Below are 115,343 nucleotides of genomic sequence, written 5' to 3' on the forward strand. Positions count from 1 at the left end.
TAAACCGGTTTTCTCGTATTATGTTCAATTTTCTCACGCAGATGGCTGATGTGCACATCTACAATTCGCGTATCTCCGGCAAAATCATAATTCCACACTGCACTCAGCAGCTGATCACGAGTTAATACCCGTCCTTTGTATTTTGCCAAATATAATAATAACTCGAATTCTTTCGGAGTAAGCTCAAGCTGCTCTTGATTAAAGTAGGCCTCATAATGATCTGGAAGAATTTTTAAATCACCAATCATGATGCGTTCGCCATCTTCCTCCTGTTCATTTTCCTGAGCAATAATTTGTGTTCTGCGTAAAATGGCTTTTACACGGGCTACTACTTCTCGAGGACTAAATGGTTTCGTCATGTAGTCATCTGCGCCAAGTTCTAGCCCTAATACCTTGTCAAACTCATCGTCTTTTGCAGTTAACATTAAAATAGGCGTCATCACTTTTTGCTGACGAAGCTTTTTACAAACTTCAATTCCATCCATTTTAGGAAGCATCAAGTCTAACACAATTAAATCAGGTTTTCCTTCTAATGCCTTGTTGTATCCTTCTTCCCCATCTTCAGCTGTTTCTACTGTAAAGCCAGCTTGTTGTAAATTATATTGTAATAATGTTGAAATTGATTGTTCATCATCTACGACTAATAATTTCTTACTCATATTAACGATATAAGCCTCCATCTAGTTAAATTAAACCGCAGCTTCACCCAAATGATATTATTTTCTATTTATCTTCTCTTATCATACAATGTTTTAGCCTCGTTCTCCAATACATTTCAACATTTTCAGAAAATATGGCTAAAGAGCTTCTTCTATATTTATCAATATTTAGGGCGTTTTAAAAATTTTCAAAGTCATGTGTCTCTACTGATGGAAGTCTAAGCGGCGGATACACAAGAAACCGAGCCGTTACTACTTTCTCTTTTTGTTCATTGACCGCTTCTACTTCAATCGTAACAGTTTTAGAAGAAACATCTACCTCTGTGACTTCAAATAAAAATTCAATCGTACTATAATGATGAATTTTTTTAGGAAAGGCAACCGTATGTTCTGCAACATGGCTTCCAGGTCCGGGCAAGTACTTTGAAATGGCTGCTGTCATAATACCGGTAATCATAATGCTTGGCACAATAGGTTTCTTAAAAGGTGTCTGAGATGCATAATCATGCTGAATGTATAAAGGGTTAGAATCATTTGTCAGCCCTAAGTACAATAAGATATCTTTATCTTCAATTCGTTCAGTTAGCGTTAATTTTTCTCCAACTTTTATATCTTCAAGACTTCGACCTATTTTTTGTTTTTTACCTAATACCATCATCATTCCACCTTTTGTATAAAGTAATAGTTTTTCTTTATATACAAGAAAAATTCGAGGTTTCCCTCGAATTTTCCTTGTGACTATTGTTTGAATATCTATAAAAACCTATACTCAAACCTACTTTATTGTATTAAGCTAATACACCCATGACAGTTTTGACTGATTTTGCTGATTGATCTAACGCAGCTTTTTCAGAATCAGTAAGTTCTAATTCAATTACTTGCTCAATTCCTGCAGCTCCTAATACGGTCGGAACACCTAAGTAGATGCCGTTATAACCATATTCACCCTCTAGGTAAGCAATCGCTGGTAAAATACGACGCTGATCTTTTAAGATCGCTTCTGTCATTTCCACTAAAGAAGCAGCAGGAGCGTAGTACGCACTTCCGTTGCCTAATAAGTTAACGATCTCGCCGCCGCCTTTGCGTGTTCTTTCAACAATTGCTTCAAGACGCGCTTTTGGAATAAGCGTTTCAAGAGGAATACCGCCAGCATATGAGTAGCGTACAAGAGGTACCATATCGTCGCCATGTCCACCAAGTACAAAACCTGTGATATCTTTCACTGAAATGTTTAACTCCTGCGCTACGAACGTACGGAAACGTGCAGAATCTAATACGCCTGATTGACCGATTACGCGGTTTTTAGGAAAACCAGATTCTTTAAATACTGTGTACGTCATAGCATCTACCGGGTTTGTTAACACGATAATGTGACAGTTTGGCGAGTATTTAACAACTTCTTGAGTAACAGACTTCATAATTTTTTGGTTCGTTGTGACTAAATCATCGCGACTCATACCTGGCTTACGCGCGATACCAGCTGTAATAATGACAATGTCAGAATCAGCTGTGTCTTCGTAGTTGGCTGTTCCTGTAATGTTAGCGTCAAAGCCTTGTACAGGACTTGCTTCTAACATATCCAGCGCTTTACCTTTAGCTGGATTTTCTAATTGCGGAATATCAACTAATACAACATCAGCTAATTCTTTTTGACCAATTAAAAAAGCAGTTGTAGCTCCTGTAAAGCCCGCTCCGATAACAGATACTTTTTTACGCATATTTGCCATTATAATTCCTCCCCTAAATGAATAGCTATTAAACTGTTACTTGTTTTCCTAGATTGCTAATTAATTCATCAGCAAACTCTGAACACTTCACTTCTGTTGCGCCGTCCATTAAACGTGCGAAATCATATGTTACTACTTTTGAAGCAATTGTTTTTTCCATTGATTTCATGATTAGATCCGCTGCTTCATTCCAGCCAAGGTGTTCAAGCATTAACACACCTGATAATAATACAGAAGATGGGTTTACTTTATCTAAACCAGCATATTTAGGTGCTGTACCGTGAGTTGCTTCAAAGATAGCATGTCCAGTTTCATAGTTGATGTTTGCTCCTGGAGCAATTCCGATACCGCCAACTTGTGCTGCTAATGCATCTGAAATGTAATCTCCATTTAAGTTCATTGTTGCTACTACATCGAATTCACGTGGACGAGTTAAAATTTGTTGTAAGAAGATATCTGCAATAGAATCTTTTACAATAATTTTTCCTGCTGCTTCCGCTTCTGCTTGAGCTTTGTTTGCAGCTTGTGCACCTTCTTTTTCAACGATGCGGTCATATTGAGCCCAAGTAAATACTTTATCGCCGAATTCTTTTTCAGCTAGCTCATAGCCCCAATTTTTAAATGCGCCTTCTGTATATTTCATAATGTTACCTTTGTGTACAAGCGTAACAGACTTGCGGCCCTGTTCAATCGCATAGTTGATTGCTGCACGCACAAGACGCTCTGTTCCTTCAGAAGAAATAGGCTTAATACCTAATCCAGAAGTTTCAGGGAAACGGATTTTATTTACGCCTAATTCCGTTTGTAGGAATGAAACAAGTTTTTGTACTTCTTCAGAACCCTTCGCATATTCAATACCAGCATAAATATCTTCAGTATTTTCACGGAAGATAACCATATCTGTATCTTCTGGGCGCTTAATTGGAGAAGGTACGCCGTCAAAGTAGCGAACAGGACGTAAGCATGTGAATAAGTCTAATTCTTGACGCAATGCCACGTTTAGAGAACGAATTCCACCGCCTACTGGTGTCGTTAATGGTCCTTTGATTGCAATTATGTATTCGCGAATTGCATCTAACGTTTCTTCCGGTAACCATTCGCCAGTTTGATTAAATGCTTTTTCACCTGCTAATACTTCTTTCCAAACGATTTCTTTTTCACCATTGTATGCTTTTGCAACTGCTGCTTCTAATACGCGGGAAGCTGCTGCCCAGATATCCGGACCAATTCCGTCACCTTCGATAAATGGAATAATTGGGTTATTTGGTACGTTTAAAACGCCGTTTGCTACAGAAATTTGTTCACCTTTTGTCATGAGAATGACCTCCTTAAAAAATTGTCTACTTTCACTTATGGAAAAGTGCTCAACGAACGTGAGCACCTTCGTCACATTGTTTAGCTGCGCTCTTCAAGCGGAATGTACGTTTGTTTTCCAGGACCGATATAATCAGCTCTTGGACGAATCAAACGATTGTTTGAATACTGCTCTAAAATGTGAGCAATCCATCCTGATACGCGGCTTACGGCAAAAATCGGAGTAAATAAATCGTGATCAATACCTAAGCTGTGGTATACAGAAGCTGAATAGAAATCAACGTTTGGCGGAAGCTTCTTCTCGCCTGTTACGATTTCCTCAATTTTCACTGACATATCGTATAGCGTTGTATCTCCTGCTTGTTTTGTAAGTTTTTCAGACATTTCTTTCAAGTGCTTGGCACGAGGATCACCCTGCTGATACACACGATGTCCAAATCCCATAATCTTTTCTTTTTTCGCGAGCTTTTCGCGAATGTAAGGTTCTGCGTTTTCAACTGTTTGAATGTCAGACAACATTTTCATAACAGCTTCATTCGCTCCCCCGTGAAGAGGACCCTTTAACGCCCCAATAGCGGCTGTAATCCCTGAATAAATATCGGATAACGTTGCCACACAGACACGCGCTGTAAAAGTTGAAGCATTTAGCTCATGGTCAGCGTGTAAGACAAGTGCTTTATCAAACGCTTCTACTTGGATATCAGTTGGCTCTTCGCCGGTTAACATATATAAAAAGTTAGCGGCAATGCTATAATTTTCGTTTGGCTCAATTGGCTCTAATCCGTTGCGAACTCTTGAAAAAGCCGTCACCACTGTTGGTAATTGTGCTTGCAAACGAACAGCTTTGCGATAATTTGCTTCTTCATCCATTAAATCAGCTTCAGGATCGTACAACCCCAATAGTGATACGACTGTTCTTAAAGCTGCCATTGGATGAACATCTTGAATTGGATAAGTTTTGAAATGATTTAAGACTTCTTGGGGTAATTTAGCGTTTTCTGCTAGTAATCTAGAAAACACAGATAATTCTTCTTTATTAGGTAATTTTCCGTGCCATAGTAAATACACCACTTCTTCAAATGTTGCATAATTCGCTAAATCATCAATATTGTAGCCTTGATATGTTAAAGTGTCATCAATAATTGAACTTACTGCTGACGTTGTAGCGACTACCCCTTCTAGACCTCGAGTTGCTGTCATAAATCTCCACTCCTTTACAGAAAAAATTCCCCATACCTTTCTGTGTAAAACGTGAAAAACAAAATTGAGCTTCTGCTCAACTAGACATTAAATGATATACGAAGCGCCTCTTTTGAATATATATCTTGGAAGAACATTCCTTCACCCCACGTAAAGAAAATGCTTACATTTCCATTTGTTTCAATAACACACAAAATTAAAACATCTGCATGTGTCATTGCTTTGTTACAGCCCTATAGGTAAAACATACAATTGTATGTAAAAAGATGCGGCCTCAAAATATATTATAAACAATTATCTGACTTTTGTGAATCAAAAGAGAGAAGAAATTTTAAAAAAATTATTATTATACAAAAATTTCTACGAAAAAAGTTCAGTTAATTTCATAAATAAATAAGCAATTCCAGCACCGATTAACGGACCTACTGCTACCCCTTGAAACAGCGCCACAGCAAGAATTGTGCCAAAAACTAAAGCGGTCGTAATATGCGGATCATCTTCCAAGAGCGTAAGCCCATATTTGGCAATAATTGCTACAGCAATGCCGGCTCCTAGAGCAATCCAGGCATAAGAAGATTTCACAGCTTCTCCTAATTGTTTAAACCCTATGTCTCCTGTTGCAATTGGCACAAGAACGGCAATTGTAATCACCGTTACCCCAATATTAATTCCTTTTGATTGTAGAAACGGAAAAACCTTACTGTCTAACCCGATTAATTTTAAAATAAGTAAAAATGCAACTGCAATGATTAATGATTGATTTTTAGCCACTAATCCAATTACGAGTAAAACAGCTAAAAAAAGCATCGGTTGTGAAAACATTTTACTCATCCTTTCTTTTTTTATTGTGATAATTCTAAAGCGTATTACGTAACTATTTTATGAGTAGCTTTTTCTTTTGTTGACTATCGTTTACAAGGAGGCCTCTATTTATTGTGTACAAGCTTCATTTACATCGCCTATTTCGCTTAGCTTGTGTGTTGGTAATTATTGCAGCAGCTGTATTTCTTAGTTATTATGTCTCTTCTCTCCTCTATCCATTTATTATCGCCTGCTGCATCGCTTTTTTTATAAATCCTATGGTTAATCTATTTGAATTAAAGCTGCGCTTACCACGCTACTTAGCTGTTTTACTGTCAATGGTTCTTATCTTCTCTCTTTTGGCTGGACTTATTACGTTACTTATCACAGAGATTATTGCAGGAAGTACGTATTTAGCGAAAGTTGTTCCCACAAATTTCAAAGAAGTGGTCATATTTATTGAAAATATTGCTACAGAACAAATACTTCCGTTTTATGAACGCATTACTTCTATGTTTAATAACTTAAATACCGGTCAGCAAGCAACTATTTTATCGAACATTAAAGGGGTAGGCAACCATATCGCTCAAACGGTGGGCGATTTTCTGCAAAATGTATTGCAAAGCATCCCAGTATTTTTATCCGTATTGCCTAATGCAGCTACTGTGATTATTTTTTCATTGCTGGCTACTTTTTTTATTAGTAAAGATTGGTACAAGCTGATGGCTAAAAGCAGCGTGTTTATTCCTAAAAAAGTAAGAGAAAATGGACAGACAGTTGTTATGGAGCTTAAAAATGCACTGTTTGGTTTTATTAAAGCTCAGCTTACGCTTATTTCGATTACCACCATCATCGTTCTTTTTGGTTTACTTGTTCTTAAGGTTGATTATGCTATTACAGTCGCTTTATTAATCGGCTTAGTAGATATTCTTCCTTACCTCGGAACAGGACTGGTTTTTGTTCCTTGGATGATTTATGCGTTTGCAACAGATAATGTGTCATTTGCTGTAGGACTTTCGGTACTATATGCTGTAGTACTTGTGCAGCGACAAATTATGGAGCCCAAGATTCTGTCATCGAGCATTGGTCTTGACCCTCTTGCTACATTAATTTCTTTATTTGTAGGATATCAATTGATTGGATTTTTTGGATTAATAGTTGGCCCTGTTATTCTTGTTATTCTAAAAACACTTCATACAACGGGAGTTTTTAAAGAAACGTGGCAGTTTATTATAGGAAAATGAAAAAGTGTGTGAAAGAAGCTTCTTTCACACACTTTCTAGTTAACGAATAATCGTCATTCGATTACGTCCTTGAAAAAATCTTCTTAGCCACGTTAAAAGGAAAGGCTTAACGATTTTGCGTGTAAACGGCAGTAAAAAGATAAAGCCTACAACATCTGTCAAGAAGCCTGGAAACAGTAGAAACAAACCGCCAAATAGTACACACATACCATCAAGGATTTCACCGCTTGGAACATGTCCTTGGCTCATCTGACGCTGTGCTTTTTGAAAAAGAGATGTTCCTTGTTTTTTCGCTAGAAACGCACCAATAAAACTGGTAGCAATAATCAGTAAAAATGTTGACATTACACCAATGAGATGACTTGAATAAATCAAAATCATTACCTCAACAGCAGGTACAATAAGAAGGAGCGGAAGAAGCTTCCTCACCATCATCACCTCTTCGCTTATTGAATTGCCTAAACAAAAAGAGAAGGATTTCCCCTTCTCTTTTTTTCAATCATCTACGTGTTTCTTACAGTACGCTTGCGTGTCCGTTGTATACAACACCACGTGAAGCATCAACTGTAATATCTTGATCTTCTGAGAATACGCTTGTTGCGTTTTCTACACCTACAATGACAGGAATGCTTAAGTTTAATCCTACTACAGCTGCATGGCTTGTTAGACCGCCTTCTTCCGTAATAAGAGCCCCTGCTTTTTCGATTGCACTGATCATATCGCGATCTGTGCTGTTTGTAACAAGGATAGCACCTTCAGTCATTTTTGCATTTGCTTCTTCAGCAGTTTTAGCAATAACTACTTTACCAACTGCTGCTTTACGACCAATTCCTTGTCCTTTAGCCAGAACGTCACCTACAACTTGAACTTTCATTAAGTTCGTTGCACCTGATTCTCCAACTGGAACACCAGCAGTAATAACAACTAAATCACCGTGTGCTACAACGCCTGTTTTTACTGCGTCATTTACAGCGTGATCTAACATATCGTCAATTGTACTTACGCGCTCACCAACAACTGGTGTAACACCCCATACTAGAGAAAGACGACGTGCAACAGAATCGTTTGCTGCAACAGCTACGATTGGAGATTGCGGACGATATTTAGAAACGATTTTCGCTGTATAACCACTTTCTGTTGGCGCTACGATTGCACTAGCGTTTAAGTTAAGCGCTGTGTGTACAACAGATTGTCCGATTGCATCTGTAATAGATGGGCCAACTTGCTTGCTGCGCTGTTGTAAAATCTCAGAGTAGTTTAGAGCTTGCTCAGCACGAGAAGCGATTGAATGCATTGTTTGTACAGCTTCAACTGGGTAAGAACCCGCAGCTGTTTCACCAGATAACATAATTGCATCTGTACCATCAAAAATAGCATTGGCAACGTCACTTGCTTCCGCACGAGTCGGGCGCGGGTTGCGTTGCATTGAATCAAGCATTTGTGTAGCTGTAATAACTGGTTTGCCAAGTGCATTACATTGTTTGATTAGATCTTTTTGTACTAATGGTACTTCTTCAGCAGGAATTTCTACTCCTAAGTCACCACGAGCAACCATTAAGCCGTCTGAAACTTCAAGGATTTCTTTGATGTTATCTACGCCTTCTTGGTTTTCGATTTTTGAGATGATTTGAATGTGAGCTGCATTGTGTTTTTCTAGTAGTTCACGAATTTCTAATACATCAGATGCACGACGCACAAAAGAAGCAGCGATAAAATCAATGCCTTGTTCGATACCAAATACAATATCGTTTGCATCTTTTTCAGTGATACCAGGAAGGTTTACACTTACGTTTGGCACGTTTACACCTTTTTTATTTTTTAATGTACCAGGGTTAAGTACTTTCGTTTTGATTTCACCATCAGTTTTATTGATGTCTAGTACTTCAAGACCGATTAAACCGTCATCTAAAAGGATTTTTGATCCTACGTGTACGTCATCAATTAGACCTGGATATGTAATTGAGAATTTTTCAGTTGTTCCCACTACTTCTGTCATAGAAACAATGATTTCAGCGCCTTCTTCTAACTCAATTGCACCATTTTCCATTGTGTTTGTACGAATTTCAGGTCCTTTTGTATCAAGTAAGATACCTACTGTTTTACCTGTTTGTTTCGCAGCTTCACGAATGTTAACGATACGTGCACCATGCTCTTCAAAGTCACCGTGAGAGAAGTTTAGGCGACAAACGTTTAAGCCTGAGTTAATTAGTTCAACTAATTTTTCTACACTTTCACTCGCTGGTCCAATAGTACATACAATTTTAGTTTTACGCATTCAAATTTCCTCCTATATATTTACTATTTACTCTTTAGGTAGAGCAAACAGCTATTTCCTTTACTAACCTTTTACAAGCAGGCTGTGAACAAATATTTTGTTGCCTTAACCTGTTCACCTTGCTTTACGTGTAACTTATGAAATACCTACATAGCGCTGAATCAAATAGCAAACAAATACACAGCACTTTAACGATGAATTTCTTCATCGTTTGCTTCTTGTTTTACTATTCCCTGCAATTCATACAGCAATACTTGCTGCCTGATTTGTCTTATATATCTCACGTTTTAGAGAAAAGACAAACGCTCGCACAGCTGCTAATAACCATAGGAATTTTTTTAAAAACACTCTTTTTCTACTTTTACTTAAAGGTTTTTGCTGTCTATAAAATACCACGAAGAACTTGTAAACACAATAGAGAAGGGCTATACAAACCGCACAAAAACGCGCACCCTTATTTTTCAAGAGTGCACGTTTCTTTATTTTATAGTAATGGCATCGTTTTCAGCTGCAAATTGTCCGATTTTTTTGTATTTTAAATAACGCTCTTCCACTAGCTCTTCTTTTGATAAATTCATCAGTTCTTTCAATGACTTCTTAATAATGCTTTCCATGTATCCAGCTTGTGCATCGATATCTCGATGAGCTCCGCCTTTTACCTCTGAAACCATTTCATCTACAATACCCAGTTCTTTCAAATCTGGTGCTGTAATCTTCATCGTTTCAGCAGCTTTTTTCGCAAGAGAAGAATCTTTCCAAAGAATGGCAGCCGCTCCTTCTGGAGAAATAACTGAATACGTCGAGTTCTCAAGCATATGAAGGTGATTTCCTAAACCTAATGCCAAGGCTCCTCCGCTTCCTCCTTCTCCAATGACAATACAAATAACAGGTACAGTTAAGCCAGCCATTTCGAAAAGATTTTTCGCAATAGCTTCGCTTTGTCCGCGTTCTTCTGCCGCTTTTCCTGGATAAGCTCCTTTTGTATCAATAAAGCAAATAATTGGGCGGTTAAATTTCTCCGCTTGCTTCATTAGACGCAGTGCTTTACGGTAGCCTTCAGGATGAGGCATACCAAAATTACGACGAATATTTTCTTTCGTATCTTTACCTCTCTGATGTCCAATCACGGTAACAGGCACGCCATTAAACTTGGCAATTCCTCCTACGATTGCTTCATCATCTCCATAAAAGCGATCGCCATGACACTCTAAAAAGTTTGTAAACAAGCGAGTAATATAATCGAGTGTTGTAGGACGCTCAGGATGACGAGCAATTTGAACACGGTTCCACGGGCTTAGATGATTGTAAATATCGTTTTCTACTTTTTCTAAGCGCTTTTCCAACTTATCAATTTCGCTAGATAAATCCACTTCTGTATTTTTAGCAAACTCTTTCAGTTCTGCAATCTTGTCGCGTAACTCAACAATTGGACGTTCAAACTCTAATTCACTTACCACTCGATGTCACCTCCTGCTACGTGTATATCTAAAATAGTTGTTAACGTGTCTTTTAAATCGTGACGGTCAATAACTCCATCTAATTGACCATGCTTCAACAGAAATTCAGACGTCTGAAAATCTTCTGGAAGCTCTTCTCTAATTGTTTGTTCAATAATACGTCTTCCAGCAAAGCCAATTAACGCGCCCGGCTCGGCTAAATTATAATCGCCTAGCGAAGCAAAGCTTGCTGACACTCCTCCCGTAGTAGGATGTGTCATGATCGAAATGATTAAGCCGCCTTCGTCACTGAACATTTTAAGGGCTGCGCTAGTTTTAGCCATTTGCATCAAGCTCAGAACACCTTCTTGCATACGTGCACCGCCTGAAGCTGTAAAAATAAGGAATGGGACATGCATTTCCTTTGCTTTTTCAATGGCGCGAGTAATTTTCTCACCTACTACAGAACCCATGCTTCCCATACGGAAATGTGAATCCATAACAGCAACCACTACTTTAATTCCTTCAATATCTCCTTCACCCGTAACAATCGCTTCACTTAAATTAGTTTTCTCACGATCTTTTTCGAGCTTTTCAAGATAATCCGGGAATCCAAGAGGATTTTCTGACGTCATATCTTTGTCGTATTCAACAAACGTACCGCTGTCAATCAAGCTTTCAATACGCTCTGGTGCTGTCATTTGATGATGGTATCCACAGTTTAAGCATACTTTTAAGTTTTTATTTAACTCTTTTGTATACATGATTTTCTTACACTTTTTACACTTGGTCATAATCCCTTCAGGTACATCTTGTCTCATATGCTCAGAAGGAATCGTAGCATATTTTCGTTTTTTTGGAGTTTTTGTGTTTTTTGTAAATAAATCTCGTAACAAGGTGTAACCTCCTTTTGGTTCTTTTCTTTAACATAAGAACCTTTCTTCTTCCTCTTCTTCTACTTTACACGTTATGAAAGCCCGTCTCAAAAGCAAAAACAAGCGACATATAAGAAAAAATTGGATGAATTATTCGCTTCACTTTATTAGTTGCTATTTACTTTACTAGATGACGGTTTGATTTTGTGTAGAAAGATGGCATGTCTCTTTCGACAAATTCCTTCTTTCACACTTGTTTGTAGCACTGATGGTGAAGATTTAATACAGCTGCTTCATCTTTTTTAACTAGCGCCTCTACTAATTCATTTATAAGAGTGTCGCTTGGCGCTGAGTTTTGTTGAAAGGTTTGAGAAAAGCGGCAAATAATCAGCCAAATTCGGTGCAATAGCCGATTAGCCTGCAAAGAAAACAAATAGTCAAACAAGTTCTTTAAGCGATCGTCATTCTGCTTTTGAATTACTTTTGAAACATTGATTTTGTTCTGTTCCGCTAAAACAGAAAACAAACAGCTTTTTTCCAGAATATATCTCGTCTGAATTAAGTCTGACTTTGTTTTGCCGTCTTGTATTAAAAAAGTAGCTAATAAATCAATAAATTGATGATCTCCCACTTCTTTAATAAACGTACCTTCACCTCTTCTAGTTTCAATTAGCCCAATTAGCTCTAACGCTCTGAGCGCTTCTCGAACGGAAGAACGTCCTGCGCCTAACCGTTCAGAAAGCTCTCGTTCTGACGGGATTTTATCACCCGTAGTTAAACGATCATCTTCCATTAGCTGGCGAATTTGTTTTAGAATTTCTACATATACTTTTGAACGTTCATTCTTCAAGTTTATTACCACTCACTTTACATTACTTTAACAGGCATGCTTGAAGCATCATGCCTGTCAAAGAACAGTTGATGTAACCTTATTCAATAATCGCTAAACGGCGTGTATTTTCAGCTACGGCTTCTGGCTTTACTTTTATTCGGGCAACGCCTGTTTCCATAGCTGCTTTTGCAACAGCTGCGGCTACTGCCGGAGCCACTCGTGCATCAAATGGCCCTGGAATTACATAGTCTGTATTCAAGTCCTCTTCCGTAATTAAATTAGCAATGGCCTCAACTGCAGCCATTTTCATTTTTTCATTAATATGAGTAGCACGCACATCCAGTGCACCTCGGAATATCCCCGGAAACGCTAAGACATTGTTCACTTGATTAGGAAAATCTGAACGTCCGGTGCCGATTACTTTCGCGCCAGCTTTTTTAGCTTCTTCTGGCATAATTTCAGGCACTGGATTTGCCATTGCAAAAATGATTGGGTCTGGATTCATCTTTCCAATCATTTCCGATGTGAGTGCTCCTTCAACCGAAACTCCAATAAATACATCAGCTTCTTCTAACGCATCGGCTAACGTACCTTCTACTTTGCTTCGATTTGTATAGGCTGCAACTTCATCTTTTATACGGTTCATGCCGTGAGGACGCTTGTCATAAATCGTTCCTTTGGAATCACACATAATAATATCGCGCACTCCATAGCTGTATAATAATTTAATAATAGCAATGCCAGCAGCCCCTGCTCCATTCGCTACTACTTTGATTTGTGACATTTTTCTTCCTGTCAGCTTCAGGGCATTAAGAAGACCCGCTACCGTAACAATAGCCGTCCCATGCTGATCATCATGAAAAACCGGGATATTTGTTTCCTTTTTCAACCGCTCTTCAATTTCAAAACAGTTAGGAGCCGCAATATCTTCTAAATTAACGCCTCCAAAAGTTGGTTCTAGCAATTTAACAGTTTCTATAATTTTGTCCACATCTGTCGTGTTTAAACAAATTGGGAATGCATCTACGCCGGCAAAACTTTTAAAAAGGACAGCTTTCCCTTCCATTACTGGCAGAGCAGCTTCAGGGCCTATATTGCCCAAGCCCAATACGGCAGTGCCATCAGATACAACAGCTACCATATTTCCTTTCATCGTATATTCATATACATTGTTTACATCATCATATATTTCTTTGCAAGGTTCTGCTACACCAGGGGAATAAGCAAGGCTTAAATCCTCTGCGTTTCGAACAGGAATTTTGGACTTTGATTCTAGTTTACCTTTGTTAATGCGGTGCATATGCAATGCTTCTTCACGTAAAGACAATGAATTTCACTCCCAATAAACAAAATGATAACAAATACTGTGCCTGAACCATGTTCTTTCCCACACTCATATGATGTTATAAATCCAATTGAATTTCATTTCAAGAAAAACGCATCTAATTCGTATATTTTATAAAAAAAACGGTGGTCAGACCACTTTTTTAACTATTTTACCATATAACATCACATGAAATCTGTAAAGACTATATCTTCTTGAACACAACGTGCTTCTCTCCAAGCATTGCTTTTAACGTTTTGATCAACTCATCGCTTCGTTCAACAGAATAGTGAACAGGAAGCTTGACCAATTGACGTTCTGCCTCATAATAAATTTTCACGGGGATTTTCCCTCTATGAGACTGAAAATGCTGATAAATAGTATGAAGCAGCTTTTCCGTACCTTGCTTTGTTTCTATACGTAAGTACAATTCTTCTGACGGTAATTTTTGAACCGCTTCGCTAGCAGCTTCAGCACGTTGACAAACAATTTGCTGCTGCCCATTTCTTTCATCTATCTTTCCATGTATCAGTAAAACCTTACCTTGTTCAAACAGCAGACGATTCTGCTCAAATACGCGGGGAAATGCAACAACTTCTCCTTCTCCACTTTCATCCGTAATGCGCAAAAAGGCCATTTGCTCTCCTTTTTTCGTGCGAATGACGCGAATTTCCAACACAAATACTAAAAGAGAGACCGCTTTTCCTGAAGCGTGTTCTTTCATATCGTGAAGAGAAACAACAGAATAAAAGGAATTCAGTGCTTCATACTGAGAAGCAGGGTGGCTTGATAAATAAAAACCTAGCATATCTTTTTCATACTGAAGCCGATCTTCTATTTTCAGTTCCTCTTTTTCCATATATTTAGGCTTTAACGAAAATTCAGCTCCAAATCCAAAATCATCATCAGGGAGGACCAAGCTTGCATGTTCAAATGCTACATCAATGGTTGCTAATAAAGTTGCTCGATTTTCTCCAAATTCATCAAAGCCTCCGGACAAAATCAAAGCTTCAAGCGCTTTTTTATTCACGGCTTTTGGTGAAACACGTGCACAAAAATCAAATAAGTCTTCAAATCTTTTTTTCTTTCTCTCTTCTGTTATTTCCTGCATAGCTGCCGCACCAATATGTTTAATCGCTGCAAGGCTATATCTTATTCTTTCACCTTCTACATTAAACGAATACATGCTCTTGTTAATAGAAGGTGGGAGAACTTGTATTTTTTTTCTTTTGAGTTCATTAATATATTGAGCAATTTTCCCTTCGTTTCCAATAACGCTCGTTAACAACGCTGAAAAGAACTGTAGCGGATAATGTGTTTTTAAATAAGCTAACTGATAGGCCACCATACTGTAAGCAACGGCATGGCTCCGGTTGAAGCCATAATCAGCAAAGCGCACAATAAGGTCATATACTCGATTAGCAACGGATAGGTCATATCCTTTCTTCTCGCTTCCTTGAACAAAATGTGCTCGTTCACGATCAAGCACGGATCGTTCTTTTTTACTAACTGCTCTTCTCAATAAATCTGCTTCTCCAAGAGAAAAGCCAGCCATCTTTGAAGCAATCTGCATAATTTGCTCCTGATACACGATAACGCCATGGGTGGATTGTAAAATGCCTTGAAGCGTGGGATGGTCATATATGACGCTCTCCACTCCGTGCTTGCGCTTAATATAGGTTGGAATATTTTCCATCGGACCGGGTCTATACAGCGCGTTAACTGCTACAATATCTTCTAGCTCTGTGGGTTTTAATTGCTGAAGAACCCTTCTCATTCCATCTGACTCTAGCTGAAAAATCCCTGTCGTATCTCCTTTGCTCAGCAGTTCAAAAGTTTTCTGATCGTTAAATGGAATACGAGACAGTGACAGCTTTTGGTTCATGTCCCGCTCAATTTTCTTTAAAATGTGATCTAAAATGGTTAAGTTACGCAAACCTAAAAAGTCCATTTTCAAAAGCCCAACGTCTTGCAGAGCTTCCATTGGATATTGAGTCAGATATACATCATCATGTCCTTCTTGTACAGCTATAGATTGCGTCAGCGGCTTCTCACTGATCACAACGCCTGCTGCGTGTGTGGAAGTATGCCTTGGCAGTCCTTCTATCTTCATCGCAATGTTATACCATTGCTTTCTGGCTTCATTTTCTGCTAAATAAGTTTGAAGAACTCTTGAATCACGAAGAGCGCTTTTTAACGTTGTACCTGGTTTAGTTGGAATCGCTTTAGACATTTTGTTTAACGCCTCTTGATCAAATCCCATCACTCTTCCTACATCACGTACGGCTGCTTTAGCCGCTAATGTTCCAAATGTAATAATTTGAGCTACATGCAGCGCTCCATATTTTTGAGCCACATACTGAATGACTTGATCCCGTTTATTATCAGGAAAATCGATATCAATATCAGGCATCGAAATACGTTCAGGATTTAAAAAGCGCTCAAAGAGAAGCTGATGCTGAATTGGATCAACATTTGTAATTCGTAAGGCGTATGAAACTAGTGAGCCCGCCGCTGAGCCACGACCTGGACCTGTTAAAATACCATGTTCATGAGCATAATTCATAAAATCCCACACGATAAGGAAGTAATCGCTAAAGCGCATACTTTCAATAATGTTCAGCTCATAATCTAAGCGTTTCTGGTATTGTTCCGTGATCACTTGAACTCTTTCTTGCAGTCCTTTCTCGCAAAGAGTGCGTAAGTAGGTTGATGATGTAACGGACGGAGGAACAGGGTATTTTGGAATAGACATGACGCCTAGAGAAATTTTAAGCTCGCATCGTCTTGCGATTTTTATACTTTCTTCTATTAAAAAATGCTGATCATGAAAGAGAACTTCCATTTCATGAGGTGATTTGAAATAGTACTCGCTGCTTTCTTCTTGCACCTGTTCACCGCTATGTAATTTCTCTCCGTCTCGAATAGCCGCTAAGCAATCATATGCGTCCCGATCTTCTTTTTTTAAATATTTCACTTGATTCGTTGCTACGAGCGGGACATTTTCTTCAGCAGCAAGCTCCGTTAACTGCTGATTTATCAAAGCTTCATCCTGTCCGTGGCGCTGTATAGATATATACAAAGACTGAGAATATACTTTTTTAAAGAATTGAAGCACTCGCTTTGCATCTTGAAGTTTGTTTTCTGCTAGCAGAGTTTCTACTTCTCCCCTTACGCCAGGTGTAATAGCAATCAGCCCGCTGCTATAATGCTGGAGCCATTTTTTCTTTACACCGTGTTTTTCCTTTGTTTGAACTAAACTGCTTAGTTTTAATAGATTTTCATAGCCTTTATCATTTTCTGCTAGCAAAACTAAAGGATACGCTTGCTCGCTTTCTTCATGTTCCAAAATTGATAGTGTAAGCCCAATAATCGGCTTAATCCCCGCTTTCACGCAGGCTTTATAAAAAGGAATGACTCCGTACATTACATTTTCATCGGTCAAAGCAATCGCTTCATAGTTCATTTTTTTAGCTGTTTCTACAAGTTCATGAATACGAACGGAACTGCTTAGTAAGCTATAAGAACTTTGAAGCTGTAAGTGAACAAAAGGCACAGGACTTCCCACCTTTCTTTAATTCTTTATTCTCATTATAAATTTTGTTGCGGGCGTAGACAAATTACATAACTCTGAACGTTTGTCCATATATATGTAGGAAGCATGAGTTATCAATAAAATAGTAAAGGAGGACGCGTCATGACAAAAGAGCCTTTTATGTCTCTTTTCATTTGGAGTTACTTTACTTCATTAGGTATTATTTTAGGCGGTTCATTAATCGGAGCATTTGCGGGGTTCTTAATTGGAAAATCTCCCCTGTACGTTATGCATACCCTCAGCAATAGCTTAAAAATCTGGGCAATTGTCGGAGCCATCGGAGGAACATTTGATACGTTTTACAGCTTTGAGCGAGGACTCTTTGAAGGAGCGACAAAAGATGTATTCAAACAAATTCTTTTAATTCTATCCGCTATGGGAGGAGCTCAGACCGGGGCTCTGATCATCAAGTGGTTAACGCAGGAGCACTTTGTATGAGAGTACCCAGCGAGCGAATGTTCAAGCGCTCCGACTGGCAGCGTTTTTTTGCCGGTATTGTCATTGGAGCAATTGTCAGCTGGGGAGTGTTTTTAACAATTTACGGCGTTTCAAGAGATAGAGAGCTAGAGGAGATTCGAATTGCTAATGATAAGCTAAAAAAAGCAAATTTGCAAATTAGCGCATGGCAAGAAGATGTAAAAGCATTAAACAAGGAAATGAAGCAGCATTTGATTATTCAAAATGTGAAAGTAAAATTAGTGAACGGCCATCGTTATAAAGTAAACTCTGTGGTGGAATACAATATTCAAAAAAGCGTCGACGAAGAAGCGCAGCACTTAATTGCCCAAGATATTGAAAGTGCGTATCGAAGCAGGGATATCTTAAAAAAAGCAATTGAAAACAAAAAATACGAATTCGATAAAACGATTTATGAAGTTGAAGTTCATCAAATTTATTTTTATACAACGCTTTCGATTGAAGTTCGAATTAAAAAGATGGAAAAAGTACTATAAAAAGCCGCTGATTTAAAATCAACGGCTTATTTTACAGATTACTCCTGACTGCAGAGCTCTTCTAAATCAAGTAGTAAAGGCTCTACTTCTTCCCATGAGTCAATGGAAGCGCCGGACGCAAGAGGATGGCCTCCTCCGTTGTATTTTCTAGCAATTGTATTAATCACAAGCTCTTTTGAACGCAGGCGGACCCGAATCTGATTTTCTTCTTCTACAAAAAATACCCACGTTTTCACTCCATCAATTTGTCCTAACGAGCCGACTAGCTGAGAGGCATCAGCAGGTGTCACATCATATTTGCGAAGAATTTCATTCGGAATTTTCATGTGAGCAACTCCCGCTGGAGACATCGTGAAGTTTTGCAGCACATATCCATGTAAGTGAGCGACGTTTTCTTTTGTTTTGTATAGCTGATCATATACATCCTTAAAATTGAAGCCATATTGAATCAATTCACTTGCATAGCAAAACGTTTTCGGCTTTGTATTTGGAAATAAAAATCGGCCCGTATCACCGACAATACCAGTGAAAATTAACTTTGCTCCTTCATCATTAAGAGCTAACCCCTTTTCTTTTCCTTCCAAGTAAAATTCATAAATCATTTCACTTGTTGAAGAAGCAGACGTCTCAACCCAAAGTAAATCACCGTAAGGAGTTTGATTCGGATGGTGATCGATTTTAATGATCATTTTTCCACTTGCGTAGCGCTGATCTGATACACGCGCTTCATTCGCCGTATCACAAACGATGACAAGCGCATCTTCATAGGTGTCATCGGCGATATCATCCATACGGTATAAAAATTTTAACGACTCCGCTTCTTCTCCCGTTACGTATACCTTCTTCTCCGGAAAAGATGTTTTTAACAATTCCGCTAATCCGCACTGAGATCCGTATGCATCTGGATCTGGACGAATGTGCCTGTGAATAATGATGGTGTCAAACTGCTTAATAGCTTCTAATATTTGTGCTTTCATTTTCTCTCTCCTGTCAATACTGTTCTTGTTTTATGTACGTACCACATGCACTTATATTTCCACAGCGCTGTATCCATAATCTTTATTAAATCATATCTCTTCTCCTTTTTAAAAGAAGAATCAATCAATAGTAGAATTTTCTGTTATTGACCTGTAAAATAATAGATACTACTGTAAACACTTTCAACACTACGCATTACTAGCATCTAGAAACATTACGGATAGAAATACACCGGACTGGAGGGGCGTCTGTGCCATTTTTTATGATTTTAATCGTTGTGTCCTTTGTTTTCTACATGTATTTAAAAGTAAAATACGTACGTTCAAAACGCCCAATGGAACGAAAGTGGATTTCCGCTAAGTCGAGTATTTGTCTTGGCTCTTTTGTATTATTTTTTGGGATCAATCAATGGTTTATTTACGAAACAAACCTTTCGCTTATCATCGGCATATTATTTGTATTATTCGGTTCAGGTAGCATAATAGCAGGTGTCAAAGCTTATAAGTACTATCAGCCTTATGCAATAAAAGAAGCAGATCAAATGTAAAAAAGGCTGAGGCATAACGAGAGGAATCCAATCTAAAGACGAACAAATGGGAGACATGAGCTGAACCGCTTGAGACACCGCCGTTGATTTCCGTGCAAGACTTCGCTTTCCGCTGGAGTCTTCGTCTTGCCCTCCAATCAACGACTAGAAGAATCTAAACAGGTGAAACCTACGTTTACCCTAACAAAAAAAAACGAACCACTCATCAACATGGTTGATAAATGGTTCGTTTTTCACTTCGTCTAACATACTTTTGTCCCAGCTTCTTTTTTTATACTCTGTCCAATAACTGAGCCATCATCATCGCTTTTCCTACTACAACTCCGGCGTTGTAGACTTCTACATCTAATTTAGCAAACTTCCGACCAAGTTCTAATAGCTTAGGGCGAATTTCAATTACACTTTCAATTTGAACCGGTTTAATAAAATAAACGGTAATGTTTTCAATAACCAAATCACCTTTTTTATATAAACGCAGAACACGATTGGCAGCTTCCGTCACAATAGTAGTAAAAACTCCGTATGAAATAGTTCCCATATAATTTGTCATTTGTGGCGTTACTTCACAGCGATAGACAGGTGCTTCCTTTGTCTCTTGTACGTCCATAAATTGATTCGTTACAATGTCATCAATGGTTTCTCCTACCTGTGGTTGACGCTGAATCATTTGCAGCGCTTTTAAGACATCTTGACGGCTGATAATGCCTTCTAGTCGGTGGTAATCGTCCACTACAGGCAGCACTTCAATCCCTTCCCATACCATCATATGAGCGGAAGAAGCGACCGATGTTTTCCCGTGAACGGTCATCGGATTTTTCGTCATCACTTTTTCAATCGAAGTGGAAAGATCATATCCAATAACATCTTTTGAGGTAACCATTCCATGAACTTTCATATGCTGATCTACTACAGGAAAACGACTGTGGTGCGTTTGATCGTTACATTCGTGCCATTTTTCAATCGTATCGGTTAACTGCAAGCTAACCGCTTCAGAGACGGGTGTTAAAATATCCTCTACAAGCACAATTTCTTTTTTTATCAACTGATCATAGATAGCCCGATTAATCATCGTTGCAACTGTAAATGTATCATAGCTCGTTGAAATAATAGGAAGCTTAAGATCATCCGCAAGCTTCTTAACCCATTCTTCCGTATCAAAGCCGCCCGTAATTAAAACAGCTGCGCCTGCTTCAAGGGCTAATTCATGAGCGTTTACTCGATTCCCTACGATAAGAAGGTTTCCGGCCTCGGTATACCTCATCATAGCATCAAGCTTCATCGCTCCAATAACAAACTTATTTAACGTTTTATGCAAACCTTCACGTCCGCCCAGCACTTGTCCATCTACAATGTTTACTACTTCGGCAAACGTGAGCTTTTCAATGTTTTCTTTCTTCTTTCGTTCAATTCGAATAGTCCCTACTCGTTCAATCGTTGAAACATATCCTTTATTTTCCGCATCTTTTATTGCTCGGTACGCCGTGCCTTCACTGACAGTCAGTTCTTTGGCAATTTGGCGCACTGAAATTTTTTCACCAATTGGAAGCGAATCGATATACTGTAAAATTTGCTCATGTTTTGTCGCCACGTGTACTTCACCCTTCTAAAACGTTTTTACGTTTCATATGTCTTTTCTTTTATTATACGGGGGAAGTGAAATGGATTCAATCTAACCTCTTTGACGCAAAGGCTTTCTCGCACTATTTTTTTGAATACCTGTCTTTTTACGGCGCGGTGCATAAAGTAGTGATGACAAATTGCCTCCGGCTACAAAAAGAGCAAAGGTAAGCCAGCTTATACTAAAAATCCCTTGCAAACTCGCAGTTGTTAACACTAAGTGCGGCATTGCATAGTAAAGCATCACTCCGCATAGTAAAAGCGATAAAATAACTCGATTTTTTTCCATAACTCTCCCTCCTTATTATTACTATCGTATGCGGGAAAGTAAAAAAAGCAGAACGTTTCTTTGCAAATAAAAAGAGATTAAGACATAACTGCATCGATTCAATCTAAAGATGAACAAATGTGAAACCTACGTTCACCTTAACAATAAAAAAAGAACGAGTGATCGATATTATCGATTACTCGTTCTTTTTTAACTTTAACTGAAATCGTTTTGTCCCATCCTCTATGATTAAAGATCCAATCCTTCTCCAACTTTTAATACTTTTCCTTCAATACCAGATAAAGACTCAACAAATTGATGAGGATCTTGCTTAATTACAGGAAATGTATTGTAGTGAATTGGCACAACAAGCTTTGCCTGCACCCATTCCGCTGCGATAGCCGCATCTTCAGGTCCCATTGTAAAGTTATCTCCAATTGGAAGAAATGCTACGTCAGGCTCATGGCGACCAATTAACTTTAAATCAGAAAATAAAGCCGTATCTCCAGCATGATAAATTGTCTTTCCTTCAATCGTTAAAAGCAAACCAGCCGGCATTCCTGTATAAATAATTTTCTCATTATTTTCTGTATAACTTGAACCGTGGAAAGCTTGTGTCAATTTTACCGTACCAAAATCAAATGTATAGGCTCCGCCTATGCTCATTGGATGTACGTTTAAGCCTTGCCAGCTAAGATATGTAGCTAATTCTGCTACTGCCACAACAAGTGCACCGCTGCGCTTAGCAATTTCCACCGTGTCGCCTACATGATCATTATGGCCATGAGTCAGTAAAATCACATCTGCTTTTACATCTTCAGCATTTAAATCTGTTAATTCATTTCCAGTGATAAACGGGTCAATTAAAATTGTTTTTCCTTTTGTTTCAATTTTAACAACAGAATGTCCATGATAAGAAACGTGCATCATATATTCTCTCCTTTTACACTAACCTTTTCTATATTCTACCCGTCTGTTTTGGTTACAAAACAAGTGAATACGCGGCTATCATATCACAAACTGCGCAAAAACATGCCTTATTATGCTTGCTCTAATAAAGTTGTTGCATCAGCGTAAGTTAGACCGTGTGCATCTGCAACAGCCGCGTAAGTGACAAACCCATTTAGGGTGTTGATGCCTTGAAGAAGGGAAGGGTTTTTTAAGCACGCTTTTTTATATCCCTGATTTGCTATTTGCAGAGCATAAGGAACCGTTACGTTGGTCAGCGCTAAGGTCGACGTGCGGGGAACAGCCCCTGGCATGTTAGCAACAGCATAATGCAAGACCTCATGCTTCGAGTAAGTCGGGTTATCGTGAGTAGTAATACGATCAGTTGTTTCAAAAATTCCGCCTTGGTCAATGGCAATATCAACCACAACTGACCCTTTTGACATCGTTTGAACCATTTCCTCGGTGACAAGCTTTGGCGCTTTAGCTCCCGGTATGAGAACCGCTCCTATCACTAAATCTGACTCTTTTACAGATTGTGCGATATTGTAGTGATTTGACATTAATGTTGTCACTTCTTTACCAAACAAATCATCCAGCTGGCGAAGGCGATCAGCGTTTAAATCAATTATTGTGACATCAGCCCCTAATCCGACCGCAATTTTAGCAGCGTTGGTTCCCGCTACTCCTCCTCCAATAATTGTTACTTTTCCTCTTTGCACGCCTGGCACTCCACTTAACAAAATCCCTTTGCCACCTTTGGTTTTTTCTAAAAATTGAGCTCCAATTTGAGAAGACATTCTTCCTGCAACTTCGCTCATCGGCGTTAACAGAGGCAAGCTTTTATTTGGAAGCTGTACCGTTTCATAAGCGATACCCACTACCTTTTTATCAATCAATGCTTTCGTTAACGCTTCTTCAGCTGCCAAATGTAAATACGTAAACAAAATAAGTCCTTCACGAAAATATCCGTATTCTTTTGAAATCGGTTCTTTTACTTTCATAACCATTTCAGCATCCCATGCTTCTTTTGCAGTATTTACAATAGAAGCTCCTGCATTTGTGTAATCTTCATCATGGAATCCAGAGCCTTCTCCTGCCTGTGTTTCAATATATACATCATGCCCACCGTTAACTAAAGCTGTAACACCAGCTGGAGTAATAGCCAAGCGATTTTCATTATTTTTTACTTCTTTCGGCACTCCAATTTTCACCTTTATCCCTCTTTTCTTATATCAGTGATTAACTGAAAAAAGAACGCCACACCAAATCCTTTAGAAAACCGGATTTACTATGACGTTACCTTTCGATAGAGCTCAGCATAATCCTGCTTTTCTTAGTCTATATACAGTATATGCATGTAGTTATTCATATAGTTCGTTATCACTCTGTGCTTCTGGATTTTCAACTACAGAAGCCATAGCATCGCCAATAACGCCGCTTGAATAAGAATCCATTAGCTGTCTTGATGTCTCTTTTTCTCCTTCAAAATCATATTCATATACATGCTGCGGATGTTTTTTGTCTTTCATATGTCACTTCTCCTTTTTCACTCTATTTTCTTTACGAATGTGAACTTTATTTCATAATCCCTTACATGATCTTTTCTATTTTCTTCTTAATTGCTCTAGTTATACCATTTATCTCACATCAAAAAACGCCCGCAGAATTTTCTGCGGACGTTTTGAAAACTGTTTTATATTGAAGCTTTTTCATGCAATTCATCTTTAGCTAGCTGAATTGCTTTTTTCACTTGTTCAAACCCTGTTCCTCCCGCGCTATTGCGGCGATTAACAGCTGTTTTTGGACTTAATACATGGTAGATGTCTTCCTCAAATAAATCTGACGCTTCTTTATATTGCTCGAGCGGCAAATCCATTAGGTAGATATTTTTCTGAATACAAACGAGAACTAGTTTCCCAACCACTTCATGTGCTTCACGAAACGGCATACCTTTTGCAGCAAGATAGTCAGCTAACTCCGTTGCATTTGAAAAATCTTGTTTCGTAGCTTTTTCCATAACATTTGTTTTTACTGTCATTGTTTCAATCATGCCAGCAAAGATTGTTAAGCAGCCTTCAATCGTTGTAACCGTATCGAACATGCCTTCTTTATCTTCTTGCAAGTCTTTGTTGTATGTTAAAGGCGTGCCTTTTAACACAGTCAACAAGCTAAATAAATGACCATATACTCGTCCTGTTTTACCACGAATTAACTCTGCCATATCAGGATTTTTCTTTTGAGGCATAATACTGCTGCCAGTTGCATACGTATCATCCATTTCAATAAATTGAAACTCTTGACTAGACCATAAAATTAACTCTTCACAAAAACGAGATAAATGCATCATTAAAATAGAACTGTTGCTTAAAAACTCTAAAATAAAGTCACGGTCGCTGACAGCATCCATACTGTTTTGATAAATTCCATTAAAGCCTAGAAGCTCCGCGCTGTAATGACGATCAATTGGAAATGTCGTACCAGCTAAAGCTCCTGCTCCTAAAGGAGATAAATCAATACGCTTTAGTGATTCCGCATAACGCTCAGCATCACGCTTAAACATTGAAACATAAGCCATTAGATGATGAGCAAAAGAAACCGGCTGCGCGCGCTGTAAATGTGTGTAGCCTGGAAAAATAGTTTCGACATGCTGATCTGCTTTTGTAAGCAGCACATCTTCTAGATTTTCGATCAGTCCTACAATTTGCTGAACATGCTTTTTTAAATATAAGTGCATATCTGTAGCAACTTGATCATTACGGCTTCGACCCGTATGAAGCTTACCTCCAACCGGACCAATTTCATCAATTAATAGCTTTTCTAAATTCAAATGAATATCTTCATATTGAGCAGAAAATGTTAATTCTTTCTTCTTAGCTTTTTCAAGCAGTGTTTGAAGGCCTTTTTTAATTTGTGACGCTTCATCTCCAGAAAGAATGCTGCATTTCTCAAGCATTGTTACATGTGCTAAACTGCCTTCAATATCTTCTTCTACAAGATGCTGATCAAATGAAATGGACGCACCGAACTCGTCAATCCATTGTTCAGGGCGTTTCGTAAAACGCCCTCCCCAAAGTTTGGTCATACCGTTGTCACCTTCTTTTGATTTACCATGCTACTCACTTGTGTTGGAAGACCCCATAATGAGATAAAACCAACTGCTGCATTGTGATCAAATTCATCTTCTTTTGTATATGTTGCAAGTTTTTCATTGTATAAAGAATTAGGAGATTTACGTCCCTCTACGATAGCATGCCCTTTAAATAGTTTTACTCTCACTGTTCCGTTCACATATTGCTGCGTGTCTTTTAAGAATGCAAGCAGGGAATTTGTTAATGGAGAGAACCATAAACCCTCATAGATAACTTCTGTTAATTTTTTCTCAATCACTGGTTTGAAGTGCGCGACTTCTTTCACTAATGTTAAATCTTCAAGCTCTTTGTGTGCTTTGATTAATGTCATAGCAGCTGGACACTCATATACTTCACGTGATTTGATTCCCACAAGACGGTTTTCTACATGATCAATACGTCCCACTCCGTGCTTACCTGCAATTTCATTCAATTCTAGAATTAACTGAGCTAGCGTATAAGATTGACCATTTAATGCTACTGGAACACCTTCAACGAATTCAATTTCTACTACATCGGCTGTGTCCGGAGTATTTTCAAGAGAAGCCGTTAGGTCATATGCTTCTTCAGGTGGAGCTGCCCAAGGATCTTCAAGAACGCCGCACTCGTTACTTCTTCCCCATAAGTTTTGGTCAATTGAAAATGGGCTGTCTAAGTTAATTGGAATTGGAATATTCTTTTCTTTTGCATACTCGATTTCTTCTTCACGAGACCATTTCCAGTCACGAACAGGAGCTAAAACTTCTAAGTGTGGATTTAATGCTTTAATTGATACTTCGAAACGCACTTGGTCATTCCCTTTTCCCGTACATCCATGTGCGACAGCTACTGCATTTTCTTGTTCTGCTACTTCTACAAGCTTTTTAGCGATTAGCGGTCTAGATAGTGCAGATACTAATGGATATTTTCCTTCATATAACGTGTGTGCTTGAAGTGCTGCTAATGCAAATGTATTAGCATATTCTTCTTTTGCATCAATCACATATGACGATACCGCTCCAACTGTTAAGGCTTTTTCTTTAACGAATTTTAAATCTTTTCCTTCGCCTACGTCTAAACAGCAAGCTACCACATCGTACCCTTTTTCTTGTAACCATTTAATTGCAACTGATGTATCTAAACCTCCGGAATATGCTAAAACAACTTTTGGATTACTCATCATCTATTCCTCCTACAAATTATATATATATTAATACAACCGTTTTAATTTTTATTCATTTAATCTACTATTACTTTAACAACTTTTTAATCTATTTTCAATAGTTATTCAAAAAAAAGTATATAAATTCACGTTTTTTTTAATTTAATAGGATAAAAGCTTTTAAAATACTGTAAAAATAGACGTGAATGAATATTCCTGCCTTAAATGCATTGTATATTTATATGCATAAATCAAGTATAAATGATTTATTTTTCACTTAAAGTAGCTCTGGCTTTTGTCATTGTATAAAATGGAAGGGAAGAGGTGAAAAAATGGAGCGCTTTTTTACTTATGACAACAGACTCGGTATAAAAATTCCTGCTCTTGAAAGAGAATGGACATTCTATTCTGAAAAAGTTCAGCAGGATATCCTCCTAACATGGGAATCGATTCGAGGGCAAATTCCAGACAAAATTCAATCTGTAGAAAAGAGGATTAATCAAAAACAAGCGGCGTTAGAAGATGAGACTAATTTTATCCGCTCCTGTGAATTAAATAGCGAGATAGGAGAACTTGCTTCTATTATTAATGATTTGTGGATTTGGTATCGAACAAATGAGGAAATATCAAAAAAAGTTCACGGATAGACAAAAAAACGAGTCTCATGAAAAATTAATGAGACTCGTTTTTCTTATCCAGCAAATAGCGGTATTGGTAAAAGCGCTTCGCATAATCTGTCACTTGTTTGGCCATTCGATAATTCATCCCTCCGCCAACCATCATACTCACAATTGGCAAACGATTATAAACTTTTCGCTTCGCAGCAAATATAGCTAGCGTTTTTCCAATTTGCACAACGATTTTTTGCAGCCACGTCTTATCTACAATTTGATCAACACCTTCATAAAAATACGGGTCAAATTCTTGGCTTAGCTCACTCTTTAATTGATGCCACCCCTCAGCCTGAAGGTGTCTAGGTAACGTTGCTGCATGAAAAACTTTTAGCGTTAGCATAAGCTCTGAAGGAGTCTGGATATGATAGCCGTAGCTCATTGCTGCCTGTTGCACCGCTTGAATATTCATGCATAAAACAGCGGGTATATCAATACCGACTAGCAGCGATTGGCCGGTTCCTGAAAGTGCTCCTTGACTCAGCGCATACAACCGCAGCTTGGCCATTTGCTGTTCGCATATATAAGAAAGCTGATCTACTTGAAGGGAATTCATTTCTGACAGATCTGTGATATCTTCTTTGAATACACGGGCGGTTTCAATAATTCGTTTTGTCGCTTGAGTTTGCATTTCCGTACCTTGAATTAATGCAGTTAACTGAAAGAGTCCCTCATCAATTTTATGTAAATAGGTCTCACGAACAGAAGCAGGAATTAAGTTAAGCCCTTTTTCTAACCATTCTTCGTACAATAACTCCATCTCAGTTGCTTCTACGCTCTGTAAGCTCTCTTCCCATTTATAGATTTCTTCTAAAAGCTGTTCTTCACGATTCGTTAATATCATCATGTCACCCTTTCAAGAAATAAGTAGTTTTATTTTTATTATAACAAATAATGCATCCGTTACATTTTGCTTCCTATATTATTTCTTTCTTCTATACGTTGTAAACCTTCTTTCAACCGTCAGCTCCTTACGCTATATAAAAAAGCTGATTTCCTAACAAGGAAATCAGCTTTTCGTTAGTTTGCCTGACAATTTATGAGAATTCATGCATTGAAGAGGCACTTTATGAACTTAAATATTCGCTAAACGAGTAACGTCACGTGCAATCATAACTTCTTCGTCTGTAGGAATAACCATAACTTTAACTGGAGAATGAGGGTAGCTAATAAATGCTTCTTCTCCTTGTACACTATTTAAAGCTGGATCCCAATAAACGCCCATGAACTCTAAACCACGAAGAACGCGAGCACGTACAACATCACTGTTTTCTCCAATACCTGCTGTGAAGATGATTGCATCTACACCAGACATACGAGCAGCATAAGAACCGATATATTTATGAATACGGCTAGCAAATACTTCAAGTGCTGTTTCAGCGCGTTCATTGCCTTCAGCGCTTGCTTTGATTAGATCGCGTAGGTCACTAGAAATACCAGATACACCTAAAAGACCACTTTCTTTATTTAATACATTTAATACTTCGTCAGCAGTTTTTCCTGTTTTCTCCATAATAAATGGAATTAATGCAGGGTCAATGTTACCTGAACGAGTTCCCATTGCTACACCAGCTAATGGTGTGAAGCCCATTGATGTATCAATTGACTTTCCGCCTTCAATTGCAGCGATACTTGCACCGTTACCTAAGTGACAAGAGATTAAGCGTAATTGTTCAATTGGGCGTCCAAGAAGCTCAGCTGCACGCTCAGAAACATATTTATGAGATGTGCCGTGGAAACCGTATTTACGAACGCCATACTTTTCATAGTACTCGTACGGTAAGCTGTACAAGAATGATTTTTCTGGCATTGTTTGATGGAATGCTGTATCGAAGACTGCTACAGCTGGAACATTTGGAAGAATATCTTGGAACGCTTTAATTCCCACAATGTTTGCTGGGTTGTGAAGCGGTGCTAAATCAGATAAAGCTTCAATTTCCGCTAGTGTTTCATCTGTGATTAAAACAGAGTCAGCAAATTTCTCTCCGCCGTGTACGACACGGTGACCTACACCAGTGATTTCATCGTATGATTGAATGATGTTTTGAGAAAGTAACTTTTCAACTAAAATTTTAACTGCAACAGCATGGTCAGGGATTTCTGTAATATCCGTTTGTTTTTCACCATTTACCGAGATCGTGAAAACAGCGTTATCTAAACCAATTCGTTCTACTAAACCTTTTGTTAATACCGTCTCACTTGGCATTTCAAATAATTGAAACTTAAGTGAAGAACTGCCGGCGTTGATTGCCATGATTTTTGACATAAAAAAACAGCTCCTTCTTTATTATACGTGCATCATAAACATAACGAACAGAACATAAAAGTGTAATCTCTACAATATTCTATGCATTTCGACACGATTTCTATCCTTATTCATTTAATCATTCACGACAATAGATTTCAAGAGCTATACATCATGAAAACGCTACCGGCAAATATTCATTATTTTCGAAAAAGACTTACTTTTTATTAACGCGAAACCATTGGTCCATTTGAGCCATAATATCACTCATTGCTTCTCGATTACTGAACTTCGGCAAATTCACAAGCAGCGCGTTCTCAGGTGCCGTTACCCCTTCTCCTTGCTTTTGAAGAATGATAATACTCTTAGCAGCCTGCTCTTGTTTGAACATTGAAAGCGGCAGCTGAACGATTCCTTGAACGATTGCTTCCTCTTTTAGCAGCGGCTGTAATAAATGAGACTGTTCAGATTCGAACAAGTTATTTGGAATAAGAGCTACTACGTATCCTCCGTCTTTTACATGGCGCAAGCTTTGTTCAATGAATAAGTGATGAGCATAGGTATGACCTTCTTCAGCTCTTACTTTATACTCTTTTGCCCCTTCATCGTTTGGATAATAACCAACCGGCAGGTCACAGACAACTAAATCAACAGGATCAATAAAAAGCGGCTGTAAGCTGTCTTGATTAAATAATTGAACGCCGTGCTTCTGTAAGTTTGCATTTACATATGTCAGTTGAAGTAATAAATCATCCACATCTACACCGTATACATGTTCAATTGACGCAGCGTGTGTATTTAAAATGGTTGTTAATAAGTTTCCAGCTCCTACTGCTGGATCTAAAAGCGTATACTTATCTTTTCCTGCCATGAATTTTCCAACTAAGTAGCTGACAAATAGTCCTACAGCATCAGGGGTCATTTGGTGGTTAGGCTGAACTGCTTCTTTCATCCCTTTTAAAATAGCTAGCTGATATGCTTTTCGAATCGTTTCTTTTTCAAAATGATCAAGCGTGATTGAATCGTATTCTTTTTTTAAACGTTTTTTGGTTACCTCATCTAGCTCTTCTTGCAAAATAGTTCCTTGAAACAAGTTTTCTCCCGTTTCAGCTACTGCTTCTAAATATACGCAGTTTAGTTCTTTTCTTAAAATAATAGCTGTTTGATCAATTACACCAAATAGCTTTTCCATACTAGCTAATTGACTCATATTCTGCCTCCTGTGTAATGAAATGATATCTATATAAATGAGTAAACGTCCTATTTGGAACATCATATTTTATCATAAAAGCTTCTTAAAACACAAAGAAGGCGAAAAACATTGTTTTCCGCCTTCTGCCGAACGCCATCGACAATCTTACTTAGCTGCTTTAGCTGCTTCGATTGCTGCTTCGTAGTTCGGATGCTCAGTTACTTCTGGTAAGTACTCAACATACGTTACGTTGTCATTTGAGTCTACTACAAAGATTGAACGAGCCAATAAGCGTAATTCTTGAATAGCTACACCATATGCTTCGCCGAAAGATAAGTCGCGGTGGTCAGATAATGTTTGAACATTATCAATGCCATTAGCACCACACCAGCGCTTTTGAGCAAACGGTAAATCTACGCTCACTGTTAATACTTTTACGTTATCTAATTTAGCTGCTTCTTCGTTGAAGCGGCGAGTTTGCGCATCACAAACTCCAGTATCAATAGAAGGAACTACACTGATTAGGCGAACAGAACCCTTTGTACTGTCAAGCGTTACTTCTGATAAATCATTTGCTAAAACGGTAAAGTTTGGCGCCTTGTCTCCAACCTTTACTTGATTTCCTAATAATGTTACATCGTTACCTTTAAATTTAGTCACGAATAATTCCTCCTTTAAATAAGTATGTACACTGTTCATATTAGCTTGTCTGTCTCTATATTGCAATTAAATGACATACATACTATAACGCTATATGCTAGAAAACATGCCCAATAAAAAAAGGCTTTGCTTGCTTCTTTTATCGTTCAAAGAAGCAAGCAAAGCTTTATTTTATCCCTACAAATTAAAATCATTTGCACCGTCATGATGCTGATTTTGTTGATTATGATGATCCTGCTGATGGTTATTTCGCTTGAACATTTGCTGCACGCGTTCAATTGCTTGAGGTGCTGTATCTAAAATCTTTTCATATAAATGTGTACTTTCATTAAGGTGAAGCATTTTAATTCCGCTTCCACTCACAATTAAAAAGGCAATTGGCGTAATTGATACACCGCCACCGCTACCTCCGCCAAATGGATGACCTGATTCTTGCTGATGCTGCCCTGGAGAAGATGGCGCATGCCCTTCTACTCCAAACTCGCTTCCGCCCGCTGCAAAGCCAAAACCTACTTTTGAGACAGTTAAAATAACGCTGCCATCAGGTGTTTCTACGGGATCACCAATGATTGTATTAACATCAATCATTTCCTTTAAATTTTCCATAGCTGTCGACATTAAACTTTTAATTGGATGTTCTGCCATTAAGATAACCTCCTTATGTTTTCACAGAGTGTGTCTTGTTCTTATTTGACGACTTCCATCTTTTGCGACGCTTTTTGGACGTATGCCGCCAGTATCTCAAGGTCCGTAAACCTACTAGAATAGCTTGACCAACTCGAAAAGAAATTATGCACTCAAATACCGTTTCTGACCAAAGATGTTGAAATACAGGGGTAACGCTCATTACAGGCATATCTTTTAGTTTCATATAACGGCTGATTATACCAACTATGCCCCCCTTTGCAGACCATACCGCCCCGGTAAGTACGCCTGTTAACGCAGCATCACCTAAGCCGAAACGGCTGTGCCATTTAATATCCCTTACCGTCACTTTCTGTAAGAAACGACGAAAAATTTTATGAAAACCGACTACCTGTTCAAGGAATTGCTTCGCATTTTCTAACATGCTTAACCCGTCTTCTACAGAATAATCACTCCATGAATTCTCGTCTTCTTTTCCTTGATCACCCATTCCTTTCTTCTTTTCAACAAGCAAACGAGGAGAATCTTTTTTTACTTTCACTACCGGAATTTCATATGTATAGCGAATAAGACCAAACCAAGCCCTGAGTCTCACTCTGTAATAATCGTTATCTCGGACATGATGAAGCTCTACAAATAGCGTGATTTTTGTCCATACAATAAGTACAATAACAATTAAAAGTGCTAGCAATATCCATAAAAGCCATAGCACATCCTTCACTCCTTCTTAGCTTCACATTATCTCCAAAACACAGAATATTAAACCTTATGAAAACAATAAAAAGAGGTTGAGACATAACGAAATGAATCCAATTTAAAGACGAACAAATAGTATACATGAGCTTAACCGTTTGCGACACCGCAGTTGATTTCCGTGCAAGGCTTCGCTTTCCCTCCAATCAACTGCTAGAAAGACCTACACACATGAAACCTACGTTTACCATAACCCAAAAAACGAACCACTAATCAAACACCTTGATCAATGGTTCGTTTTTCGATTCGTCTAAATATTTTTGCCCCAGCCTCTTTTTATTATCTGCTTATTGTACCTTCATGTATAACGGTTGTATCTGCGTAGTAATCATGCGCTCCTTGCTTTTTAGGTAAAAAAGCAACTAACAAATAGCCAAGTAAAAAAACTGTTTTAGAAATATAACGTCCAATTCCTTCACGAAACAGCACAACAGGCCAAGTTAAAGTGGAGTCTTTCAGTGATACTACTTTAAGCCCAAACACCATCTTTCCAAGCGTTTGTCCAAAATACTTGGTCATTAAAACAAAATAACCATAAAAGATAATCACCGTCACAATCGTATAGGGAGAAAAAAATCCATCCCCTTGAGGAATATCTGCTAAATGGAAAATGGGTTTGATAAGCAGGGAGTTCAAGCTAGCTACTACAGCTAGATCCAAAAGATATGCCCAAAAGCGCATCCAAAAGCCTGCATAATGGAATTCACTACCTATTGGAGCACTTACCGCTGGCTCATGTTTTATAGTGTCGTTTGATTCGGTTGAATGAGATTGATTTTCCATGTTCCCACCTCTATTCTGCATATAAATACATCAAGCGCGGAGAGCTTGGCTGCGCAAATGTTTTTAACATTGCGGTCACTTGTTCATCTCCACCAATTACTTTTTGCATGCTCATTGAAAGCCAAGAAGGCAGTCCGAATCCTTGATTGTATTGAATTACTTGTGCACCTTTTAACTTGTAATCTTTCTCCATTCCTTTTACCGTATCTTCAAAATAGCCTAGTTGATCGACCAGCTTCAGCTCTTTAGCCTGACGTCCATCGTACACTCGTCCATCTGCAATAGAACGCACTTTTTCTTTAGAAAGGTGACGCCCTTCAGAGATAACATTGACGAAACCATCATACGAGTTGTCTACAAGTGTTTGCATAATTTCTTTTTCTTCTCCGGTCATTTCTCTTGTTGGAGACATAATATCTTTATGAGCCCCGCTTTTAATAACAACAGATTCTACTCCTAGTTTATCCGCCAGCTTGCCATAGTTAACGCTTTGCATAATTACACCTAGTGAACCTGTTAAAGTGTCAGGGATTGCATAGATTTTAGTAGCAGCTGTTGAAATGTAATAGCCTCCTGAAGCAGCCATTGATCCCATTGAAATATAAACTGGCTTTTTCGTGTCTTTCTTCAGCTCTTCAATTTTTTTATGTATTTCAGCACTTTCAACGACGCCTCCGCCCGGTGAATTCACCTTAATAATGACTCCTTTAACTGCCTTATCATTTTTTGCAGCCTCTAGCTGCTTTAAAAATGCTTGGTGGTTATAACCATTTTGAGACATAAGCGGAGAGGAACCGCTTCCTGTATCTTGAATCGTTCCATTGACCTCTAGTACTGCAATTTTCTTAGCTGCATTCCCTTTTTCGATAACTGTTTCTGATAGTTCACTGTCGTCTCCTCCAAATATGCCTGCCAGACCGTCATCTTTTTCTTCTTTGACTGAAAAACCAACATTAACAATCGCAGAGAAAATGAATAAGCAGGCCGCAATCAAAAGAGCAATCCACCTTTTTTTGTTCATGAAAATCCTCCTTTTTAGGTGTCAGAATTAAAAGATTATTCTTTTAATTTTTAAAGCAATAATGCTATAATTATTGTAACAAACTTTTTTTAAAAAGTTTACTTTATCGCTAATATTTTACATATCAGACAAACAAGGGGGAACTATCTATGCCAAATCGTCGCAACGTTTATTTCTTTCATCCAAAAAACCAGGAAACAAAGGCGCTCGTAAGTCCACTTATTGAACTTGCAAAACAATATGATTTTCATGTAGTAGACCATTTCGACAGCGCTAACATCATTGTAAGTATTGGCGGTGACGGAGCTTTCTTGCAGGCTGTCCGTCAATCTGGCTTTCGAGATGACTGCTTATATGCTGGTGTCACAACTTCAGATCAGCTAAGCTTTTACTGCGATTTTCATATTGATGAAACGGATAAAATGATTGAAGCTATTACAACAGAAAATATAGAAGTACGTCGATTTCCCGTTTTACAAACTCAAATTGATCAAGGAACTTCTTTTTATTGCTTAAATGAATGTTCCATTCGATCAGGTGTTATAAAAACATTCAGTCTAGATGTTTTTATTAACGAAAATCACTTTGAAACATTCCGTGGGGATGGGATGATTATTTCAACACCAACAGGCAGTACGGCTTATAATAAATCAGTAAATGGAGCCGTAGTTGATCCGTTAATTCCTTGTATGCAAGTCAGCGAATTGGCATCGTTAAATAATAATAACTATCGTACATTAGGATCTTCATTCATCCTAAGCGCTGAGCATACGCTCACTTTAAAACTATCCAATGACAACAACCACAATCCAATTATTGGAATAGATAACGAAGCATTAAATGCACGTCAAGTTGATCAAGTTCAAATTCGTTTAAGCGACCGTCAAATTAAAACGGTTAAGCTGAAAGATAACTCTTTCTGGCAACGAGTTAAGCGTACATTTCTATAACAAAAAGCGCCCTTGGGCGCTTTTTATTTTTGATATACAATTTCTCCATCAATAGCAGTCATCTGCACCCGTACCCCTGGAATATCATCTGCAGGTATCTCAAACAGATCTCTTTCTAATACGGTAAAATCAGCTACATAACCCTTTTGAACGTATCCTTTTTTATGCTCTTGATGAATGGCCTGCGCGCTTCCTAACGTAAACAGCTGAACAGCTTCAAATACAGTCAGTCGCTCAGAAGGTATGTAAACGACCGAGCTGTTTGGAGAAGTTTTTCTTGAAACCGCTGCATGAATCGTTAACATTGGATTGATAGGTTCAATAGGCGCATCCGATCCACCTGCACACATAACGCCCTCGTCCAATAACGTTTTCCACGCATAGCAATAATCCAAATGCTCTTCTCCAATTTTTTCAATAACCCATGGAAAATCGCTGGCTAAAAAACGAGGCTGAATATCCAATACAACAGGAAGATTTTTTACACGATCAACTAAATCTTTTCGTAAAATCTGCGCATGAATGATACGATCTCTTCGCCCTGTTTGAGGAGGGTATTGCTCGATGCTTTCTACTACATATTGAAACGCTAAATCACCAATCGCATGAATTGCAACGGTCATGCCCAATTCTCTCGCTTTCCTCACTAGCTGCTTTAACTCATCTAGTGATTGAATAGCTACACCTCTTGTAGAAGGGTCGCTTTTGTAGGGAAAGCTTAAAAGCGCAGATTGACTGCCAAGCGAACCATCAGCAAAAATCTTCATTGGTCCTATTTCAATAAAATCGGATGTGTCTTTCTTTTCTTCACAGTATGTATACATATCATCTACAACTTCATGATGAACAAGTAAATGAGCACGAAACAGCTGCTTTTCTTTATGAATAACGTCTTGAAATGCTTGATATGTACGCAGAAAGCCTCCATAATAATTTAAATCTTCCGTATGTCCACCCGTTAATCCGTGCCGAACACAATCTTTAATGGCCACTGAGAGCGCTTGTCGAATGTATGCTTCTGATACTTGAGGAATATGAGCCGTTACTAATTCTTGCGCTTGATCAGCCAAAAAACCGGTAGGATTTCCAGCTTCATCCCTCTGGATAATGCCTCCTTCCGGATCACGTGTTTCAGCTGTAATTCCGGCTATTTTAAGAGCTGTTCCGTTCGCTACTAATCCGTGACGACAAACTCGCTTCAACATAATAGGATGTTCAGTTGAAAGCTGATCAAGATCTTGATACTGAATCAATGAGGAATCTTCCCACTGATTTTCATCCCAGCCTTCCCCGATCACCCATTCTCCTTTTGGTGTACTCTCTACTTTTTGTCGAACACGCCTCAACACGTCTTCCCGAGAAGTAGCTTGAGACAAATCAAGCCGAAGAAGCTTTTCACCGTGACCAATCAAGTGAAGATGGCTATCTACAAAGCCAGGGTACATTGTATATCCTTTGAGGTGTACTTCGTTTTCAATTGCAGGACCCCATTTGATTCTTAACTCTTCTTCTGCACCTATATCTTCAATAAATCCTTTTTCAACATATACGCTTTCTACATGTTCATCTTCTTTTCGCATCGTATATATTTTGCCGCCGTAAAATAAAGTTCCCATCGCCAACATCTCCTTTACTTTATAAAGCTTGACCTTTTCTCTATTATACGTGACAAAACAAACAAGACAAAAGAGTGGGGTTTCCCCCACTCTTTTTAGCCATCATTATTTAGTTAATATGACTTATTTACCACCAAGTTGTTGCTCAGCTAGTTGAACTAAGCGTTTAGTGATTTCTCCACCAACAGATCCGTTAGCGCGAGCTGTTGCTTCTGGTCCAAGATTTACACCGAATTCAGAAGCGATTTCGTATTTCATTTGGTCGATAGCAGCTGCTGAACCAGGAGCTACTAATTTGTTTGTGTTTGCCATGTGTTTTCACCTCCTTGTTGAATATAGATTGTGTCAAAACACATGGCTTCATACATGATCTCTTTTGGTAATTTTATGAAATTTTACTTTTAAAACAAATCTTCGACGTTCTCTGCCGTATTTGTAGCCGAAGAAGCAGTCATTTCAAGCGTTTCTACATTATTTACCGCTTCTTGAATTAATGTTTCAAAATCATAAAATTGTTCGTATCGATTGATTTTTTCACGCTTTGGCTTCGTTTTAGGTGAGCTTGGCGTAAAAATGGTACAGCAGTCTTCATACGGACGATTCGAAATTTCATGCGTATCAATCTTACGGGCAATTTCAACAATCTCCGTTTTATCCATTGTCACAAGCGGACGCAAAATTGGCGTATTCGTCACTTCATTAATCGCATACATGCTCTCAACAGTTTGGCTAGCTACTTGCCCTAAGCTGTCTCCAGTTACGATAGCTAACGATTCATTTTTTTCACGAATGAGGTCCGTAATTCGAAGCATCATACGACGCGTAGAAGTCATCGTATAATTCTCTGGAATTTGTTTTTGAATCGCTTGCTGCACAGCTGTAAACGGTACAATGTGCAGCTTTACTTTTTCGTGATAAGCCGTTAATTTTTGCGTTAAATCAATTACTTTTTGCTTAGAACGTTCACTTGTAAAAGGCGGACTATAAAAATGAACCGCTTCTATTTCTAAACCGCGCTTCATAGCTAAGTATCCTGCAACCGGGCTGTCGATTCCTCCAGAAAGCATGAGCATCGCTTTTCCACTCGTACCAACTGGAAGACCCCCTGCTCCGCGATAATCAAAACATGTAATATACGTTGCTTCACTTCTCACTTCTACTCGTACATTTACGCTTGGCTCTTTTACATTTACTTGTAGATGCTCTGTATTTCGTAGAATATGACTTCCTACTGCATAATTTAATTCATTTGTATCAAGAGGAAATTGTTTGTACGCTCTTCGAGTAGATACTTTGAACGTTTTTCCTTCTATATCAAATTCTTTCATTGCTTCTAGCGCTGCTTCTTGAATGGCTTCAAGTTCATTTTCAACTTTTAATGCTAAACTAAAACTTTGAATACCAAAGATTTGCTGAAGACGTTCAATGATAGGCTCGTGATTTTCACCATTTAAGTGAATATACATGCGGTCTCTTGTGTATTTTACGTGAATGTTTTGGAATGCACTAAGAGCCGTTACAATATTTTTTCTTAGCTGCGCAACAAATTTTTTTCTATTTTGTCCTTTAGTGGAAATTTCTCCGTATCGAATTAAAATATGGTTATATATCATAGTTATTTACCTCATTACTTTCTTTAGATCTTCAATTACTGTGAAAATAGCATTTATAATGGGCGTTACTTCATTATAGTCATTTAATCCTGACAAGCTCAAACGAATGGACTGATCGGCTTCTTCGTAATTTTTACCGATAGCTAAAAGCGTTTTACTTGGCTTTTTTCGTTTTGATGAGCAGGCAGATGTAGTTGATACAAACACTCCTTTTTCTTCAAGAGCGTGAACAAAAACCTCACCTTTAATACCTTGCGCTGTAAAATTTATAATATGGGGAGCTGAATGCTCATTCGGCGTATTAATCGTGATTCTTTCGTGAGCAGAAAGTTTGTCCATCAGTTCTGCTTTTATTTTCTGCATTTTTTGCTGATTCTGAGCTGCATGTTCAAGTGTTAAACGAAGTGCTTTAGCAAATGCTACGATTCCCGGAACATTTTCCGTGCCTGATCGATGCTGCATTTCCTGAGAGCCTCCGCTAAGCAACGGATGAAGCTGAACTCCATTCCGTTTATATAAAATCCCCGTTCCTTTTAAGCCGTGAATTTTGTGTCCTGATAATGTGCATAAATCAATTTTATGATTTGCTAAAGAAAGCGGAACTTTTCCAATCCCCTGCACATGATCGACATGAAAAAGCACCTTCGAATAGTTCGTGAGCATCTGTCCAATTTCTTCAATTGGCTGAATGGTGCCAATTTCATTATTTACATGCATAACGGATACTAAAATGGTTTCATCCGTAATAGCTGATTCAATAGCCGCAGGTGACACAAATCCATTTGAATCTACCGGAACATACGTCACATGAAACCCTAGTGCTTCTAACTGCTTAAATGGTTCATGAACAGAATCATGTTCAATATTTGTCGTAATAATATGCTGACCTCGGCTTTTATATTGCATCGCTACGCCTTTAATAGCTAAATTATTCCCTTCCGTTCCTCCTGATGTAAAGATAATTTCATTTGACGATACGTGCAGCAATTCTGCTACTTGCTCACGTGAACGGCTCAACAAATTCTCCGCCTGTACGCCAAATTGATGGAGGGACGATGGATTGCCATAATAAGTTGTAGCTACTTTGGTAAAAGATTTTATGACTTCATTATAGGGTTTTGTTGTAGCGCTATTATCTAAATAAATCAAGGATGCGCGCCCCCTTCTTCATTTTTTCGGAACAACGTATTATCATACCACACCTTGGTATTTTTTTAAATTAGGCGTTCCTTTTATTATTGATAAACTATTTAGATTTTTTCAAAAAAACCTATATATGATTCCATAAATGTGGTAGTATGTATCACGTACTTTTAGTTTTTAAAAAGTCAGAAAATTTAATCATCAACATAAGAAACACTAGGAGGCATTATGAAAACCAAAGCACTCACTAACAAAGAAATACTCGCCATCGGTCTTATGCTGTTTGCTCTCTTTTTCGGAGCGGGAAATATGATTTTCCCTCCTTTGCTCGGACAGCAAGCCGGAACACACACTTGGAGTTCCATTATCGGTTTTCTCATTACAGGTGTAGGACTTCCGCTTATGGGGATAATCGCTGTTTCTAAAAGCAATGGAAACTTTACCGAAGTAGCTAAAAAAGTTCACCCTATTTTCGGGATTTCTTTTACTATATTGCTTTACTTAGCAATTGGCCCTTTTTTTGGTATACCCAGAACGGATACAGTAGCGTTTGAAATCGGTGTGACCCCATTTTTATCAGAAAATGCGGTTGCAAGCAAGATTCCTTTAATGGTCTATACCGTTATTTTCTTTGGACTAACACTTTATTTATCATTGAATCCAACTAAAATTGTTGATCGCATAGGAAAAATTCTAACTCCTTTACTGCTCGCAGTATTAGCTCTTTTAGCTATCAAAAGTTTAATGACACCTATGGGTTCTTTTCAAGAACCTCACGCCAAATATATAGCCTCTCCATTTACGGGCGGCTTTATTGATGGATATTTGACAATGGATACAATTGCAGCTCTCGTATTTGGCATCGTTGTTATCAACAGTATTAAGGAAAAAGGCGTAACGGACGAACGAACACTCGCTTCGGTATGTATCAAAGCCGGGTTGATTGCTGCTGCTGGGTTAGCTATCGTTTATCTTTCTCTCGCGTATGTCGGCGCTTCAAGCGTAGAAGCAATTGGTATGAAAGAAAATGGAGGAGCTATTTTAACAGCTGTAGCTACAACATTATTCGGTTCGTTTGGCACCATTATTTTAGGACTTGCTATTACATTTGCTTGTCTAACGACAGCCATCGGATTAACTTCTGCTTGCGCACGATTTTTCACGCAGCTGGTGCCAAGCATGTCATATAAAACATTTGTTGTCATTTTAATGCTGTTTAGTGCTGTTATTTCAAATGTAGGGCTTACTCAATTAATTTCTATTTCCATACCTATTTTGACCTTTGTATACCCTATTGCCATTACGCTAATTGCTTTATCATTAATTGAAAGAGCCATTTCGTTCGGTCGAGAAGTATATGTGACAGCCGTAATCATTAGCTCGATTCTGAGCATTTTTGACGGGTTAAAAGCAGCAGGAATTATCTTAACAAGCATAGACGATTTTTTCAAAAACTATTTGCCCCTTTATAGCCAAGGCCTTGGCTGGCTTATTCCAACAGTTGCTGCTGCCTTCATAGGCTATATTATTAGCATTGCAAGAGGTACACATCACACGGATAGTATACAAAGAAAAGCATCATAAAAAAGCTCGTGTCCAAAGGACACGAGCTTTTTAACTCTGTGAAGATACAATACGCTGTATACGATCAAGCGCACCAGGGTCCACTTGCTCAATAGCTGCAGATGCCTGTTTTAACGCTTCTTTGTATTCATAATGACGAAATGCTTCTTCTGCTTCTTCTAAAGACTGTGCAATCGAGTGATGAGTACTTCTATAACGGTTCCCGTATTGAATCACTCTTTCAACGAGTCGCGCTTCCTCTAACATTGCCTCTGTTTCATCAAATGTATCTTGAACAAAACCAACAGCATCTTCAAGTAAAGATTGAACAGCTTGAATATTAAGGGGTTTTTCTTTCAGCTTAGCGGTTACTTCATTTAAGATATGAACCGTTTTTTCAAGCTGCACTTTATATTCTTCAGGAACACCGGGAAGGTTGCTTTTTTGAATAAGGCGTCGTGCTTCAATCAACTGAGCTTTCAGTTCTTCTATTTTGTCCTTAGCTGAGAGCTCATCTTTGCGAAGAGCTTGTAGCATATCGCTATAGGATTCCTGAGATTCTTTTAATTGATTAAGCTGTTTGGAAACGTCTTCGAGTTCTTCTTGGATCACACTGTAGGCTAAATTGTGCTCCGCTACCTTGTCCGAAATATTATAGTACAAGTTAGTTAATCGTTTTAGTTCGCGATCCATTTTGTAATATACGTCTAAATCGCGCTCTTTAAAATGATAGCTCTGCTGTACAAATAGCGTTTCTTCACGAAGTTCACGGTTTCGTTCTTGAAGCATACGAAGGAAGTTAGATACCGTATGAGATTCACGGTTCATTTTATGATAGGAGAAAACCTCATGCTCAAGTGAGTCATATAACTGCTCTAAGCGTTCGTTAACATCATCTAGTTTTGTAATCGCTTCTTCCACATATAATTCTTCAATATCTGCAATAATTTCAGCAGTTTCTTGTTTTAAAAGCTCTACCGTTTCTTCTACTTGCAGATGATCTAACACATATCCCTGCTCACTCATTTCGCGGAACCCGTCAAGCAGCTCATTGAATTGAACAGGAAGAGTGGTCTGACACTCAACTAACACTTTCGGAATTTGTTCTAAATACGAATCAATAGCTGTTAAATCAGTTTTTAATTGAAGAACAATCTCACGTGCTTGAAGATAGTTTCCGTTAATCGTCTCTTCCTCGTATTTTTTAAACTGCTCTTTCGATGTATTAATTGCGTATTCTAACGTTTTTTCAGCATTTCCATAGGAATACCGATGTGCGAGCAATTTTTTCTTCACATGGCGGTGAAGCTGATTTAATTCCTCAATATCATATCGATTATCTTGTTCGCTACCAATTAAATTTTGAAGTTCAGTAAGTATGTTTTCAATATCTATCTTGGTTTGTTCTAAGGCTTGATCAATATGTATAGATAACTGCTTCGCTTTTTTAAATCGGTATTTATCTGCTGCTTCTTCCGTTTCAAACAGTTCTTTATCAATTTTGGGGAGATTAGTTGATATAATTTCATCCCACTGCTCACGCCAACGTTCAAATAGCTCTTCAGTTTGACCTGTCATGTTCAATTCTTTTACTTTTGAAATTTCCTCTGCAACTGGCGTATTTGCTAATTCGACTTTGATCGTTTCCAGGCGATCAATTTCTTGATAAATCTTTTTACGTGAAAACATTCCGTACACAACTAATCCGATAATGAGTATGATTAGTGCTATAATGAATTCCATACTAAGCCCCCTTACAGTGCGTTCTACATGACAAGTTTCTTATTTATAAAAAGGGTGAATTTAATCCTTTAAATTTTTTTGCGTCAATGTTTTTATGATACCATGTAAAGCCCAACTTTTGAGCAAAAAATTAAATTTTTTTATACAAAATATTGGCATGGAGTCACTTTGTGTCGTTACAATGGAAAAAGAAGAAAAAAGGAGGCATTTTTTATGAAAGTTGACAAACATATTCATACTCCATTTTGCCCACACGGTTCGCCTGATTCATTGCAACAATATGTTGAACAGGCGATTTCCCTGAACTTTGGCGAGATTTCGTTTACAGAGCATGCTCCGTTACCAAAAAGCTTCATTGATCCGACGCCTGATCGAGACAGCGGAATGGCTCCTGACAAACTTGATCGCTACATTCAAAACGTACAGCAAGTAAAAAAAGAATTTGAGCGCGATATTCGTATTAATATCGGATTGGAAGTTGACTTTATTGAAGGATTTGAACACGAAACAACAGAGTTCTTAAACGAATATGGTCCTTATCTCGATGACAGCATCCTTTCGGTTCACTTCTTAAAATATGAAGAAGAATATGACTGCCTGGATTTTAGCGCTGACGTATTTGCACATATTGTACAGAAATTCGGCAGCGTAAGCAAAGTATATGATAAGTATTACAACACGGTATTACGCTCTGTACAGGCCAATTTAGGCGTTTATAAGCCTAAGCGCATTGGTCATATGACACTCGTACATAAATTTCAAACTCGCTTTCCATATGAAGACACACTTTCCCCTATTATTTTATCAATACTCGATGAAATAAAAATGAAAAATCTGGCGTTGGATTATAATAGTGCAGGGTTGTTTAAACCTTTGTGCAAGGAAGCGTATCCAGCTCCCTTTGTCGTAAAGGCAGCCCAACAGAAAAAAATCCCTCTCGTATATGGGTCAGACGCCCACTGTGCGAAGGATTTAGGCCAAGGCTATGGAGAGCTCCATTTAGGATAATTGAACGCGCAGTTTGTTTGTCCGTTCATATGGCAAACATACCGTTGTGTGCACCCATTGCTCAAGCTCAATCGCATATTGCTGAACAAAATACGGTTCGTGAGGCAATATATGAAGAACTTCACTTAGATACTGAGGATGAAGATAAGGCATAGAGAGCATGCCCTTAAGCTCAATGATTGTAAAGGAAACGTGCAGCTTTCGAAACTCCTTTTCTTTCATCCCTCTTTCAAGGATTGTTTTTAAGTAGTATTTTTCCTTGGTTAAATACGTAGTCATAACTTCTCGAATTAAAATCGTGTCAAGAGAGATTTCTCTATATACAAGCCGGGCAATATGCCTATTTTCGTGCTGGTAATGTAAGATAGCTCGAATCATTACGATCATACTTTCTGTTGAAGACAGCTTTTTCATTTCTTGAAATGCTTGCTCCAGCACCCCAATATAACCTTCAAAATAAGAAATCACTAAACTTTCAAGTAATCCTTCTTTGCTATGAAAATAATATGAAATATTCGCTACGTTCACTTTCGCTTTTCCTGCAATCTCCCGCACCGACGTACCATCAAAACCTTTTACGTTAAAAAGAGAAACAGCCGCATCAATAATTTTCTCTTTCGTTTTTGACTGTACAGCCATCTATCTACACCTCATTTCGATTTATTTTTACCAAACACATATGATTGCAAAATTGTGTAGAAATCGTTACAGTATTTAAAAAGGATTTTAGTAGCCTCTCTACATAATTCGTGATAGGCTTTTTAGTTCCTGTAATCTTTTATCGACAAAGTAGCGTTAAAACTGACGTTTCCTGATAAAAATTCATTAAATCTTATGTTGAATGGAGGAGAATACATTGTTTAATGTCGAAAACTACAGCGGCTCAAAACAAAAAGATTATGAATTAGTAATTAAGCAATTACGCGCCTTATTAGAAGGAGAAAGCAATGCGATTGCTAATCTAGCAAATGCTTCAGCTTTGCTAAATCAATTTTTAAATGAAGTAAACTGGGTAGGTTTTTATTTAATGGAAGACGGGGAGTTAGTGCTTGGACCTTTCCAGGGACTGCCGGCTTGCGTTCGTATTCCACTTGGAAAAGGCGTATGCGGTACAGCAGCTCAAAATCAAAAAACAGAGCGAATTGAAGATGTTCACGCCTTCCCTGGCCACATTGCATGTGATGCCGCTTCTCAATCTGAAATCGTTGTACCAATTGTAAAAGACGGTCAGCTTTTAGGTGTTCTTGATATTGACAGTCCAATCAAAAATCGCTTTGATGAAATCGATCAACAGTATCTTGAAGAATTCGTCAAAGAACTCACTTCTTTTCTTTAAATATGAATAAGCAAAAAAAACCGCTGCAAATCAGCGGTTTTTGCTTATTAAACAAACGTTTGATTAGCCATCACCGCCGTTTTCTTACGTTCTTTCTTCTCTTTTCATACTTCAAATGAATATATCCTTTCTTTTACATTCTTTTAATCTTCAATCTTCCTTGACTTTATACGAGGAAACACCTATAATACTCGTTGTGTGAAATATTGCAGCTTATACAATCTTCTTTATGTTTTTTCATTTTGTTCCTCATTAAAAGGTTGTTTTACAGAAGTAGCAATTCTTTTAAAAAGATGGTGTATCGTGTAACTCTCTGCTGCTAGAGCGATGGTACATGAAAACAAAATGAGCATATCGCTAGAATGTGTCTGTTTTTGTTTTGCATAAAATAAAAACACAAACAAGGAGGAGTCATCATGGCTCGTTATACAGGTCCAAGTTGGAAAATCTCTCGTCGCTTAGGTCTTTCTCTAAGTGGTACAGGTAAAGAATTAGAAAAACGCCCTTACGCTCCAGGTCCACACGGCCCAGGTCAACGTAAGAAAATTTCTGAGTACGGTTTACAATTACAAGAAAAGCAAAAATTACGCCACATGTATGGTGTAACTGAGCGTCAATTCCGTAACTTATTCGTTGCTGCTGGTAAATTAACTGGTAAGCACGGTGAGAACTTCATGATTCTTTTAGAAGCTCGTCTTGATAACTTAGTATACCGTATGGGTCTTGCACGCACTCGTCGTCAAGCTCGTCAATTAGTTAACCACGGTCACGTTTTAGTTGACGGTAAACGCGTTGACATCCCATCTTACCGTGTACAACCTGGTCAAGTGATCGGTGTTCGCGAAAAATCTCGCAACCTTTCAATCGTGAAAGAAGCGCTTGAAGTTAACAACTTCGTACCAGACTACTTAACAGTAGACGCTGAGAAATTAGAAGGTACATTCACTCGCTTACCTGAGCGTTCTGAATTATCTGCTGAAATCAACGAAGCACTAATCGTAGAGTTCTACTCTCGTTAATAGTAAAAAGCCGTTCCCTATGGAGCGGCTTTTTTACTGTCTTTATACAAAAAAAGGCCTTTCGGCCTTTTTTTATGCGTATTGAATAAGCGTATATTTTTTCTTGCCTCGACGAATTACTGTAAATTGACCTTCAATACGGTCTTCTGCTCCTACTGTTTTTTGCAAATCTTGCTCACGCTCACCGTTTAAGTAAATCGCACCGTTTGAAATATCTTCACGCGCTTGACGTTTAGAAGGAGAGATTTTACTTTCTACAAGTAAATCGATTAAACCAATATCTTCACCTGTATGCGTGTAAGAAGGAACATCCTTGAATCCTTGCTTAATTTCTTCTGCTGTTAACTCTGAAATACTTCCGTTAAATAAAGCTTGCGAAATACGAATGGCTTGCTCAAGAGCTTCTTCACCGTGTACAAGCGTAGTCATCGCCGCTGCTAGTGCTTTTTGTGCTTCGCGTTTTTCAGGCGCTTCTTTTGCAGATGCTGCTAATTCATTAATTTCTTCATGTGATAAGAATGTAAAGTATTTTAAATATTTTATAACATCACGATCATCTGTATTAATCCAGAACTGGTAGAATTCATACGGACTTGTTTTTTCAGCGTCTAACCAAATTGCTCCGCCTTCTGTTTTACCGAACTTCGTGCCGTCTGCTTTTGTTACAAGCGGAACTGTTAATCCAAATGCTTTTGCATCTTCTTCTGATTTACGAATTAATTCTAAGCCAGCTGTAATATTTCCCCATTGGTCGCTGCCGCCAATTTGAAGCTTACAGTTATACGTTTGGTATAAGTTCAAGAAATCATATGATTGTAAAATCATGTAGCTGAATTCCGTAAATGAGATGCCTGATTCGATACGAGATTGAACAGAATCCTTTGCCATCATGTAGTTAATACCAAAGTTTTTACCGATATCTCGTAGGAATGTAATAACATCTAACGTGCCAATCCAGTCATAGTTATTCGCAATAACCGCTGCATTTTCACCTTCTTCAAAATCTAAGAAGCGTGAAAGCTGACCTTTAATACGCTCACTAAACATAGCAACCGTTTCTTTTTCATTTAACGTACGCTCTGCTTTTTTACCGCTTGGATCTCCAATAAGACCCGTACCTCCACCAACTAATGCAATCGGTTGGTGTCCAGCTTGTTGAAAGCGACGCAAAATTAAAACAGGAAGCATGTGGCCGATGTGAAGGCTGTCGGCTGTTGGATCGAATCCACAGTACAAACGAACAGACTCTTTACTCAAAAGTTCATTTAAACCTTTTTCATCCGTTTGTTGATTAATGAGCCCTCGAAACTCAAGATCTTGTAAAATATCCATGTTATATTCTCTCCTTTATCTAATTGCTCGTTACAATTTGTTGAACAACATAAAAAACGCCCCTTCTTAAAAAAGAAGGGACGAAAATATCGCGGTACCACCCTATTTGGAAATAAATTATTTCCCACTTAAATGATGTAACGGTCTACCCGTCTTTTGCTACTGTAAGTTCACAAAAGATGCTCAAGGACGTATTTCATATTTGTCTATGTACTGATTTTCAGCAACCATCAGCTCTCTTAAACAGGGAGACAAGTATTACTTCTTCCTATCACTGCAGTTTATTTTATTTAAAAGTTTACACCCCACAATTATGAATGATTTCATTTTAAAATTCAAGTCCAAAAAAAAGTTCAAACAGCTGGCTGTTTGAACTTTATAAAAATCACTTATTTTCCCTACAAAGATTGAAACGTTTACTCCTTAGTCTTCCATCGTCGACAAATCGCCCGTTGGCAAATCTAATTCCCACGCTTTTAAAACGCGACGCATAATTTTACCGCTTCGTGTTTTAGGTAGCTTATCTTTAAACTCGATTTCACGTGGAGCTGCATGAGCAGCTAACCCTTTTTTCACAAATTGACGAATATCTTCAATCAGTTCATCTGAAGATTCATACCCATCTCTAAGTGCGATAAACGCTTTAATAATTTCCCCACGCACAGGATCAGGCTTACCAATGACACCCGCTTCTGCTACAGCAGGGTGTTCAACAAGCTTACTTTCTACTTCAAATGGACCAACTCGTTCTCCTGCGGTCATAATAACGTCATCAATTCGGCCTTGGAACCAAAAATAACCGTCTTCATCCATATACGCGGAATCACCTGATACGTACCAGTCGCCTGGCATAAAGTATGACTCATACTTTTCCTTGTTGTTCCAAATTGCATGCATCATAGATGGCCAGCCTTTTTTAATTGCTAAGTTACCCATTCGATAAGGTGGAAGCTCTTGTCCTTGATCGTCAACGATTGCTGCTTGTACACCCGGAATAGGTTTTCCCATAGATCCTGGTTTAATTTTCATAGACGGGTAATTACAAATCGTCTGACCTCCAGTTTCAGTCATCCACCACGTGTCATGAATACGTTTTTGGAAAACCTTCATTCCCCAGCGTACCACTTCAGGATTTAATGGTTCTCCCACGCTTAATACATGTCTGAGGCTGCTTAAATCATAGCGTTTAACTAAGTCATCGCCAGCACCCATTAGCATACGAAATGCTGTAGGCGCACTGTACCAAACCGTTACGCCAAAATCTTCAAGTGCTTGATACCATGCATCTGGACTAAAGCGTCCTCCTACAATCACATTTGTTGCTCCAGCAAGCCAAGGACCAAAAATTCCGTAGGAAGTTCCCGTTACCCAACCCGGATCTGCTGTACACCAATACACATCGTCATCTTTTAAGTCGAGCACCCACTTAGCAGTTTGATAATGCTGAAGCATTGCATTATGAACGTGAAGCACCCCTTTTGGTTTTCCAGTTGAACCTGATGTATAGTGAAGCAGCATACCATCTGTTCTATCTACCCACTCAATCTCCACCTCTTTATTCGCCGCTTCTAATCGCTTCAGAAAATCTAGTTGAATGCCTTCTTCTGCTACATTTTCCCCTACAAGGAGAATGTGTTTTAAAGCTGGCAAATCCTTCACCGGAACGCGGCTCAGCAGTTCAGGCGTTGTAATTAACACTTTTGCATCACTGTCTTGCAAACGATCTTTTACTGCACCTTCCATGAATGCTTCAAACAAAGGCCCAACAATAGCGCCAAGCTTCACCGCGCCTAACAATGCAAAATAAAGTTCCGGAGAGCGAGGCATAAAGATAAACACACGATCTCCCTTCTCTACGTCTGCTTGTTTTAGCACGTTTGCGGCTTTGTTTGACCATTCTTTCATTTCTTTGAATGTATATTTTTCATTGCGCTGCGCATCTCGATAATAAAGCGCAACTTTATTTTTACGCGTAGAGTTTGCGTGCTTATCAATTGCTTCATAAGCTGCATTTAATTTACCTGTTTCATGCCATGAAAATTCCTTCTCCACTTGTGACCAGTCAAAGGTTTGATACGTTTTATCGTAGTCCTGTAAGTTGTATACCCCTTCAATTACAGGAAGCGCTTCCACCTTCATCACAAACTCCCCCTTATGTATAAAATTTACAAACCTATTATATAACAAAAATAGACTTTTCACAATTTTATAAAAATTATTTGTCGGAATTGGGATAATAGTCTCCCTTGTTATATGACAACCTTTGTTATATAAGTGTCGAATTAACAAGAATCTCTTTTAATTTCCTATTCTATGTTTTTAAAAAAACTCCTTTTCTTTTATTTAATTTTTTGAAAACGCTTTAATGTAGAGTTTTTTTTGTATTATAATACAGATAAGACTGCTTGAAGGTGGTGATTCATGTGAAACATTCCCAAACATACAATATGAAAGAACTAAAAACAGCGGTTGGAGCAATTGTTATTGAAGGACCTGTCTCCTCACAAACCTTGCAACAACTTGATTTTCATGAGCAACTAACGGCCTTTCGTCCACCTGAACAGCAAAAAGAAGCATTGATCGAAATTGCCAACTTGCCTGAAGGTAGAATCATTATTGCTCGTCATCATCATACAATCATTGGTTATGTCACCTTTTTATATCCCGATCCTCTAGAACGATGGTCGGAAGGAAATATGGAGAATTTAATCGAATTAGGAGCTATAGAGGTAGCTGCCCCGTTTCGCAGCTACGCTGTTGGCAAAAACTTGCTTATCGTATCTATGATGGATGATGCAATGGAAGATTATATTGTCATTACGACAGAATACTACTGGCATTGGGATTTAAAAGGAACAGGGCTAAATGTGTGGGATTACCGCAAAATTATGGAGAAAATGATGAATAAAGGCGGACTGACGTGGTTTGCCACAGATGATCCGGAGATTAGCTCCCACCCTGCTAATTGTTTGATGGTAAGAATCGGGAGCAGAGTCCCTCAAGAAAGCATACAAGAATTTGATAGCCTGCGCTTTCGAAATCGCTTTATGTATTGAGCTGACCTTTAAGAAAAGGAGCTGTGTCTGATGATTGTTGAAGAGATGATGAAAACCGATCTCGTTACCTTAACCCCCGACCATACGATTGCTGAAGCTATGAAACTTTTAGATACACATAAGATTAGACATATTCCTATCGTTAATGACCTTCATCACGTAGTTGGCATCATTTCTGATCGAGACGTAAGAGATGCAAGTCCATCTATTTTAGATAATACTTATACATCTGCTCTTCTATCCGAACCCGTGCGGATGATTATGAAAACAGAAGTCATTACAGCTCACCCTCTTGATTTTGTTGAAGAAATTGCAAGCATTTTTTATGAACACCAAATCGGTTGTATTCCCGTCACAAAAAACAAGCGGTTAGTAGGAGTTGTTACCGAAAGAGATCTACTACATACGTTTATTCAGCTTACTGGCACTAATAAGCCAGGTTCACAAATTGAAATAAAAGTAGAAAATAAGGCTGGCGTGCTCGCTGAAGTTACATCCCTCTTTGGTTCAAAGAGAACAAACATCTTAAGCGTACTTGTCTACCCTGATGTAGATGAACGATATAAAATCCTTGTGCTTCGCATTCAAGCTATTAATCCATTGATTAGTATAAATACATTAAAAGAAAACGGCTATGAGGTGCTATGGCCTAAATTACCGGAGATGACGTAATGACTAGTAATGCTGTATTTATTTATTCAGATGATATTCTTTCGTACAAATTCAGCAATAATCATCCGTTTAACCAGCTTCGTGTTCAACTAACATATGAACTGTTACGGGAATTTGGCGCTTTAGGCAATCAAGATATTGTATTACCGCGGATGGCATCTGATGAAGAACTTCAGCTTGTCCATGATACTAGCTATATTCAAGCGGTAAAATTAGCAGGAAACGGCGAGCTTTCTGTTGAAAAAGCAGCAGATTTTGGTCTTGGAACAGAAGATACACCTATGTTTCCCAACATGCATGAAGCCAGTGCGTTTTTAGTTGGGGGTACACTTACGGCTGTAGATTATGTGATGACTGGAAAAGCTAAGCATGCTCTAAATTTAGGAGGAGGATTGCACCACGGCTTTCGAGGAAAAGCTTCCGGCTTCTGTATTTATAACGATAGCGCGGTAGCCATCAAATATATGCAGCAAAAGTACAACGCGCGCGTCCTCTATGTCGATACAGATGCTCACCATGGTGACGGCGTGCAATGGACATTTTATGACGATCCTTCCGTTTGTACTCTTTCCATTCATGAAACGGGACGCTACTTGTTTCCAGGCACGGGAAACGTTAACGAACGCGGGCACAGTGAAGGCTATGGTTATTCATTTAATGTGCCTGTTGATGCTTATACGGAAGATGAGTCTTGGCTCGACGTTTATAAGACCTCTTTAAAAGAAGTAGCTGCTTTTTTTAAACCAGATGTTATCTTGACACAAAATGGAGCCGATTCTCATTATTACGATCCGCTCACTCATTTATGCGGCACCACGAAAATATACCGTGAGATTCCTAAAATTGCTCATGAAATTGCCCATGAATACTGTCAGGGAAGATGGATTGCGGTTGGCGGAGGAGGTTATGATATTTGGCGGGTTGTTCCTCGGGCTTGGTCATTCATTTGGCTTGAAATGATTGAACGAAAGGCAGAAGGCATGCTTCCTCTATCATGGCTTGAAAAATGGACAAAAGTATCGCCTCACCCCATTTGCACGCAGTGGGATGATGAACCCAATATCTATCAGCCAATTCCAAGAAAACCAGAAATAACAGAAAAAAACGCTCAAACTCTTGAGCGCGCTCTTTATCCTATTCGTTCTCATACATCTCATTCTTAAAAAAGGCTATACAAACGTATGGCCTTTTTCACTGTGCTTCGGGATCTGAAATAATAATTTCGACGCGTCTATTTTTTTGTAAATTGTCATTAGACGTGTTCGGAACAAGCGGCTTTGTATCTCCGTATCCAAGTGCTTCAAAGCGGTTAGCAGAAAGAGAAAAGTGGTTCGTTAAATAACGTATGACGCCGCTGGCACGCGCTGCCGATAGTTCCCAATTAGATGGATAACGATAGGTGTGAATAGGTCGATTATCGGTATGACCTTCTACTTTAATATCGTTTGGAATAGTACTGAATAACCTTCCTAATTCATCCAGGAAAGGGGTACCTTTCTTCAAAATGTCTGCCTGTCCTGTTTCAAACAGCACCTGTTCTTGTAAAATAAGCACAACTCCGCGTTCATCTCGCTTAGCAGTAATAACATTCTGAAGCTTATTTTCCTTCAGGTAATTTTGCACTTTCGCTAAAATGTTATCCAGCTTTTGAGACTGCTGGCTCTTTTCTACAGAAGCTAATGAGCCACCGCTTGTAAGCGAATTGACAACGGTCTGAAACTTTTGATTATCAACGCTAGACATTGAAAATAGTAAAATAAAAAAAACTAATATTAACGTCACCAAATCAGCAAATGTTACCATCCATTTTGGCGACTGTGCCGAATACCTTTTTCTTCTACGCTTCACGAACGTGTTCTCTCTTTTCTTCCAGCTTTCGTTTTTCAACAGGGGCAAATACTTTTAGCTTTGCTTGCACAAAGCGAGAATTTTGCCCCGCCTGCAAGCCGATGACACCTTCAATAATCACTTCTTTAACAAAAAGCTCATGCTCCGTTTTACCAGCTAATTTAGCTGCGATTGGCTGAAAAAACAAGTTTGAAAGCAGCGCCCCGTAGAAAGTCGTTAAAAGAGCAATTGCCATGTTAGGCCCAAGCGATGAAGGGGTATTAAGGCTTTTAAGCATTAGCACTAGCCCAACGAGCGTCCCAATCATTCCCCAAGCGGGGGCATAATCGCCTGCTTTTTCAAACATACTTCGACCTCTCGCATGTCTTTCTTCTACTGCAGCTATTTCAGCTTCAAGCAGCTCTCGAATCATTTCTGGTTCTACTCCATCAATGGCTAGCAAAATACCTTTTTTCACAAATGAATCATCGATTTGTTCAAGCTCTGCTTCTAGCGATAGAAGCCCTTCTCGACGCGCTTTTTCCGATAAATGTACAAATGTTCCTACAATTTCTTCTACGTTTATTTCTTTCGATTGAAACGCTTGTTTCCCTACTCTTCCCATATTTTTTAATTGTTTTAACGGAAAGCTCACGCACAGCGTACCAAAAACGCCTCCCAGTACAATTAAAATCGATGGCACATCAATAAAAGCTAAAAAACCGCTCATTCCTCCACTTGAAATAACCCCAAACACAACCATAGAGATACCAATTAGTATCCCTATAGGTGTGAGCATATCAATTTTTTTCATATTCTATCTCCCCGTGTCTGAACTTTGGATTCGTTCTTATTCATTCACAGGTATTATTATTTTGTTGATTGTCTGAACTCGATGCGGTGAGGAAGCTGTACAATGCTGCTGTCTACCGTTTCTTTGTTCATGTATTTCGTTAAGAGACGCATCGCTACTGCACCAATATCATACATTGGCTGTACAACAGATGTTAACTGAGGACGAACCATTGTTGAAAGTCTTGTGTTATCAAAACCGATAACTTCTAGATCGTTTGGTACATTCAACCCGCGATCTTGTGCCCCGTGAATAACGCCTAATGCCATTTCATCCGTTCCAACGAAAATAGCAGTTGGCTTTTCATCTTCTTCTAATAGTTTTTCAACTGCTTCAATACCTGAATCGTACGTGTAGTCTCCTTCTACAATATAAGAATCGCGTACAGGCAATCCGCTTTCAGTAAGAGCACGCTTGTACCCTTTTACTTTTTTCGCATGATTGATCGGTTCTTCTAGCGTACCTGAAACGAATGCAATATTTTTATGACCGCTGTCAATTAGTGATTGCACTGCATCAAAAGCTGCTTGTTCATAATCAATAGTTACAGATGGGATTTGGTTAGTTGATTCGATTGATGCTGCAAGTACAACTGGAACCGGTGATTTTTTTAACTCTTCTACGTGTTCTTCCGTTACATTCCCACTCATGAAGATGATTCCGTCTACTTGTTTACCAAGCATGTTATTTAAAAGATGAAGTTCTTTATCTTGATTTTGGTCGGAGTTACTTAAGATGATATTATACTTGTACATTGTTGCAATATCTTCGATTCCACGCGCTAACTCTGCATAGAAAATATTTGAAATATCAGGAATGATAACTCCTACTGTCGTTGTTTTCTTACTGGCTAATCCACGCGCTACTGCGTTCGGACGATAGCCTAGTCTTTCAATTGTTTCTAATACTTTTTTTCTAGTTGATGGTTTTACATTTGGATTTCCGTTTACCACACGAGAAACCGTTGCCATCGACACGCTTGCTTCCCTTGCTACATCATAAATTGTTACGTTCACAACAAACACTCCTTATCGAAAAACATTTCGTTTATTTTATCCTTATTTCATTTCTTGTATTTACGTATATAAATCCATCTTCCTTTATAGAATGGCTATTTCTAGCTCCTTCACTCTTACATACAGCTTAGATACCCTGTATGCATCTAAATCATTCCTGTTATGCCCTTATTATTACGTGTGCAAAGACAATTTTACCAGTTTATATGTAACAATGTAAAAGACGGTGTATAGTAAGTAAATAAAAAAAGTGAATCGCGAATTTATATCATATGCACTCACAGAATGATAGCGAATATCTGTAACTACTATACGATACTATGTGCTTCACCGCAACGTATTTACCGCCTTTTTCCGACAAGTTTCACGAGAATTTCATAAATTCTTGTTTTTTGGATTTGCACTTATTCTTTCCTATTTTGACAAAAGTTATCGACTGTTTTCAAAATACGTGATAATTTCGCTTATCTTTATTATAACGAAAGGCAAACAAGCTTGAAACCATTAAGTGCCTCAAACTTGTCATAAAAGTATACGAATTTTTCTTTTTTACGTTTTTTTATAAATTTAAGTTACATATAGGTTTTAGCTGCTTCATAAATTCTGTAAATTGCGGAATATCCATTTGCTGAGCTGAGTCAGAAAGTGCTACCGCCGGATCTGGATGAACTTCTGCCATAATTCCATCCGCACCAATGGCAAGAGCCGCTTTAGCCGTTGGAACAAGCAAATCTCGTCTTCCTGTTGAATGCGTGACGTCGACTAAAACAGGTAAATGAGTTTCTTGTTTTAAAATGGGAACGGCTGAAATATCCAGCGTATTTCGCGTTGCTCGCTCATACGTACGAATTCCTCGTTCACACAAAATCAGCTGATCATTTCCTTTTGATACAATGTATTCAGCAGCATTAATAAACTCATCAATCGTAGCGGCTAAGCCCCGCTTTAATAAGACAGGCTTCTTCACCGCACCCGCTTCTTTTAACAGCTCAAAATTTTGCATATTACGAGCACCAATTTGAATCACATCTACGTATTCTACAGCCGTTTCAATATCAGCGGGGTCGACAATTTCACTAATAACGGCTAAATCATATTCGTCAGCTACTCTTTTTAAAATTTGCAGTCCTTCTAAGCCGAGGCCTTGAAAATCATAAGGAGATGTTCTTGGCTTGTAGGCTCCGCCTCTAAGCATCCGCACACCCTGCTGCTTTACGGCTTTTGCTACGGCTGCTACTTGCTCATAGCTTTCAACGGAACAAGGTCCTGCTACAAAACGCTGAAGTCCGTCACCAATTGTTTCTCCTTTTACCGTAACGATTGTATTTTCCGGCTTCTTTTTACGGGATACAAGAAGTGCTTTACGATGATCATCTTCTTGAAGCTCTAAATGAGCTTTGAAAATCTCTTTGAAAATATGTTGAAGCGTAGATGTTTGAAACGGTCCTTCATTCTTGCTTAAAATCGCATCAAGCATTGCTCGTTCACGAACAGGGTCAAACCGTTTGGTTGACTGCATTCCTTTTAATTTTCCTATTTCTTGAACAAGCTCGCCTCGCTCATTAATAAGCTTTAACAGTTTCATATTTACTTCGTCAATTTGAGATCGCAAATGCTGAAGATCTGAATTCGTCATGTACGTCCACCCTTTCACTGATTTAAAAAAATCCGTTTAGCAGGGTTACTACATAAGATGATAGGTGATGGAGGATATATGTAAGGGGCTTCTCTGCTTTTATGTGCTAAACTACATCTATTGTACGAAAAAGTGGATGAAACCGCAATCAGCTTACAAAAAAAACCGAACGATTAATCGTTCGGATCTTCCTTCACCTAAACTGCTTTTGTCCCAGCCTCTTTCAATTAATGAGCTACATTTTTCGCTAATTCTTCTTCGTTAATGTTCCAGTGAGAAGCGTGCCACTTCACTTTTCCATCTTCAAACAGAAGCGCTTGAGGTGATTCATGCTTCACTTCATACGTTTCAGCAATATAGTTGGATACGTCTCGTGAATCTTGCACATGAAGATAATAAGAAGGAATGTCTTCATGACTAGAAGCAAACGCTGAAAATGCCTCATGACCAGCTGCACTAATTGGACACGTCGTGCTGTGCTTTAAAAATAAAAAGCGATGGTTTTCCTTAATAACTTGTTCGAACTCTTCAACTGTTGAAATCTTTTTCATTTTTTTCACCCTTTCTGTACTTACTCTTAAGTTTACATGGTTTGACCGTTTCCATACAAAAAGAGTGCTCAGCTTTATGTATAATGCTAATGAATTTATTTATAAGGTGAAGTTATTTTCAGCATAGAAAGAAAAGAACTTGTTAAATTAAAATCCCTCTGATGAAATTAACATTTACTTGCCGTTCAACCTAAATTACATACAAAAAAAGCGTTCACCCTATAGGGTAAACGCTTTTGATTCTTTATTATGGTCGTGGCACTGTGCTTTCCACTTCATCTAATGCTTTTTGAGCTTCTGTTAGCTTCTGTTGAACGTCTTCGTTGCTTTGAGACTCCACTTCATCAGCAAGCACTTCTAAGCTCGTTGGAGGTAATGCTTCGTGTTCAGGATCTACTTTACGGAAGTTTTTCACTTTGTCCACTACTTGTGAAGATTGCTCAGATAATGTTTGTGATAAACCAGCCGTTTTTTCTTTAGCCGTTTGAGCAAACCCTTGTCCTTTTTCAACAGCGCTGTTTTTCGCTTGCTCTGTTTTTAAACGAACGTAAGCTGCCTGCTCATTTAAATCCGAACGGAACTCTTTACCTGATTTTGGAGCAAGTAATAATGCCGTTGCAGCTCCTACAACTCCTCCAATCACTGTTCCTACTAAAAAGCCTTTATTTGAAGTGTTGTTTGGTTTATTTGGTTTGTTTGACATATGCGTCTCCTCCTTTAAAGTTCATCCTTATGAAAATGAGCGTGAGCGTTGAACCGATTTTTCTTTTACTTCAACAGGTACAGGCTCCGCGTCAATTTTTTTCTGTTTTCTTAATTTTATACGTTCCCATACGTCTAATGCAACATTGCTCCATTGAACGACTTGAGCAACAGTTTCTTTATTTTCTTCTACTTTCTCTGAAACGCTTGATGATACGCTTTTAATCGACTTATTTAGGTCTTGGATTGAGTCACCTACGCCTTTAACAGAATCCACGACTGTGTTCAGCGCTTCGGATTTACGCTGAATATCTTCAGCTAACAGATTAGTCTTATGTAAAAGTGCAGTTGTTTCAGCTGTGATTCCTGTCATTTGCTTTTCTACACCGTCTAAAGTACCTGCCACTGAATTTAATGTGTGCTGAACGGATTTCAATGTTTTTGACACGGAAACCACCAGGTAAAAAATCGCAATGGCAACAATAGCAGCGCTTAAATAAAGAATAATAACCATCTGTGCAAGGCACCTCCTATTTTCATCTCTCTTGTTATAACTACTTTCCCAATTTTATAAACAATTAAACCTTCTATTCCCTATAGACTCTTTAACTTTACCATATTCTCTCTGCATTTATTCATAAAAAGGGAAGATTGCTACATTATTTCGCGATATATGAGTTATTTCCCTTCCTAAAGAAAAAAAGGATTTTAAAGCATAAAAACAAACAAAATAAGCTCAGTGGGGTACAATAGAAAGTGAATCATCAATCATTGTTATTTTAAGGAGGCACTATTTATGAAAGACCCTAGAATTGCAACATTAGCTAAAAATTTAATTAATTATTCTGTTCGCCTTCAAAAAGGAGAAAAAGTATTAATCGAAAACTTTGGACTTCAGCGCGAGCTTGTGACAGCACTTGTAGATGAAGCGTACAAGGCCGGTGGCTACCCGTTTGTACTGCTAAAAGATCATTCGGTAGACCGAGCTCTTTTAAACGGTGCACAAGAAGAGCAGTACAATATGATGGCAGACTTCGAAGCAAATGTGATGAAAGAAATGGATGCTTATATTGGCTTACGTTCTGGTTCAAACATTTTTGAACAATCAGATGTTCCGGCAGATAAAATGAAAATCCAAGGGAATACGATCGGTAAAAAAGTACATAGAGAAATTCGCGTTCCAAAAACAAAATGGGTCGTTCTTCGCTACCCAAACGATTCAATGGCGCAGCTTGCTAAAATGAGTACAGAAGCATTTGAAGATTTTTATTTCGATGTATGCAACTTAGACTATGGCAAAATGAGCAAAGCGATGGATGCTTTAGTTGAGCTCATGAACCGTACGGACAAAGTGCGTTTAACGGGTGAGAATACAGACTTAACGTTCTCTATTAAAGATATTCCTGCAGTGAAGTGTGCCGGAGAAATGAATATTCCGGACGGTGAAGTATACACGGCTCCTGTACGTGATTCTGTAAACGGAACAATTTCTTACAACACTCCTTCTAACTATCAAGGCTTTACGTTTGAGAATGTATCCTTAACATTTAAAAACGGTAAAATTGTTGAAGCAACCGCTAATGATACAGAACGCATCAACGGCATTTTTGATACAGATGAAGGCGCACGTTTTGTTGGCGAATTTGCGATTGGCGTAAATCCGTATATTCAACATCCAATGCAAGACATTTTATTTGATGAAAAAATTGACGGAAGCTTCCACTTCACTCCTGGCGAGTGCTACGAAGATGCGTATAACGGAAACAAGTCAAATATTCACTGGGATATGGTGATGATTCAGCGCCCAGAATACGGTGGCGGTGAGATTTATTTCGATGACGTGTTGATTCGTAAAGACGGGCTATTTGTCATTGAAGAATTAAAAGCGTTAAACCCTGAAAATTTAAAATGAGTTTTGAAATAAAAAAAAGGCACTCAGGAGAGTGCCTCTTTTTTATGATACGGTCTGCTGATATAGTTTTTCAAACTTTTGAATGTCTCCAGCACCCATAAATACTAATACAGCTTCATTATGGTCTTTTAACGATTCAATTGTTTCTTCATTAATTAATTCAGCTCCGCTGATTTTGCTTCGTAGATCTTCAATTGATAATTTACCTTGATGCTCACGGGCTGATCCAAAAATGTCACATAGATATACTTTATCAGCGTGCTGTAAGCTTGCTGCAAAGTCCTCTAAGAACGTTTGTGTACGCGTAAACGTATGCGGTTGGAAAACAGCCACAACTTCGCGGTTTGGATACTTTTGACGAGCAGCTGAAATCGTTGCATTAATTTCCGTTGGATGGTGCGCATAATCATCGATTAGCACTTGTTTGCCAACGTTCTTTTCACTGAAACGACGTTTTACACCTTGATATGTTTTAAAACGCTCTTGCAGCACGGCAACGTCAATTTCTTCATAGTGACAAAGGGCAATAACAGAAAGTGCATTTAAAATGTTATGGTCGCCGTATCCTGGAATTTCAAATGATGCGTGGAACGTATTGCGAACGAACACATCAAATGTTGTGCCTGTTGTACTTTTTACAATATTACGAGCTTGGAAATCATTTTCTTCGCCTAATCCGTAATAAAGAACAGGTACCTTCGCTTGAATTTGCTGCAGATGTTCATCGTCTCCACAGGCAATAATTCCTTTTTTGACTTGAAGTGCCATCTCTTGGAACGCGCTAAATACATCATCGATATTGGCAAAATAATCAGGGTGATCAAAATCAATATTCGTCATAATTGCATAGTCTGGCGTATAAGATAAGAAGTGGCGGCGATACTCACATGCCTCAAACGCAAAATACTTGCTGTCTTTTACACCTTTACCCGTACCGTCTCCAATTAAATATGAAGTAGGTTCAGCTCCTTGAATCACATGCGCTAACATACCCGTTGTGGATGTTTTTCCGTGTGCTCCTGTTACGGCTACACTCGTATACTGTTTCATAAAGTCACCTAAGAAACGGTGATAGCGTACAAGCTTGACTCCTTCTTTTGAAGCTGCTTCTGCAATTTCTTCATGCGTATCAGGAAAAGCATTTCCTGCAATTACAGTCATGCCGTCTTTAATATTATTTTTATCAAATGGTAAAACAGGAATTCCCTGCTGTTCTAGTGCTTTTTGCGTAAAAATTTCTTTTTCAATATCCGATCCTTGAACTTGAAAGCCCATATCGTTTAGGATTTGCGCAAGCGCACTCATTCCTGTTCCTTTAATACCTACAAAATGGTAAACTGTCATATAAAGAACCTCCAACATTCGTCTATCTGTAAGACAGTATATGACGGTTATCTAGAATTGCTCTTACAAACGTATATAAATGTCGTTTGATTGCTGATTTCACGATAACATTCGTACATTATATCACTTCTTATAACATAACTCCATGACTCCATTTCTACTCTCTTCCCTTGCGAAACGGCCTTTTATTTTGGCTTCATCACATAGTATATAGCCTGCTGTTTTAAAAACGATCGCCATGTCATTGCATTTTTTTTGTCATTATATTGGGTTACTAACTGTTCAATGCGTTGTTTATGTCCTAAAAAGAAAGAGTCAATTAACACGTCATATCCGATTGATTTTATTTTTCGAATCCAAATTACTTGTTGTTCCTCTAAATTTGCAAATCTTCCTCTTACATCTTTGATGATAACCTGCTCATTTGTCAATGGGGTATATCCTTTTAAGAAAAACGAATTAGGTACTTTAGACACAATAATTGGCTCTAGTACACTCGTCAAAAAAAAGGCTCCTTGAATTAAAAACGACTCTGTTTTCTGCTTCGCCTGATCAGCTAAAAACAGCTGCAGCAGGGTTTTCCCCTGAATGGTTACATATTCAAATGCAAACCACTGAAAAAATAATTGTTCATGGGAATCAGACAGAGCCGCCTCATGAGGCAAGTTTACTAACTCTTTAAATAGATGTGAAGCCCGCACTTTTTCTCGTATATTCGTATAGCGGTTCACAAAAAAGAAATATTGATTGTAAAAGTCGCAAATAGCATTATCAGACTGAAGCTGCTTTTGTTCACGAATTTCATTAAAGTTAATCAGTTCATGATTTTCTTCTGTCATTACTCTTCACTCGTACTCTAATTATTTTGGTTTGTCCTCTTTAAACGCCTTCAGCTCATATGTTTCAGCTGGTGAGAAATGATAGCAAACTATCACATGCTAAAAAAGCAAAACACACATTATCCTTACATATAGTAAATCATTTTACTAGTTCTGACAAACCTTTTCCTTTTTTTCCTGATGGATTTCTTCCAAAATCCCTACTCAAATTCTGTATAAACGAACTTAAAGGAGGAAAAAAAGAGGCGGCGGATACAGTGACAGAGCGTTAGCTCACATAAAGCTGTATCCTGCTGATTTTGCATAGCCTCTTTTTTTAACCTACATGCAGAAAAACAGCTTAAAATGTAGAAGTGGCTGTTTGACTTTCCATTTCCTGAAGCTCGTTTTCGGTAATGAGCACATCTCTCGGCTTGCTTCCTCTTGCTTCTGAAATAATTCCTTGCTGCTCCATCATATCAATTAGGCGCGCTGCGCGATTGTACCCCATTCTGAAGCGTCTTTGCAGACTGGAAGTAGATGCACCGCCTTGGTCTAGCACAAACTCGCATGCTTCATAGAAAAGCTCATCTTCTTCATTTGAAGCAAAGCTTTGCTGCTTTTTCAACAAATCTTCTTGATCAAATAAGTATGTTGGCTTCATTTGCTTTTTGACATGATCTACAACGCGATCAATTTCTTCATCTGAAACAAAGTTCCCTTGAATTCGAACGCTTTTAGAAGATCCGTTTTCAAGAAGCAGCATATCACCTTTACCTAATAGCTTCTCTGCTCCTCCTGTGTCGATAATTGTACGTGAATCAACTTGCGAAGAAACAGAAAATGCGATACGCGTTGGCACATTTGCTTTAATTAAGCCTGTAATAACATCTACGGAAGGACGCTGCGTTGCAAGCAATAAGTGAATGCCACACGCTCTTGCCTTTTGTGCAATACGGCAAATAGCTTCCTCTACTTCCCCTGGAGATACCATCATCAAGTCGGCAAGTTCATCAATAATAATAACTAGATACGGCAGCTCCCCGCTTTTTTCATTATGTTCTTTTACACGTTCGTTGTATTTTGTAATATCACGTACGCCCGCATGTGCGAACAGTTCGTAGCGGCGCTCCATTTCCTCTACTGCCCACTTTAAAGCTGTAGTAGCTGCTTTCGCATCCGTGATAACCGGGCTGACTAAATGCGGAATGCCGTTGTAAGGAGCTAGCTCAACCATTTTAGGGTCAATTAACATAAGCTTGACTTCGTGTGGCGCAGCTTTATAAAGCAAGCTGACGATAATGGTATTAATACACACACTTTTACCAGACCCCGTCGCTCCAGCAATTAAACCGTGAGGCATTTTGTTCAAGTCAGTCACAACCGGCGTTCCTGAAATATCTAACCCTAACGCCACCGTTAAAGGAGAGTTATCTTTTCTAAAAGAAGGATGCCTCAAAATTTCGCGAATTAACACCGGCTTACTTTGACGATTTGGCACTTCAATTCCAATCGTATTTTTCCCTGGAATTGGCGCTTCAATTCGAATATCACGCGCGGCTAGGCTCAGTTTAATATCATCTGTTAAATTCGTAATTTTGTTCACTTTCACACCGGGCTCAGGATGTACTTCAAATCTGGTTACGGTAGGACCTTGCGTGACGTTTACGACCTTAGCTCGAACGTTAAAGTTTTTTAATGTCATATCCAAAAGCTCACGCTGCTCATCCGCCCATTGATTATCTTCTTCAATAGCAGCTGGAGGAATGTTAAGCAAGTTCATTCCAGGAAATGTATAAGGAGAAGAAGCTTTTACATTTACAGGTTCTTCAGATTTTAATGAAGCCTGCGGAACCGCTTCTTCGGTTTTTTCACCGTGAACTTCTTCTTGCCTACTTACTTCCGTTTTTTTTTGCAGAGCTTCTGCCTTCGGCGTTTGGTATGAACCTTGGGACGGCTGACTTTTTTCTCGAGCGCTGTTATCCATCTTTGTGCGGTCTTTTTTCAGCATCATTACGTTAAAAGGCACTAATCGCTTACCGCGAGCTCGTTCAGCATTCCCTGGCTGTTCTGCAGGTACAAGAGGTTCTACAGCTGACTCTTGCTGTACTTGTCCTTGTAACTCTTGACTTTCTTGCATCCTGCTCTCTTCCTCTTTTATCACTGAATTTTCAAGCTCTCGGTGCACAACAGCGGATACCGCTTCTGGTTGCCATTCATCAGCTGCGGGTTGCGATGGATGTAAACTTTCAGAATTCAGCTCATGTTCTGCTTCAACATGAACACTGTTTGTTGGCTCTTCTAGAATGACGTGACTTTCTTTTTCAGCGGCTGGAACTTCTTCTCTCTTTCTAGGCTTTAGTGCTTCTACTTCTTCTGCTTCTGCTTGTAAAAACGCTGGGCTTTCTTCCATCAACGTTTCTGCTTCTGCCTCTTCAGCTTCATTTCCGATCTCTTGTTGGAAAGAAACGGATGATTCAAACGGAGGCGTTTCCTTTGAAATTGGAGCCTCTTCAGCTACTGCTGTTTCTTCCGCCAAATCCCAGTCGGTAGCTTTCTCTTTTGCCACTAACGGTTCGACCGCATGTGATTCTTCAAAAGTTGGAACCTCTTCCTGTTCTTTTACGGCTACTGAAGAACTTGGCTTTTCTTCAGGAAATGATATCTTCTCTTTTTGATTTTCCTCATATTGCTTCCACTGAGCAAAACGCTGAGAAGACAGTTGCATCATTTCTTCCGTTTCTTGAATCTGTGCTTCTTCCGCTATAGGCTTAGAAACTGGTTTTCTTAACGGCTCTACAACAGACGTATTCATCGCTCGTCGGTAAATTTCATCTTCAAACGCTGCTTTTGATAACTGTGTACTCGGAAGCTCATATTCTACTACTTCCTCACTTCCGTTTTGTACAACATTAGAAGGCCGCTTATTAAACCCATAAACAGGTGAAGGGATTTCAGTCGGACGGAACGGACGTTTTCTTACTTGCGGAATCGCTTCTTTCTTTTCAGATACCGCTTTTAACGGCTGAGATACTGACTTAGGCTGCGTTAGCGCCGACTTGCGAACAGGCTCTTGATAAAACGGAGCCGGTGCCTTTTTTGCTACAGGCCTTGGTTCATTTTTAGGAGCTGCTGCCTTTTTTGCTTCTCCCGTATCATCAATTAAAGGGAAACGAAACGTTCCTTTTGGGTATTGATAAGCTACTTTTGTATGAACATCTTGCTGCTCTTCACTGTAATTCCGCTTTTGCGTTCTGGCCGAGTGTGGAACAGAAGGTTTTGGCGCTGCTTTCATCACTGGCTTTTGATGAACTGACTGCATTTGTTTAGGCTTAGTAGCCTTCTTTTTAGGAATTGTTTTTTCTCTATTTAAAGGGTATTCTTCCGTTGTATTTCCATGTTCGTCTACAACGATTTCTTTCACTTCGTATCCTAGTAAATAATCCATTACTTTTCGTACAAAACCCATTTTTATCACTCTTTCTATCAGACTATCTTACTTCGTTTAGCCTCTTATATCGCAGTGCTGCGACATCTACAAAAAGCTATCCATGCATCCTTTATTTACCTTTGGCCTCAAAGTATTCTCTGAGATGGATATATATACTATCTTTTCATTTATCATTCTATCACGTATGCTTGAACTCTTACTATAAAATCTACTATTTTGCTTCCCTTATTTATACAGTAAAATTCCTCTTTGCAAAAATATTTTTTCATGTTTAATTAGCACTCATAATTAAACGCGAAAAAAGCCACTAGTCTAGACTAGTGGCTTTTAATTTTATCAAACCTTTTTAAGAATTGACAATTGCTTTTCAGCAACTGTAACGCTTTGAAATATACGTGTAAAAAAACATCCTGCTTTTGCCCTATAAATTAGTATCACACTCTGCTTTTATGCTTGAAAAGGCTGACCTACTTCATATTTGTCTTCAAGTACTAAAATCCCTTTTTCTTGAGGAGCGTTCGGAAGCGCCAGCTCTTTAGCAGAGCAAATCATGCCTGAAGAAGGTACACCGCGCAGCTCTGCATCTTTAATGATCATACCGCTTGGCATAACCGCTCCTACTTTTGCTACGACGACTTTTTGACCTGCGTCTACATTTGGTGCTCCACATACAATTTGAAGTGTTTCTGTGCCAACATCTACTTTACAGATGTTTAGCTTATCTGCATTTGGATGCTTTTCTTTTTCTTGAACATATCCAACTACAAACTTAGGAGATAAATCCACTTCAAGTTTACCTTCAAAACCGCTTTCGCTAAGTACACGATTTACTTCTTCCACCATTTCTTCTGTTAATTCAAGAGAACCATTTCCCTCTACTTTTAACTTAGAAGAAGCATGAAAGATGTTATAGCCAGCCGTTGTATTTGATTTTTGATCAAAGATACGCACAACGTCGCTTTTTGTTTCAAACGTGCGATTTTCAATTGCAATATCTTCTAGCTTGACGATTAACGTATCGCCGATACCTTCTTTATTATAAAAAAGATTCATAATTAGTCCCGTCCTTTACTGCGATTTTTTCCTAGAATAAAAATAGGTTCTAGCTCACCGTTTTCGTATAAAAATGAAAGAGCTGTGATGGGTACACGTCCACTTGCAAAAAAGCTCATGGTCATTTGCGCAAGAATATCATAACCCGTTTCGTTTTGGATATCAGCTAGAATCAGCACATCTTGATGAGGTACTGCTACAGCCATTGTGCCCGAAACACTAGAAGCAAAATCTTGCAAAAATGCCTCGTTAAGAATTCGGCTTGCATCGTATCCATCGTTCTGATTTACAAAATAAAAGTCATTGCCTGCTACCGTATCTTTTTTATGTGAAATCGGCAAAGAGCGAAGATTAAATTTAGCCATTTCCCGCACTGCGGATAGATCTAAATTTTCCTTACGAATTAGTTTCTCATCTAATAGACGATATGTATTGCCTAAATCAAGCGCATAATAAATGCGTGTTTCAGCTGTATGTTCATCATAAATCAACGGCACGTCTTCATTCGATTTATCCGGAAAAGACGTTGAGCGAATAACTGGATAAATGCGCTTTTCTTTTCCCGTTACCTGCTGTTCATCGTTCATAACACGAAGAGCTTCTTTTATATAATATACCATTTCATCTAGAGCCGCTTCCTTTTTTTCTTCCCATTTTGCAATTAACCCAGGTAAAGAAATGGTTACACCTTTTTTCGTTTCCTGATGTTCAACGCGAAGCGTATCTTTTTCACGGTCAAATAAAAATGACCAATCCGCACCCGTTAATCGCTCTTCAAGTAGCTTTCTCATCTTTTGACTATTCATTTTCGCCATATTTACGCCTCCTTTTCTCATTTTTATGTATGAAGACTGATAGCAATTTATCGCTATCAGTCTTCACTTGTTTTATGCATTTAAGCCGTTAATGAACTCTTCAATTTCTTCTTTTGTTTTACGGTCTTTGCTGACAAAACGCCCTGTTTCTTCTCCGTTGCTGTAACCAACAAAGCTTGGAATACCAAAGATGCTTAATTCTGCACAAAGATCGATAAAGTCGTCGCGATCCACATAGTGAAATGTATACTCGCTATGATTCGCCTCAATTTCTGGAAGCACAGGCTCGATTACTCGGCAATCTGGGCACCAGTCTGCTGAAAACATCATGATATGCTTTCCCTCTTTAATGACTTCTTTGTATTGTTCAATTGTTTGCATTTTTTCCATTTTTCTTTCCTCCACTTTTTCTTTTACTTTCGTATTTAAACGGCTAAAGCCCCATACATTTTTTAATCCTTCTACATCAAAACATAGTATATGAGTTGTTGCAACTATCATACACTGATGCTTTTCTATTATAAAGGGTTACAAAGAAATTTCCTATTGAACAGCTTGATTTGTCCTAAAATCTAGCTGTCCTTTTAGCATTAAAACAACCTGATAAAACATAGCGGTCCGATCTAAATTTCCATTGGTGAAAATGCCGATTGCTCCTTCTTTTTTTCGAATATTTTTTTGGTTTGTATACACTTCCATAGCTTCGGCTAATTCTTTTTTATCATGACGAAGCATATCGGCTACCGCTTCAGGAAGCCGAATACGAGCTCCTCCACCTAAAATCGGTTCAAGGTCCTTAGAGGTAACAAGACTTCCCCAATTGCAAAGGAATAAGCCATGAGGCGTTTCCTGTACCCCTCCTTCAAGTCCAATGCCAATATCAGCACCTGTCTCTTTAACAGCAGCACGCGCGCGGTTAATCGCTCCTTGGATGGTTTCTTCATCAGAAAAAGGCTGTGGTGACACCCCGGACTGCACGTCTACCTCTACATATGTAAAAGTATCTCCAAATACTTTTTTTACTGCATTTACTTTTGTTGGGTTCTTCGTTCCGATTGCAATTTTCATTTTTTTCTCCTGTCATGATGAAACAAAGCAACCGCAAAAGCAGCTGCTTTGTTCTTCTTTATCCGTTTTGTTTAATCGTATCAAGCGTTGTTTGGTCTGTAGAGCGTACAAGTTTGACTAATAATTCTTTTGCAGCTGCATAGTCATCCACATGAATCATAGATGCATGGGTATGAATATAACGTGAACATACGCCGATCACTGCAGAAGGAACTCCGTTATTAGAAGTATGAACGCGCCCTGCATCCGTACCTCCTGGAGAAACGAAGTATTGATAAGGGATGCTGTTTGTCTCAGCTGTATCTAAGATAAATTCTCTCATTCCTCTATGTGTGACCATCGTACGGTCAAAGATACGAAGTAATACGCCTTTTCCTAATTGTCCAAATGCATTTTTATCCCCTGACGTATCGTTAGCAGGACTAGCATCTAGTGCATAAAACAAATCCGGTTTAATCATATTCGCAGCTGATTGAGCACCGCGAAGTCCTACTTCTTCTTGAACAGTAGCTCCAGAATATAAGATATTTGGCAATTTTTCATTTTTTACTTCTTTTAATAATTCAATCGCAAGTCCGCACCCATAGCGGTTATCCCATGCTTTTGCCAGTATTTTCTTTTCATTTGCCATTGGCGTAAACGGACAAATCGGTACAATTTGATCGCCAGGACGAATGCCCATTTCTGCTACTTCCTGCTTGCTATCTGCGCCCACATCAATCATCATATTTTTAATGGCCATTGGCTTGTTGCGCTGTGATTCGTCTAATAAATGGGGAGGGATAGAAGCAATTACGCCGGTGATAGGACCTTTTTTTGTCACAACATGGACGCGTTGAGCTAGAAGTACTTGACTCCACCATCCTCCTAGAGTTTGAAAACGAAGCATTCCTTTATCAGTTACAGACGTAACCATAAATCCTACTTCGTCCATATGTCCTGCTACCATTACTTTAGGACCTTTTTCTTCATTATAGCGAACGCCGAATAAACTTCCTAACCCATCTTGAATGACTTCATCTACAAGGGGTTCAATTTGCGAGCGCATAAATGAACGTACTTGATGTTCGTTTCCAGCGGCACCTGGTAACTCCGTTAATGTTTTAAATAAAGATAGCGTTTCATTGTTCATATATACTCTCCTTTATGTATCATTTTCTTTATTGTATCGAAAACCGGAAATAGTTGCTAGTTCCGTCCTTCTCTTCTATGACTCAACTTAACAAAGCATTCGACAATTTGATATAATGATGAAAACATATCCTTAAAAAGCAGGTGAATAACGTGAAATGGACTCAACTAATAGCAGGAGCTGCAGTCGGATTTGCAAGCGCTTATATTATTCAAAAAAGAACGTCGTCAATTTCCTCATCGGAAGCCCTTACGATTGTTAAAAGCGCTTTTAAACAAAATGGGGCAATCGACGGCTCATGGATTGAAACGACGACTAAGGTCATTCAAAAGCATGGTCTCTCTTTTTATGGTTATACAGGTGGAATTATCAGAACACGTGATGCAAAACAGGAACATTACGAGTTTTTCATTGATAAAAAAAGCGGTGCTATTATTGAATTGACGCTGAATACACCCGTTTAATTTCGTCAACTATTTCTCCTTTGTTATCCCATTTTACAGCTCGATAAAAAGCATCATGATAAAAACTTAGCCAAGCTTGATGCTCATAGGCATAAGCTAACCACTGCTGCTTTTGTTCAATCGAAGTCATTGGATAGTCATCATATGCCATTACCCATAAGACATTTTGATGTGCATGTGTTGGCAAAAGATCGCCCATGTGCACTAAGATGTCATTGTTTCCTTTTAATATAACTACAGCATGACCATGGCTGTGACCGCCGGTATGATGAACCGTTACTCCAGGCACAATTTCATCTTTGTCGCTAAATGTTATTACTTGATGCTGAATAAATTCCCAATTTTGTTTCCAATACGTATTTTTAGAACGTATATTAGGATTCCTCATTTCATTCCACTCGATGTCACTAACAAAAATTCTTGCATTTGGAAAAGCAGAGGAAAAGTTTCCGTTGATACATTTTGTTAAGCCTGACACATGATCAAAGTGGAGATGCGTCATAATGATATGAGTAATATCTTCGCACGTGAACCCTAACTTTTGTAAGTCTTCAGCAATAAATGATTCTTCCGTTACGCCAAAATGACGCTTTTTTTTCTCATCCAACATCCCATTTCCTATACCTGCATCAATTAACATGAGGTGTTTTTCAGTTTGAACGAGCAAAGGATCAGTCCTCATGGGAATTCGATTCCCGTCTGAAATGGGATATTTTTTTGTCCAAAGCTCTTTTGGAACAACACCAAACATTGCCCCTCCATCTAAATGATTATTCCCTCCACGAAGCCATGTAACTTTTAATTCGCCTATTGTTAGCGTTTCCATTTTACACCTCCATTATATTCCTTTTTATTTTATCACTATCCCCTTCTCTTTTTGAACAAAAAAAGACTGAGGAACTCAGTCTTTTTCATTCAGGTATTTTACTTCACAGCGGTAAATGCGGCTGCCTTTTTGTGAAAATTTCTCTTCATATTCCGTCATAACATTGCCTTCAAAATCGCTTTTATGCAAATCTAAGCTAATGTACTTGAGAAGAAGTCCATATTCTGAAAAGCTTGTCAATGAATACTCAAATAGCCCTTGATTATCTGTTTTAAAGTGAATTTCTCCACCATCAACCAGCAGATTTTCATACATGCTTAAGAACGTTTTGTATGTTAAGCGGCGCTTGGCATGTCTCTTTTTTGGCCATGGATCAGAGAAATTGAGATAAACGCGACCCACATCATTTTTTGCAAAAAACTCACTAAGATGGTTAGCATCTACATTCAACAACTTTAAATTTGGAAGCTCTTCTTCAATCAATCGTTCTAGAGCACTTAAGATGACACTTTCATACATTTCAATTCCAATATAGTTGATATGCGGATTTTGTTTAGCCATCCCTACTAAAAATTGGCCTTTTCCTGTTCCTACTTCAATATGAAGAGGATTTTCATTTCCAAAAACTTCTTTCCAGTTTCCTTTATACTCCGCTGGATTTGGAACCACGTATTGGGGATTTTCAGCAATTTTATCTTTTGCCCAAGGTTTGTTTCGTAATCTCATGTTGCACCTCTTTAATTTATTTTGACGCATTGAAAATGTCGGTTATTCGAAACAACCGACATTTTCATGCATAATTGTGTTTAGATAGAAAAAAATAAGAGCATCATACGAGAAAGGATGATGCTTAATGCCTTTAAATGCCGAACACCAAATGAATATAGTAAAAGATATTTTATCTAATCATCAAAGTGATTGCTGCGGAACGGTTGCGGAATGTGAACAGGTTGAACGTTTAATTCAATCAATGTTAGCAAAAGGATATGCTAGCACAGACGTACAAGCAACACTACAAAACGTTTATAAATACACGCAAGATGCAAAAAGTGCTGCTCATTTAGACGAACATATTCAAACCAATCAACAAAATTTATCACAATGGGTCCAAGAACTATCTACCTTGTCATAACCTTTGCTACTGTGCTTGAATGTCGTTGACGAGCAACATCCGAAGATATTCAAGCCAGTAATTCATTTCAGAATGTTCATTTTTCGAACGATGCCATTCAATGAATAAAATGGTTTGACTTATCACATACCACTTCATTCTCGTTTTCAAGTTCTCAGTTAGTTCAACCCCATAATGCTCAAGCCATTCTTCCCACTGAGATGGATTGATGTACCAATAAAGCAATAAACCTAAATCAATAGCAGGATCTGCAATCATCGCTCCGTCCCAATCGATTAAATATAGCTGCGTATTCTCTCCAAGCATCCAGTTATTGTGGTTCACATCACAGTGACATACCACATATTTATCTGTCTGAATGGACGGAAGCTCTGCTTGTAAATAGCTGATTCCCTGCTCTACAATACTCTCTTTTTGAAGTCGCTCGTCCACGTTCTCTAGAATATCGGCTAGCACGTCTTCGGGAAGAAGCGGTGTTTTCCCTAACCTTTTCAACATATCTAATAACTCGTTTGAATGATGAATTTTACTAAGCAATTCTGTCACTCGACTCGAATTCATATCTTTTGGTTTTAATTCTCGACCATCTAGCCAGTGCTGAGCTGTGATCACATCTCCATTTTCCATTCGTCTTGTCCACACGAGCTTCGGTACAATTCCTTCAGCTGACAATACTGCTAAAAAAGGTGATGAATTACGCTTTAAAAAAAGCTTTCGGTCTTGAAATTTTGCAAAATAAGCTTCTCCTGTCGCTCCGCCAGCAGGAGTAATTTCCCATTCGCTTCCTAATATATCTTCCAACCAATTCACCTTCAATTTCAACACACACATTTCGTTTAAAAATTTCACTCAATAAAGCAATCTATTAAGACATCATGACGTTATTTTCTTAGTAAATAAAAAAGACGGCTATTGAGGATATGTATCAATAGCCATCCTTTATAAATATTATCTCCATCACACTTTTTTCGTCAAGTGGTTGAAGACAATAATTACGTTTGAAATAAAATAAGAACGCTAAGCTTTGGAACATTTATAGCATTATCCTCTATAGTAGGATACCCATTTTTATATACTTTACAATGATCAAGTGCTATTTTCCATGGTCCTTCTGGCAAAACTACTTTTTCTTCCATTAGGCCTTGATTAAAAAACACAATAATATTCTTCCACGGACCGTAAGCCAATACGTTTGATAAGCAATAGCCAATAACGGATTGCGGCGTGTTTAGAAAAGAGACATGCTGCCTAATCGCTGAAGCATCCCCCAAGCGAAATGCATCGTGCTGTTTGCGAATACGAATCAGCTCTTGAACCCAATTCACATCAGAAGAAAATTCCCTTCTTCGATTCCAATCGAGTGCATTAATATCATCGGGTGAATTATAGCTGTTCTCTACGCCTTTTTTAGTGCGGTAAAACTCTTGACCACTATGAAGAAACGGTATGCCTTGTGAAAGAAGCACAATAGCAGTAGCAAGGCGATGACGACTTCTACGAGTGTCTTCGTCTTCTTCTCCGTTTGAATTCGTTAACTTATCCCACAGCGTATGATTATCATGTGATTCAACATAATTAATTGACTGTGCTGGATTTATAAATAAAGCGGGACTGTCTTCTTTATCCAGAATGCTACCCGCTATCACAGATTGCACTGCTTCTTTTTGATGAATATTCCCGCTGATAAAACCTTTTTCATACACATCGAACGTGCTTCCTTTTACAGAATCTCGAAAGCGGTCATTAAAATAGCCGATTTGAGGTGTTTGGCGGGCATTCGCCATCATTGCTTTTTGAGTGTGGGGAAGAGGCGTATTTAAATCCCAGCCTTCGCCAAACACCAAAATAGTAGAATCAATTTCATTTATTTTTCCCCGAATGATTTTCATCGTTTCTATATCTAAAATCCCCATGAGGTCAAAACGAAAACCATCAACATCGTACTCTTTTATCCAAAATAATACTGAATCGATAATAAACTTTTGCGCCATTTTCCGTTCAGAAGCAAAATCATTTCCTACTCCCGTCCCGTTCGAAGGCATCCCAAACTCATCATGTCGAAAATAATAGCCCGGAACAATTTTTTCAAAAGGTGATTCTTCTCGTACAAATACGTGATTATAAACTACATCTATAATAACACGGAATCCCTGTTGATGAAGCGTTGATATTAATTGCTTCACTTCAACAATACGAGTGGTGGGATTTGAAGGGTCAGCAGAGTAGCTTCCTTCCGGCACATTAAACAACAATGGATTATACCCCCAATTATAAGAAGCATGAGGATTTAATTCATCTACTCCGCCAAAGTCGTTAATAGGAAGAAATTCAAGATGGGTCACTCCTAGCTCTTTTAAATAATGGAGGCCTGTTGGTTTGCCTGGCTGACCGCTTGATTCAGTAACAGCTAGGTACGTACCTTTTTTTTCTATCCCGCTTGAAGGATGAATAGAAAAGTCTCGAACATGCATTTCGTAAATAACGGCATCCGTTGGCTGAAGGAAAGGCGGCTTTTCATGGGGATGAACATAGGCTGTATGAAGATTTATCAGAACTCCGTATTCACTATTTGCTGTAGCTGCAACGGCATAAGGGTCCACCGCTTCATTTGTCCGACCGTTTACATCTATTAAAAATCGATAATAATACCCTTCTTTATCTAAGGGAAGTTCCTTTTCCCATACGCCTTTTCTTTGACGAGTCATAACGTACAGTTCTTCTTCTCCGCTATTTGCATGTATTAATTTTAAAACCACTGCTGATGCAGTCGGGGCCCAGACTTTTATCATAATATGATCTGAATAAAAGGCTGCACCCAAATCATTTTGATTATAATAAAATCTTTCATCAAACTCTTTTGTTCGTATAACAGCCCCTACCTGCAACGGAACTTTCTCCCCGTGATTATCACAGATAACGTACGAATGTCCAATCTCTATGCTCTCTTCAACCTTACCTTCATATTTGATAAAACCTTCTAATTCATGTACGTTTTCAATAGAGATGGTCTCATGCATTTGTGCACCTTTAATCACAAAAAAATCAATTTGACCTTCATGATAAGAAGTTGGAACTAAAACAGTAATACGATCTATTTGATCTAAATAAGCCTGAAACTTATTATCACCAGTCATCCTTTTCTCCTCCTTATGCCAATTACCTCTTTAGTAGCATTATATGTAGCAAACGCAAAAACGAAAGCACTTTCATAGCATGAATGTTCGGATTATTCACCTGCTTCGAATTCCCGGTCAAAATAAATACTCTGGCTGTGTTCGAGCAGTACCTGAGCTGCTTTCATCTGTTTAAACTTTAAAGGCGCTTTAGATTTCCTAAGTTCATAAAACCATTCTTCATACTTTCTAGCATCTACAAATTCAACCTGATAAGGCTCCGCAGCGTAGTCAATGTATCCATTTCTGCTTAGTAATATTTTCTTTACGCTATGTTCAATATCGTGAGTACGATAGATACTTCGGACAATTTGCTCCATTCGATTTAACCCAATTAACGGATTTAATATCTTTTTTTGATCTCTTCCTCTTAACTCTGTCCAAAAATTTTCTTTTGAATACTGAAAAACAGCACTTTTATATGTTTCTATTAAACAAATACAGAGGGTTTCCGTTGGAGTAACAATAATGATATCCCCTTCTACCGGAGCTTTATTAATCAGGAAAACAGGCTTGTACATCACGAGATACGTATCAGGAAAGCGCTGAATAAAATAACGGAGAGCTTCATCATGGTAATATTTACGATCTGCTTGCGAGAACTCAAATAAAGTGGATGTAGCCCATTTCATTTGAAGATCAAATACATTTTCTAAAAACAATATTTTCAAATCTTCCGCTGTTTGTGGAAGAGTTGTAAACCTCAATAGCTCTTGATTTTCCACGCTATCGCTAGAGAACGCTTCTTCCACTTCAAGCGTTTCTTTTTTCCTTGTAAACCGCTCTTTTGCTTTTTGCAAAAATGAACGTTGAGCTTTTGTTTCTTCTTTTACAGGAGGGCCATGTAATAGCCCTTGTTCAAACAATTGCTTTGCTTTCTTCCAATTATGTTTTTTTAAATGATTAAACTGAGACGTGTAGTGATAAACGTCTTTTTCATAACGGGAAATATAATCTTGCACCTTAAGTAGCTGCGCCACGTTTACATCAATCCCCTAATTAAAATTCCTCTAACACTTGGTTCACCGATTGTTTCTCTATTATCATCGGCGTTTTCTTTCCTTTAATAAGAGTGATCTTTAAATAACCTCTCTCCATGCTTGTATGTTCATATGCTACTGTGACTGCAATGAAAAAGATAGTATTTTTTTATATTTAGGTTTGCTAGCAGGATGAACTTCAAAAAGGGCAAATGAACTTACTTGAAACTGTTCTTCAACCGACGTTTGCTTTAACTGCTCTTCCGAAAGCCCGGCTTCCCCTCCCCACTTCTTTGCAATCGTAATATGAGGACGATAAGGACGTTTTTCGTATAAGCCGCTTAGGTCTCCCCATACAGCTTGTATATCCCTTTGTAGATTCACAAGCTTATCATTTGGCTTAAGGCTTACATAAAGCACTCTAGGCTTGTTATACGCACCGAACACATCGTACTGAACGGTCTGCAGTGAAAAACTTGAATGACGGGAGGCTACTTCTTTTAAGCGGTTAATCAGCTTTTCCTTTTTGTTATCTACAAATCCTAAGAATTGTAGTGTTATATGATAATCGTCAGGGTATGTCCATTGTTTAAAAGGAAAAGGTGTTAATTCTTTTGCCCAATTTTCTGCCTGATATGCAATGGAGACTGGCACGTTGATTCCAATAAAATAGTGTTGATCACTTTTCATCAAATCCCTCCTTTTCTTTTCATTATCTTTCCCCAATTTGTCATGTTCAAAAAGAGCTAGATTTATTTTAAAGGTTTTCTGGATCAAATAGAGAGGTTTTTCTGAAAATTTGTCATGTGCTTAAAAAATAAGAAATTGTGTTATCATAGAAATAATACAGAGAATTTTTATAAGAAAAGGATGAGAAAAATGAAAGTTGTTAACAATATGGCTGATTTAATTGGCGAGACACCTCTTGTTAAATTGAATCGTCTTCAACCAGCAGATGGAGCATCCGTTTACTTAAAACTAGAATTTTTTAATCCGAGCCGTAGTGTAAAAGACCGTGCTGCTTTTAATATGATCGTGGAAGCTGAAAAAGCAGGCTTGCTCAATGAAAATTCCACCATTATTGAACCAACGAGCGGAAATACAGGTATTGGCTTAGCTATGAATGCAGCAGCAAGAGGGTATCGTTCTATTTTAGTCATGCCCGATACGATGACTCAAGAACGAATTAACTTGTTAAAAGCATATGGTGCTGAAGTTGTTCTAACACCTGGCGATGAAAAAATGCCTGGCGCAATCCGTAAGGCAGAAGAGCTTACAAAAGAAATTCCAAATGCATTTATGCCCATGCAGTTTGAAAATAATGCAAACCCTGACGCACATCGAAAAACGACTGCTAAGGAAATTATTGAGGCAATGAACGATTTAGGAAAAGACCTATCTGCTTTTGTTGCTACTGCTGGAACAGGCGGAACGATCACGGGCACAGGTGAAGTCCTAAGAGAAAACTACCCAAATATGACCGTTCATGTTGTGGAACCAGCTGGGTCTCCTGTATTATCTGGAGGAAGACCTGGAAAGCACAAGCTTGTAGGAACAAGCCCTGGATTTATTCCTGATACGCTTAACATAGAGGTTTACGACGAAATTTTAAAAATTAAAGATGAACAAGCCTACGATATTACGCGACGCCTAGCTTCTGAAGAAGGGATTTTAGTCGGTCCTTCATCTGGCGCTGCGTGCTATGCTGCTATCGAGGTAGCCAAAAAATTATCTCCTGATCAAGTGGTCGTATGTATTGCTTGCGATACAGGTGAACGTTATTTATCAAGCGACCTATTCTCATATGAATAATAAAGAGGCTGGAACAAAAGGATTTTAGCCCAAATGAAAAACGAACCATTGATCAACATGTTTGATTCATGGTTCGTTTTTTTGTGATGGTGAATGTAGGTTCATCGGTTTCGTTACTTCTAGCAGTTGATTGGAGGGCAAGGCGAAGACTCCTGCGGGAAAAGCAGAACAGGTGAGACCCCGCAGGGGCCCAGGCGACGAGGAGACTCAGCGGCCGCCCGCGGAAAGCGAAGCCTTGCATGGAAATCAACTGCGGTGTCACAAACAGTCCAGCTCATGTATCCTAGTTATTCACCTTTAAATTGGATTCGTTTCGTTATGTCTCAACCTCTTTTTATTTAGCCAATTCGTAAATAGCCTGTGCATAAATAGCTGTTGCACGAAGCAAATCTTCAATTACCATGTACTCGTCTTTTTCGTGCGCTACTTCTTCACGGCCTGGGAAAAGAGGTCCAAATGCCACACCCGCTTCTAATGCTCTGGCATATGTTCCTCCTCCAATTGAAATAAGCGTAGGTTCTTCATTTGTTTGTTCTTGGTAAACCTTTTGAAGCGTTTGAATAAGCTCATGTTTTTGATCGACGTGATGTGGTTTAGAATCTGTAAAATGTTTGATAGTCATTTGATAAGATTCACTTTTTTCTTTAATCGTATCAATAATATCGTCAATATGAGCTGATACAGGATAGCGAATATTTAAGCCAAAGTGCCCCGCTTCTTCTTGATTATAAGACATGATTCCCACATTTATCGTTAAATCACCCGTGACCTCATCTTTGCGATTTAAGCCCATTTTTTCTCCTAGTGCATCTTGGACTAAATACGCATTTGCATAACCTACAAACTGATTAGCTTGTTCATCAAGTTCTAATGTGTGTAAAAAGCGAAGAAGTGTAAGCCCAGCATTTTTCCCTTTATCAGGCACGCTTCCATGTGCTGAAACTCCTTCTAGAGTAAGTGTATACGCACCGCTCTTTTCGGTTATTGAACCTTTTAAAGACTGATCTTTTAAAAATTGATCATATTTATTTCTAATATCCGTTTCACTATGGAATTCAAGAACAGCTGTTGCAAGATCAGGAACCATATTGTAGCGTCGCCCAGAGACAAATGATGTAAGCTGGACGCTTCCCTTTGTTCCTTCAATGGGCTGCTGGCGAATTTCTACATCTGTAATGCCTTTTTCAGCATAAATGATAGGAAAATCCGCATCCGGCGCAAAGCCCATCGTTGGCATCTCTTCATGATTGAAGTAGTGGTCCACACATCTCCAGTCACTTTCTTCATCCGTTCCAATAATCATTCGAACCCGCTTAGATAGAGGAAGCCCTAAATCTTTCACAATTTTCATCGCATAATAAGCAGCCATCGTCGGGCCCTTATCGTCGATTGCTCCTCTAGCAAAAATTTTCCCGTCTTTTATTTCACCGCCGTATGGATCAACCGACCACCCGTCTCCTTCAGGAACGACGTCTACGTGACACAAAATGCCAAGAAGGTCTTTTCCTTCTCCCGCTTCAATATGACCTGCATATCCGTCTACGTTCTTGACGGAAAACCCGTCATTTTTTCCTTTGTTTAAAAGAAAGTGAAGCGCTTGAGCAACTCCAGGTCCAAATGGCTCTTCTTTTTTTTCTGTGCTTGTCAAAACACTTTTAATTTGCAAAAAACGCTGCGTCTCAGCTAGAATTTCAGCTTCTCTTTTTTGCACTTCCTCTTTCCAATTAATTGCTGTCATCTGTGTGCCTCCTTTGCCTGCTTTTACAGATTGTATCTATCATTACTATTGGTAAATTTAACTTTATCATACCTTTATATAGAAAGAAATAATTGTCTCTTTCCTTTCATATCAAAGGTTTACAGAGTCAAAATTCCGGGAAATAATTTGTAGGCACAATCGATAAAAACGGATTCTATTTGTTTATTGTTTACATATACTATAAAAAATGTGCAAATAGAGGAAGGAGATGTTACGAAAGGATTACATATTTATATCATTTTTTGTAAATATTGTGTTAATTTGCGTTTTCTCTTTTATTTTTCTGTCGATTTTGTGTACAATAAGGATAAGGACTGAAATAGTGCTTGACATCTCAGAGTTATAAAGAAGTTGTGCCTTACGAAAAACGAATAAGGAAGTGGTTTTTTGAAACCTTCAACTAATCGAATGCTAACTCGTATCAAATCGGTCTATATGTTCATTTGTAAAAATGGAACAGTTACAACGCAAGAGCTCGTAGACGAATTTGGTATTACACCAAGAACCATTCAGCGTGACTTGAATGTGTTAGCATATAATGATTTAGTTCGCAGCCCAAGTCGCGGTACATGGACGACTACGCAAAAGAAGGTCAAGATGTCATCCTAGTAAGTTTATTTCAAGGGTAGTAAGTGATTTATATATAGAGATAAAATTCTACGCAGTAGAAAGTCAAGACTTGGACGAGTGCATAGTCCCCCGCTCCATTTGCACGTCAAGCAGAGTTGGTACTCGTTTAAGTGCTTTAACGTGAAATGTTTCACTTGTCGAATAAAGTGGACAAAAAAAGGAACCATTTTAGACTTAGGTTCCTTTTTCTTTCGCCTCTTCTTAGGCATTTGATTTTTGTAATAAAGCTAGTTCTTCTTCCGTTAACTCCCTGTACTCTCCTAAATCTAACGACTCGTCTAATAGCAAAGCTCCCATAGATAAACGTTTTAAATACGTTACTTTTTTTCCTCTTGCTTCAAACATACGCTTCACTTGATGAAATTTCCCTTCAACGATCGTTAATTCAATTTCTGATTCCACACCGCTTGTTAGTACCTTTAACTCTGCTGATTTTGTTACGTATCCATCATCAAGAGTGACACCCTGTCTAAATGCTTCAGCATCTTCTTCAGTCACCGGCGCATTAATTTTTGCAAAATACGTTTTAGGAACGTGCTTTTTAGGAGATAGCAGCTGATGTGCAAGCTGACCGTCATTTGTCAGCAGCAAGAGCCCTTCTGTATCTTTGTCTAAACGCCCTACCGGAAATGGGTCATACACAGCATCGTCAATTTCCAATAAGTCCAAAACTGTTTCATGAAGAGAATCTTCCGTCGCTGATATGACACCTTGCGGCTTATGCAGCATAAAGTAAACAAATTCTCGGTAAGAAACGGCTTCGCCATGCACAGTTATTTCTTGTTCATCTGGATTAACATGTACCTTAGCACCTTTAACCGCTGTACCGTCTACCTTAACAGCTCCAGTCTTTAAAAGACCTTTAACTTCTTTTCGGCTTCCGTACCCAATGGTAGAAAGCAATTTATCCAAACGCATGTAATATCCTCCTTTTTTTGAAAAGAAGATGACTCTAACGAGTCATCTTCTTATGCACTGCGCTGTTTATTTCGGCGCAGTATCTTTCGTTCAATTGCACCTGTTACCCTCGCTCCCATTACTTTTTCAAGCAGGCTTGAACGATAGGTAATAATAAAGTAAATAAGGCCGCCTACTGCTGCTCCTATAATCGTAATAACCGTGGCAGAGAATCGTCCTGGGGTTGTAAACAGACCAATTACTACTGAAACAATTTTTACGCTGATTCCCATAATCGCAACAAAAATGAGAATGAGCACAGAGCGTTTTATAAACTCACTGTAGTTATATTTTGCGTGTTTTTGAATAAGCGCAAACATATAAACAAGAGATACGATATAGCCTAGTGCTGTCGCTAAAACTGAACCGATCTCGTGGAACATAAGAATAAATGGCACGTTCACGACAATTTTCACAATCAATCCAAATAATAGACTTAAAACAGCATATTTTTGTTTGTTGATCCCTTGTAAAATAGCTCCATTAACCGTGAAAAACGAGAACAATAAAGCTACGGGTGCATAATAAAGCAAGACATTTCCACCCGCATCCGATGCATCTGTTCCAAAGAAAAACGTATATGCTGGACCAGCTAAAGCCATTAACCCTACAGATGCTGGCAGCACAAGAAACATAATCGTTTGATATGTTTGATCAATTTGCTTTTGCAATACATTATAATCTTTATTCACAAATGAACGTGTAATCGTTGGTACAAGAGTCAAACCGAATGCAGTAGCTAATGAAACAGGAATCATCACAAGCTTTGGAACATAAGACTGAACAATTCCGTTCATGGACTCCGCTATTTCTTTTTGTCCAGCCGCTACCATCGCACGGTTAAATGTGAATTGATCCACATACTGATAAAGCGGAATAGCTAAGCTGACAAATACATAGGGCAATGAATACGTAAGCAGCTCTTTAAAAATGGATACGGTAGAAATACGCGTAGGCGTTACCGTCTGCTCGTTCACCATTTTATCGAGATGAGGCTTTCGTTTTTTCCAGTACCAAATTAATACGGCAAGTCCAGCAAGAGCTCCTACAAAAGCACCCATTGTAGCAAATCCAACGGCTAGCGCAAGACTCCCATGTACAACTTTGATGACGATATAAGTGGATGCTAATAAAAAGACAACCCGCACAAGTTGTTCAACTACTTGTGAAACAGCTGTGGGTCCCATAGACTGGTGACCTTGGAAAAATCCTCGCATTAAACTCATCATCGGTACTACAATTAACGCAACACTAACCATTCGCATAACCATTACTACATCTTCTAAGGAGTTATTTAAATCAGAGCCTCCAAGTGTAATTCTGGACATAACAGGCGCTAACGAATATAAAAGTAAAAATGCAAGTATTCCTGTGACAAGCATTAATTTCATGCCGGCCCGATACATTCTTCTACTCGTATAATAATCACCGAGTGCATTATATTTTGATACAAATTTCGATACGGCCATTGGCATACCGGCTGTAGCAATACTTAAATAAATAGCATATTGGTTATATCCATAACCAAACAGTGCTCCCCCTACGGTTCCAACAAGGATCGCAAATGGAAATAAATAAATCATTCCCAGAATTCGGGATACATAAGTGCCAAGCGTTAGCACAAAGGTCCCTCTTAACAATTTTGAATCAGACATACGTTTGCCTCCGATACTTAATGTTACATACTGATAATAATGATAGAATTGAAAAGAAGCAAGTGAGAGTATACACTAAGAAAGGTCTTATACTCACTCACACTCGTCAACAAGCTAAAAAACAAAGACTATAGCCCATTTTATCCAATGTTGAGAGATTTGTCAGTGAACAAACTAAAATTTTTTAAGAATAGACAGGTTGGTGAAAGTATGATATATGATGTAGTCGTAATCGGAGGAGGACCTTCTGGTTTGATGGCATCGATTGCAGCTGGTGAGTCAGGTGCAAACGTATTATTAATTGATAAAGGCAATAAACTTGGACGAAAGCTTGCCATTTCTGGAGGGGGCCGCTGTAATGTAACAAACCGCCTTCCGATTGATGAACTTATTAAACACATTCCAGGAAACGGACGCTTTTTATACAGTGCGTTTTCTGTTTTTAATAACGAAGATATCATCTCCTATTTTGAAGGCCTTGGAATTAAATTAAAAGAAGAAGATCACGGGCGTATGTTTCCGGTTAGCAATAAAGCACAATCTGTTGTTGATGCATTAATTAGTGAACTTCACCGTCTTCGTGTAACAATTCGCACAAACACAGCCGTTAAACGCGTAAACTATGAAAACAACACCGTGAAAGAAGTTGTGCTTCAAAACGGAGAAGCAATCCAAACGAAAAGCGTTGTGATTGCAGTAGGCGGAAAATCAGTGCCTCATACGGGTTCGACAGGAGACGGTTATCAATGGGCAAAAGATGCAGGTCATAAAATTACTGAACTTTACCCAACAGAAGTTCCTATTACATCTAGCGAACACTTTATTAAAACAAAAACGCTTCAAGGTCTATCGCTTCGCAACGTAGGACTAAGCGTACTTAATAAAAAAGGCAAACCTGTCATAACTCATCAGATGGATATGATTTTCACTCACTTTGGCATCTCTGGCCCTGCCGCTCTTCGCTGCAGCCAATATGTTGTTAAAGAGTTAAAGAAACAAAAAAGCAACACTGTTCAAATGTCTCTTGATTTATTTCCTAGCCAAAACGAAGAAGAGATTTTTCAACAATTAGTCAAAACAACAAAAGAAGAGCCGAAAAAAGTGATTAAAAATGTTTTAAAAGGTTTTGTATCTGAACGCTATCTATTATTTTTACTCGAGCAAGCAGACATTGATAGCCAAGCGCTAGCGGGACAGCTTCAGCATGAAAAACTGAGAGAATTCTCGAGAATGTGCAAACGATTTGAATTTGCTGTAAACGGCACACTTTCTTTAGAGAAAGCCTTCGTCACAGGAGGCGGAGTATCCGTTAAAGAAATTCACCCAAAAGAAATGTCTTCTAAATTTATGCAAGGCCTTTACTTCTGCGGGGAAATTCTTGATATCCACGGATATACTGGAGGATACAATATTACTTCTGCCCTTGTAACAGGCCGTTTGGCTGGCAGTAATGCAGGAGAATTTGCAACAAGCCTAGCATAATATGCTAGGCTTTATACATAACCATGGCTGAAAAACAGTACACCTGCTCATCACGATCAACATCCACTGTGACTTGGTACTTAATATCCACGACGTCTTCATCTTCTAATTTGCGTAAAAATCGGTTCACCGCAAACTCTAAATCTTTTTCATGCTCTTTATCAAACATTTTCACCTGTATCATAGCTTCTACCACCTTGTCCTATCAAATTTGTTTCAATCAGAATGGACTGCTTCTCTCAATGATGGCTTTCGTACTGATTTTCAACTTCTTCCTACCTCTATTTTTATGAAGACTTTTATAGATTTAGTCATCATTTGTTTTGCTACTATCATTTTAGTCGAATGGTAGAAGTTTCATTCCAAAAGAAAAAAGCGCCTGTCAAAGGCGCTTTTTCTTATTTATTAACCGTTTTTCCTTCCCACTCTAACATACCGCCAACCATATTTGTTACTTTATAACCTTGTTCTTGAAGGTAGTAACATACGTTTTCACTGCGGCGTCCAGAACGGCAAATGAAAATATATTCTTTTTCTTTATCGAAATAATCCACATTAGTTGGAATATCATTCATACGAATGTGTTTAGCAGTTGGAATCATTCCTTCTGCTACTTCCTCATCTTCGCGAACATCAACTAAATGAAGCTCTTCTCCATTTTCAACGCGTTTTTGAAGCTCTTCAGGCGTAATCACTTTTACTTCTTCCATCTTCGTCATTCCTCTCTATTCTTTCATTCAGCTTGCTATCGCTATTGTAGCAAATTCAAATACCTTTATGCCACTAAATAAGAAAAGCTTAAGCAGCAGCCTACCTAAGCTTTTCCAATCGTAGTTAAAGGTTTAACTAAGGGCCTGATGTCAACCCCGAAAGGGGGACATCAGACGCTTAGGTCTAGAACAGCCCCCCTGACTGCTCTTTAGTCAGGGGGGCTGTTCTACATCAATACTTAATTAGCTACGATGTTTACTAATTTACCAGGCACAGCAATCACTTTGCGTACTGTCTTACCTTCAATGAACTCTTGAACATCTTCATTAGCCATTGCAATATCTTGAAGCTCTTCACGAGATGCCTCAGCAGGTACGTTTAATTTTGCACGTACTTTACCGTTAATTTGAACGACAATTTCCACTTCATCATCTACAAGTTTCGCTTCATCAAACGCAGGCCAAGCTTCATATGAAATCGTATCTTCGTGGCCTAGTTTGCTCCATAATTCCTCAGTTGTATGAGGACAAATTGGTGCTAATAGCTTCACAAATCCTTCTACGTATTGCTTTGGCAGCACATCAACTTTGTATGCGTCGTTGATGAATACCATAAGTTGAGAGATACCTGTATTAAAACGAAGACCTTCGTAATCTTCCGTTACTTTTTTCACCGTTTGGTGATATACGCGTTCAAGTGTAGTATCATTGCTTTCTTGAACCTTGCTGCTTAATTCACCATTATCCTCGATAAGTAAACGCCATACACGATCTAAGAAACGGCGTGCACCATCAAGCCCTTTTGTTGACCAAGCAATGGATGCATCTAACGGTCCCATAAACATTTCGTAAAGGCGAAGCGTATCTGCACCGTGGCTTTCTACGATTTCGTCTGGGTTTACAACGTTACCTTTTGACTTACTCATTTTTTCATTGTTTTCTCCAAGAATCATACCTTGGTTAAACAGTTTTTGGAACGGCTCTTTTGTTGGAACTACGCCGATATCATATAAAAATTTATGCCAGAAACGAGCATACAATAGATGAAGAACAGCGTGTTCAGCTCCACCGATATAAATATCAACCGGCAACCATTCTTTTAATTTGTCTGCATCTGCTAATGCTTCGCTGTTCGTTGGATCAATGTAGCGTAAGTAATACCAGCAGCTGCCTGCCCATTGAGGCATTGTATTTGTTTCGCGGCGCCCTTTTTTGCCCGTTTCCGGATCTACAACGTTCACCCAGTCATCAATGTTTGCTAATGGAGATTCACCTGTACCTGACGGCTTGATTTCAGTTGTTTTTGGTAAAACAAGCGGAAGCTGATCTTCAGGAACTGCAGTTGTTGTGCCATCTTCCCAGTGAATAACAGGAATCGGTTCACCCCAGTAGCGCTGACGGCTGAATAACCAGTCACGCAGACGGTATGTTACTTGTTTTTCACCTTTTTCATTTGCTTGAAGCCACTGAATCATATTTGAAATTGCTTCTTCTTTGTCTAGACCATTTAAGAAGTCTGAATTAACGTGCTCGCCGTCGCCTGTATAAGCTTCTTTTGAAACGTCTCCACCCGCTACTACTTCTTTAATCGGCAGTTCAAATTTAACAGCAAACTCATAATCACGCTCATCATGAGCAGGAACAGCCATAATTGCACCTGTACCATAGCTCATTAGAACATAGTCAGCAATCCAAATTGGCATTCTCTCACCGTTTACAGGGTTAATTGCATAAGCACCTGTGAATACGCCCGTTTTGTCTTTAGCTAAGTCTGTACGCTCTAAATCGCTTTTGCTTTTAATTTGATCTAAATACGCTTCTACCGCTTCTTTTTGTTCGGCTGTCGTAATTTTATCCACAAACGGATGTTCAGGTGCTAAAACGGCATACGTTGCCCCAAACAGCGTATCAGGACGCGTTGTGAACACAGTAAATGTTTCGTCATATCCATCAATTGTGAAGTGAACGTGAGCTCCTTCAGAGCGGCCAATCCAGTTTCGCTGCATTTCTTTAATACTTTCTGGCCAATCAAGATCATCTAAATCTTCTAGTAAACGATCTGCATAAGCTGTGATTTTAAGCATCCACTGCTTCATTGGACGACGCTCAACCGGATGCCCACCGCGCTCACTTTTGCCATCTATAACTTCTTCGTTTGCAAGTACTGTTCCCAACGCAGGACACCAGTTAACAGCTACTTCATCCACATAAGCTAAGCCTTTTTTATATAACTGTAAGAAAATCCACTGCGTCCATTTGTAGTAGTTAGGATCAGTTGTATTAATTTCACGCTCCCAATCGTAAGAGAAACCTAACGATTTGATTTGACGACGGAAATTATTAATGTTAAGTTCAGTGAACTCAGCCGGATCGTTTCCTGTATCTAATGCATACTGCTCAGCAGGTAGTCCGAATGCATCCCATCCCATTGGATGAAGTACATTGTATCCTTGCATACGCTTCATACGAGATAAAATGTCCGTTGCTGTATAACCTTCTGGATGCCCAACGTGTAAACCCGCCCCAGATGGATAAGGGAACATATCTAATGCGTAAAACTTACGCTTTCCTTCATCTTCTGTTGTTCTAAATGTTTTATTTTCTTCCCAAACTTTTTGCCATTTTTGTTCGATCTTTTCATGATTAAAAGCCATACATAATCCTCCTTGTACGCTCCAGCTGTATTTAATTAAACTAAAAAACCCCTCATCCCTCAAACAAAGGGACGAGAGGTTGAATAAACTTCCCGCGGTACCACCCAAATTAGCACAATTATGTACTCACTCATTTTCCTTAACGCGGATAGACGGTAAATGTTACTTTACTTCACATTTACAACTCCAAGGTGAGTTCATGAACGCCCGTTTGCTGACTCGCACCACCCGTCAGCTCTCTTAGCTCGCTTCGTTCACTACTATTCCTTATCATAGTTTTTACATCATACTACCTTGTATTGTAAATAATATGTTCGCAAACTGCAAGTTGTTCAACGGATTTTGTAAAAGTTTCTACACTGCCTCACTGCTTTGTTGCTAAATCCCCTCTTTCATTCTTATATATGAACAACTTCTCCCAAAAACATACATACAACGCCAAACAAAGAGATTTAGACATAATTAAGTTAATCCTATCTAAAGCTGAATAAATAGGATATCTGGACTCCTTGCTACAAAACTGTTCATTTCCGTGCAAGGCTTCATCTTGCGCTCCAATCAACAGCTTAAAGCAACTAAACACATAAAAGCCGAGTTCACCATAATAATGAAAAGATCCGAACGATTTATCGTTCGGATCTTCCTTCAGCTAAAATACTTTTGTCCCCGCCTCTACTTTCTTTAACAGCTATTATTAAGTACCAAATCCAAAAGAAAACAGGATAATCGCAAGTACGAGACCAACAAGCGGAACAATTACCGTCATCGCTGCAACTGATCCATACGCATCTTTATGAGTTTCTCCACAAATAGAATTAATTGTGGTGACGACATAACCATTATGAGGCAAGGAATCTAATACGCCAGAAGATATAGCTACTACACGATGGAGAGCTTCTGGATTTACACCAGCATCTAGATAGTGAGGGGCTAAAATTGGCAAAGCAATCGCCTGACCTCCTGAAGCCGAACCTGTCATCCCCGCGATAACACTCACCGCAATAGCTCCCCCTATCAACGGACTGCCTGGAATATGCGTCATGGCATCTACAGCCACTCCAAACGCGGGAACAGCCTTAGCAACCCCTCCAAAACCTACGACAGCAGCTGTATTCCCAATTGCAATTAACGCTCCAAGCGTCCCTTCTGATGCTGCATTCCAAAATCCTTTAAAGTGTTTTCGGTTCACAATGTATGTGACAATGATACCGCTTAAAAGTGCGACAATCAACGCAGATTGCTGAAGCGGCTTATGAAGTGCAAAAGAAATAATGAGCACGACCACAAGCGGAAGCAAACTTAATAACGGATTAGGAAGAGACTGATTTTCCGTTACTGCTGGATCTTTCTCGCGTGATATAAAACGCTCTCCATTTTTAACTGCTTTTGAAATTAAGCGCTTTAACCACCAGTAGCCGAATACAGCCATCACTACCGCTACAACTAAACTAACTTCCCATCCTGCATACGGACTAGTCTTTAAATATTCAATTGGAATCCAGTTTTGGATTTCAGGCGATCCAGCCGAGGTCATCGTAAACGTAACGGAACCGAATGCTAAAGCAGCAGGGATAAACCGCCTCGGCAAATCAGCTTGTTTGAATAAGCTTAAAGCCATTGGATAGACAGAGAATGCTACTACAAACAGACTGACTCCTCCATATGTTAAGACCGCACAGGCAAGTACAATCGCCAACACTGCTCTTTTCATTCCTAGTTTACTGACAATCCAGCGAGAAACACTATCAGCGGCCCCGCTGTCTTCCATCACTTTTCCAAAAACGGCCCCCAATAGAAACATTAAATACCAAGAAGCAATAAATCCTGTGAAACCAGACATATAATTCCCAACAAAATTTGCTTCTCCTTCTTTCACCAGCTGTGGAAATAAAGGCATTCCGCTTGTTAACGCAACAACTAAAGCACTAAGCGGACCTGCTATAAATAAATTCATGCCTCTCATCGTTAATACAATGAGCAGCAATAATCCTCCAATTAATCCAATCATACTAAGCATATTCTAGCCCCCCCAAGAAGTCATATAATTAGAAAACGCTTACATTTTTACAGGTATATACTCCTTTCTTTGCTTGTCACGACCCTTACTATATTATTAAAGGAATACTGAAGACATTCCTACGTTTATTGAACAGTCAAAAATAAAACCACCTCTATTTATTTAGAGATGGTTAGTGAACGCTGACGTTTTTCTTTTAATTTATAATCGTATATCCATGTTGTACACATGCTAAATAACAATAGTGCAATTAATAAATAGCACAGGGTAGACATATTAAACGCATCGAAAATAACGCCTCCAAAGAGAGGGCCAATCATTTTACCTGCAGTAGCCATACTGTTGACTACGCCTTGATAAAACCCTTCTTTTCCTGATGGAGCTAACTGACTTGCGACAGCTGGAATTGCTGGCCAAACAAACATTTCTCCAACTGTTAACACAATCATTGCTGTTAAGAACTGCGAAAATGTTGTGGCATTCACCACGATGATGAAAGAAGCCACAAAAATAACCGTTCCAATTAGAACCTGTACTTTTAATGTCTTTGCTACTTTTTGAATGATAGGCACAATCAAAGGCTGACCGACTACAATTAAAATGCCGTTAATCGTCCAAAGCAAACTGTAGCTAGAAAGAGGTATATTCAACTCACGCGTATGCGTAGCAATCGTTGTTTGCCACTGAACATACGCGACCCAGCATAATACGTATCCTGTACATAAAATAAGAAGGGCCGTCAGTTTCGTTTTGTGCTGAATACTACCGGCTTCATTAAGGACATTCGTTTGCCCAACTGTAACCGAAATATGACGGTATGAAAAAATAGCAATAAGAAGAAAAATAACGTATAAAATTGTATTAGCTAAGAAAATATACGTAAATGAATAGGATGCTACAACGCCCCCTACCGCTGCGCCAATAGCCACTCCTGCATTTTGAGCAACGTACATCGCATTAAATGCTTTTCTTCCGCCTTGTGGCCAGACTGAGCCTGCCATTGCATACATAGATGGAAACACAATACCAGATCCAAACCCTACAATAACCAAGAGAACAACGTATGTAGGCCAACCATGGAAAAACACCAGTCCCACTAATGCAACAAGGGTAATAATAATTCCTGATAAAATGGATTTATATCCTCCAATTTTGTCAAAAAGCGTTCCCCCTAGTAAATTACCCACTACGCTTGCAGCAGAGTTCAGCATAAGAACCACTCCTGCAACGGATAACGACTTTCCTAAATGTTCATTTATATAAATTGTATTGAGAGGCCATAAAAACGAAGCTCCCGTTACGTTTACAAGCATACCAATAATCAAAAACCAAAGTGACTTGGGCATTGATCTCCCCCCTATCTATTCGAATGCCAACGTACATTCTAGTCTTTTCTTAAAGGGTTCGCAATGCTTTTACATATAGACAATTTATTTGAAATTCGCTGACTATTTAAAAAGGTGATTTCACATGACAATATCATGCAAAATCACCTTTTTACCGCTTATTTTTGCTTCGAACGAACCGGCTGGGCACGCTTGCTGTTCCGTGCTTTTAATTCTTTTACAGGATCAAAATCTTTTCCTAGCTCAATATCATTGCTGTTGATCCCGTTTTTTGTTTTTTGTTCCGGGTTATTTTGATTTGAACGAGTTGCCATAAAATCCTCTCCTTAATGCTGAGTTGTAATCAATTTATTTTGCAGCTGCTGAACTTGCAGGCGCATGCGATATAGCTGCTCTCTTTGCTGTGCATTTGCACTGTGAGAAAACTCTTCAATTTCTTTATAAGCATTTTCTAATTTTTCCTGTGCTTTTGTATATTCAGTGTCATTGTAATGTTCTTGTTTCATGCCTTCCTGTAACTGACCTTGTCCAAAGCGAATAGCATCTTCACACTGCTGCATAAGTTGATCCACTGCTTGACGAGTTGTCATTGTCTATTCCTCCTATTCGTTCATTTCTGTCTTATTTTGCGCAACTTTACTCTCCTTTACGACAAGAAGAACCTGTTAAATATAAGCATCCTTAAATTTGTTTGGCACTTTTTCACGTTTTTGATACAATTTGTTGATGTATATTGCATGTAAAAAGGAGGTTGCTGATTTGAATCAGACAAACCCATTTCCGTATAAATCTGAAAACAAACGTTATCATACCTGGAATTACCACTTACGTAACCACTTTGGCCATAAGGTATTTAAAGTAGCCTTAGATGGAGGATTTGATTGTCCAAACAGAGACGGCACGGTAGCTCACGGCGGCTGTACGTTTTGCAGCGCTGCCGGTTCAGGAGATTTCGCTGGAAACAGAGCGGATGATCTTGTGACACAATTTAACGAAATCCGTGAAAAAATGCATCATAAATGGAAAGACGGAAAATACGTTGCTTACTTTCAAGCATTCACTAACACTCACGCTCCTGTTGAGGAGCTTCGTGAAAAATATGAAGCGGTCTTAAAGCTTCCCGGAGTTGTTGGGCTTTCTATCGCCACGCGCCCTGACTGTCTCCCCGACGATGTGGTGGAGTACTTGGCTGAATTAAATGAACGAACTTATCTATGGGTAGAACTTGGACTGCAAACTGTTCATGAACAAACTTCACTGCTTATCAACCGGGCACACGATCATCAATGCTATGTAGATGGTGTAGCAAAGCTTCGAAAACACGGTATTCGCGTTTGTTCTCACATCATTAATGGTTTGCCTTTAGAAACACCTGAGATGATGATGGAAACGGTACGGGAAGTAGCAAAATTAGACGTTCAAGGAATTAAGATTCATCTGCTTCATTTACTAAAAGGAACTCCTATGGTCAAACAGTATGAAAAGGGCCTTGTTGAATTTCTTTCATTTGAAGAATATGTAAAGCTTGTATGCGATCAGCTCGAAGTAATCCCTTCTGAGATGATTGTTCATCGTATTACCGGTGATGGACCGATAGACCTCATGATCGGACCGATGTGGAGCGTAAATAAGTGGAGCGTATTAAATGCCATTGATCAAGAGCTCGAACGTCGCCAAAGCTATCAAGGAAAATATTACGAAAAAGAGTTGATGGAAAGATGAAAATAGAACGTATCCTGCCTTTTGCCCGCACGTTGCTCACTAATGCTGTGGCCGAAGGAGATGTCGCGATTGATGCTACAGCAGGAAATGGACATGATACATTGTTCTTAGCCAACTTAGTCGGAGATACAGGTCATGTATATGGATTTGACATTCAGCCCCAAGCCATTCAAGCAACTCAGCAGCGATTGACAGAACATCATGTAGAAAAACGAGTCACGCTTATCCAAGAAAGCCATAGCAATATAAGCATGCTTCCCCACTCTATTAATGGACGAGTGACGGGCGCTGTCTTTAATTTAGGTTATTTACCAGGTGGAGATAAAGACATCGTCACCACTTCTGAAACAACAATTTCTGCAATTGAGCAGTTACTTGATTTGCTAGCACCTGAAGGAGTGATTGTGCTCGTTATTTATCACGGACACGAACAAGGGAAACAAGAAAGAGACGATTTACTAACGTACGTCCAAAATCTGGATCAAAAAGACGTCCATGTTTTACAATATCGCTTCATGAATCAGCAAAACAATCCTCCGTTCATCATTGCTATTGAAAAAAGATAAGCCGCATATGGCTTATCTTTTTAACATTCGGTACAAGCGTCCGTTGATATAGAAAAAGTAGCTGAGTGCTCCCCCCGCTTTGATTAATCGACGTGCATTCACATGAACATGTTTTTGTGCCCTCACTTTTTGATCGGACAAATAAACGCCCAGGAGTCCCTTATAGATAAAGCAGTGAAAGTGATAATCCGGCAGTTTTTTAGCATATTCGTCCGCTTTTACAACAAAATGCAAAAAGCGGTCCATCATTTGCTGATAGTGAGGATAATAAAAACAAAAGTTCAAATCTCCTCCTGCTTTATCTTCTTCTTGGTCAATTAAATAATCGAGTAAAATATGTAAACCTTGAATATAAGGAAAATATCCCGCTTTTATTTTCTCCGTCATTTCTTTGGTCATCTCTTCTTGAAAACTGTAAGCGGCCAAACAAAAAATGCCTAACGTTGAACCAGAGCACGCTGAAAATTCATACCACTCCATTTCAGGAACACTGTGCCGGTGAGCATCAAACCAATTCTCTAATCGTGGAACTCTTTCCTTGATTTCAACATGCTTATGTATTTGCAAATCACAATAATAAGTAGCTAGTTCTAATAAATGTGAAGAGACGATATGGTAATTACAGGCTTTTCGCAAGGACTGCTGACAAGTCTGGACAAGTTCCGCTAAATATCCTCCATCGTCTTTATCCGTTCGAAAACGATAGTAATCCCCAAGAGGTGCATGAGGAGTCAACGCATCTGGCATCGATTCATGTAAGGCTGCAAAATCTTTAGGATCGAGCGAATTGCTGCGGTCACATAAGTTATCTAAGTAATCGCTGATTGTTTGGTAGGCAACGATAAATTTTACGCATTCAATCATGTTTTCTTTCGCTAAAATCGATAGGATGCCGCCTCCTTCACAATGAAAAGTTTTTGTATCGATACTTGCCAATGCTTGAGTGCGTAATTCTTTATTAGGAATCTCTTTTGCCCGTTCCCGCCAATGATTAAGCTCATGATGAACGACGGGAAACACTTCTCGATAAATTTTTCTCATTAATGAAATAGGACGAGACGGAATCTTCATTTATTTTCACCTCAATTTCTGACAGCACTCATTAAATGTGAAGATCAACAAAGCTTTTCGCGTATGTAAAAACGTATTCTCTTTCAGGCTCATTAAAGATTTCGTGATACAGCTGAGACCATTCTTTGTAGATTTTTTCACTTAGCTCTATTTCATCAAACCACTGTCTAACAATCAGCTTTTCAATAATTTTATCTTCTCCTGCCTGCATCACAAGAAGCGGAACATCCGGCAAACGATCGATATCTTTAAAAGCTAAGTTAACAGCTTGAATCAATTCTCGGTACCATCTTACAGAAACTTTTGTAACGTACAGTGAGTCGTTTTCATCTTCATCTCGAACTTCTTGGTTTCTTGTTGCTTTTTCAACAGTAAGACCCAAATCAAAAAGTTTGTTCGGCATGACTTTATTTAATCCTTTAGATAACATATCTAAGTAAGCTGGTACTTGCTCTTTTAATCCTAGACAAGGTGAGGAAAGAATCGCACCCCATATAGGAAGATTTTTTGTCTGCAGCGTACGAATAACCGCCAGTCCTCCCATACTATGTCCTAACAGGAAAATAGGCAAATCATATTTTTGCGCTTCACGTACCCATTCTTCCACTTCATATACATATTCATCAAAGGATAGGATATGTCCTCTTCTTCTCGTTGTTAAGCCTTGGCCAGGAAGGTCTCCCATGATTACGTGCATTCCAACCGAACGCCACATCTCAATCAGCCAGCGATAGCGCCCGTGATGCTCCGCTGCTCCATGGACCATGACAATAACGCCTTTTGGATTTACTGCTTCCCATTTATGCATTTGAGTTACTCCTTCTTCCTTTTTTTGTTTACCTGCTTTAAAAACCTTTGTACACTTACATTAGAAGATTTACTACTTTTTTTCAACTAATAAAGGGAGATGATTTGATGATTTATCCGTATAAAGAAAAAATGCCTAATATTGCACCCAGCTGCTTCCTCGCAGACTATGTCACGATTACTGGAGATGTCACCATTGGTGAAGAAAGCAGCATTTGGTTTAACACCGTTATTAGAGGAGATGTTTCGCCTACTATTATCGGGAAACGAGTAAATATACAAGATCAATCAACACTCCATCAAAGCCCAAATGCTCCTTTGCTTATTGAGGATGATGTGACAGTAGGACATCAAGTTATTTTACACAGCTCCATCATCCGCAAACGCGCGCTCATTGGCATGGGCTCTATTATTTTAGACGGTGCGGAAATTGGTGAAGGTGCTTTTATCGGTGCAGGAAGTTTAGTGCCTCCCGGTAAAAAAATACCACCTAATACTCTCGCACTCGGTCGACCTGCTAAAGTAATCCGCACTCTGACTGAGGAAGATTTAAAAGATATGCAGCGCATTCGTACAGAATATGTAGAAAAAGGGCAGTATTATAAGTCTATTAAGAAATCTGATTCTTCATTATAAAGGAAACGTTCCCTCAGAAAGTCATACTGAGGGAATTTTTTTAGTATCTCCACAAACTCTCTAATCATGTTCTATTCTCTCCACAATTGTAAAGAAATTTCCATATTAATTTACATCGTTTTAGTACTGCCTCCACAATTAAAGATTAAACTGAATAATAAAGACGTATTTATTAAAAAGGGAGCGACTCTATGAAAGCCAAGTTAATTCAGTATGTATACGATGCCGAATGCCGATTATTCAAAAGTGTAAATCAACATTTTGATCGAAAGCACTTAAATAGATTTTTACGTTTACTAACTCATGCCGGCGGAGCCACGTTTACCATTGTGATAGCGTGCTTGCTGCTATTTCTGCATCCTTCATCCGTCGCTTACGCCTGTGCCTTTTCTCTAGCCGTTAGCCATATTCCTGTTGCCATTGCTAAGAAGCTATATCCGAGACAACGGCCTTATATTCAACTAAAGCATACAAAAGTATTAGAAAATCCATTAAAAGATCATTCATTTCCATCGGGGCATACAACGGCTATTTTTTCGTTAGTTACCCCTCTGATGATTACTTACCCAGCCTTCGCTGCCGTTCTTTTGCCGCTTGCAGTAACGGTAGGCATTTCAAGAATTTATCTCGGTCTGCACTATCCGACGGATGTCATGGTAGGCCTGATACTCGGCATCTTTTCAGGTGCTGTTTCACTGAACATATTTTTAGTCTAATTGATAGGAGGAGTACTCATGAGAATTGCTTTATTTACAGATACATTTGCTCCGGAAGTTAACGGAGCTGCTAAAACACTTTATCAATTTACTCAGTATGTCAAATCAAAGCAAATTCCCATCCAGGTATTTGCTCCTGAATTTGCTCATAATCGGTCGTTTTCAACGTATGTTCACCGCTCGCCTAGCATGCCGTTTTTCCTTTATCCAAACAGCCGCTTTTCATTGCCAAACGTTTTAAAAATTAAAAAGCAGCTGCAGGAATTCAACCCTTCTCTTATTCATTTGGCCACTCCTTTTACAATGGGGCTTTGCGGCTCCTATTACGGGAAAAGATTAGGTATTCCTCTTGTCGGCTCTTATCATACCAATTTTGATGATTATTTATCTCACTATGAACTTGAAAAAATGCGTGTACCACTGCAAAAATATATGAAATGGTTTTATAAACCTGTACAAAAATTATTCGCTCCCTCCGAAGTGACCAAACAGCAGCTAGAAAAACAAGGGTTTCACAACGTAGCTATTTGGTCGCGAGGGGTAAATCACAAATTGTTCCATCCCCACTATGACCGCTTTGATATTCGTATTAAATATAATATAAAAAAACCCTACATCTTAACGTATGTAGGAAGGTTAGCTAAAGAAAAGAACGCTGATTTTTTACTAAAAATTGCCCGATCTTTACCTGATCATATCCGCCACCAAGTTCACTGGCTTATTGTGGGAGATGGTCCTTTAAAAGAACAAATGCAACAGCAAGCATCTGAGCATATGACATTTACAGGCTTTCTTGAAGGTAAGCAACTTGCTCATATCTATTCTTCATCTGATTTGTTTGTTTTCCCTTCAGAAACAGAAACGTTCGGAAATGTCGTACTGGAGTCTCTTGCTTCTGGAACTCCCGTGGTGGCAGCAAATGCAGGAGGAGTTAAACAGATGGTTCAGCACGGGCGAAACGGCTACCTTTGCAAACCTCACTCCTTAGAAGAATTCAGTTCGGCTATTACAGGTTTACTTGATGATTTGCACCAGCGGCTTCACTTTGGCCATGCAGCGAGACACTATGCTCTTACTCAATCATGGGACGCCATTTTTCAGCATTTGCTTTCAGAATATGAAGATGTCGTAGAAAAATCTGCTGAAGGTATTCAATGGGCATAAAAAAAATCTCCGTTTTCACGGAGATTTTTTTTATTATTTAGCTAAAGCTTGAGTTTTTAATGCTTCAGCTTTGTCTGTGAACTCCCAAGGAAGCTCCACATCTGTACGACCAAAGTGACCGTAAGCTGCTGTTTGCTTATAAATTGGGCGACGTAAATCAAGCATTTTAATGATGCCTGCTGGACGTAGGTCAAAGTTTTTGCGTACTACATCTACTAGTACTTCTTCAGAAACTTTTCCTGTACCGAATGTATCAATTGAAATAGATACTGGCTGTGCAACACCAATTGCATATGCTAGTTGTACTTCACATTTATCAGCAAGATCAGCTGCTACAATGTTTTTCGCAACATAACGAGCTGCATAAGCTGCTGAACGGTCTACTTTTGTTGCGTCCTTACCAGAGAATGCACCGCCGCCGTGACGAGCATATCCGCCGTAAGTATCAACGATAATTTTACGACCAGTTAAACCAGCATCTCCTTGAGGGCCGCCGATTACGAAACGTCCTGTTGGGTTAATGAAATACTTTGTATTTTCATCAATTAACTCATTTGGAACAACTGGATTAATTACATATTCTTTTAAGTTACGTTGAATTTGCTCTAACGTTACTTCTGGGTGATGCTGAGTTGAAATAACAATTGTATCGATGCGAACAGGTTTGTTGTTTTCATCATATTCAACTGTTACTTGTGTTTTACCATCCGGGCGAAGGTAAGGAAGAATTTCTTCTTTACGTACTTCTGTTAGACGGCGAGCAAGTTTATGAGCTAATGAAATTGGAAGAGGCATTAATTCTTTTGTTTCGTTACATGCATAACCAAACATTAACCCTTGGTCTCCAGCTCCGATTGCTTCGATTTCTTCATCGGACATTTGACCTTCACGTGCTTCTAACGCTTGGTCTACACCAGCAGCGATATCAGCTGACTGCTCGTCGATAGATGTTAATACTGCACAAGTTTCAGCATCAAATCCGTATTTTGCACGAGTATAGCCAATTCCTTTAATTGTTTCACGAACTGTTTTAGGAATATCCACGTAAGTAGAAGTTGTAATTTCACCGCTTACTAAAACTAAACCAGTTGTTACGCTTGTTTCACAAGCAACACGAGCATTTGGATCCTTTGCTAGGATAGCATCAAGAATTGAGTCAGAAATTTGGTCACAAATTTTATCGGGATGTCCCTCTGTAACAGATTCTGACGTGAACAGACGACGTTGTGTTGACATCAGTTTTCCTCCTTATAAATACGATACATTGTGATACGGTACTCATTCCCTTATTTTCATTACACGTTAAAAAATATAAAAAAACCTTTCCTTGTATCGAGGAAAGGTATCAAATTCTACATAAGCCTTTCACTCTTATCGATCAAGGTTGTGCCCTTGCATCAGGTTAGCACCTTATCGTCTACACAAAAAAATGACGATGGTTGCTGGGTTTCACAGGGCCTGTCCCTCCACCAGCTCGGGATAAGAGAGTATCCGTTCAAGGACATATAATACATGAAAAAGCGCTTCACTGTCAACAACATTCAAATGGAAATCATCTCTTTATGTTTGAATCTGTTTTAATGTAACATACTCAAATTTAAAAATAGTATACCTTATTAAGAATGATCACGAAGTTTGGTTAACAAGACAGACCAAAAAAAGGCTTTCACTTGAAATAGCTTCACTTTTTTCGCTTCTAGCACATATACATGTGTCTAAAATAGGTATAACGTACATTTTTTTATAATACACAAACATTTTTAGTTAAATAGTATAGAATAATTAAATAAATGTGTTATACTAATTATAAATTTCAAACATTAATGAATAAATAATAGCTAAAAAGGAAGGTAGTGCACATGAGTACTGTTGATATGTCTATCGAATTAAATGGTTTGCTTCAATTAAAAACAACAAAACACCAATTATCTGTTCCACAACTTGTTGAAAAAATTCTAGCTCGACGCGAAGGAACGCTGACTTCTACAGGTGCTGTGTCAGTCGAAACCGGAAAATATACAGGTCGCTCTCCTTTGGATAAATTTATTGTAAGCGATGCTGTATCTTCAAAAACGGTTGAATGGGGACCCGTCAATCAGCCAATTTCTGCTCAGCGATTCGATGCGCTATACAAAAAAGTCTTAACCCACTTAAAGAAGCAGGATGAACTTTTTGTTTTTAATGGATATGCTGGAGCTGATAAAAAGTATCAGTTACCAATTCAAGTAGTTAATGAATTTGCATGGCACAACCTATTCGCTCAGCAGTTATTCATTCGCCCTTCAGCTGAACAAAAAACAAATGATGATGTGAAGCCGTTTACAATTGTAGCAGCTCCAACGTTCAAAGCTGACCCTGAAACAGACGGGACGAATTCGGAAACCTTCATTATTCTTTCATTAGAGCGACGCATTGTGCTAATTGGAGGAACTGAATACGCTGGTGAAATGAAAAAATCCATTTTTTCAGTGATGAACTTCTTGCTTCCTCAAAACAATATTCTATCCATGCACTGTTCTGCTAACGTAGGAGAAGAAGGTGACGTTGCATTATTCTTTGGTTTATCTGGAACGGGTAAAACAACGCTTTCTGCTGATGCAAACCGTCGTTTAATCGGAGATGACGAGCACGGTTGGTCAAGCTCTGGTGTATTTAATATTGAAGGAGGCTGCTACGCGAAGTGCATTCAGCTTTCCGAAGAAAAAGAACCGCAAATTTTTAATGCAATTCGCTTCGGCGCAGTACTGGAAAATGTAGTGTTGAATCAAAATACGAAAGTAGCAGATTACAATGATAATAGTTTAACAGAGAATACTCGTGCCGCTTATTCAATTGACTCTATTGATAATACGGTATTGCCAAGCGTTGCTGGGCACCCTACAGCTATTGTCTTTTTAACTGCTGATGCCTTCGGCGTCTTACCTCCAATCAGCAAGCTTACAAAAGAACAAGCGATGTACCATTTTCTGAGCGGATACACTAGTAAGTTAGCTGGAACAGAGCGCGGCGTAACATCGCCACAGGCTACTTTCTCTACATGCTTTGGTGAGCCTTTCTTACCTCTTGCTCCAACAACTTATGCAGAAATGCTAGGAAAGAAAATCGATGAACATAACGTAAATGTCTACCTTGTAAACACTGGATGGACCGGCGGTGAATACGGCGTGGGTGAACGAATGAAGTTAAGTTACACTCGAGCTATGGTTCAAGCAGCTCTTGAAGGAGAACTAGCTAATACCGAAACAGTAACAGATGCTATTTTTGGTTTATCGATTCCAACTCATGTTCCGGGAGTTCCTGATGAAGTGCTTCAGCCTTCTAAAGCATGGAACGATGCAACAGCTTATAACCAAAAAGCAACTGAACTTGCCGCTAAATTCAAAGCGAACTTCAAGCGTTTTAATGATGTAGCATCGGACATTTCAACATTAGGCGGACCTAGAGTCTAATAAAAAACCGATCGTCTTATAGACGATCGGTTTTTTAGTTAGTCGAATGTAATTTTGTCAGTTCATATGTGACAATGGTTTTTTCCTGCTCCATTTCTACCTTACGCACAACAGCAGTTCCAATACATTCTCCATTTTTCGTTTTGTGAATGTTTAATGGAATATCCAACGGATACAAACGATATCCTTTTTTCTCAACTTGAAAAATGTTATCTGTTACACGCTTTTCGTTGCCTTTTGTCACAATCATTGTATTTAATTCTAGCGGCATCCCCATTTTCTCTCACTCCTCACTGTTATTCTACTTGTTTTTTCTATCGTAGCATATCTTTTATTGCGCTTTCATCCACTTCGTTAACTTCTTTACCGTTTCTCGGTTTTCTTTTGGTGGAAAAGCATGTGGAAAGTTTTCAAAATACCAGCTGGTAACTTTTTTATTGGACTTCTTTAGTTTAGATTCGAGCTGATAGGAATGATCAATTGAGACGTTTTTATCTTCTAAACCATGAATAAGCAAGACCGGCGGCTCGACGAGATGAGCACGATGCAAAGGTGTCCTCCATTCGTATCTTTCAGGATATTTAGAAGGAGTTCCTCCAATCACCCGCTTCATCATTCTTCTTAAATCTTCTCTTTCTTCATATGTCAGCACCATATCCGTGACGCCTCCCCATAGCACAAGAGAACGGCTGTCTTTTTTTTCAATGGCTGTGAGTAAAGCCATCACTCCCCCTCGTGAAAACCCAAAAATATGAATGCGGTCATGGTGGACGTTAGGGAGCTGTTTCAGTAAATCGTAAGCAGCAAAAGCATCGTAACGATCATCTCCTGCAAAATCTTCGTTTCCTTCGCCTCCTTGATTTCCCCTATAGAACGGAGCCATCACAATAAAACCTTGTGAAGCAAATTGAATGAGTCGAGCAGGGCGAACCGTTCCTACGTTCTTAATACCTCCTCTTAAGTATAAAAAGCCGTCATACATTCCTTTTTCTTTTGGCTCTGCAAGCATTCCTTTAATCTTAAGCCCTTGACATGCATATGTAATCACCCACAGCGTCACGCGAGGATTTGATGATGGGAAACGCTGTTTATGAAGAATTGTTCCATCTTTCATTTTTTTCCTCCATTCTTTATATAACTAGCCTACTTTCTTCCGCTAAGGTTTACTTTCTTCCGCTAAGGTTTACTTTCAGTCGTTGACTACTACTTCTTTGATTTTCCACATAGTTATATAGGCACTCACCTTCTTCCACTTCTTTACATACATTATCATAAAATATTTTATTACTTTAAGGAGGTTTGCTTTATGAAACCAATTAAATGGCTTTTTTCTTTGCTTGCTATTATGATTTTACTCATTCCACTAATTAGCTGCAGCAAAACAACATCTGTACAAACGGTTCGTGTCGGCGAAGTAACTCGCTCTATCTTTTATGCTCCCCAGTACGTCGCTATTTCAAAAGGCTTTTTTGAAGAAGAAGGACTAAAGGTAGATTTAAAAACAACTTGGGGCGGAGATAAGACAATGACGTCACTTTTATCTGATGGCATCGACGTCGCCTTAGTCGGCTCGGAAACGTCAATCTACGTATATGCACAAGGGTCTAGTGATCCCGTCATCAACTTTGCACAGCTAACCCAAACCGACGGAACATTTCTAGTAGCACGTAAAAAGGTCGATCAATTTTCATGGGATCAGCTTAAAGGCAAAACGTTTCTTGGTCAACGCAAAGGCGGCATGCCGCAAATGGTAGGGGAATATGTGTTAAAACAGCATAATATTGATCCTAAAAAAGATGTAAAACTCGTTCAGAACATTGATTTTGCTAACGTTGCGAATGCTTTTGCTTCTGGTACTGGAGATTACGTTCAATTATTTGAGCCAACGGCTAGTATTTTAGAGAAACAAGGAAAAGGACATATCGTTGCTTCCTTCGGAAAAGAATCAGGAACAGTTCCTTATACAACATTTATGGCCAAAGAAAGCTATTTAAAAGATAACCCTGAAGCAGCAGCTAAATTTACTCGAGCTATTTACAAAGCACAAAAATGGGTGAATACACATAGCACAGATGAAATTGCTGAAGTGGTTGCACCGTATTTTGAAGATACACCTAAAGACACGCTAAAAACGGTTATTGACCGCTATAAATCCCAAAAATCCTTTGCAACTAACCCTTTATTAGATCAAAAAGAGTGGGATCATTTACAAACAATCATGGACGAATCTGGAGAACTTCCAAGACACATTGATCACAGCAAGCTAGTCAACACAAAATTCGCAAAAGATGCAATGAGGGAGTAATATGACAAAACTTCACATTCAAGATGTTCAACATATGTACCTTACGACAAAGTCTGCTACCACTGCACTTGAACATATTAATTTGTCTATTGAAGAAGGAGAATTCGTTTCCTTTCTCGGCCCAAGCGGATGTGGAAAAACGACGCTTCTATCGATTATTGCAGGCTTGATTGAACCAACGTCAGGCTCTGTCACAATAGACGGTGAAAATATCGGAACATCAGTTCCAAACATCGGTTATATGCTTCAACAAGATTATTTGTTTCCGTGGAAAACCATTAAAGAAAATATTTTACTTGGGCTTGAAATTCGCGGACAGCTAACAGACAAAACGGAGAGTAAAGCACTGCTGCTCCTAAAAGAAATTGGTCTACAAGGCGTAGATGACCTATATCCACACCAGTTATCCGGAGGCATGAGACAACGCGTCGCTTTAGTCCGAACACTTGCCATTGACCCCGCTATTTTACTCTTGGATGAACCTTTTTCAGCACTTGATTTTCAAACAAAACTCAAGCTTGAAGAACTTGTCTCCAAAACACTGATGACTTATCAAAAAACGGCCGTTTTGGTCACGCACGATATCGGCGAAGCCATTGCTATGAGCAGCCGAATCTTTTTATTCTCAGCCAAGCCAGGAAAAATCGCAAAAACATTCACGGTTCCTTCTATTTTACGAACCCTCTCTCCGTTTGAAGCACGACAGCATCCTGTCTATAACGATTTATTTATGGACATATGGAAGGAGCTTGATCAACTTGAAACCCACTAGCTCCCTAGATACTCTTCACGAAAGCTACCTTCGCAAGGTTCGGGGCGAAAAACGATTAGTACTGAGCGTACAGCTGGTCATTTTCTTAGCCTTTTTTAGCTTCTGGGAACTGGCTTCTCGTTTAAAGTGGATTGACCCTTTAATCTTCAGTTCCCCTACTAAAGTATGGCATTTATTTTTAATTAAACTTGCCGACGGCTCGCTGGCAGAACATATTGGTTTTACGTTATTCGAAACAGTTCTTGGCTTCATTTTAGGCACAGTGCTAGGTATTTTACTTGCAACGGCCCTTTGGTATTCAACTAGGCTTGCACATATATTAGACCCTTACCTCGTTATTTTAAACGCCATGCCTAAAGTAGCGCTGGGCCCTATTTTAATTGTAGCAATTGGGCCAGGATTTTTCTCAATTTTAACGATGGGAGCGATTATATCCGTTATCATTACATCCATCGTCGTTTACACAGCCTTTAAAGAAGTGGATCCAAACTATATTAAATTACTAAAAAGCTTCGGGGCAACGAAAACCCGCTGTTTTAAAGAAGCAATTCTTCCAGCTTCCATGCCTGCCATTATTTCCACATTTAAAGTAAACGTCGGTTTATCTTGGGTAGGCGTCATCGTAGGAGAATTTTTAGTTTCTTCAAAAGGGCTTGGATATATGATTATTTATGGTTTCCAAGTCTTCAACTTTACTCTTGTTCTTCTCAGCTTATTATTAATTGCCATTTTCGCTACGATTATGTACCAAGGCGTGGCTTATCTAGAAAAGAAATTGATCCGACGCTCATAAAAAATACCCCCGTACAAACGGGGGTATTTTCGTTGATATGATGCTTTTACAAAAATGTTCGCTTTACATATTTCATTACATACTGCAAAACATTATCTTTCATAATGAAGCTGTACGCATCATCTTGTTGAATGCCCGAAGGTAGTTCGTCAATCATTACGGGACCATCTGTTTCCATGTAGTCTTCTTTTTTAATTACATTTCCAATCGTAGCAAAATAAATGTTTTTAATAATAGTCTTTCCTTTACTTACTACTTTATATTGACCAATATAAGTTAAAGAAGAGACTTCTCCGCCTGTTTCTTCAAACACTTCTCGAACCGCTGCTTCTTCTGGTACTTCATTGCCTTCTAGTTTTCCTCCGGGAAATTCTAAACCTCGTTTTGAGTGATTCGTTAGCAACCATTGATTTTCATACCTGCATACGACCCAAACATGACGTGGAGTTTTCGAGAATGGATTTTTTTCAAATGATAAAAATACTTGATTATGATATGCATCCTTAAATGTGTACATGGTCGACTCAAACTCCATTTGATTTTTCCCTTATTTTATCATACATTACGGCCATACCTGATAAGAAAAGTATGCTCGTACTTTTTTTCTTTGCATTTTACCCCTTATTCCGTTCTATCTGAAGATAAAATATTCATCTGTTTGATATGTGATTTTGTTTCATCGTCTCCCAGCTGATAAAGCATGGCATATATGTCAACTGTTGTTTTATCGTACATATCATTTTGAGAATCATGATGATATTCCAGATACGGAATATGGGATCGCCAAAAGCTTGACCAATCGCTTGAAGCGCGCTGATCTAAATAGGTTCTCAGCTGCTCCACTTCTTCATCTGTTGCTTCAATCGCATAATTCCAATCTGAAGCAGTATTTGACTGATTGATTTCCCCTGAACTCAGAGATACATAATATTTTTTTGTCATGAAAGATATTCAGCTCCTTCTTTCTAGTGCCAACTTATCTTTCTTATGTGTATCTTATTCTTTTTTTATACACTCTACGATTTAAAGCGGTCTTTTAAAATCGCTATTGCTTTTTTTAACGGCTCTGGAATTGGAACCCCTACAATTCTTGCGTTTTCTGTAATTGAAATCATTTCGTTTAAAATATAGAACAAAATAGCTCCATCTCGAATAATATGACCGTTTTCCCAAAATACAGAATCGATAAAGTTTGCTACAGCAATCATGGCAAAAATAAAAATTTTTTTGGCAATTCCTTTAAAACCTACTTTGCTAGATAAACGTTTATTTATAAAAGCTGCAATCGTGCCTGTCAAGTAATCCATCGCCACTAATGCTACTAAAGCCATTAGTAAATAGTCCCACTCTCCAAATAAAAAAAAAGCCAGTGAACCTAAACTTGAAATTATCAAGACAGAAAGCTTCTGCATATCCACTTTTTTCACCCTTTCAGAAGTCATATCCCTACAGTATATGCCGGTGAAAAAAAAGTGTTCGTCCATCTTATCATAAAAAAACCTGCGATTGCTCGCAGGTTTTGCTTACTTGCCTAGGAATGATTTTAACATCCACGTATGTTTTTCTAAGCTTTGATGAATAGCTAACAGCATGTCTCCTGTTGTTTCATCGCCCGCTTCACCGGCTGCATCCATTCCTTCTTTTAATTCAGCAGTTAGCGTATCAAAATCGCTTACTAAAGAAGCAACCATGTCTTTAGCCGTTTCGCTTCCATCCGCTTCTTTAATAGAAGAAAGCTCTAACGATTCTTTCATTGTTGCCACAGGTTTTCCTTCTAGTGCTAAAAGGCGTTCTGCAAGGTCATCAATAATTGTAGCTGTTTCCGTATACAGCTCTTCAAACTTTTCATGAAGAGTGAAGAATTGTTCACCTTTCACGTACCAATGAAAATTATGAAGTTTTATGTACATTACACTAAAGTTTGCCACTTGTTTATTAACAATTTCATTTACATTTGCTGCCATGTTGTTCGCTCCTTTATGAACTCTTTATATAGTATAGTTGTACCCTTTTTTAGTTGATTAAAACATTTTTTTCATAAAAAGAGACATTTCCCTTTCTTTAGACTCGGAGAAACGTCTTCATCTTTTTCCAAATAAAATAAGCAGCCCAGCGGACTGCTTATTTTTAGCCAAATACTTTTTCTAAATCTTCTTTGTCCTGTTCTAACCAGAACTTCATCAAGCGTTTTGCTCCTTCTAAATCGTGAAGTTTTGCTTGACCGCACTGTTTTTCATTTGCTGCTGGAATTTCAGTAATGTTAATTGCATCTTTTAGCGTATCGTCCAACAAATCAATAATTTCACGTACAGTCGGCTCCCCGCTCACTACTAAGTAGTATCCCGTTTGACATCCCATAGGCGAAATATCAATAATATCAAAGTGATCGTATTTTTCTACATGAGTACGAATATTAAAAGCTAATAAATGCTCTAACGTATGAATAACGTCCGGCTTCATTGCTTGTTTGTTTGGTTGGCAAAAACGAATATCGAATTTATTTACAACGCCGTCGCTTCCCACTTTGTGAACACCGCAGTGTCTTACGTAAGGTGCTTTAACCGCATTATGATCTAGCTCAAAACTTTCTACTGATGGCATAATACCACTCCTTTTTTCTTCTTTCACCTATCATAACATGCAATTCCGATATATTTCATCCATTTAATAACCTTTATTTCTTTTAGTTGCTTTTTATTCCTTCTATCCCTTATAGTATGAGCAAACACGAAAGAAAGAACGTGATAATAAATGATTGCAAAGCTTTTGCTTTTACTTATAAAAGGATATCAAAAAGGAATTTCGCCTTTTCTTCCGGCAAGGTGCCGGTTTTACCCTACTTGCTCCCAGTACGGAGTTGAATCCATTAAACGCTTTGGTGCCGTAAAGGGATCTTATTTGACTATAAAACGCATTTTAAAATGCCACCCGTTCCATCCGGGTGGCATCGATGAAGTACCTGAGAAAAAATCACACTAAGCTTTAGTTGTTTTCGATTGCTTCATACCCATTTACAACAACATCTAGCTTTCCTGTATTTGGATCAATAACTAGTCCATGTACAGGAGTATCTTTTGAAAATAGAGGATGATTACGAATTGTCTCTACACTATGCTGAACAGTCTCTTCTACTGAATCAAAACCCGTTAACCATTTTTTCAAGTCCATAGAATATTCAATGGTATTAATCACTTCATCTGAGATGCCTTTTGCTCTTACTTTCTCTAAAAAAGGTTCCGCCTGAAGTTTACCTGCTCCGCAGTCATGGTGACCAATTACACATACCTCATCAGCTTGTAGCTCGTACACAGCTACTAAAATGCTTCGCATAATACTTCCAAATGGATGTGAAACAAGTGCTCCTGCATTTTTAACAATTTTCACGTCTCCGTTACGCAGATTTAAAGCGTGCGGAAGCAGTTCTACCAATCTTGTGTCCATACACGATAAAATAACCATTTTTTTATTAGGGAATTTGCTTGTTTCGTAAAGTTCATACTTCTTTTCTTCTACAAATTTTTTGTTGAATTCTAAAACATCTTGTAATAAGCTCATTTGCTGTCTTCTCCTTCATAAAAAAAATTCTTTCTTGTATTATAATACTTTTTCCTATAAGATGAAAAGTGTTAAATCGTAATCATTATTATTTAAAGACAAGAAAGTAGGTTATAACAGTGAAAAAAATTCCCGTTACCGTTTTAAGCGGATACCTTGGGTCAGGTAAAACAACTCTTTTGAACCATATTTTAAAAAATAAAGAAGGTTTAAAGGTCGCGGTCATTGTCAATGACATGAGCGAAGTAAATATTGATGCAGACTTAGTTAAACAAGGCGGATTTTCTCGAACAGAAGAAAAACTTGTTGAAATGCAAAATGGCTGTATTTGCTGTACGCTTCGAGATGATTTAATGAAAGAGGTAGAACGCCTCGCTGACAATGATGATATTGATTATATTGTCATTGAATCTTCCGGAATCAGCGAACCTATCCCTGTTGCTCAAACATTTACTTATATTGATGAAGAGCTTGGCATTGATTTAACTCAGAAATGTTCATTAGATACGATGGTCACTGTAGTAGATGCTAATCGCTTTTGGGAAGACTTTTCATCCGGCGAAAGCTTATTAGACCGCAAAGAAGGAACGGATGAAAACGATAAAAGAGAAGTGGTTGATTTATTAATCGATCAAATTGAATTTGCAAACGTCATTTTATTAAACAAAGTTGATTTGTTAACAAAAGACGATGCAGATGAGCTGCAGGCTGTTCTTCACAAATTAAACTCAGAGGCCACTGTTATCCAAACAATTAATAGTGAGGTAAAACTTGAAGCCATACTTCATACCGACTTATTCGACTTTGAAAAAGCTAGTCAAGGAGCCGGGTGGATTAAAGAATTAAATGAAGAACACCATACGCCTGAAACAGAAGAGTTTGGTATTTCTTCTTTTGTATATAGAAGGAATCGTCCCCTTCATCCTGAACGCTTTATGAAATGGTTAGAGGACTGGCCGGTTGATATTGTACGTGCAAAAGGATTTTTCTGGCTTGCTTCACGTAACCATATGGCAGGACTTCTTTCTCAAGCAGGTACGTCCATTATGATTCAAGGAGCGGGTGAATGGGTCGCAACGTACACAGCAGAGGAAAGGGAACAAACCTTAAAGGAAGAACCTGAATTACGAGCAAAATGGGATGAACAATTTGGAGACCGTATTAACGAGCTTGTATTGATTGGTATTGATATGAACAAAGCTGAAATAATTGAAACTTTAGACCACTGTTTGCTGACAAATGAGGAAATGAATCAAGATTGGGCTACTTTCAAAGACCCCCTTCCTAAGTTTACAGTAAGTGCGTAAATTTTTAGTTTTCAAATCGTAATAATTACGATATAATAACATAGGTCATAAATGGTTACGATACGAACGGAAGGAGCAACATAATGAAATTCAAACCACTTTTAATGGTGCTGGCATTAGGAATTGGAACAGCCCTTGCAGGGTGCAGTTCAAGCAGTGCAAATAACGCATCTGATAATAAAAATAAAAAATTAGAAGTTTACACAACAATTTACCCTTTACAGGATTTCACTGAAAAAATCGGTGGAAAATATGTAGAAGCTAAAAGCATTTTACCAACCGGTGTAGATGCTCACTCATTTGAACCTACCACAAAAACAATGGTCAAAATCGCAAACGCGGACGCATTCGTTTACTCAGGAATTGGGCTTGAAGGCTTTGCAGATAAAGCACAGTCTACGCTAAAGAATGAAGATGTCGCTTTAGTAGAAGCTGCAAAAGGAATTGAACTAGCAAAGAGTTCTGAAGATGAGCATGCCCACGAGGACGAACATGCACATGAAGAAGAGCATCACCACGGAGATACAGACCCTCACGTTTGGCTTGATCCTATTTTAGCTATTCAATTAGCAGAAAATATTAAAAATGAACTTGTTGAATTAAAACCAGATAAAAAAGCAGAATTTGAAAAGAACTTCCAATCCTTAAAGACTCAGCTTGAAGATGTGAACCAAGAGTTAAAAACAACGATTGGCGACGCACCTCATAAAGAAATTTTAGTATCACATGCAGCCTACGGCTACTGGGAAAAACGATACGGATTAAAGCAAATTAGCGTAGCGGGTTTATCTCCTACAAATGAGCCGTCTCAAAAACAATTAGAAAACATCGTAAAACAAGCAAAAAAAGACCATATCAAATACTTTATCTTTGACCAAAATTTAAAGCCTAAAGTGTCTACACTTGTAAAAAATGAAGTGGGAGCTCAAGCTTTAACACTTCATAACTTAGAGTCATTAACGAAAAACGATGTTAAAAATAAAGAAGATTATTTCTCCATTATGCAACACAACATTGATACGTTGAAAAAAGCATTATATTAATAAAAAAACTAGCCTCTCGGCTAGTTTTTTTATTGTAATTTATATTTTTGCTTAAAGCGTTCCACACGGCCGCCTTTATCAGCAAATTTTTGTTTTCCTGTATAAAATGGATGTGTATCCGAACTAATTTCAACTTTTAAAAGCGGATATGTGTTGCCATCTTCCCATTGGACGGTCTCATTTGATTGTTTTGTAGATCCTGATAAAAATGATGTTCCGCTATTTGTATCCATAAACACAACTTTACGATAGTCTGGATGAATATTTGTTTTCATTAAATATCTCTCCTTTAAAACAATATATACTTATTATAATCGTAATGATTACTATTTTCAAGTTATATGTTTTACCAATTCTGATGCATAAAGCGTGGTAAAAAGTGGACAATAAGGTTTATCAATACTTTACTGGAAAGGTTGAAAAATGAATGGATCATTTAGTTACTGCACGTTCAATGTTTGGTCTGAACATGGGAGTACATATCATTTTTGCCACTCTTGGCGTCGGCATTCCTCTCATGATTTTATTGGCTGAAATTCTTTACTACAAAACAAAAGATAAAGATTATGAACTTATGGCACAGCGCTGGACAAAAGGAGCTGCTGTCCTGCTTGGAGTCGCTATTCCTACGGGAACGATTGCTGGTGTGCAATTAGCGTTGCTTTGGCCGGGTTTTATGGAAATCGTAGGAAAAGTGATGGCTCTTCCTTTTCAAATTGAAATTTATGCTTTCTTTATTGAGGCTCTTTTTCTCTCTATTTACGTATACGCAGCGGACCGTATTTCTCGAAAAATGAGGATTATCAGTCTCATTTTAGTAGCAATAGGTGCTCTTGCCTCTGCCGTTTTAATTACAAACGTGCACGCATTTGAAGGAACACCTGCTGGCTTTCGAATTTTAAATGGCGAAATTGTAAGCGTAGATCCTTGGGCAGCTTTCTTTAATCCGAGTTTCTTTGTAACGTCCGGTCACGTAGCCGTTTCTGCTTATACAACCGGAGGCTTTGTCATTGCTTCAGTCGCTGCCTTTAAAATGCTTCGTGCGCGAAAACATAATCCAAGAGAATATAAATTTCATCATAAAGCATTGATGATGGGATTAGTAATCGGCGGGATTTTTTCTTTTGTAACAGCTTTGAATGGACATGAATCGATGCAAAAAGTATACGAATATCAACCCGAAAAACTTGCAGCAGCTGAAGGTCTATTTGAAACGCAAGATCATGCGCCATTAGCTTTAGGCGGATTTACAGATGAAAAAGAACAGCGAGTCAAGTATGGCATTGAGTTTCCATGGATGCTCAGCTTCTTGTCGGGTAATAGCTTTAATACAGTGATTACTGGACTCAATGACTTCCCTAGAGATTATTGGCCGCCGCTTTTTGTGCATACCTTGTTTAACGGTATGGTCATTATCGGATCGATTTTAATTTTAGTGGCGCTAGTGGGCGTTGTTTGGTACAAGTTTTTAAAGAAGAAAAGCTTCCCTAAAGTTTTCATGTGGGCATTTGTCGCAACGGGCCCTCTCGCGATCATGGGCATTGAATTCGGATGGATTTTCGCATGTACAGGCAGACAACCCTGGGTCATTTACCGCATCATGCGTACATCAGAAGCCGTTACTACTTCTGCTAATTTGCATATTTTATTTTTCTTGTTTTTGCTTGTTTATATCGTACTCGTGGCCGCAGTCGCCCTTGTACTGGTGTTTTATTTTAGACGAAATCCGCTTTCTAAAGAGCTTGCTGCGCAAGCAGATTAAAAAGGATGTGAGAATATGGGTGATTCATTACTAGCAATTACTGTAATATGGGGCTTCATTTTTATCTATGCTGTAATGGGAACGATGGACTTTGGAGCTGGTTTTTGGTCGATGGTCTATATTAACCGTACGAAAACAAATGCTACAGATGTAGCAAACAGATATCTATCGCCTACTTGGGAAGTAACCAATGTATTTATCGTTGCGATTGTTGTTGCGCTGTTTAGCTTTTTTCCGCGAGCTACATTTACGCTTGGAACAGTGCTACTAGTACCGGGGAGTATCATTTTACTTCTCTTATCTATTCGAAGCGGATTTTTAGTGTTTTCACACTATGCTGGCAGCTTCAAATATCGGAGAGCGTTGGTTTATGTATCTGGTATATCTGGCGTATTAATTCCTGCTTTTTTAATCGCCGTACTGCCCGTAAGTCAAGGTGGATTTATTGATGTAATTGACGGAACGCAGCGATTAAATTTAGCAAGAGTGTTTTCAAGTCCGCACGTCTATTCATTTATTGGTTTTGCCATTACCTCTTCCCTGTTTCTGTCGTCTCTTTTATTAGCAGATTACTCGAAGTCATCTGACGAAATGGAAGCTTATGCGGTCTATCGGCGCGATGCGCTCATTACAGGACCTCTTTCACTGCTAATGGCTATCTTTATTATGATTACAATGCAATCAGAAGCCAGCTGGTTATATGATAAAATGATGCAGTTTAAGCCTCTTCTTTACGGGTCTGTAGGTCTATTTGTAGTAGCTGGTATTGCTCTGCTGCTGCCTTCTCAAAAAGGAAAAGGAATGCCTCGTTTAGCCGTGGTATCAATCGTCCTTCAATATTTCTTAGCAAGTTACGTATACGGACGAAGTCATTTACCGTATGTCGTGTATCCAAACGTAACGATTGAGAATGGATTTACACATCCCGATGCGTTCCATTCGTTATTTATTGTGTATATTGTTGGCTTTGCGATTTTATTTCCTGGATTCTTTTATTTCTGGCGTCTATTTATGAAAGATAATAAAGAATACAGCAAAAAGAAGCCATATTAAAAACCCGGTCAGCACTTGACCGGGTTTTCTTATGAAGCAGCAGATTTTGCCACTACTTCAGCAAAGTCTTTAGCAAATACCTTACATTTTTCTACATCTTCTCCAAAGGGAGAAAGCTCGATTTTCAAACCAGGAACAGCTATATTTCCGTTGCGTCCCTTTATTTTTTCTTCAATTAAATCAACTGCTCCGCAAAAAACATCATATGATGAATCACCTGAACCAAATACAGCCATCTGCTTTTGACTGAGATCTATATCATCCATTTCATCATAAAGATCTAAAAAATCATCTGGCAGCTCTCCATCTCCCCACGTATAAGCTCCAAAGATAATAGATTCTGCCAATACAAGGTCCGAAGCATCAATGTCATATACTTCTGTTCGTTTCACATGCAATCCATGCTTGACTAATTCTTCTTCAATCAAATCGGCTATTGCTTCTGTGTTGCCTGACATACTCGCATAAGCTAGTAAGATTTCCTTCATTTAAATGACTCTCCTTTACACCAGTAGTGTGGGCCGCACATCCCCTTCTTCATCACATTCTTGCTTAAGAGGACAGTTTTCACACTCACTGGATGCATAGTTCTTTTGAAAATGTTTTGGTTCCATTAACACACTTTTGACAATATGTAGTTGAAGTATGGCTTTTTCATAATCGCCTGTTGCAATATAATAAGTTGTTGTTTCTCCGGTTAATAATGAATAAAAACGAATTTGTTCAGGAACCTTTTTAAAAGCTTGTTTCGAAAAAACGATAATAAAGTCTTTCATTGCGTTCTTCACTTCTTCATGGTCATCTAGAATGAATTTTGTTACCGTATAAGACTTCTCTGTCCATGCAGCAAAATCAATGGTCAGAGAAAGGTTGCTTTGAATTTCTTCTACATAAACGCTGTATTTCTCAAACACAAAAAGTGGTAGCTCCACATGTGTTTTCTCGCCTAAAAACCTCAGTA

Annotated in this window: 116 protein-coding genes, 1 riboswitch and 2 other annotated features (2 of these 119 running past the window's edge); of the genes, 34 read left to right on the forward strand and 82 right to left on the reverse strand. The window is 38.6% G+C overall.

Annotated elements, in window-relative coordinates; translation table 11 throughout:
• From NST66_RS23095 to NST66_RS23120, 6 genes are all read right to left on the reverse strand, one after another.
• A protein-coding gene (locus tag NST66_RS23095; protein WP_013085192.1) for a response regulator transcription factor crosses the window boundary here: on the reverse strand, positions 1 to 659 show its 5' portion. Its footprint begins 58 nt before the window's first position; only the first 659 of its 717 coding nucleotides appear in the window; its start codon is at positions 657 to 659; its stop codon lies off the left edge, out of view.
• A 178-nt stretch (positions 660 to 837) separates the two neighbouring features.
• Positions 838 to 1,314 carry a MaoC family dehydratase gene (locus tag NST66_RS23100; RefSeq protein WP_098112321.1) on the reverse strand — a complete coding sequence of 159 codons (477 nt, stop codon included), beginning with the start codon at positions 1,312 to 1,314 and terminating at the stop codon, positions 838 to 840.
• Positions 1,315 to 1,447: 133 nt separating this feature from the next.
• Positions 1,448 to 2,386, reverse strand: a complete 939-nt coding sequence (gene mdh, locus NST66_RS23105) for a malate dehydrogenase (protein ID WP_013059443.1) — start codon at positions 2,384 to 2,386, stop codon at positions 1,448 to 1,450.
• 28 nt (positions 2,387 to 2,414) lie between these two features.
• The gene (gene icd / locus NST66_RS23110; protein WP_255255780.1) at positions 2,415 to 3,707 is read right to left on the reverse strand and encodes an NADP-dependent isocitrate dehydrogenase; all 1,293 of its coding nucleotides are present in this window, start codon (positions 3,705 to 3,707) and stop codon (positions 2,415 to 2,417) included.
• A 74-nt stretch (positions 3,708 to 3,781) separates the two neighbouring features.
• Positions 3,782 to 4,900, reverse strand: a complete 1,119-nt coding sequence (gene citZ / locus NST66_RS23115) for a citrate synthase (RefSeq protein ID WP_033579621.1) — start codon at positions 4,898 to 4,900, stop codon at positions 3,782 to 3,784.
• 360 nt (positions 4,901 to 5,260) lie between these two features.
• Positions 5,261 to 5,722, reverse strand: coding sequence for a DUF441 domain-containing protein (locus tag NST66_RS23120; protein WP_033579620.1), 462 nt, complete (start codon positions 5,720 to 5,722; stop codon positions 5,261 to 5,263).
• Between the two features lie 113 nt (positions 5,723 to 5,835).
• On the opposite strand from NST66_RS23120, the gene ytvI reads away from it, so the two are divergent.
• A complete protein-coding gene (gene ytvI / locus NST66_RS23125) occupies positions 5,836 to 6,945 on the forward strand; it encodes a sporulation integral membrane protein YtvI (protein WP_154991851.1) in 1,110 nt (369 codons plus the stop codon).
• 39 nt (positions 6,946 to 6,984) lie between these two features.
• On the opposite strand, the gene NST66_RS23130 is transcribed toward ytvI, so the two are convergent.
• The 7 genes from NST66_RS23130 to dnaE all read right to left on the reverse strand — a co-directional run bounded on the left by NST66_RS23130 (position 6,985) and on the right by dnaE (position 17,243).
• Positions 6,985 to 7,377, reverse strand: a complete 393-nt coding sequence (locus NST66_RS23130) for an FxsA family protein (protein WP_033579618.1) — start codon at positions 7,375 to 7,377, stop codon at positions 6,985 to 6,987.
• 82 nt (positions 7,378 to 7,459) lie between these two features.
• Complete coding sequence (gene pyk / locus NST66_RS23135; protein ID WP_033579617.1) at positions 7,460 to 9,220, reverse strand: pyruvate kinase; 1,761 nt, start codon at positions 9,218 to 9,220, stop codon at positions 7,460 to 7,462.
• 479 nt (positions 9,221 to 9,699) lie between these two features.
• The gene (accA, locus tag NST66_RS23140) at positions 9,700 to 10,677 is read right to left on the reverse strand and encodes an acetyl-CoA carboxylase carboxyl transferase subunit alpha (RefSeq protein WP_047749772.1); all 978 of its coding nucleotides are present in this window, start codon (positions 10,675 to 10,677) and stop codon (positions 9,700 to 9,702) included.
• Positions 10,671 to 11,552, reverse strand: coding sequence for an acetyl-CoA carboxylase, carboxyltransferase subunit beta (gene accD / locus NST66_RS23145; RefSeq protein ID WP_028411784.1), 882 nt, complete (start codon positions 11,550 to 11,552; stop codon positions 10,671 to 10,673). The genes accA and accD overlap by 7 nt, the downstream gene beginning before the upstream one ends.
• A 226-nt stretch (positions 11,553 to 11,778) precedes the next feature.
• Positions 11,779 to 12,381 carry a FadR/GntR family transcriptional regulator gene (locus NST66_RS23150; protein ID WP_047749768.1) on the reverse strand — a complete coding sequence of 201 codons (603 nt, stop codon included), beginning with the start codon at positions 12,379 to 12,381 and terminating at the stop codon, positions 11,779 to 11,781.
• A gap of 79 nt (positions 12,382 to 12,460) precedes the next feature.
• Positions 12,461 to 13,690, reverse strand: a complete 1,230-nt coding sequence (locus tag NST66_RS23155; protein WP_028411786.1) for an NAD(P)-dependent malic enzyme — start codon at positions 13,688 to 13,690, stop codon at positions 12,461 to 12,463.
• Between the two features lie 202 nt (positions 13,691 to 13,892).
• On the reverse strand, positions 13,893 to 17,243 hold the full coding sequence (gene dnaE / locus NST66_RS23160; RefSeq protein WP_033579615.1) for a DNA polymerase III subunit alpha: 3,351 nt from the start codon (positions 17,241 to 17,243) through the stop codon (positions 13,893 to 13,895).
• Between the two features lie 141 nt (positions 17,244 to 17,384).
• Between dnaE and NST66_RS23165 the strand changes: the two genes are divergently transcribed.
• Positions 17,385 to 17,720 (forward strand): YtrH family sporulation protein, encoded by a 336-nt coding sequence (locus tag NST66_RS23165; protein WP_013059455.1) that lies wholly within the window; start codon positions 17,385 to 17,387, stop codon positions 17,718 to 17,720.
• The gene (ytrI, locus tag NST66_RS23170; RefSeq protein WP_014458035.1) at positions 17,717 to 18,235 is read left to right on the forward strand and encodes a sporulation membrane protein YtrI; all 519 of its coding nucleotides are present in this window, start codon (positions 17,717 to 17,719) and stop codon (positions 18,233 to 18,235) included. The genes NST66_RS23165 and ytrI overlap by 4 nt, the downstream gene beginning before the upstream one ends.
• 38 nt (positions 18,236 to 18,273) lie before the next feature.
• Here ytrI and NST66_RS23175 read toward each other — a convergent pair whose 3' ends face one another.
• Positions 18,274 to 19,212 (reverse strand): DHH family phosphoesterase, encoded by a 939-nt coding sequence (locus NST66_RS23175; protein WP_033579614.1) that lies wholly within the window; start codon positions 19,210 to 19,212, stop codon positions 18,274 to 18,276.
• 251 nt (positions 19,213 to 19,463) lie between these two features.
• Between NST66_RS23175 and NST66_RS23180 the strand changes: the two genes are divergently transcribed.
• Entirely contained in the window at positions 19,464 to 19,760 is a 297-nt protein-coding gene (locus NST66_RS23180) for a YtpI family protein (RefSeq protein ID WP_028411789.1), read from the forward strand.
• A gap of 271 nt (positions 19,761 to 20,031) precedes the next feature.
• On the opposite strand, the gene NST66_RS23190 is transcribed toward NST66_RS23180, so the two are convergent.
• The 7 genes from NST66_RS23190 to NST66_RS23220 all read right to left on the reverse strand — a co-directional run bounded on the left by NST66_RS23190 (position 20,032) and on the right by NST66_RS23220 (position 26,883).
• Positions 20,032 to 21,348: a CBS domain-containing protein gene (locus NST66_RS23190; RefSeq protein WP_028411790.1), complete on the reverse strand. Its 1,317-nt coding sequence runs from the start codon at positions 21,346 to 21,348 to the stop codon at positions 20,032 to 20,034.
• Between the two features lie 81 nt (positions 21,349 to 21,429).
• A complete protein-coding gene (locus tag NST66_RS23195) occupies positions 21,430 to 21,666 on the reverse strand; it encodes a hypothetical protein (RefSeq protein WP_033579613.1) in 237 nt (78 codons plus the stop codon).
• Positions 21,667 to 21,894: 228 nt separating this feature from the next.
• Positions 21,895 to 22,572, reverse strand: coding sequence for a metal-dependent hydrolase (locus NST66_RS23200; RefSeq protein WP_034271489.1), 678 nt, complete (start codon positions 22,570 to 22,572; stop codon positions 21,895 to 21,897).
• Between the two features lie 113 nt (positions 22,573 to 22,685).
• On the reverse strand, positions 22,686 to 23,807 hold the full coding sequence (ald, locus tag NST66_RS23205; RefSeq protein ID WP_340843712.1) for an alanine dehydrogenase: 1,122 nt from the start codon (positions 23,805 to 23,807) through the stop codon (positions 22,686 to 22,688).
• A gap of 150 nt (positions 23,808 to 23,957) precedes the next feature.
• Positions 23,958 to 24,125 (reverse strand): hypothetical protein, encoded by a 168-nt coding sequence (locus tag NST66_RS23210; protein ID WP_013059463.1) that lies wholly within the window; start codon positions 24,123 to 24,125, stop codon positions 23,958 to 23,960.
• Positions 24,126 to 24,289: 164 nt separating this feature from the next.
• Positions 24,290 to 25,678, reverse strand: coding sequence for an argininosuccinate lyase (gene argH / locus NST66_RS23215; protein ID WP_014458026.1), 1,389 nt, complete (start codon positions 25,676 to 25,678; stop codon positions 24,290 to 24,292).
• Positions 25,675 to 26,883 carry an argininosuccinate synthase gene (locus NST66_RS23220; RefSeq protein WP_033579611.1) on the reverse strand — a complete coding sequence of 403 codons (1,209 nt, stop codon included), beginning with the start codon at positions 26,881 to 26,883 and terminating at the stop codon, positions 25,675 to 25,677. Before NST66_RS23220 ends, argH begins: the two co-directional genes overlap by 4 nt.
• A gap of 314 nt (positions 26,884 to 27,197) precedes the next feature.
• Here NST66_RS23220 and NST66_RS23225 point away from each other — a divergent pair, with 314 nt between their 5' ends.
• On the forward strand, positions 27,198 to 27,512 hold the full coding sequence (locus NST66_RS23225; RefSeq protein WP_028411794.1) for a hypothetical protein: 315 nt from the start codon (positions 27,198 to 27,200) through the stop codon (positions 27,510 to 27,512).
• 25 nt (positions 27,513 to 27,537) lie between these two features.
• Here the strand turns inward: NST66_RS23225 and NST66_RS23230 are convergent, their stop codons facing one another.
• From NST66_RS23230 to sppA, 8 genes are all read right to left on the reverse strand, one after another.
• Positions 27,538 to 28,380 (reverse strand): EcsC family protein, encoded by an 843-nt coding sequence (locus tag NST66_RS23230; protein WP_028411795.1) that lies wholly within the window; start codon positions 28,378 to 28,380, stop codon positions 27,538 to 27,540.
• A 231-nt stretch (positions 28,381 to 28,611) separates the two neighbouring features.
• Positions 28,612 to 29,802, reverse strand: coding sequence for an acetate kinase (locus NST66_RS23235; RefSeq protein ID WP_013059468.1), 1,191 nt, complete (start codon positions 29,800 to 29,802; stop codon positions 28,612 to 28,614).
• 196 nt (positions 29,803 to 29,998) lie between these two features.
• Entirely contained in the window at positions 29,999 to 30,991 is a 993-nt protein-coding gene (locus tag NST66_RS23240) for a class I SAM-dependent methyltransferase (protein ID WP_034271473.1), read from the reverse strand.
• 147 nt (positions 30,992 to 31,138) lie between these two features.
• Complete coding sequence (gene tpx / locus NST66_RS23245) at positions 31,139 to 31,633, reverse strand: thiol peroxidase (protein WP_028411797.1); 495 nt, start codon at positions 31,631 to 31,633, stop codon at positions 31,139 to 31,141.
• Between the two features lie 177 nt (positions 31,634 to 31,810).
• Complete coding sequence (gene ytfJ / locus NST66_RS23250; protein ID WP_028411798.1) at positions 31,811 to 32,278, reverse strand: GerW family sporulation protein; 468 nt, start codon at positions 32,276 to 32,278, stop codon at positions 31,811 to 31,813.
• Positions 32,279 to 32,291: 13 nt separating this feature from the next.
• Positions 32,292 to 32,990: a DUF2953 domain-containing protein gene (locus NST66_RS23255; protein WP_028411799.1), complete on the reverse strand. Its 699-nt coding sequence runs from the start codon at positions 32,988 to 32,990 to the stop codon at positions 32,292 to 32,294.
• Positions 32,991 to 33,310: 320 nt separating this feature from the next.
• Positions 33,311 to 33,814, reverse strand: coding sequence for an RDD family protein (locus NST66_RS23260; RefSeq protein ID WP_033579607.1), 504 nt, complete (start codon positions 33,812 to 33,814; stop codon positions 33,311 to 33,313).
• Positions 33,815 to 33,824: 10 nt separating this feature from the next.
• The gene (gene sppA / locus NST66_RS23265) at positions 33,825 to 34,835 is read right to left on the reverse strand and encodes a signal peptide peptidase SppA (protein WP_028411801.1); all 1,011 of its coding nucleotides are present in this window, start codon (positions 34,833 to 34,835) and stop codon (positions 33,825 to 33,827) included.
• Positions 34,836 to 34,984: 149 nt separating this feature from the next.
• Here sppA and NST66_RS23270 point away from each other — a divergent pair, with 149 nt between their 5' ends.
• Complete coding sequence (locus tag NST66_RS23270; protein WP_028411802.1) at positions 34,985 to 35,785, forward strand: NAD kinase; 801 nt, start codon at positions 34,985 to 34,987, stop codon at positions 35,783 to 35,785.
• Between the two features lie 23 nt (positions 35,786 to 35,808).
• Here the strand turns inward: NST66_RS23270 and NST66_RS23275 are convergent, their stop codons facing one another.
• The 4 genes from NST66_RS23275 to NST66_RS23290 form a co-directional block, all read right to left on the reverse strand.
• Complete coding sequence (locus NST66_RS23275; RefSeq protein ID WP_028411803.1) at positions 35,809 to 37,401, reverse strand: amidohydrolase; 1,593 nt, start codon at positions 37,399 to 37,401, stop codon at positions 35,809 to 35,811.
• A 123-nt stretch (positions 37,402 to 37,524) separates the two neighbouring features.
• Positions 37,525 to 37,713, reverse strand: a complete 189-nt coding sequence (locus NST66_RS23280; RefSeq protein ID WP_028411804.1) for an alpha/beta-type small acid-soluble spore protein — start codon at positions 37,711 to 37,713, stop codon at positions 37,525 to 37,527.
• Between the two features lie 89 nt (positions 37,714 to 37,802).
• Positions 37,803 to 39,014 carry a tRNA uracil 4-sulfurtransferase ThiI gene (gene thiI / locus NST66_RS23285; RefSeq protein WP_028411805.1) on the reverse strand — a complete coding sequence of 404 codons (1,212 nt, stop codon included), beginning with the start codon at positions 39,012 to 39,014 and terminating at the stop codon, positions 37,803 to 37,805.
• A gap of 6 nt (positions 39,015 to 39,020) precedes the next feature.
• On the reverse strand, positions 39,021 to 40,163 hold the full coding sequence (locus NST66_RS23290; RefSeq protein WP_028411806.1) for a cysteine desulfurase family protein: 1,143 nt from the start codon (positions 40,161 to 40,163) through the stop codon (positions 39,021 to 39,023).
• Positions 40,164 to 40,385: 222 nt separating this feature from the next.
• On the opposite strand from NST66_RS23290, the gene brnQ reads away from it, so the two are divergent.
• Complete coding sequence (brnQ, locus tag NST66_RS23295) at positions 40,386 to 41,741, forward strand: branched-chain amino acid transport system II carrier protein (RefSeq protein WP_033579604.1); 1,356 nt, start codon at positions 40,386 to 40,388, stop codon at positions 41,739 to 41,741.
• A gap of 30 nt (positions 41,742 to 41,771) precedes the next feature.
• Here the strand turns inward: brnQ and ezrA are convergent, their stop codons facing one another.
• Positions 41,772 to 43,463: a septation ring formation regulator EzrA gene (gene ezrA / locus NST66_RS23300; protein ID WP_028411807.1), complete on the reverse strand. Its 1,692-nt coding sequence runs from the start codon at positions 43,461 to 43,463 to the stop codon at positions 41,772 to 41,774.
• A gap of 213 nt (positions 43,464 to 43,676) precedes the next feature.
• On the opposite strand from ezrA, the gene hisJ reads away from it, so the two are divergent.
• Positions 43,677 to 44,471, forward strand: coding sequence for a histidinol-phosphatase HisJ (gene hisJ / locus NST66_RS23305; protein WP_155007622.1), 795 nt, complete (start codon positions 43,677 to 43,679; stop codon positions 44,469 to 44,471).
• Here the strand turns inward: hisJ and refZ are convergent.
• Complete coding sequence (gene refZ / locus NST66_RS23310) at positions 44,463 to 45,110, reverse strand: forespore capture DNA-binding protein RefZ (RefSeq protein WP_013059482.1); 648 nt, start codon at positions 45,108 to 45,110, stop codon at positions 44,463 to 44,465. The two genes, hisJ and refZ, sit on opposite strands and share 9 nt — an antisense overlap.
• A 217-nt stretch (positions 45,111 to 45,327) precedes the next feature.
• On the opposite strand from refZ, the gene NST66_RS23315 reads away from it, so the two are divergent.
• Positions 45,328 to 45,807: a GAF domain-containing protein gene (locus NST66_RS23315; RefSeq protein WP_155007621.1), complete on the forward strand. Its 480-nt coding sequence runs from the start codon at positions 45,328 to 45,330 to the stop codon at positions 45,805 to 45,807.
• 416 nt (positions 45,808 to 46,223) lie between these two features.
• Positions 46,224 to 46,826 (forward strand): 30S ribosomal protein S4, encoded by a 603-nt coding sequence (gene rpsD / locus NST66_RS23320; protein WP_013059485.1) that lies wholly within the window; start codon positions 46,224 to 46,226, stop codon positions 46,824 to 46,826.
• A gap of 72 nt (positions 46,827 to 46,898) precedes the next feature.
• Here the strand turns inward: rpsD and tyrS are convergent, their stop codons facing one another.
• Positions 46,899 to 48,158: a tyrosine--tRNA ligase gene (tyrS, locus tag NST66_RS23325; RefSeq protein ID WP_028411808.1), complete on the reverse strand. Its 1,260-nt coding sequence runs from the start codon at positions 48,156 to 48,158 to the stop codon at positions 46,899 to 46,901.
• Positions 48,159 to 48,231: 73 nt separating this feature from the next.
• Positions 48,232 to 48,442: a binding site (T-box leader), on the reverse strand.
• 139 nt (positions 48,443 to 48,581) lie between these two features.
• Positions 48,582 to 50,297 (reverse strand): acetate--CoA ligase, encoded by a 1,716-nt coding sequence (gene acsA, locus NST66_RS23330; RefSeq protein ID WP_028411809.1) that lies wholly within the window; start codon positions 50,295 to 50,297, stop codon positions 48,582 to 48,584.
• Positions 50,298 to 50,581: 284 nt separating this feature from the next.
• Here acsA and NST66_RS23335 point away from each other — a divergent pair, with 284 nt between their 5' ends.
• From NST66_RS23335 to NST66_RS23345, 3 genes are read left to right on the forward strand one after another with little or no spacing between them, the layout of a single operon-like run.
• The gene (locus NST66_RS23335; protein WP_028411810.1) at positions 50,582 to 51,214 is read left to right on the forward strand and encodes a hypothetical protein; all 633 of its coding nucleotides are present in this window, start codon (positions 50,582 to 50,584) and stop codon (positions 51,212 to 51,214) included.
• A 30-nt stretch (positions 51,215 to 51,244) separates the two neighbouring features.
• Positions 51,245 to 51,886 carry an acetoin utilization AcuB family protein gene (locus NST66_RS23340; RefSeq protein ID WP_028411811.1) on the forward strand — a complete coding sequence of 214 codons (642 nt, stop codon included), beginning with the start codon at positions 51,245 to 51,247 and terminating at the stop codon, positions 51,884 to 51,886.
• Positions 51,886 to 53,049 (forward strand): acetoin utilization protein AcuC, encoded by a 1,164-nt coding sequence (locus tag NST66_RS23345; protein ID WP_154974306.1) that lies wholly within the window; start codon positions 51,886 to 51,888, stop codon positions 53,047 to 53,049. The genes NST66_RS23340 and NST66_RS23345 overlap by 1 nt, the downstream gene beginning before the upstream one ends.
• Positions 53,050 to 53,077: 28 nt before the next feature.
• Here the strand turns inward: NST66_RS23345 and motS are convergent, their stop codons facing one another.
• The 7 genes from motS to NST66_RS23380 all read right to left on the reverse strand — a co-directional run bounded on the left by motS (position 53,078) and on the right by NST66_RS23380 (position 58,985).
• Positions 53,078 to 53,734: a flagellar motor protein MotS gene (motS, locus tag NST66_RS23350; RefSeq protein ID WP_028411813.1), complete on the reverse strand. Its 657-nt coding sequence runs from the start codon at positions 53,732 to 53,734 to the stop codon at positions 53,078 to 53,080.
• Positions 53,724 to 54,527, reverse strand: coding sequence for a flagellar motor protein MotP (gene motP / locus NST66_RS23355; RefSeq protein WP_014458004.1), 804 nt, complete (start codon positions 54,525 to 54,527; stop codon positions 53,724 to 53,726). Before motP ends, motS begins: the two co-directional genes overlap by 11 nt.
• Before the next feature lie 56 nt (positions 54,528 to 54,583).
• A complete protein-coding gene (gene ccpA / locus NST66_RS23360; RefSeq protein ID WP_013059493.1) occupies positions 54,584 to 55,582 on the reverse strand; it encodes a catabolite control protein A in 999 nt (332 codons plus the stop codon).
• Positions 55,583 to 56,141: 559 nt separating this feature from the next.
• Positions 56,142 to 57,218, reverse strand: coding sequence for a bifunctional 3-deoxy-7-phosphoheptulonate synthase/chorismate mutase (locus NST66_RS23365; protein WP_033579601.1), 1,077 nt, complete (start codon positions 57,216 to 57,218; stop codon positions 56,142 to 56,144).
• Between the two features lie 227 nt (positions 57,219 to 57,445).
• Positions 57,446 to 57,769: a bacillithiol system redox-active protein YtxJ gene (ytxJ, locus tag NST66_RS23370; protein ID WP_028411816.1), complete on the reverse strand. Its 324-nt coding sequence runs from the start codon at positions 57,767 to 57,769 to the stop codon at positions 57,446 to 57,448.
• 247 nt (positions 57,770 to 58,016) lie between these two features.
• Positions 58,017 to 58,472, reverse strand: coding sequence for a YtxH domain-containing protein (locus NST66_RS23375; protein WP_013059496.1), 456 nt, complete (start codon positions 58,470 to 58,472; stop codon positions 58,017 to 58,019).
• Positions 58,473 to 58,499: 27 nt separating this feature from the next.
• Positions 58,500 to 58,985: a DUF948 domain-containing protein gene (locus tag NST66_RS23380; RefSeq protein ID WP_034271445.1), complete on the reverse strand. Its 486-nt coding sequence runs from the start codon at positions 58,983 to 58,985 to the stop codon at positions 58,500 to 58,502.
• Between the two features lie 282 nt (positions 58,986 to 59,267).
• Here NST66_RS23380 and NST66_RS23385 point away from each other — a divergent pair, with 282 nt between their 5' ends.
• Positions 59,268 to 60,383: an aminopeptidase gene (locus tag NST66_RS23385; RefSeq protein ID WP_028411818.1), complete on the forward strand. Its 1,116-nt coding sequence runs from the start codon at positions 59,268 to 59,270 to the stop codon at positions 60,381 to 60,383.
• A 42-nt stretch (positions 60,384 to 60,425) separates the two neighbouring features.
• Here NST66_RS23385 and murC read toward each other — a convergent pair whose 3' ends face one another.
• From murC to NST66_RS23425, 8 genes are all read right to left on the reverse strand, one after another.
• Positions 60,426 to 61,727, reverse strand: a complete 1,302-nt coding sequence (gene murC, locus NST66_RS23390; RefSeq protein ID WP_013059499.1) for a UDP-N-acetylmuramate--L-alanine ligase — start codon at positions 61,725 to 61,727, stop codon at positions 60,426 to 60,428.
• 185 nt (positions 61,728 to 61,912) lie between these two features.
• Complete coding sequence (locus NST66_RS23395; protein ID WP_028411819.1) at positions 61,913 to 62,566, reverse strand: hypothetical protein; 654 nt, start codon at positions 62,564 to 62,566, stop codon at positions 61,913 to 61,915.
• Between the two features lie 340 nt (positions 62,567 to 62,906).
• Positions 62,907 to 66,014 carry a DNA translocase FtsK gene (locus tag NST66_RS23400; protein WP_047749731.1) on the reverse strand — a complete coding sequence of 1,036 codons (3,108 nt, stop codon included), beginning with the start codon at positions 66,012 to 66,014 and terminating at the stop codon, positions 62,907 to 62,909.
• A 429-nt stretch (positions 66,015 to 66,443) separates the two neighbouring features.
• Complete coding sequence (gene ytpR, locus NST66_RS23405) at positions 66,444 to 67,049, reverse strand: YtpR family tRNA-binding protein (RefSeq protein ID WP_028411821.1); 606 nt, start codon at positions 67,047 to 67,049, stop codon at positions 66,444 to 66,446.
• A gap of 2 nt (positions 67,050 to 67,051) precedes the next feature.
• Complete coding sequence (locus tag NST66_RS23410) at positions 67,052 to 67,864, reverse strand: DUF1444 domain-containing protein (RefSeq protein ID WP_014457994.1); 813 nt, start codon at positions 67,862 to 67,864, stop codon at positions 67,052 to 67,054.
• Positions 67,865 to 67,936: 72 nt separating this feature from the next.
• On the reverse strand, positions 67,937 to 68,254 hold the full coding sequence (locus tag NST66_RS23415; protein WP_028411823.1) for a thioredoxin family protein: 318 nt from the start codon (positions 68,252 to 68,254) through the stop codon (positions 67,937 to 67,939).
• 153 nt (positions 68,255 to 68,407) lie between these two features.
• Entirely contained in the window at positions 68,408 to 68,932 is a 525-nt protein-coding gene (locus tag NST66_RS23420) for a DUF84 family protein (protein ID WP_034271430.1), read from the reverse strand.
• Positions 68,933 to 68,990: 58 nt separating this feature from the next.
• Positions 68,991 to 70,064 (reverse strand): M42 family metallopeptidase, encoded by a 1,074-nt coding sequence (locus tag NST66_RS23425; protein ID WP_013059506.1) that lies wholly within the window; start codon positions 70,062 to 70,064, stop codon positions 68,991 to 68,993.
• A 152-nt stretch (positions 70,065 to 70,216) separates the two neighbouring features.
• Between NST66_RS23425 and NST66_RS23430 the strand changes: the two genes are divergently transcribed.
• The gene (locus NST66_RS23430) at positions 70,217 to 70,528 is read left to right on the forward strand and encodes a PepSY domain-containing protein (protein ID WP_028411825.1); all 312 of its coding nucleotides are present in this window, start codon (positions 70,217 to 70,219) and stop codon (positions 70,526 to 70,528) included.
• Here NST66_RS23430 and NST66_RS23435 read toward each other — a convergent pair.
• Together NST66_RS23435 and trmB are read right to left on the reverse strand one after the other, a co-directional pair.
• On the reverse strand, positions 70,497 to 71,354 hold the full coding sequence (locus tag NST66_RS23435; protein WP_325074910.1) for a YtnP family quorum-quenching lactonase: 858 nt from the start codon (positions 71,352 to 71,354) through the stop codon (positions 70,497 to 70,499). The genes NST66_RS23430 and NST66_RS23435 overlap by 32 nt on opposite strands.
• Positions 71,355 to 71,429: 75 nt before the next feature.
• Positions 71,430 to 72,080: a tRNA (guanosine(46)-N7)-methyltransferase TrmB gene (gene trmB, locus NST66_RS23440; RefSeq protein WP_028411827.1), complete on the reverse strand. Its 651-nt coding sequence runs from the start codon at positions 72,078 to 72,080 to the stop codon at positions 71,430 to 71,432.
• Between the two features lie 127 nt (positions 72,081 to 72,207).
• Between trmB and NST66_RS23445 the strand changes: the two genes are divergently transcribed.
• Positions 72,208 to 72,486, forward strand: a complete 279-nt coding sequence (locus NST66_RS23445) for a YtzH-like family protein (protein WP_028411828.1) — start codon at positions 72,208 to 72,210, stop codon at positions 72,484 to 72,486.
• Between the two features lie 6 nt (positions 72,487 to 72,492).
• Here the strand turns inward: NST66_RS23445 and NST66_RS23450 are convergent, their stop codons facing one another.
• The 4 genes from NST66_RS23450 to thpR form a co-directional block, all read right to left on the reverse strand.
• Entirely contained in the window at positions 72,493 to 73,287 is a 795-nt protein-coding gene (locus NST66_RS23450) for a phosphotransferase family protein (RefSeq protein ID WP_340843713.1), read from the reverse strand.
• Positions 73,288 to 73,478: 191 nt separating this feature from the next.
• On the reverse strand, positions 73,479 to 75,620 hold the full coding sequence (pulA, locus tag NST66_RS23455) for a type I pullulanase (protein WP_328173565.1): 2,142 nt from the start codon (positions 75,618 to 75,620) through the stop codon (positions 73,479 to 73,481).
• 92 nt (positions 75,621 to 75,712) lie between these two features.
• Positions 75,713 to 76,639 (reverse strand): hypothetical protein, encoded by a 927-nt coding sequence (locus NST66_RS23460; RefSeq protein WP_028411831.1) that lies wholly within the window; start codon positions 76,637 to 76,639, stop codon positions 75,713 to 75,715.
• A 135-nt stretch (positions 76,640 to 76,774) separates the two neighbouring features.
• Positions 76,775 to 77,329, reverse strand: a complete 555-nt coding sequence (gene thpR / locus NST66_RS23465; RefSeq protein WP_028411832.1) for an RNA 2',3'-cyclic phosphodiesterase — start codon at positions 77,327 to 77,329, stop codon at positions 76,775 to 76,777.
• Positions 77,330 to 77,518: 189 nt separating this feature from the next.
• Here thpR and cysK point away from each other — a divergent pair, with 189 nt between their 5' ends.
• Positions 77,519 to 78,451 (forward strand): cysteine synthase A, encoded by a 933-nt coding sequence (gene cysK, locus NST66_RS23470; RefSeq protein WP_033579594.1) that lies wholly within the window; start codon positions 77,519 to 77,521, stop codon positions 78,449 to 78,451.
• Positions 78,452 to 78,577: 126 nt separating this feature from the next.
• The gene (locus NST66_RS23475; RefSeq protein WP_080754455.1) at positions 78,578 to 78,793 is read left to right on the forward strand and encodes a hypothetical protein; all 216 of its coding nucleotides are present in this window, start codon (positions 78,578 to 78,580) and stop codon (positions 78,791 to 78,793) included.
• Here NST66_RS23475 and pepV read toward each other — a convergent pair.
• Positions 78,786 to 80,189 carry a dipeptidase PepV gene (gene pepV / locus NST66_RS23480; protein ID WP_033579593.1) on the reverse strand — a complete coding sequence of 468 codons (1,404 nt, stop codon included), beginning with the start codon at positions 80,187 to 80,189 and terminating at the stop codon, positions 78,786 to 78,788. The genes NST66_RS23475 and pepV overlap by 8 nt on opposite strands.
• Positions 80,190 to 80,597: 408 nt before the next feature.
• Here pepV and NST66_RS23485 point away from each other — a divergent pair, with 408 nt between their 5' ends.
• Positions 80,598 to 80,819: a DeoR family transcriptional regulator gene (locus tag NST66_RS23485; protein ID WP_013059517.1), complete on the forward strand. Its 222-nt coding sequence runs from the start codon at positions 80,598 to 80,600 to the stop codon at positions 80,817 to 80,819.
• Between the two features lie 222 nt (positions 80,820 to 81,041).
• On the opposite strand, the gene NST66_RS23490 is transcribed toward NST66_RS23485, so the two are convergent.
• Complete coding sequence (locus NST66_RS23490; RefSeq protein WP_033579592.1) at positions 81,042 to 81,758, reverse strand: pseudouridine synthase; 717 nt, start codon at positions 81,756 to 81,758, stop codon at positions 81,042 to 81,044.
• Between the two features lie 50 nt (positions 81,759 to 81,808).
• Positions 81,809 to 83,452 carry a putative polysaccharide biosynthesis protein gene (locus NST66_RS23495; RefSeq protein ID WP_028411836.1) on the reverse strand — a complete coding sequence of 548 codons (1,644 nt, stop codon included), beginning with the start codon at positions 83,450 to 83,452 and terminating at the stop codon, positions 81,809 to 81,811.
• Between the two features lie 210 nt (positions 83,453 to 83,662).
• On the opposite strand from NST66_RS23495, the gene NST66_RS23500 reads away from it, so the two are divergent.
• Entirely contained in the window at positions 83,663 to 84,934 is a 1,272-nt protein-coding gene (locus NST66_RS23500; protein ID WP_033579591.1) for a BaiN/RdsA family NAD(P)/FAD-dependent oxidoreductase, read from the forward strand.
• A 4-nt stretch (positions 84,935 to 84,938) separates the two neighbouring features.
• On the opposite strand, the gene NST66_RS23505 is transcribed toward NST66_RS23500, so the two are convergent.
• From NST66_RS23505 to NST66_RS23535, 7 genes are all read right to left on the reverse strand, one after another.
• Positions 84,939 to 85,118, reverse strand: coding sequence for a sporulation protein Cse60 (locus tag NST66_RS23505; protein ID WP_013059521.1), 180 nt, complete (start codon positions 85,116 to 85,118; stop codon positions 84,939 to 84,941).
• A 214-nt stretch (positions 85,119 to 85,332) separates the two neighbouring features.
• Positions 85,333 to 85,644, reverse strand: a complete 312-nt coding sequence (locus NST66_RS23510; protein ID WP_028411838.1) for a rhodanese-like domain-containing protein — start codon at positions 85,642 to 85,644, stop codon at positions 85,333 to 85,335.
• A 239-nt stretch (positions 85,645 to 85,883) separates the two neighbouring features.
• Entirely contained in the window at positions 85,884 to 88,298 is a 2,415-nt protein-coding gene (gene leuS / locus NST66_RS23515) for a leucine--tRNA ligase (protein ID WP_028411839.1), read from the reverse strand.
• A 64-nt stretch (positions 88,299 to 88,362) separates the two neighbouring features.
• Positions 88,363 to 88,581 (reverse strand) — a binding site (T-box leader).
• Positions 88,582 to 88,992: 411 nt separating this feature from the next.
• Positions 88,993 to 90,315, reverse strand: a complete 1,323-nt coding sequence (locus tag NST66_RS23520) for a GntP family permease (protein WP_340843714.1) — start codon at positions 90,313 to 90,315, stop codon at positions 88,993 to 88,995.
• Positions 90,316 to 90,473: 158 nt separating this feature from the next.
• Positions 90,474 to 91,661: an MDR family MFS transporter gene (locus NST66_RS23525; RefSeq protein WP_028411841.1), complete on the reverse strand. Its 1,188-nt coding sequence runs from the start codon at positions 91,659 to 91,661 to the stop codon at positions 90,474 to 90,476.
• A 158-nt stretch (positions 91,662 to 91,819) separates the two neighbouring features.
• Positions 91,820 to 91,975, reverse strand: coding sequence for a hypothetical protein (locus NST66_RS23530; protein WP_013059527.1), 156 nt, complete (start codon positions 91,973 to 91,975; stop codon positions 91,820 to 91,822).
• Between the two features lie 12 nt (positions 91,976 to 91,987).
• A complete protein-coding gene (locus NST66_RS23535) occupies positions 91,988 to 92,251 on the reverse strand; it encodes a YtzC family protein (protein ID WP_013059528.1) in 264 nt (87 codons plus the stop codon).
• 169 nt (positions 92,252 to 92,420) lie between these two features.
• Here NST66_RS23535 and NST66_RS23540 point away from each other — a divergent pair, with 169 nt between their 5' ends.
• Together NST66_RS23540 and NST66_RS23545 are read left to right on the forward strand one after the other, a co-directional pair.
• Positions 92,421 to 93,383 carry a TIGR01212 family radical SAM protein gene (locus tag NST66_RS23540; protein ID WP_154989641.1) on the forward strand — a complete coding sequence of 321 codons (963 nt, stop codon included), beginning with the start codon at positions 92,421 to 92,423 and terminating at the stop codon, positions 93,381 to 93,383.
• On the forward strand, positions 93,380 to 93,949 hold the full coding sequence (locus NST66_RS23545; protein WP_033579588.1) for a class I SAM-dependent methyltransferase: 570 nt from the start codon (positions 93,380 to 93,382) through the stop codon (positions 93,947 to 93,949). Before NST66_RS23540 ends, NST66_RS23545 begins: the two co-directional genes overlap by 4 nt.
• Before the next feature lie 12 nt (positions 93,950 to 93,961).
• Here NST66_RS23545 and NST66_RS23550 read toward each other — a convergent pair whose 3' ends face one another.
• Positions 93,962 to 95,020 (reverse strand): tetraprenyl-beta-curcumene synthase family protein, encoded by a 1,059-nt coding sequence (locus NST66_RS23550; protein WP_028411844.1) that lies wholly within the window; start codon positions 95,018 to 95,020, stop codon positions 93,962 to 93,964.
• Between the two features lie 31 nt (positions 95,021 to 95,051).
• Positions 95,052 to 95,828, reverse strand: coding sequence for an alpha/beta fold hydrolase (locus tag NST66_RS23555; protein WP_013059532.1), 777 nt, complete (start codon positions 95,826 to 95,828; stop codon positions 95,052 to 95,054).
• Between the two features lie 107 nt (positions 95,829 to 95,935).
• Between NST66_RS23555 and NST66_RS23560 the strand changes: the two genes are divergently transcribed.
• From NST66_RS23560 to NST66_RS23570, 3 genes are all read left to right on the forward strand, one after another.
• The gene (locus NST66_RS23560; RefSeq protein ID WP_028411845.1) at positions 95,936 to 96,463 is read left to right on the forward strand and encodes a gamma carbonic anhydrase; all 528 of its coding nucleotides are present in this window, start codon (positions 95,936 to 95,938) and stop codon (positions 96,461 to 96,463) included.
• A 191-nt stretch (positions 96,464 to 96,654) separates the two neighbouring features.
• The gene (locus NST66_RS23565) at positions 96,655 to 97,179 is read left to right on the forward strand and encodes a phosphatase PAP2 family protein (protein ID WP_028411846.1); all 525 of its coding nucleotides are present in this window, start codon (positions 96,655 to 96,657) and stop codon (positions 97,177 to 97,179) included.
• Between the two features lie 18 nt (positions 97,180 to 97,197).
• A complete protein-coding gene (locus NST66_RS23570) occupies positions 97,198 to 98,343 on the forward strand; it encodes a glycosyltransferase family 4 protein (protein ID WP_033579587.1) in 1,146 nt (381 codons plus the stop codon).
• Between the two features lie 33 nt (positions 98,344 to 98,376).
• On the opposite strand, the gene metK is transcribed toward NST66_RS23570, so the two are convergent.
• Positions 98,377 to 99,579, reverse strand: a complete 1,203-nt coding sequence (gene metK / locus NST66_RS23575) for a methionine adenosyltransferase (RefSeq protein ID WP_013059536.1) — start codon at positions 99,577 to 99,579, stop codon at positions 98,377 to 98,379.
• A gap of 132 nt (positions 99,580 to 99,711) precedes the next feature.
• Positions 99,712 to 99,829: riboswitch (SAM riboswitch) on the reverse strand.
• A gap of 373 nt (positions 99,830 to 100,202) precedes the next feature.
• Between metK and pckA the strand changes: the two genes are divergently transcribed.
• On the forward strand, positions 100,203 to 101,792 hold the full coding sequence (gene pckA, locus NST66_RS23580; RefSeq protein WP_028411848.1) for a phosphoenolpyruvate carboxykinase (ATP): 1,590 nt from the start codon (positions 100,203 to 100,205) through the stop codon (positions 101,790 to 101,792).
• 34 nt (positions 101,793 to 101,826) lie between these two features.
• Here pckA and NST66_RS23585 read toward each other — a convergent pair whose 3' ends face one another.
• Together NST66_RS23585 and NST66_RS23590 are read right to left on the reverse strand one after the other, a co-directional pair.
• Positions 101,827 to 102,069 (reverse strand): DUF2584 domain-containing protein, encoded by a 243-nt coding sequence (locus tag NST66_RS23585; RefSeq protein WP_028411849.1) that lies wholly within the window; start codon positions 102,067 to 102,069, stop codon positions 101,827 to 101,829.
• Between the two features lie 54 nt (positions 102,070 to 102,123).
• Positions 102,124 to 102,906, reverse strand: a complete 783-nt coding sequence (locus NST66_RS23590) for an alpha/beta hydrolase family protein (protein ID WP_028411850.1) — start codon at positions 102,904 to 102,906, stop codon at positions 102,124 to 102,126.
• Between the two features lie 192 nt (positions 102,907 to 103,098).
• On the opposite strand from NST66_RS23590, the gene NST66_RS23595 reads away from it, so the two are divergent.
• The 3 genes from NST66_RS23595 to NST66_RS23605 are packed head-to-tail and all read left to right on the forward strand — an operon-like array spanning position 103,099 to position 105,662.
• A complete protein-coding gene (locus tag NST66_RS23595; RefSeq protein ID WP_033579586.1) occupies positions 103,099 to 104,097 on the forward strand; it encodes an ABC transporter substrate-binding protein in 999 nt (332 codons plus the stop codon).
• A gap of 1 nt (position 104,098) precedes the next feature.
• Entirely contained in the window at positions 104,099 to 104,869 is a 771-nt protein-coding gene (locus NST66_RS23600; RefSeq protein ID WP_025750714.1) for an ABC transporter ATP-binding protein, read from the forward strand.
• The gene (locus NST66_RS23605; protein ID WP_033579585.1) at positions 104,856 to 105,662 is read left to right on the forward strand and encodes an ABC transporter permease; all 807 of its coding nucleotides are present in this window, start codon (positions 104,856 to 104,858) and stop codon (positions 105,660 to 105,662) included. The genes NST66_RS23600 and NST66_RS23605 overlap by 14 nt, the downstream gene beginning before the upstream one ends.
• Before the next feature lie 46 nt (positions 105,663 to 105,708).
• Here NST66_RS23605 and ytkD read toward each other — a convergent pair whose 3' ends face one another.
• From ytkD to NST66_RS23630, 5 genes are all read right to left on the reverse strand, one after another.
• Complete coding sequence (gene ytkD / locus NST66_RS23610) at positions 105,709 to 106,179, reverse strand: RNA deprotection pyrophosphohydrolase (RefSeq protein WP_013059543.1); 471 nt, start codon at positions 106,177 to 106,179, stop codon at positions 105,709 to 105,711.
• 104 nt (positions 106,180 to 106,283) lie between these two features.
• The gene (locus tag NST66_RS23615; RefSeq protein WP_033579584.1) at positions 106,284 to 106,604 is read right to left on the reverse strand and encodes a hypothetical protein; all 321 of its coding nucleotides are present in this window, start codon (positions 106,602 to 106,604) and stop codon (positions 106,284 to 106,286) included.
• Positions 106,605 to 106,678: 74 nt separating this feature from the next.
• On the reverse strand, positions 106,679 to 107,104 hold the full coding sequence (locus NST66_RS23620) for a phage holin family protein (RefSeq protein ID WP_033579583.1): 426 nt from the start codon (positions 107,102 to 107,104) through the stop codon (positions 106,679 to 106,681).
• An 81-nt stretch (positions 107,105 to 107,185) separates the two neighbouring features.
• A complete protein-coding gene (locus NST66_RS23625) occupies positions 107,186 to 107,626 on the reverse strand; it encodes a Dps family protein (RefSeq protein ID WP_013059546.1) in 441 nt (146 codons plus the stop codon).
• A gap of 163 nt (positions 107,627 to 107,789) precedes the next feature.
• Complete coding sequence (locus NST66_RS23630; RefSeq protein WP_013059547.1) at positions 107,790 to 108,263, reverse strand: S-ribosylhomocysteine lyase; 474 nt, start codon at positions 108,261 to 108,263, stop codon at positions 107,790 to 107,792.
• 150 nt (positions 108,264 to 108,413) lie between these two features.
• Here NST66_RS23630 and yidD point away from each other — a divergent pair, with 150 nt between their 5' ends.
• Positions 108,414 to 108,641, forward strand: coding sequence for a membrane protein insertion efficiency factor YidD (gene yidD, locus NST66_RS23635; protein WP_080754454.1), 228 nt, complete (start codon positions 108,414 to 108,416; stop codon positions 108,639 to 108,641).
• Between the two features lie 3 nt (positions 108,642 to 108,644).
• On the opposite strand, the gene NST66_RS23640 is transcribed toward yidD, so the two are convergent.
• A complete protein-coding gene (locus NST66_RS23640) occupies positions 108,645 to 109,217 on the reverse strand; it encodes a beta-class carbonic anhydrase (RefSeq protein WP_028411855.1) in 573 nt (190 codons plus the stop codon).
• Positions 109,218 to 109,336: 119 nt separating this feature from the next.
• Between NST66_RS23640 and NST66_RS23645 the strand changes: the two genes are divergently transcribed.
• A complete protein-coding gene (locus tag NST66_RS23645; RefSeq protein WP_080754453.1) occupies positions 109,337 to 110,524 on the forward strand; it encodes a GTP-binding protein in 1,188 nt (395 codons plus the stop codon).
• A gap of 83 nt (positions 110,525 to 110,607) precedes the next feature.
• Positions 110,608 to 111,567 carry a metal ABC transporter solute-binding protein, Zn/Mn family gene (locus tag NST66_RS23650; RefSeq protein WP_028411857.1) on the forward strand — a complete coding sequence of 320 codons (960 nt, stop codon included), beginning with the start codon at positions 110,608 to 110,610 and terminating at the stop codon, positions 111,565 to 111,567.
• A 29-nt stretch (positions 111,568 to 111,596) separates the two neighbouring features.
• Here the strand turns inward: NST66_RS23650 and NST66_RS23655 are convergent, their stop codons facing one another.
• Positions 111,597 to 111,842 (reverse strand): type B 50S ribosomal protein L31, encoded by a 246-nt coding sequence (locus NST66_RS23655; RefSeq protein ID WP_013059552.1) that lies wholly within the window; start codon positions 111,840 to 111,842, stop codon positions 111,597 to 111,599.
• A 152-nt stretch (positions 111,843 to 111,994) separates the two neighbouring features.
• On the opposite strand from NST66_RS23655, the gene NST66_RS23660 reads away from it, so the two are divergent.
• A complete protein-coding gene (locus NST66_RS23660; protein ID WP_028411859.1) occupies positions 111,995 to 113,329 on the forward strand; it encodes a cytochrome ubiquinol oxidase subunit I in 1,335 nt (444 codons plus the stop codon).
• A gap of 15 nt (positions 113,330 to 113,344) precedes the next feature.
• The gene (locus NST66_RS23665) at positions 113,345 to 114,382 is read left to right on the forward strand and encodes a cytochrome d ubiquinol oxidase subunit II (protein WP_028411860.1); all 1,038 of its coding nucleotides are present in this window, start codon (positions 113,345 to 113,347) and stop codon (positions 114,380 to 114,382) included.
• Between the two features lie 29 nt (positions 114,383 to 114,411).
• Here NST66_RS23665 and NST66_RS23670 read toward each other — a convergent pair whose 3' ends face one another.
• Both NST66_RS23670 and NST66_RS23675 read right to left on the reverse strand, forming a co-directional pair.
• The gene (locus NST66_RS23670; protein WP_033579582.1) at positions 114,412 to 114,870 is read right to left on the reverse strand and encodes a flavodoxin; all 459 of its coding nucleotides are present in this window, start codon (positions 114,868 to 114,870) and stop codon (positions 114,412 to 114,414) included.
• A gap of 15 nt (positions 114,871 to 114,885) precedes the next feature.
• Positions 114,886 to 115,343: the 3' portion of a hypothetical protein gene (locus tag NST66_RS23675; protein ID WP_230624654.1), read on the reverse strand. 298 nt of this gene lie beyond the right edge of the window; 458 of the gene's 756 nt are visible here — the last part of the coding sequence; its start codon lies beyond the right edge, outside the window — the gene reads right to left on this strand; the stop codon is at positions 114,886 to 114,888.

The sequence above is a fragment of the Priestia sp. FSL W8-0524 genome (assembly GCF_038005965.1).
GTDB lineage: Bacteria > Bacillota > Bacilli > Bacillales > Bacillaceae_H > Priestia > Priestia zanthoxyli.

Excerpts from the sequence above, each read along its gene's own strand:
- NST66_RS23100 (WP_098112321.1), bottom strand. The coding sequence starts at position 1,314 with ATGGTATTAGGTAAAAAACAAAAAATAGGTCGAAGTCTTGAAGATATA.
- mdh (WP_013059443.1), bottom strand. The coding sequence starts at position 2,386 with ATGGCAAATATGCGTAAAAAAGTATCTGTTATCGGAGCGGGCTTTACA.
- citZ (WP_033579621.1), bottom strand. The coding sequence starts at position 4,900 with ATGACAGCAACTCGAGGTCTAGAAGGGGTAGTCGCTACAACGTCAGCA.
- NST66_RS23120 (WP_033579620.1), bottom strand. The coding sequence starts at position 5,722 with ATGTTTTCACAACCGATGCTTTTTTTAGCTGTTTTACTCGTAATTGGA.
- NST66_RS23130 (WP_033579618.1), bottom strand. The coding sequence starts at position 7,377 with ATGGTGAGGAAGCTTCTTCCGCTCCTTCTTATTGTACCTGCTGTTGAG.
- pyk (WP_033579617.1), bottom strand. The coding sequence starts at position 9,220 with ATGCGTAAAACTAAAATTGTATGTACTATTGGACCAGCGAGTGAAAGT.
- NST66_RS23165 (WP_013059455.1), top strand. The coding sequence starts at position 17,385 with ATGACAAAAGAGCCTTTTATGTCTCTTTTCATTTGGAGTTACTTTACT.
- ytrI (WP_014458035.1), top strand. The coding sequence starts at position 17,717 with ATGAGAGTACCCAGCGAGCGAATGTTCAAGCGCTCCGACTGGCAGCGT.
- NST66_RS23175 (WP_033579614.1), bottom strand. The coding sequence starts at position 19,212 with ATGAAAGCACAAATATTAGAAGCTATTAAGCAGTTTGACACCATCATT.
- NST66_RS23195 (WP_033579613.1), bottom strand. The coding sequence starts at position 21,666 with ATGGAAAAAAATCGAGTTATTTTATCGCTTTTACTATGCGGAGTGATG.
- NST66_RS23200 (WP_034271489.1), bottom strand. The coding sequence starts at position 22,572 with ATGCACGTTTCTTATCATGGACATTCTGTTGTTAAAATTGAAACAAAA.
- NST66_RS23210 (WP_013059463.1), bottom strand. The coding sequence starts at position 24,125 with ATGAAAGACAAAAAACATCCGCAGCATGTATATGAATATGATTTTGAA.
- argH (WP_014458026.1), bottom strand. The coding sequence starts at position 25,678 with ATGACCAAACTTTGGGGAGGGCGTTTTACGAAACGCCCTGAACAATGG.
- NST66_RS23220 (WP_033579611.1), bottom strand. The coding sequence starts at position 26,883 with ATGAGTAATCCAAAAGTTGTTTTAGCATATTCCGGAGGTTTAGATACA.
- NST66_RS23225 (WP_028411794.1), top strand. The coding sequence starts at position 27,198 with ATGGAGCGCTTTTTTACTTATGACAACAGACTCGGTATAAAAATTCCT.
- NST66_RS23230 (WP_028411795.1), bottom strand. The coding sequence starts at position 28,380 with ATGATATTAACGAATCGTGAAGAACAGCTTTTAGAAGAAATCTATAAA.
- NST66_RS23235 (WP_013059468.1), bottom strand. The coding sequence starts at position 29,802 with ATGTCAAAAATCATGGCAATCAACGCCGGCAGTTCTTCACTTAAGTTT.
- NST66_RS23240 (WP_034271473.1), bottom strand. The coding sequence starts at position 30,991 with ATGAGTCAATTAGCTAGTATGGAAAAGCTATTTGGTGTAATTGATCAA.
- ytfJ (WP_028411798.1), bottom strand. The coding sequence starts at position 32,278 with ATGGCAGAACATCCAATTAAAAGTTTAATGTCGACAGCTATGGAAAAT.
- NST66_RS23260 (WP_033579607.1), bottom strand. The coding sequence starts at position 33,814 with ATGGAAAATCAATCTCATTCAACCGAATCAAACGACACTATAAAACAT.
- sppA (WP_028411801.1), bottom strand. The coding sequence starts at position 34,835 with ATGAACAAAAAAAGGTGGATTGCTCTTTTGATTGCGGCCTGCTTATTC.
- NST66_RS23270 (WP_028411802.1), top strand. The coding sequence starts at position 34,985 with ATGCCAAATCGTCGCAACGTTTATTTCTTTCATCCAAAAAACCAGGAA.
- NST66_RS23275 (WP_028411803.1), bottom strand. The coding sequence starts at position 37,401 with ATGGGAACTTTATTTTACGGCGGCAAAATATATACGATGCGAAAAGAA.
- NST66_RS23280 (WP_028411804.1), bottom strand. The coding sequence starts at position 37,713 with ATGGCAAACACAAACAAATTAGTAGCTCCTGGTTCAGCAGCTGCTATC.
- thiI (WP_028411805.1), bottom strand. The coding sequence starts at position 39,014 with ATGATATATAACCATATTTTAATTCGATACGGAGAAATTTCCACTAAA.
- brnQ (WP_033579604.1), top strand. The coding sequence starts at position 40,386 with ATGAAAACCAAAGCACTCACTAACAAAGAAATACTCGCCATCGGTCTT.
- ezrA (WP_028411807.1), bottom strand. The coding sequence starts at position 43,463 with ATGGAATTCATTATAGCACTAATCATACTCATTATCGGATTAGTTGTG.
- hisJ (WP_155007622.1), top strand. The coding sequence starts at position 43,677 with ATGAAAGTTGACAAACATATTCATACTCCATTTTGCCCACACGGTTCG.
- refZ (WP_013059482.1), bottom strand. The coding sequence starts at position 45,110 with ATGGCTGTACAGTCAAAAACGAAAGAGAAAATTATTGATGCGGCTGTT.
- rpsD (WP_013059485.1), top strand. The coding sequence starts at position 46,224 with ATGGCTCGTTATACAGGTCCAAGTTGGAAAATCTCTCGTCGCTTAGGT.
- tyrS (WP_028411808.1), bottom strand. The coding sequence starts at position 48,158 with ATGGATATTTTACAAGATCTTGAGTTTCGAGGGCTCATTAATCAACAA.
- acsA (WP_028411809.1), bottom strand. The coding sequence starts at position 50,297 with ATGAAGGTGGAAGCGCTTCCTGTAATTGAAGGGGTATACAACTTACAG.
- NST66_RS23340 (WP_028411811.1), top strand. The coding sequence starts at position 51,245 with ATGATTGTTGAAGAGATGATGAAAACCGATCTCGTTACCTTAACCCCC.
- NST66_RS23345 (WP_154974306.1), top strand. The coding sequence starts at position 51,886 with ATGACTAGTAATGCTGTATTTATTTATTCAGATGATATTCTTTCGTAC.
- motP (WP_014458004.1), bottom strand. The coding sequence starts at position 54,527 with ATGAAAAAAATTGATATGCTCACACCTATAGGGATACTAATTGGTATC.
- NST66_RS23365 (WP_033579601.1), bottom strand. The coding sequence starts at position 57,218 with ATGACGAATTCAGATCTTCAGCATTTGCGATCTCAAATTGACGAAGTA.
- ytxJ (WP_028411816.1), bottom strand. The coding sequence starts at position 57,769 with ATGAAAAAGATTTCAACAGTTGAAGAGTTCGAACAAGTTATTAAGGAA.
- NST66_RS23375 (WP_013059496.1), bottom strand. The coding sequence starts at position 58,472 with ATGTCAAACAAACCAAATAAACCAAACAACACTTCAAATAAAGGCTTT.
- NST66_RS23380 (WP_034271445.1), bottom strand. The coding sequence starts at position 58,985 with ATGGTTATTATTCTTTATTTAAGCGCTGCTATTGTTGCCATTGCGATT.
- NST66_RS23385 (WP_028411818.1), top strand. The coding sequence starts at position 59,268 with ATGAAAGACCCTAGAATTGCAACATTAGCTAAAAATTTAATTAATTAT.
- murC (WP_013059499.1), bottom strand. The coding sequence starts at position 61,727 with ATGACAGTTTACCATTTTGTAGGTATTAAAGGAACAGGAATGAGTGCG.
- NST66_RS23395 (WP_028411819.1), bottom strand. The coding sequence starts at position 62,566 with ATGACAGAAGAAAATCATGAACTGATTAACTTTAATGAAATTCGTGAA.
- NST66_RS23400 (WP_047749731.1), bottom strand. The coding sequence starts at position 66,014 with ATGGGTTTTGTACGAAAAGTAATGGATTATTTACTAGGATACGAAGTG.
- ytpR (WP_028411821.1), bottom strand. The coding sequence starts at position 67,049 with ATGAATCTTTTTTATAATAAAGAAGGTATCGGCGATACGTTAATCGTC.
- NST66_RS23410 (WP_014457994.1), bottom strand. The coding sequence starts at position 67,864 with ATGGCGAAAATGAATAGTCAAAAGATGAGAAAGCTACTTGAAGAGCGA.
- NST66_RS23415 (WP_028411823.1), bottom strand. The coding sequence starts at position 68,254 with ATGGAAAAAATGCAAACAATTGAACAATACAAAGAAGTCATTAAAGAG.
- NST66_RS23420 (WP_034271430.1), bottom strand. The coding sequence starts at position 68,932 with ATGAAAATTGCAATCGGAACGAAGAACCCAACAAAAGTAAATGCAGTA.
- NST66_RS23425 (WP_013059506.1), bottom strand. The coding sequence starts at position 70,064 with ATGAACAATGAAACGCTATCTTTATTTAAAACATTAACGGAGTTACCA.
- NST66_RS23435 (WP_325074910.1), bottom strand. The coding sequence starts at position 71,354 with ATGGAAACGCTAACAATAGGCGAATTAAAAGTTACATGGCTTCGTGGA.
- trmB (WP_028411827.1), bottom strand. The coding sequence starts at position 72,080 with ATGAGATTACGAAACAAACCTTGGGCAAAAGATAAAATTGCTGAAAAT.
- NST66_RS23445 (WP_028411828.1), top strand. The coding sequence starts at position 72,208 with ATGCCTTTAAATGCCGAACACCAAATGAATATAGTAAAAGATATTTTA.
- pulA (WP_328173565.1), bottom strand. The coding sequence starts at position 75,620 with ATGACTGGTGATAATAAGTTTCAGGCTTATTTAGATCAAATAGATCGT.
- thpR (WP_028411832.1), bottom strand. The coding sequence starts at position 77,329 with ATGAAAAGTGATCAACACTATTTTATTGGAATCAACGTGCCAGTCTCC.
- cysK (WP_033579594.1), top strand. The coding sequence starts at position 77,519 with ATGAAAGTTGTTAACAATATGGCTGATTTAATTGGCGAGACACCTCTT.
- pepV (WP_033579593.1), bottom strand. The coding sequence starts at position 80,189 with ATGACAGCAATTAATTGGAAAGAGGAAGTGCAAAAAAGAGAAGCTGAA.
- NST66_RS23490 (WP_033579592.1), bottom strand. The coding sequence starts at position 81,758 with ATGCGTTTGGATAAATTGCTTTCTACCATTGGGTACGGAAGCCGAAAA.
- NST66_RS23495 (WP_028411836.1), bottom strand. The coding sequence starts at position 83,452 with ATGTCTGATTCAAAATTGTTAAGAGGGACCTTTGTGCTAACGCTTGGC.
- NST66_RS23500 (WP_033579591.1), top strand. The coding sequence starts at position 83,663 with ATGATATATGATGTAGTCGTAATCGGAGGAGGACCTTCTGGTTTGATG.
- NST66_RS23505 (WP_013059521.1), bottom strand. The coding sequence starts at position 85,118 with ATGATACAGGTGAAAATGTTTGATAAAGAGCATGAAAAAGATTTAGAG.
- NST66_RS23510 (WP_028411838.1), bottom strand. The coding sequence starts at position 85,644 with ATGGAAGAAGTAAAAGTGATTACGCCTGAAGAGCTTCAAAAACGCGTT.
- leuS (WP_028411839.1), bottom strand. The coding sequence starts at position 88,298 with ATGGCTTTTAATCATGAAAAGATCGAACAAAAATGGCAAAAAGTTTGG.
- NST66_RS23520 (WP_340843714.1), bottom strand. The coding sequence starts at position 90,315 with ATGCTTAGTATGATTGGATTAATTGGAGGATTATTGCTGCTCATTGTA.
- NST66_RS23525 (WP_028411841.1), bottom strand. The coding sequence starts at position 91,661 with ATGCCCAAGTCACTTTGGTTTTTGATTATTGGTATGCTTGTAAACGTA.
- NST66_RS23530 (WP_013059527.1), bottom strand. The coding sequence starts at position 91,975 with ATGGCAACTCGTTCAAATCAAAATAACCCGGAACAAAAAACAAAAAAC.
- NST66_RS23535 (WP_013059528.1), bottom strand. The coding sequence starts at position 92,251 with ATGACAACTCGTCAAGCAGTGGATCAACTTATGCAGCAGTGTGAAGAT.
- NST66_RS23545 (WP_033579588.1), top strand. The coding sequence starts at position 93,380 with ATGAAAATAGAACGTATCCTGCCTTTTGCCCGCACGTTGCTCACTAAT.
- NST66_RS23550 (WP_028411844.1), bottom strand. The coding sequence starts at position 95,020 with ATGAAGATTCCGTCTCGTCCTATTTCATTAATGAGAAAAATTTATCGA.
- NST66_RS23555 (WP_013059532.1), bottom strand. The coding sequence starts at position 95,828 with ATGCATAAATGGGAAGCAGTAAATCCAAAAGGCGTTATTGTCATGGTC.
- NST66_RS23560 (WP_028411845.1), top strand. The coding sequence starts at position 95,936 with ATGATTTATCCGTATAAAGAAAAAATGCCTAATATTGCACCCAGCTGC.
- NST66_RS23565 (WP_028411846.1), top strand. The coding sequence starts at position 96,655 with ATGAAAGCCAAGTTAATTCAGTATGTATACGATGCCGAATGCCGATTA.
- NST66_RS23570 (WP_033579587.1), top strand. The coding sequence starts at position 97,198 with ATGAGAATTGCTTTATTTACAGATACATTTGCTCCGGAAGTTAACGGA.
- metK (WP_013059536.1), bottom strand. The coding sequence starts at position 99,579 with ATGTCAACACAACGTCGTCTGTTCACGTCAGAATCTGTTACAGAGGGA.
- pckA (WP_028411848.1), top strand. The coding sequence starts at position 100,203 with ATGAGTACTGTTGATATGTCTATCGAATTAAATGGTTTGCTTCAATTA.
- NST66_RS23585 (WP_028411849.1), bottom strand. The coding sequence starts at position 102,069 with ATGGGGATGCCGCTAGAATTAAATACAATGATTGTGACAAAAGGCAAC.
- NST66_RS23590 (WP_028411850.1), bottom strand. The coding sequence starts at position 102,906 with ATGAAAGATGGAACAATTCTTCATAAACAGCGTTTCCCATCATCAAAT.
- NST66_RS23595 (WP_033579586.1), top strand. The coding sequence starts at position 103,099 with ATGAAACCAATTAAATGGCTTTTTTCTTTGCTTGCTATTATGATTTTA.
- NST66_RS23600 (WP_025750714.1), top strand. The coding sequence starts at position 104,099 with ATGACAAAACTTCACATTCAAGATGTTCAACATATGTACCTTACGACA.
- ytkD (WP_013059543.1), bottom strand. The coding sequence starts at position 106,179 with ATGTACACATTTAAGGATGCATATCATAATCAAGTATTTTTATCATTT.
- NST66_RS23615 (WP_033579584.1), bottom strand. The coding sequence starts at position 106,604 with ATGACAAAAAAATATTATGTATCTCTGAGTTCAGGGGAAATCAATCAG.
- NST66_RS23620 (WP_033579583.1), bottom strand. The coding sequence starts at position 107,104 with ATGACTTCTGAAAGGGTGAAAAAAGTGGATATGCAGAAGCTTTCTGTC.
- NST66_RS23625 (WP_013059546.1), bottom strand. The coding sequence starts at position 107,626 with ATGGCAGCAAATGTAAATGAAATTGTTAATAAACAAGTGGCAAACTTT.
- NST66_RS23630 (WP_013059547.1), bottom strand. The coding sequence starts at position 108,263 with ATGCCATCAGTAGAAAGTTTTGAGCTAGATCATAATGCGGTTAAAGCA.
- yidD (WP_080754454.1), top strand. The coding sequence starts at position 108,414 with ATGATTGCAAAGCTTTTGCTTTTACTTATAAAAGGATATCAAAAAGGA.
- NST66_RS23640 (WP_028411855.1), bottom strand. The coding sequence starts at position 109,217 with ATGAGCTTATTACAAGATGTTTTAGAATTCAACAAAAAATTTGTAGAA.
- NST66_RS23650 (WP_028411857.1), top strand. The coding sequence starts at position 110,608 with ATGAAATTCAAACCACTTTTAATGGTGCTGGCATTAGGAATTGGAACA.
- NST66_RS23655 (WP_013059552.1), bottom strand. The coding sequence starts at position 111,842 with ATGAAAACAAATATTCATCCAGACTATCGTAAAGTTGTGTTTATGGAT.
- NST66_RS23660 (WP_028411859.1), top strand. The coding sequence starts at position 111,995 with ATGGATCATTTAGTTACTGCACGTTCAATGTTTGGTCTGAACATGGGA.
- NST66_RS23665 (WP_028411860.1), top strand. The coding sequence starts at position 113,345 with ATGGGTGATTCATTACTAGCAATTACTGTAATATGGGGCTTCATTTTT.
- NST66_RS23670 (WP_033579582.1), bottom strand. The coding sequence starts at position 114,870 with ATGAAGGAAATCTTACTAGCTTATGCGAGTATGTCAGGCAACACAGAA.